The following is a 92242-nucleotide window of genomic DNA, read 5'->3' on the forward strand; positions in this document are numbered from 1 at the left end:
ATCACGCAGGGGATGTTTTTGGCGACGGGTCATAGCAGGGCACCCAAGGGTTCCCTACTATCTTGACAGCCGCCTATAAAAAATGGCGATATTCGAGTCAAATGACCCACTAGTTCACTGTCACATTGCTAGACCGCCGACTCCTCCACATGAATTGAATACCACGATTCCTCAACCTGTTTCAAACCTAATTTTGAAACTGATGGCAAAAAATGCAGAGGATCGTTATCAAAGTGCCTGGGGCATCAAAGCAGATCTAGAGCGCTGTGCCCAACAACTGGCGGAAATGGGTCAGATTAACGCCCTATCGTTGGGACGGCAAGATGTCTCCGAGCAGTTCCATATTCCTCAAAAACTGTATGGGCGAGAAGCGGAGATCGAAGCATTATGGGTGGCGTTTGACAGAGTGGCAGGGAGTCAGGCAGTCCGTGAAATGATGCTGGTCTCCGGTTATGCGGGCATCGGCAAAACAGCATTGGTACAGGAACTCTTTAAACCGATCACCGCAAAGCACGGCTATTTTATCTCTGGCAAATTTGACCAATTCCGGCGCAATACTCCCTACAGCGCGATCGTCGATGCCCTGCAAAAATTGGTGCAGCAACTCTTGGGTGAACCTAATGAACAGGTGGAAGTATGGCGATCGCGTCTACTCACTGCTTTGGGAAGCAACGGACAAATTATCATCGATGTCATTCCCGAAGTTGAGTTCATTATTGGCAAGCAGCCCCCTGTGCCCGAAGTTGGAGCAACAGAAGCACAGAATCGCTTCAACCTCACGTTTCAAAGGTTTGTGCGGGCGTTCTGTGCAAAAGAGCATCCCCTAGTCATCTTTTTAGACGATCTACAGTGGATCGATTCTGCGACGTTGAAGTTAATTGAACTCATATTGCTTGACGAGCAAATCCAGTATCTGTTTTTGATCGGAGCCTACCGAGATAACGAACTGACTCCAGAGCATCCGTTGGTCTTAACGCTAGAGAGCCTGCGAAAAGGGGGAGCAGTATTTCAGGAAATTATCCTGACCCCCTTAACACTGGAACCGTTGAGTCAACTGATAGCTGAGACATTACATCACAATCCTGATACCGTTCGCTCCCTAGCCCAAGTCGTGTTGCGTAAAACCGAGGGCAACCCTTTCTTTGTTGGTGAATTTTTGAAGCTGCTGCATGGCGAAAACCTGTTGACCTTTGATGCCCAACAGTTGAGTTGGCAGTGGAACCTAGCTGAGATTGAAGCTCAAGATATCACTGCTAACGTGGTGGAGTTGCTGCTGCGTCAGTTGCAGAAATTGCCGGAAGCAACACAGCAAGTTCTCTCCACCGCGGCTTGTGTTGGGTCTGAGTTTGATTTAGAAACGTTGGCGCTTAGCGCAGAGCGCAACTCCGAAGGAACCGTTTGGGAAAAATCACCGAAAGCAATTTTCCAGGATCTACTTGCAGCAATACAAGCGGGATTAATTCAAACTCTGTCTGAATTGGACGAAGATTTGTTGGTTCAAGAGTATAAGTTTCTGCACGATCGCGTTCAGCAAGCGGCTTATGCTTTGATTGATGAGTCGCAGAAACAGGTTGTTCATGTCCAAATCGGTCGCAATTTGCTCGAAAAAACTTCACCAGAGCAACGATCCGAGCGGTTGTTTGCCATTGTCGATCATCTCAATCAAGGACTTGAGCTAGTCACTGTTCGATCAGAACGAACTGAAATTGCCAGATTGAATTTAAGGGCAGGTCAGAAAGCAAAGACAGCAACGGCTTATGACGCAGCGTTTAAGTATTTCACGACAGGGATTCAACTTCTTGATACAGAGAGTTGGCAGAGTGAGTATGACCTCACCTTAGCGCTGTATTCAGAAGCAGCAGAAGCGGCGTATCTCCAAGGTCGCTTTGATGAGATGGAACAGTTGGTAGAAGTGGTACTCGCTCGTGCCAAAACAGTGGTTGACAAAGTACAGGCTTACGATAGCAGAATTCAAGGATATTTGTCACAGGGCAACCTGAAAGAAGTACTAAAAACTGGATTGGAAGCGTTAAAGCTCTTGGGAATCAATTTAATAGAAAATCCAAGTCAGTTAGATGTTCAAAAAGAATTGGAGTCAACGACTGCACTATTAGCTGGACGAGACATCGAAGACTTAATTAATCTAGCAAAGATGACCGCACCAGAACCGCTGGCAGCAATGTATATCCTGGTGAATATCGTGGTTGCTGCAAATATGGTGTCATCAGCACTGATGATACTGATTGTGTGCAAAATGGTAAATTTATCAATCAACTACGGCAATGCTACCTGGTCACCACTGAGTTATGCTGCCTACGGAGTTGTTCTAGGTGACATTGTTCAAGACATTGAACTCGGTTATAAATTTGGTCAATTAGCTCTTAGCTTGACAGAACGATTGAATAGCAAAAAAAGGAATGCTAAAGCATTAGCGATATTTAGTGCCAACATCATGCACCGGAAGGTACATTTTAGGGAAATAATACCAATTCAGGTTGATGTTTATCAAAACGGAGTGGAAACCGGAGACTTTGAATTCGCTGGCTATGCTGCATGTAATGTATGTTGTTACTCGTTTCTTGCCGGTGAGGAACTCACCCAACTGGAACAAAAAACGGCAACCTACAGCAAAGCAATCAGACAAATCAGACGGGAAAACCCCTCTAATTGGATTGCAGTGTTGTGGCAGACAATCCTTAATCTGTTAGGTAGATCTGAGAATCCCACCCGTTTGATTGGTAATGTATATGATGAAGAGCAAGCGCTATCGCGCGCTATTGCAGTTAAAGACAGAACTGAAATTCCCTACCTCTATTTAAACAAAATTATACTGTGTTATCTATTTGGGGAATATCATCAAGCTGCACAAACTGCTGTGTTAGCAAGGCAGCCTTTAGAAGAAATAACAGAACCTATATTCCATTTCTACGATTCTCTGGTGCTTTTGAGCCTATTGGTTGAGGCTTCAAGCTCTGAAGAAGAAGATTGGCTAAGTTGTGTTAGCTCTAACCAAAAAAAGGTGCAAAAATGGGCAGAACACGCCCCAATGAATTATTTACATAAATTTCATCTAGTCGAAGCAGAGAAAGCGCGAGTTTTAGGGCAGTTTCTTGAGGCTGAAGAGCTTTATGAACGAGCGATCGCAGGTGCTGCTGAAAATGAGTATATCCAGGAAGAAGCATTAGCTTATGAATTAGCGGCTAAACACTATCTGGCGCGAGGCCGAGAAAAAATTGCTCAAACCTACATGAAAGAAGCGCACTATTGCTACGATCGCTGGGGCGCAACTGCTAAAGTTAAAGACTTAGAAGCTCACTATCCACAGTTCTTTCCTCAGTCGTCTAGAGCCGCTTCCGCATCAATTCCTGTTACTGCTAAAACCATCTCTAATCCCTTCCATACCAGTCTCGATTTAGCAGCAGTGATGAAAGCTTCACAGGCAATTTCTCGTGAAATTGAACTGAATCAATTGCTGCGATCACTGATGCAAATTTTAATTGAGAATGCTGGTGCACAAACCGGATATCTGATTTTAGAAAACTCAGGAGAGTGGTCGATTGAAGCAGCTTGTGAACTCAATGCCGGTGAGAATGCTTGCGCCACTCAGGTGTTACAGTCTATTCCAATTGCCGATCAATTGCCAGAATCAATCATTCAATATGTGATTCGGACTCTGCAGCCTGTCGCCTTAAATGATGCGACTCGTGAAGGTGATTTTATTAATGAGCCATACATTCAACAGAACCAGCCTCAATCTATTTTCTGTTTGCCGCTGCTGAATCAAGCCAAACTAGTCGGTGTATTGTATTTAGAAAATCGGTTAGCCGCTGGAGTATTTACACCAGAGCGATCACAGGTCTTGCAGCTACTATCGACTCAAGCAGCGATCTCCATCGAAAATGCCAACCTTTATTCAGAACTGCAGGCCAAGGAAAGTAAGATCACCCAGTTCCTCGAAGCGATTCCGGTGGGAATTGCGATCGTGGATGCGACGGGTCGCCTTTACTATACCAACCAATGCGGCAATCAACTCATAGGCAAAGAAACTGATACTTCCATAGCACCAGAGCAGATCTCAGAGGCTTATCAGCTTTATGTAGCGGGAACGGATCAAATTTATCCCGCGGAGAGCTTGCCCATTGTGCGGGCATTAAGGGGCGAACGCATCAGGACTGAAGATATAGAAATTCGTCGAGGTCATGTCTCAATTCTAATTGAGGCACAGGGAACACCCGTTTTTGATCAACAGGGAAATATCACTTATGCGATCGCTACCTTTCAGGATATTACAGAGCGCAAACAAGCCGAGAAACTCCTGGCCGACTATAACTGCACTTTAGAGCAACAGGTTGCAGAACGAACTGCTGCGTTACGGCAAAGTGAAGCCAAGTTCCGAACTATCTTTGAAAACTCGCAGGTTGGCATCTACCGCACCCGTCTCTCGGATGGATTAATTCTCGATGCCAATCAACGCTTTGCCAATCTGTATGGCTTTGACTCACCAGAGGAGATCATTGGGATTGAACACACCGCAGGCTACTATGTCAATCCTAGCTATCGCCAACAATTCCTTGAGTTGCTGAAGCGGGATGGGGAAGTGCGAAACTTTGAAGCCCAAGTGCGGAAACGAGATGGGACATTGTTTTGGGTACTTTTCTCTTCTTATCTGAATTCAGCCGATGGATACATCGAAGGGGTGGTTGTAGATATTAGCGATCGCAAACACGCAGAAGCCGCTCTACAGACGAGTGAAGAACGACTACGCTTAGCATTAACCGCTTCAAATCAAGGACTCTACGATGTCAATATCAAAACTGGAGAAATCGTGGTTAACCCAGAATACGCTTTAATGCTGGGCTACGATCCGGCAACATTTCACGAGACCCCATCTAGGTGGATTGAGGGTTTGCATCCTGACGACAGAGAATCAACGGTTGCAATTTGCCATGCTTGTATTACTGGAGAAGTCCCCAACTATCAAGCAGAGTTTCGCCTGCGTACCCAGAATGGTCAGTGGAAATGGATTCTTGCTGTCGGCAAAATTGTTACCTGGAATGAATCTGGTGAACCCATCCGTAAGTTGGGAGTTTATACGGATATCGACGATCGCAAGAAAGCAGAAGCCGCGCTGCAAGCCTCTGAAGCAGAACTGCGGGCACTCGTTTCAGCCATTCCCGATCCGTTGTTTGTCCTTACTGCTGAAGGGCGAGTGGTCGAAGCAGTCAAAGTGAAACCGAATCAGTTGTATCGACCTATTGAGGAGCAGATTGGTCAAACACTGCACCAGATTTTTGAAAAAGAACAAGCCGATAAATTCCTGAGTTACATTCAGCAGGTACTGAGAACCCAACAAGTCCTCACCGTTGAATACAGCCACTGGATAGCTGGACGAGAAGCCTGGTTTTCGGCTCGCATTGCCCCGATTCGGCACGAGCAGGTGATTTGGTTAGTGCGAGATATTACGGCGCTGAAGCAAGCAAAAGAAGCCTCAATTTTAGAGGAGCGCAACCGCATGGCACGCGAAATTCACGACACACTCGCTCAGTCGTTTACAGGCATTCTGGCTCAAGTGGGAGCTGCAAACCAGGTGCTCACGGATGATGTAGAAGCAACTGGGGCACACCTGGATCTGATCAAAGAATTGGCGCGAACTGGACTGACTGAAGCACGGCGATCGGTCGTCGCGCTCCGTCCTCAGCTTTTGGAAGAAGGCAATTTACAGAGTGCTCTCCATCGTCTCATCGCTCAGACTAGAGCTGCCGCAATGGATACCACTTTGCACTATGAGATCGAGGGGGCAGTGTATGCTCTCCCCACTGAAGTCGAGAATAACCTACTGCGGATGGGGCAGGAAGCATTAACCAATGCGATTAAACATGCCAATGCTGACGAAATTCGAGTGGAGCTAATCTACGATCGCGATCAGGTTTGCTTGCGTGTGAAAGACAATGGACAGGGCTTTGGAGTTGGAAGTATTCCAGTCTCTGAGGGTTTTGGCTTACTCGGCATGAGCGAGCGAGCAGAACGTATCGGCGCACAACTCACAATTAGGAGTCAACCTGGGCAGGGAACAGAGATTATCGTAGTCGTTGGGGTGTAGGGTGAAATGACTAATCCACATCTCACGCCCCACACTTCACACCCCACACCCCCAATTCGGGTTCTGATTGCGGACGATCATGCTATTTTTCGGCAAGGATTAGCCACAATTATTAACTGTGATCCAGAGATGCAGGTGATTGCCCAAGCCGAAAATGGGGAACAAGCGATCGCGCTATTTGGGGAACATCAACCAGATGTCACACTCATGGATCTCCGCATGCCTGAGTGGAGGGAGTTGCCGCCATCGGGGCAATTTGTGCGACGGCTAAATCGGCTCGAATTATTGTACTGACCACGTATGATAGTGATGAAGATATTTATCGGGGATTGCAGGCAGGCGCAAAAGGATACCTATTGAAAGAAACTGAACCGGACGAGCTTCTAAACGCCATTCGTACCGTTCATCGGGGTCAGAAGTATATTCCGCCCGATGTGGGAGCAAAGTTAGTTCAACGGCTCAGCAATCCAGAACTGAGTGAACGAGAACTAGCTGTACTCCGCTCACTGGCACAGGGGATGAGTAACGCTGATATTGCGGCTGCTTTGAGCATCGGTGAAGGTACTGTTAAATCCCATGTCAACCGGATTTTGAATAAATTGGATGTGAGCGATCGCACCCAAGCTGTGATTGTTGCGGTTAAACGCGGCATTGTTAGTTTATAGAATGTACTTTCGATCGAGTTGAGAGCCTATCTTAAGTTAGAGCCTACCTTCTACTTCGCGATGGCACGGTTAATCTATCAATTTGCACTGTAAAAAATTCAACTTGCTGTAGGCGACAGCTTGAAGGCGGCCGCCTATATTGAATTTATGCAAACAGTCATGCAAATGGATCGAGCAAGTAAATTGCACGGTTCCATGCTTGGTGCAAATGTAAAAAGATGAGTAACGATCGTAGCCACAGTTCTTTACTTGTACCACCTTCAACTCAAGATTGGATTCAAGGTATTCTGAGCGCCAAAGTAGTGCTGGTGATGTACGGAGACTATCAATGCCCTAGAAGTGCGGACGTTTACAAGCTGATTAAAGCGATCAAACGAGAGCTTCGTGCTGCTTTTGGAGAAGATTATTTATGCTTCATCTTCCGTCATTTTCCACAAACACAGATTCATCCTCATGCTCAACGGGCAGCCCAAGCAGCACCCGTTTCTCAAAGCCATCGGAAGGGTCTTCGGTGATCTCGTTAGTTCGTGAAACCATCAGCAAATGTATCAAAGGACTTCATCACTATGCCTAAAGTGTCTTCTAACCACCCACAAAAGCTAGGGAAGTTCCCCACCGCATCCTCGGTTATTTGATTTTGTGCTGAAATTCACCGGAGAAGAAAGAATGAAACGATTTACATTGTTTACTTTCCTGTACCTCTCGCTTGGAGTTTGTCTGACAGCGAACACTGCGTGAAGCGAAGCTACCGCGCTTGGGTATCCAAATCTGCCTTCGGGCCTTCAAACCTATGGGGAATATCTTTTGAATCAATTGCATTACTCGCAAGCGGTAAAAATTGGCGATCGCGTTGAGACATCAGGTCAAGGTGACTGGGATGACAACCTGCAAATTCCAGAATCGCTTGCGGATGAGATTGCCCAAGCATTTCGGAACATAGAGCGAACCCTGGCGACTGTCGGGGCGGGTTGGGAGCATGTTGTTCATGTCAATTCTTACCATGTTGGCGGGTTTCCTCCAGAAGTTAACGATGTGATGGTCAGGCTATATCGTCATTACATGCCCAACCATGCCCCAGTTTGGACACAGGTAGGAGTCGCGGCTCTTGGACTTCCAATGATGCGAATTGAAATCCGCGTTACTGCAATTGTTCTATGAGTTTTGCATCAGTGGCAGCAAAGACGGCTCCGTTAAAGTATCCATTTGAACAAAGGAGAAATTTAGATGTCAAACAACAATAAAGCCATCTTAGAAGCGGCAAACGCAGCAATTGCTGAAGGCAACTATGAAGGATTCTTGTCGTTCTGCACCGACGACACGCAATGGACATTTGTCGCCGACAATACCCTTCAAGGGAAGGAAGCCGTTCGCCAATGGATGGCAACGGAGTATGTGGAACCACCTTTGAATATCGTCACCAACTTAATCGCTGAAGGTGATTTCGTTACAGCAGTTGGCGACCTGACAATCAAGGGCAAAGACGGGAAGGCGGCTCATTACTCGTACTGCGATGTCTGGCGCTTTCGCGGCGGCAAGATGGTCGAACTAAGAGCTTTCGTCATCAAACCCGAAGTCAAGGATGAAACTAGCAGCGTAGCGTAATTAGAAGCTCATAGATTCGTCTTTTGAATTCACCGCAAGTTAGAGGGTATAACTTTAGATCTTGTCCGTGGTGTGATCGCTGAGGTAGGGTAAATCGCGGCAGTGATCGCCGCTCTAGTCACAACGCTTCTGCACAAAGCTGCAAGGCTTTCGTATCAAATTGCAATCCTTTTGCATCAAGCCGCAATGTTTCTGTATCGAGTCATCTTGCTTCTGTCACAGGTTGCAATGTACAGCTATCAGCAAAAACTTGATTGATTTATAACTCATAGTGAGCAACTTTAACACCACCTAAGAGGTTTTTTATGCAAGAGACAAAATACTCTTCCTCAGTGTCTTTTCAGGCTACGCACAGGCTCTCAAGCCGTGAATTGGAAGTTTTGAAACTCATGGCGGAAGGTCAAAGTAATTCTGAAATTGCAGCCCATCTATATCTGAGCCAGAACACTATAAAAACTTATGTACGTGGTATCTTCAACAAACTTGGAGTTGACCATCGTGTACAAGCTGCTGTAGTTGCTTTACGTCAAGGGCTGATTTAGGAGGTTCAATGATGAATTTTGAAGAAGCACTGGAAGTTGTAGAGCAAATTTCACCACCAGGAACACTAAGGAAATTTCCAGGAATGAATTTACCCATGAGCGGGTCGAATTAGGATATCTCAGATCTTGAACCTTTTCCAGTAAGCCTGGTCAGGCAAGAATTTGAGAACAATTTCAAACCCATACTGTGCCGCAATATCTGTACTCATTCGGATCTGTTTGAGTAATTGAAACCAGACAATCACGGGCAATAAAGTTTCCAGAGCTAAACGGCTAGCCGCTTTCCAGTCCAGCATAGGAGGCAGTGACTATTGGTCAATCCAATGCGCTAACAAATAAGCAATCAACGACAAAATGAGCCAACGATATACTCCTAGCGTGGTTCCTTGACCAAAACAATGAAGCCCAAACCGATGTTTAGCTGTTTTGAAAAAGCCTTCGATGGCCCAACGCTTGCGTCCCAACTGCACCAGATAGGCTCCTGAATACGGATAGGTGGACGCGACAAATCGCAGTTCTCGTTTGCCATCGGCCTGTTTGAGCCAAAACCAGGACACGGTCAGGGGATAGTCCATGCCCTTGAGATACACTTGTAGACCACGCTTGTCATGACGGTAGAGGTCTTTGAGGCAGCGACCGTCCTTGAGCGTACGATTGCTCCGCAGGCCAACGACAGGTCGCCAAGAACGTTTACGAACCGCATCGAGAAACTGGAGAGTACCAAACTCGATATCGGCCTGCATCAGAACCACTCGACCGTTGAGCAAGGACTTGGGCACCGTCGCCAACAACTTGCGGCCCAACTGAGCCAGACTGGCATAGCCCTTCCCCCGCCAAACTCGAAATGGCTCTTTGGCAACCCTTACTGAGAATGGTGCAAGATCTCAGGTAGAGAAAGCAAAGATTATTTCCATTATGGATAATCTGCTCCTAAATCACCAACTTTTGCTAGTGTGAAGATAGTTCCGGCAGGTTGTCGTGGAACTAGAAAAGTTTCTATTGCCATATTGGAGTGGATTACAGCGTCCCTCCCTTGTGCTGACAGTTGATTTTCTCGACTTGGCACATTTAAAGGGAGGTACTCATGTCCATCAATCAAGATTCTGGTGTTCCCGTCAATCGGCTACTTGCGGCTTTACCTACTGAAGTCTATCAGCGGCTGCTGCCCCATTTGCAGCAGGTTTCACTAGTTTTAGAGCAAGTCATCTACGAAATTGATGAGCCTGCGCCGCACGTTTATTTTCCTCATCATTCCGTGATTTCATTGATCGCCCCCATGCTCGATGGTTCTGTCCTCGAAATCGGTCTGGTTGGGCAAGAGGGAATGGCCGGAATTTTTTCGGTTTTAGGCAACAGAACAAAGGCACATCGAGCCATTGTGCAGGTTGCAGATAGTGCGATGCGGATGGATGCAGCGGTGCTGAGAGCCGAATTCGATCGCGGTGGACCGTTGCAGCGCTTGCTGCTGCGCTACGTTCAAGCACTGTTCACGCAAGCGTCTCAATGTGCTGCTTGCAATCGGTTTCACACCACTGAAGAACGTCTTGCCCGTTGGCTTTTGCTCGTGCGCGACAGTGTGCAGAAGAATGAGTTCTCGCTCACACAAGAATTCATGGGTCAGATGTTGGGAACTCGTCGCTCTAGTGTGACCGTGGCGGCTGGCAACCTCAGCCAAGCCGGACTGATTCGCTACACACGCGGCAAAATCACGATTCTCGATCAATCGGGGCTAGAAGAGTTTGCTTGTGAGTGCTACGGGGTCATTCAAAGCGAGTTTGCTCATCTATTAGGCAGTGAGACAGCGTAGTCCTTCTTTGGATAGAAAAGTATCTTTATGTTGAAAATTCGACCGACTGGCGCGATCGATTTCTTTACGATGAAATCAGTCTCGATTGAAGGCTTGCTCATTGAACCTACAGTAAGCCTCGACTTTTGACAACACCTCGTCCAAATCAAGCGGTTTGTGCAGGACTCCGTTTGCTCCGATCTCCAACGCTTGCTCCAGCGTGATCTCGTGGTCGGCTGTGAGCAGCAAGATGGGAATCAACGGCAACTCCTGCTCTTGGCGAAGCTGTCGGGTCACCTCGATGCCACTGAGATCCGGCATCATCACATCGAGCAAAATCAAGCAAGGGGGAGCGCGTTGCACGGTGGCGATCGCTGCCGTGCCAGTGGTGACAGTACTCACCAGATACCCTGCTAGATCTAAAACACATTGCATGAGGGTCAAGTTGTCGATGAGGTCATCCACAACCAGCACATAACGACGATGAGAAACAGTCACAATAATTTGATTTTTAAGGAAGAAAGGCTAATTAAATCAAGATTTGAACAGCCTTGCACTATGCTGACGAATGCTTGCTCAGATTTAATCTGCCCAGCGGTGTGCATTGTTATTGTATTGAGCGAGATCGCAGCGCTTAACATTCGTAATCTTGCCCTTCACGGCTGAATTTATGATGTTTAATTACACGGATAACAATTTCCTCGTGAAGGAAAACAATCAGGGACACGGCGCTAAAAATCGGTCGCCAGTTCTCGTTGGATTGCGGGTGCTGGTCGTGGATAATGATATCGATACCAGCAATCTATTTTGCTTCATACTGGAAACCGAAGGTGCAAAGGTGATTGAAGTTGCTTCGAGTCAGGCCGCAGTCTTGGCTGTCCAGCAAGCTTGCCCTGATGTTTTGATCAGTGACATTTGCCTTCCTGATGAAGATGGATACACGTTGCTTCAAAAAGTCACTGCGATCACAGTGGCAGAGGGAAAACAGCTTCCAGCCATTGCAGTGACGGGGCTGTTCACTGAAGAAGATTGCCAAAAGTTAGCATTTTCAGGCTTTCAAAAGCATCTGCCCAAGCCAACCGACCCCGATGAACTAGTGACGGCTGTGGTAGAAGTGATAGGAAGGAGCAGCAAATGATCGGCAAGTACAGTGTGTGATCTATAGAGAGGGTTGTCATTTTCGGTGGTGTTCTAGACGTGTGGGTGGGGCTAAACGACCCGACCCAACTCATAACGGTTGATGAATGGCCCAATAACAGTATCGTGTAATCGTTCAGACGTTGAAAAACAAATCGTTTTGCGTGCTAATCGTTTGATTCGAGTCCATAGGTTGAGATGCTTGCGCTCAATCTTCTGGGTATGGCGTTTACCAACCTCATGAGTATTTTCATCAAGGACTCTGGCATACGCGCCCCAACCATCGGTGTAAAAACGATGAATACCAAAAGGGGCTAACAGTGCCATTAACTCTTTCAACGCAACGTCAACGTGAGGAGCCAGGACGTAAGCGAGAATCTCACCCGTTGGATGATCGATCGCATGCCACAACCATCGCTCTTGTTTTTTGTTGCCACCGAAACTCCACATCTCGTCCATTTCGGCTTCTCCTCCTCGCTGTAGGACAACTTCGAGGTTTTGAGGTTGAGCTAATCGTTCCAGCACCGCTTCGTTAGCAGGCACCCGTTGGAGGAATTTTTTTAAATTCTTCAATCATAGTGCCGAATGAAAGCACTACGGGAGTTCCAACATGAGGAGTTCGCTGTACATTAAATCCTCTGCATTCAAAATTGCCTGTGCGTCTACTTCCTGCTGTTCCTATCTGGCGATCAGTAACAGGTTTCGCATTGCAGGGTTACTCTCTCGATCCTCGACAGTAACTGGATTCCCTTCAAACCGAAGATCTATCTACTGCTTTGCATGAGCAATATTGCGACAGATTCCCGTCGTGTCATCATTTAATCCATGACAAATCTGCTCCCTCGTCAAATATCCATCCGCAATCACTGTCTGCTGAATATTCAATTTATCCACTACGATCGGATCTAACAACACGGTTGCCAACTGTCCTCCTGGTTCCAATGCCGTTTGCCCATTTACCAAGGTTCTCGGATCAGTTCCATTGCTCAACGCCGCGACTACCTGCGCCGTCACTTGCGCCTGTTTCGCGATCGGTTTATAAACCGTCATCACCTGATCACCCGTGAGAATGTTCTGAATTCCTGTGACAGTCGCATCTTGTCCCGTCACTAACACCCTGCCATCTAGATTCTGCGCCCTCAGCGCTGCAATCGCCGCATTCGCCATTCCATCATTTGCAACATAAGCAATCTGAACATTTTGCTGCTGCGTCAGCAGCCTTTCCATACTCGATTGTGCCTGAGCACTATCCCAGTTCGGCGTATATTGGTCGAAAACTAGATTAATCTTTTTGCTATCAATCAACGGCTGCAATGCTTTCAGCGCACCTTCTCTGAACCGCAAGGCATTGTTATCTGTTTGCGCTCCATGGATCATCACCAGATTTGCACCGGGCTTCAGACCAAATTCGCCTTTATGAAACTGATCAACAATGTATTGTCCTTGTAGTTCACCAACACGAACATTATTAAACGAAACATAGAAGGCAGTGTCTGGGTCTTGAATTAAGCGATCGTAGGCAATCACCGGAACCCGGCTAGCTTTCGCTCGTTGCACAATCACCGACGCTTTATCACTATTCTGCGGACCAACCACAAGAATACAAGCTCCCTTCATCAGTGCCTCTTCTGCCTGGTTCTGTTGAGTGTTCGCATTGTTGTTTGCGTTAGCGTATTGAACTGTGACGCCTGGAATCGCTTGCTTAATTTCTTTTTCTAGCAAGGGATGATCGTAAGTCTCATATCTGATTGAAGAATCTGATTCCGGTAACAAAATTCCAACATTCTTACATCCTTTCGCCGTAGCAAATTTTGTAGTGTTTGTACTTATAGATGGATTGTTTATCGTATTCGTGTCTATATTGTTTTCAGCATTATTTTGATGACTACAAGCCGCAAATAGTAAAACACTTATTAAAGGGGAAAACCAACAAGCAAATCTAACTATCGTATTCATGTGCACCCTGCCTTAAAGTCTGATCGAGAAACGGTAACGAATCTACACCCCTTTTTCTTAATCAATCTTCAGCAATAGCTGCTTAGTTCTTGCAACAATTTCTTCAAACTGAAACTGATCAACAAGGTGGGTTAAAGCTTTTGCTAAATCTGCTTGCGACTCTGGAATTTGTTCGATCAATTGCCTAATGACCTCTGCATCGACGCAAATTGCTGCCTGATGCAATTGGGTTTGCCAAGCGGGTGGCATTTGGTTCAGATGGACTACTTCAATCATTTCAGGGGTGAGAACCGAGGTGTGAAGGGACAGTGATCCTGGTTCTGCTGCGTAGCGGTAGCGGACTCCTAAGTACTGTGCGATCTTTTCAAAAATAATCTCTGCTCGAAACGGCTTTCGTACGAAATCATCACACCCCGCTGCTAACGCCTGATCTCGGTCTTCTTCAAAGGCACTGCCTGTGATGGCAATGATGATGGTCGGGGCTTCATTGTTTTGCCGCTGGGTACGAATCTGTTCTGCGACTTGATAGCCATCTAACACGGGCATCCGTAAATCTAGACAGATTAAGTGCGGCGACCAAGCTTTCCATTGCTCAATCGCATCCTGTCCATTGCTCGCCTCCTGCACCTCAAACCCAATGGGACGCAATAACTCCACCAGGAGTTGGCGATTCTCGAGTTTGTCTTCCACAATCAGGATGCGGTACGTGGGTTGCCCTGGTTCTAACCCAATGACTTGGCGTTGGCTCGACTGAATCAGGATGCCATCTCTTTCAGCTATTGGTGCCTGAATCGTGAAGTGAAACGTTGAGCCATCTCCGATCTGACTTTCAACCCAGATCTCTCCGCCCAATAGCTGAACAAACCGATGACTGATCGCTAAGCCGAGCCCGGTGCCGTCCTGGGCTTGCAGGGGTATCCCCTGATGGGATTGCTGTGTCGCCTTAGCTTGAGCAAAGGGATCAAAGATGCGATCGCGTTCCTCCGGTGCAATGCCAATACCAGTATCGGACACTGCGAAGTGAAGGGTGTTCGTGTCAGGTTGCCATTGGACGCGCAGAACGATCGCTCCAGTTTGGGTAAATTTAACGGCATTCCCTAATAGATTGACCAATACTTGACGCAGTTTGCTTTCATCGGTGCGAATATATTGCGGTAAATCAGAAGATTGTTCCACCATTAATTGCAGCCCTTTAGACTCTGCCTTAAATTGAAACATCTGTTGTAGGGTTGAGATGACGGCATCAAGATCAACGTCGGTTTCATTTAAAGTGATGCGACCTGCTTCAATTTTCGACATTTCTAGAACGTCATTGATCAACATCAATAAATGTTCTCCACTGCGGCTTATCGCATCTAAATGTTGTTGTTGCTGAGCGGCGAGGGAATCACTATAGCTTAGAAGTTGGGCAAATCCAAGAATGACATTCAACGGCGTTCGGAGTTCGTGACTCATATTCGAGAGAAAAATGCTTTTCGCTTTGTTTGCGGATTCAGCCGCTTCTTTGGCGCATTGCAGTTCTTCTTGAGATTTTTTCTGCTCAGTAATATCTCTCGTAATGATCAGCACTTCATTTTTACCGCTCACAACAATTCGATTTTCTAAGTGTTGAACTTTACTATTATTTGTTAGCTTATACTCATAAACTTGTAGTTTACCCGTTCGCAGTACTTGCCGAATATAAGCCATCCGTTCTTTTGCTAATTTAGCAGGCAGAACATCAAATACAGTTTTACCCACGACATCCCGTTCTGTATGGTTCAAATAAACTTTGAAATTGTTTGCTGGAATAAAGTCTAAATATGTACCATCGGCAGTTAAACGCATCATCAAATCTGGAATGGCACTGAGCAGGGTGCGGAATTTTGTTTCACTTTGTCGCAGTGCCTGTTCTGAGCGCTTCAGCTTGAGAATAATCGACGTGGCGATCGCAATCACCCCAACCGTACACATGGCAAAAAACCAGAATCGATAAAAGTCAACGGTTGTGAGTGTTCGTTGATAAGACTGATAGTATGTTTTTGCGATCGCTTCGCCAGTGTCTCTGGTGGGAATAATCAAAATGCCGTGAAGAAGGGCTTCCCATCGGGGTTGTCCTCGTAAAATTAGCTGGGCATGAGCGACCACCGTTTTTAACTCTGGCTCATTGGATCGATCGGCTTCTAGTTGTTCAATCTGTTGCATGAGTTGAGCCGAGACATCTCCGTTGTCTCCTAATACATCTAACAATAGAACGTTCTGAAGGAACAAATTTAGCTGCTCAGACTGGGATGGAGCGATTGTTGGTTTTTCGACTAGCGTGCGAACTAAAATCGGAAAATACGACAGCGAATTCTTCAAAACCGCATTTTGGGAATTGAACTGGTTGATCAGTGCTTCTTTGGCTTGCAACAGTTCCTGCTGGCGGCGCAGCAATTGATCTAGGGCAGCATGTTCTGTGGGATCAACAAAGCTGGGAATCTGTTGCAGGTTGGCTTGAATCTGCTTCAATTTAGCCATTTTGGTCACGATGGAATCGTAGGAGGAAAGCTGCCCTAATCGTGCTTCCAAAACGCGCTGATTCAATCGTGCATCAACCTCTTGCGATTCACGTAAAAGTGTAAGGTAGCGGCTATGTTGATGAATATCAAGGATATTCGCTTTGTTCCACAACACCATCAACACGATCGCAAAACCAATCCAGATCACTGTGTTCCAACACAGCAATTGAGAAAAACGTCCTACTCGCTTGGATCGTCTTGAACGATTGTGATTAAAACTATCAACACGGGTCATGATGCACTCCTGGGAGGTTCTCCGGTGAGCGTCTTTAGAAATTGGGCAATGCGACGAACGTGTGCTTGAGGAAGGGGGCGACCGAGTTGATACTTTGCCATTACGGCGATCGCTTGTTCAAGCGTTTGAGCCGTGCCATCATGAAAATAAGGCGGTGTGATTGCGACATTTCTGAGGCTCGGAACCCGGAACACGAATCGATCGTTCTCGCTGCCCGTCACGTTGTAGTACCCATAGTCGGCAGGGGTAATGTTGCCGCGATCGGCAAAATAATTTCCGATCTCCCCAAATTTCTGGAACAAATTGCCGCCCACATTCACGCCCTGGTGACAACTCACACAGCCGTAACTTTTAAATAATCGATAGCCCTCCTGTTCTTCAACTGTTAACACCGTGTAATCGCCGCGCAAAAATTGATCAAAGCGGGAGTTCGGCGTAATGAGGGATCGCTCGTAAACCGCGATCGCATCAATCACATTGGGCAAGGTGATCCCATCAGCATAAACGGCGTTAAATAGTTGAACGTAGTCGGGTACTTGCTGAAGTTTCGGGATGACTTGCTCCCAAGAAAGCCCCATCACGTTCTGGGCTAATCCCTCGTTCTGAGCCTCTAGCGTCTCAAAGCGTCCGTTCCAACTAAACCGGAAATTGTAGCCGATATTGAAAACCGTCGGGGTATTTACCTGTGTTCGCACCCCAGTTGCTCCAATGGATCGAACTTGTCGATCTGCCCCTCCTTGATCCAGGTGATGGCAACTGAGACAAGATACCTGATTATTGGTGGAAATGCGCGTGTCAGCAAAGAGTTTTTCTCCTAACTGCACTTTATTTTTATCTAGTGAAACTTGTAGGGGAATCGGTTGAATTGGCTCGTTCTGTGAACTCGTGATGGTGATTTCGGGCTGAGTTGATGTGGCAATCGGGTCAGGCTGTAACCGCTGCCATAATAGTGCGATTAGGATTGCAGTTCCAATCAGTCCAACTAAAATAATCCAGCGTCGAGGTCGTCGCTCCTGGGGACGTTGAAATATTCGATCGAGACGGTCAAATCGCATGATTCGTACCCCTTGGAATGTTTTGGAAACAAGAGCTTATGACTGAAAGGGTATAATCACCGGATATAGCTCAGGTTAAGTGATGAGCCGTGAATCTTCAACAAAGGCAGATATTCTTATCATTGATGATGCTCCCGACAATTTGCGATTGTTATCAACGATACTGAGTGAGCGGGGCTACAAAGTCCGGGGTGTGATCAATGGATCGGCAGCATTGATGGGTGCACAGGCACAACCGCCAGATCTGATTTTGCTTGATGTCAATATGCCAGGTATCAATGGCTACGAAGTTTGTCGTTTGCTTAAAGAGAATACGCAAACGAATACTATTCCAGTGATTTTTATTAGTGCCCTAAACGAAGTAATTGATAAAGTCAAAGCCTTTTCAGTGGGGGGTGTGGATTATATTTGTAAACCATTCCAGGTTGAAGAAGTCATGGTTCGGATTGAAACCCAACTGTCGCTCCGCCGCTTGCAAGCAGAACTGCAACAAGCCTTAGCCCACGAGCGATCGCTCAACCAACAGATTGAAGCAATGGCAGCTATTGAGGAGCGCAATCGCATTGCTCGCGAGATTCACGATTCGCTCGGACATTCCCTGACGGCGCTGACTGTGCAGCTCCAAGCCAGCATCAGTGTGCTTCAAACCGATCCCGTTCAAGCCCAAGTTTTTCTAACTCAGGCGTATCAGTTAAGCAAAACTGCAATGCTGGAAGTGCGTCAATCTGTCAAGACACTGCGGGCCGATCAACCAGATCAAGCATCTTTAGAAGCAACGATCTTGGATTTGGTAGAAGGATTTCGACAAGTTACAGGAATTATCCCACTCGTTCAGATTGATATAAAGAAATGCATTTCTTTATCTGTATCGAGAACAATTCATCGGATTGTGCAAGAAGCTCTAACAAATATCTCTAAATACGCACAGGCAACTCAGGTACAGATTGACCTGGTGACAATTCGCCAAGCCAGCGGGGATTGCCTTTGCCTAACGCTCAAAGATAACGGCAAAGGATTTGATTGCCACCAGCATACCGCTGGATTTGGACTGCAAGGGATGCAAGAACGAGTGTCCGCCTTAGCGGGAGAATTCCACTTAACGACAGCATCCGGAGCAGGTTGCCAAATTGAGGTTCGATTTCCGTTATCTTCAGGTGCTCTATGATTCGATTGCTACTGGTCGATGATCAAAGTTTGATCTGCCAAGGGCTACAGGCAGTTCTGGATCAGGAAACTGATCTGCAAGTGGTGGGCTGTGCGGAAAATGGAAAGGCTGCGATCGCGCAAGTTACCGCGTTGCAGCCGGATGTTGTGCTGATGGATATCCGCATGCCTGTTATGACTGGCATCGAAGCAACTCAATTGATGACTGAGCAGTTTCCCAACACAAAGGTATTAGTGTTGAGTACCTTTGATGACGATCGCGATATTGCTCAGGCGATGCGGGCTGGTGCAAAGGGCTATTTGCTCAAAGATATGCCCGCTTCTGAACTCATTGAAGCCATTCGTTCTGTTCATCGGGGCTATTGTCAGATGGCTCCAGGATTAATCGAAAAGTTATTAACCAATGTTCCAGACAACGATTCGGGGCAGCGGAACGTCGCAGAGGAAATTAAACAACTACCGTCTAGAGAACGAGATGTATTGCGCTTAATCGGTCAGGGATGTCCAAATCGTGAAATTGCAGCCCAATTGAATTTGGCAGAGGGCACCGTTAAAACGTATGTATCCCATTTACTGAACCGCTTGGCACTCAGTAATCGATCGCAGCTTGCCATCTATGCCACCTCGATTAGCGGCAGCGCATCTTTGAAGGAACCCCCTCAATGCTGAACGCTTAGAAAGCGCTTTTCAAAGCGGACAGGGCACGCCCACAGGGTGTGCCCTGTCCGCTTTTCATTACAAAATGAGAATTGCTGTATTGCTAATTGACGAAAGGCTTAAGTAAGTATACTCAGTCAATCAACGAATGTTAACCGGGTTAACTCTACTTTGTTGAGTGAGGGTCGAGACGTTCTTCAGATGTTTCTCTTGAACCAAATCTCTACGATAAAGACAGTTAAGCAAAGAGCTGAGATTCAAGGATAAAAGATATGCCAGTTCAAAGCGATCAAAGAACTCTAAGTCTTGGTAGCGTCGGTGAAGATGTTCAACGTCTGCAAAACTCCCTAAATACTCTTGATTTTGGCCCTATAGATGAAGATGGAGTATTTGGTGAAAGCACCAAAGCTGCTATCAAGAGCTATCAAAGTAGCCGTGGATTGACAGCAGATGGAATTGTTGGTCCTGAAACTTGGGCGCGTATATTTCACAATCTTGGTTAACGCTTTGAGATTTTTGCAAATACTTCGGTAATTGAATTGAATGCACCGACCGTAGGTTGTGTTAGAAAGTGAACCGTAATTCACCAGAACCATTGAAATCATGCGTTACACAATTAACTCGAAGGGTAAACAGCGAAGCTACCGCTAACGAATCCTACACAATCATCAATATGAGCATCAACAGACGTTGCCGGAATAATAACAACATTTCCTAGAAAGCTACAAAATTTGAGTTTGTTTCGAGCACATCCTTTAGCTTTAATTCCAGGAGCATCACTTATGACGACGACAAATGAACGCAATATTTCCTCTCCTGATTCTGGTTCTATTGAACCCCAACTCAAAGCAGCATCAGATTGCTCTGTTGATGATGTTGATGTTTCAGTTTGGTTTCGATCAGGTAAGCGCAGAACTGGCTATATCCAGGGTCGTACCTTCGATGTCAAAGAAGTGGAATATTCTGAAATTGATGGCAACGCCATCCTGGAAGGTGATATTCTCTTGGGCAGCATTGAAGAAATGGAACAATTTGCTGAGATGGTGCGATCGGGTGAAGTTCCCCGTGGCGTTGGCATTACGCGCAGAGAAAATCGCTGGACGCGGGGAATCATTCCCTACGTAATGGATAAGTCAATTCCACCAAAACAATATGAGGTAATTCGGGCAGCCGTACGACATTGGGATGATAAAACTCCACTTCAATTTGTGGAACGCACCCCTGAAAATGAGAAGGAGTTTCCTAACTATGTGCAGTTTGAGAACACAGAAAAAGGATTTTTTTCGTCCATTGGTATGGTTGGAAAAGAGAAACAAAAAATTAATCTAGAAGGGGAGGGCTATGGCATCGGTGTCATTCTTCATGAAATCGGTCATGCCATAGGTTTGTTTCATGAGCAGAGCCGACAAGACCGCGATAGTTTTGTGCGAATTGTAGAAGAGAACGTTGAACCTGGGAAGATAGATCAGTTTAACAAGAATAACGACATCGCGGACGATATTGGTGAGTATGACTACGACTCAGTCATGCACTATAGTCCAGCTGCGTTTGGCAAAAAGGGTAGCGACGGTAAATCCTTAACCACGATCGAAGCCCTTGACTCCAATAAGGACGCTAAACAGAAGCGTCTAGAGCGAGAAAAGATAGAACTTAGCAAGGGTGACATTGCAGCAGTTGAGTACATGTATAAGGACATCATTCAGCCCACACCCACGCCCCCCTCTCCTCCAGTACCTCCACCTCCCACTCCGATCCCTACTCCACCCCCCACCCCGACTCCGACTAAGCCGCCTCAAATGGCGATCGTCTCGGTCTATCAGTACTCTGCCACCACTCCCGTTTGGCGTTATTTGTATAGCGCGACGCGATCGGAGAGCTTTACTCAAGACGGTTGGAAGTTAGATGGTGTGGTCTTCCGCGCTTTCGATCAGAGCCAACTCGGAACGGTTCCCGTGTACCGACACATTGCTGAAGAACCCTGGAAATATCAGCTTTCCCGCAAAGCGGCGATCGGGCAGGGCTGGAAGAATGAAGGCGTTGCGTTCTATGCCTTTGCTAAACCCCAGGATAAAAATTCTGGTCTTTCTGAACCCCTTCAGCCGATTCATCAACACTATGCGAAAGATCGGCAGGATGGATGGCGGTATCAGTATTCTATCCAGGAGAATATTGGGGACGGCTGGACCTCTGAAGGACCTGCATTTTATGCCTTGCTGCCAGCACCCAAATAGATCTGCTGTATCGCTGTAGTTCACTCTATGACAGGGGTGTGGCTGTAACCTCACGCAGAGGCGAAGTTCCTGCACCCCGTCGTTAGCCGAATGGCTATGGATATCTTTCAGGATCGGCTTAAAAGTAGGAGAAAGCAATGACTCGTCATATCTACGCATTATTAGTCGCAATTGATCAGTATGTTGCTCCTGTCCCTCCATTAAACGGATGCGTGAATGATGTCACTGCTATCAAAACCTATCTAGAAGGACGAACTGAAGACCAGAACAAACTGCACATTCAGACGCTCTTTAACCAAGAAGCGACCTATCGCGCGATCGTCACCGCATTCCGATCGCATCTGTGTCAGGCTAAACCTGGAGATGCGGTGTTATTTTACTATGCTGGACACGGTAGCCAGGAGCAAACGCCAGCAGAATTTTGGGCGATCGAGCCAGATCATTTGCATGAAACGCTAGTGTGCTACGACAGCCGCACACCGACCGGGAAAGATCTAGCAGACAAAGAATTGGCAAAGTTAATTGCTGAAGTTGCTGAAAATAAGCCGCAAATTACGATCGTGCTAGATTGCTGTCATTCTGGATCGGGCACTCGTGAGATTGATCCAGATGTTGCCGTGCGTCAGGCTCCGGCGGATTCGCGAGTGCGATCGCTCGATCAATTTCTATTTTCGCCAAGCGAAATTGAACAGCTCAGATCAGCAACGAATTGGTCAATACCGCGTGGAAATCATGTACTGTTGTCAGCGTGTCGTGATCGCGAACTTGCGAAAGAAGTGCGGATCAGTGGACAAAGCCGGGGGGCATTTTCCTACTATTTGCTGGATACCTTGAAGCAGGCAAACGGCAATTTGACCCTGCGCGAGTTATTCAAACGAACTCATGCCCTGGTTTCTAACAAAGTGACGGCACAATCTCCTCAACTGGAGGCAGCCGTTTCCGGCGAACTCGATCAGCTATTTTTGGGTGGCGCGATCGCTCCCCGTTCTGCCTACTTTACCGTCAGCTATCACAAAGACGACGAATGGATCATCGATGGCGGCGCGGTTCACGGTATCCCACAAGCGTCGGCAGGAGAAACCATGACGCTTGCCCTATTTCCATTGAATGCGTCTGCTGATGAATTAAAAACGCTATCGCGGGCGATCGGCGAAGCGCAGGTGTTGGAGGTGCTGCCGCAGCGGAGCAAAGTGAAGATTACTGGCATTTCAAGCTTAGAGCCAGAACAAGTGTTTAAGGCGATCGCCACCAGCTTACCCCTGCCCCCGAAAGGAATTGTCCTGATGGGAGACGCGAATGGACTGGAACAGGTTCGTACTGCCTTGCAATCCTCGCTGTATATCCAGGAAGTTGAAGCTGCTGAGAATGCAGAATTTAAGCTAACGGCACAAAATCAACAATACTGGATTACCCGATCGATGGACGCTCACCCACTCGTGAACTCCATTCAAGGATACACACCAGAGAGCGCATCAAAGGCGGTAGAGCGGCTAGAACACATGACCCGATGGCTCAACATTGTTGAACTGTCCAGTCCGGCAACCAGCCGAATTCGACCCGACGCTGTGCAGATGCAGCTTTATCAAGACGGACAGGAACTACAGGACTTAGAGATCCGCTTAAGGTATCAGCAGGAGAATCAGAAATCAAAGCCACCTTCCTGCAAAATCAAGTTAAAAAATACGAGTGACGAAGCATTATATTGCGCTTTATTGGATTTAACCGATCGCTATGCCGTCAGTGCAGACTTATTTGAAACAGGTGGAGTTTGGCTCAATCCCGGTGAAGAAGTTTGGGCGTTGGGTAATCGGCCCATTTATCCAACCGTACCAGAAAAACTTTGGAAACAGGGCATTACAGAAACGCGGGATGTTTTGAAACTCATTGTTGCAACGACTGAGTTCGACGCAACCTTACTCGAACAAGCTGAACTGGATTTACCCGCTTTGCCGTCTCGCAGTATCAGTCGGGGTCGAGGAACCCTGAATCGGTTGATGAATCGCGTCCAGCATCGAGAACTCAGGGCAATCCCTGAAGAAGAACTCTACGATGATTGGGTGACGAGTCAAATCGTGATGACCACCGTTCGCCCCCAAGCCACTGTTCCGATTTCGAGCAGGGAAAGCACAGCGTTAGCACCAGGCGTGACACTATTTGCCCATCCCAGCTTGACTGCCCAGGTTCGATTAACTAGCGAAACGGAGTCGACGCGCAGCACAGGCAGCATTTTACCCCCATTGCTCCGAGAAGCGAACAGCCAGTCCTTCCAATTTGCTGCCAGTCGCGGCAGCGATCCAGGCTTGAGTGTGCTGGAGTTGAGCCAGATTGCGGATCGATCGCAGGTCACACCCACTGCGCCCCTCAAACTTTTAGTGGATTCTCCGTTAGCGTCGAATGAGCGATTACTCGCGATCGCCCATGACGGCGAATTTTTCCTGCCTTTAGGCAGCGGACGTTCAGTTGATGGAAAGACTGAAATTACCATCGAGCGGTTGCCGAATGCTTCTGATTCGCTGGCATCAGATAGCCGCAGCTTGGGTGGAGCACTTCGGCTGTGCTTCCAAAAAATTTTGATGGAACAGTTGGGATTAGAGTTTGAGTATCCTGTTTTAGCGATCGCCCAACTCAACCCTGACGAAACGGTCACTTACATCAAAGACAGAGAGGTCATCAAAGCGCGAATTGCTCAAGCAAAACGAGTGGTGCTGTATGTTCACGGCATTACTGGCACAACCTGTGGGATGGCACTGAGCTTGCAGAAGGCGAATCTGATCGATTGCTATGACGTGATCCTGGCATTTGACTATGAGAATCTAAACACATCCATTGAGGAAAATGCCCGATTGCTGAAGCAGAGATTAGCAGCCGTTGGGCTGGGTGAGAATCACGGCAAAACGCTGCACATCATCGCGCATTCAATGGGTGGCTTAGTGTCCCGGTGGATGATTGAGAAAGAAGGAGGCGATCGCATGATTCAACACTTAATCATGTTTGGCACACCCAATGCGGGTTCTCCCTGGGCAACCGTCCAAGATTGGGCTTTGGCAACGTTGAGCATCGGACTGAACGGATTATCTCTCATAACCTGGAGCGCACCGATCGTCGGGATGTTGATCAAAATAATTGATCAAGCAATCGATCATTCTGACGTAGTCCAGGTGAATTTAAAGCGAATGCGCCCCGGCTCTCCTGTATTACAAGCTCTGGCAGATAGCGTTGACATGGGTGTTCCTTATACCCTAATTGCGGGCAATACTTCAATCGTTCCTGCGGCACTTCAAACTCAGCAAGATCAACGAATGAATCCTTTAGAAAGATTGATGAAAAGGCTGTTCAATAACTTTACTGAGTTACCGTTCTTCAATCAACCGAATGATATTGCTGTGACAGTTCACAGTAGTCAAAGTGTCAGTTGGGTCAAGCCATCACAAATTTATGAAGTGGGCTGTGATCATCTGGTTTACTTCAATGATCCAGTCGGGTTAGAAACTTTTTCAAAAGCGGTACTTCAGGCTCAAAATCAAACTGTGTTATTGAGTCAATCACAGTAATCAATTTTTTTAAAGCGGATCATCGATAGCTAGAGGCGCATTCCATGTCTGGGTTCTCAGGAAATTTAGCGATCGTCATTGGCATTAACCAATACGATTACGGAATTGCGCCGCTCCAGAATGCGGTGAATGACGCGAAACAACTGGTCAAGATTCTACGTGAAAAGCACAACTACCGGGTGTGGGTATGCCTTGATGAAGACGCAACGCTGAAGAATTTAGAACACCTGCTCGAAAAGACACTGCCTGAGAACGTGGGTCAGGACGATCGCCTCTTGTTCTATTTTGCAGGTCATGGCATTGCCCTCAGCGGCGATGATGATCCAGCGGGCTATCTGATTCCTCAAGATGCCAGGCAAGGCGAAGTGCAGACTTATCTGCCGATGACCCGCTTGCAGGCCGCACTGGAAAAGTTACCTTGTCGCCATTTTTTAGGCATTCTCGACTGTTGTTTTGCGGGCGCGTTTCGCTGGGGCAGCACTCGCGATTTGCTGGCAGCTCCAGAGGTGATTCATCGGGAACGGTACGATCGCTTTATCCAAGATCCTGCTTGGCAGATCATCACTTCAGCAGCTTCTGATCAAAAAGCTTTAGATGCTTTGTCGCTCAACGCAGAACGCAGTCAAGTCGGTGAACATTCTCCGTTTGCGGCTGCATTGTTTGAGGCACTCTCTGGAGATGCCGATCGCTATCCTCCGGCTACACCTGGAAAACGCCCTGGCGATGGCGTTGTAACTGCAACGGAACTCTATCTATATTTGCGCGATCGCATTGAGCCTGCAACCGAATCTTATCGCCAGCGGCAAACTCCCGGAATTTGGTCACTCAAGAAACACGACAAGGGCGAATATGTCTTTCTCACACCGGGGCATCCCCTGAATTTGCCACCTGCACCTCCGCTTGATGAATCAAAAAACCCCTATCGTGGATTAGAATCCTTTGAGACAGAACACAAAGATTTATTTTTTGGACGAACTGCGATCGTCGAGCAATTAGCGGAGTTTGTGACAAGCCATCCATTGACCGTTGTATTAGGAGCTTCCGGTTCTGGAAAGTCAAGCTTGGTCAAAGCAGGACTCATCCCCAAACTCGAAGCAACAGATTGGGTAAAGATTGTCATTCGTCCTGGAAAATCTGCTTATGCTGCATTAAATATTGCACTCGATCAGGAGGCTGTAGCTCAAAAATCCTACGTTGAACTGATTTCAAATTGGAAACAAGAAAATCCTCATACAAAAATATTACTTGTGATTGATCAGTGCGAGGAATTGATCACACTTTGCCACAACGAACAGGAAAGTCGTCAATTCTTGGAAGAACTGGAACAAGTCATTACAACGCATTCCGATACAATTAAAGTCATCTTAACGCTACGTTCGGACTTTGAACCGCAATTGCGAGATTTAGCCTTAAAAGAGTGGTGGCAGTCTGCTCGATTTATTGTTCCTGCAATGTCTCGATCACAATTACGAAATGCAATCGAGAAACCCGCAGAAGCACGAGTCATGTACTTTCAACCGCATGATCTCGTAGAGAAACTAATTGATGAAGTCGCAGATATGCCGGGCGCTTTACCGTTGTTATCATTTGCTTTGAGCGAACTCTATCTGAACTATCTCAAGCGTCAGCGTGAAGCTAATCTTCGGGGTGAAACGCTTGATCGGGCTGTCACCCAAGCCGACTATGACAAACTAGGCGGGGTCACGCGTAGTTTGACCCAACGGGCTGATCAGGAATGCAACGCCTTAGGAGAGGCTTACGAACAAACCATTAAGATCGTCATGCTACGAATGGTTGCAGTGGGGAGCGGCGAACTCGCTCGACGGAGAGTCTCTTGGACAGAACTCAGCTATTCTCCTGCGAGAGCCGGACAAGTCAAGCAGGTGATTGAGAAATTTTCAGCGGCTCGCTTGTTAGTGGAAGGACAGGATGCCGAAGGAAATTCCTATGTGGAACCTGCTCACGATGCACTGATTTTGGGGTGGGCAAAACTAAGAGATTGGGCGAAAGCTGAGAAAAACTTAGAGCTGCAACGCCGCTTAACGCCTGCCGCCTTTGAATGGAAAACAAAGCAGCAAAATCGTTTCCTGTGGAATGCTGATCCCTATCTAGAGGTTCTGCAAAAAGAGGTGTTCAACTCGTCTAAACAAAATTGGCTGAATCAAGTTGAGACAGAGTTTGTGCAGCGTAGTGCTCAGCAAAAACAGCGCAATGTGCGAACTCGCTGGGGAATTGCGATCGCCGTCATGTTGGGCTTAAGTGGACTGGCGATCGCCGCTTGGTTCGGTCAACGAGATGCAAAGATTGGACAAATGCAGGCAGCCAGTCAAGCCTCAGAAGCCCTGCTCCAAACAAAACAACTGACAATCGATGCGGCACTCGATAGTTTACACGCTGCAAAACTGCTCAAGGAACTCCAACAAGGTTTCTTTCCAATTCCTATCAATGAGCAAACGGCAATCGTGAGAAACCTGCGAAAAGCAGTTTATACCGTTCGGGAAATGAACCGCTTAGAAGGTTTTTCGGGAAGAGTTGCCAAAGTGTTTTGGAAAGACGATCGGTTGCTTGTCGTCACGATCGAGCAAGCAGGAACGGTTCACATTTGGGATAGCCAAAACCGACAAGAGGTTAATAAACTAGACCGTCCGCCAGGATCAACCACTGATGTTGAGTTAAGTCCGGATGGCAATCTGTTAGCGATCGCTGGAGGGGAGGGCGGCACAATCTCTCTATGGGGTTGGCAACAACAGCAAGTCACCGCAGAACTCCCAGTAGATGAAAACATCACGCGTCTGCGATTTAGTCTAGATAGTCGTCAATTGGCGGTTGTCGGTTATCGATCAACGGATACGGGAGTTTCTAATATCTTCTACCACTGGGACTTAGCCACTAACGCCTACAGTCAAGTCACCCAACCCAATCTTCTCGACGTTGGATTTGATACCCAGGGACAATTGCTCCAAGCGATCGCCAAAGAGGACGGAACCCTACAAATCCTCAATGCTTCAAACCAGCTACTCCAGCAATTTAATTCTGGAGTCTCCCATGCACCTTTGGATGCAGTATTCAACCTCAATGGCAGCCGCATTTTTATTAACCAAAAAAGAAACGATGGTCAGGGGCTAGAGGAAGGTGCGATCGTGCGAGATTTGAACACCGATGAAGTTACGGCTCTGGGGCAAGATTTTACCTTTGCCTTTAGCGCCAAGGGCAGTATTTTGGCAACCACTGGAGCAGCAGATGGCACGGTTCGCTTGAGAACTGGATCGGGTGAGCCGATCGAATTCAAAGCGCATCAGACTCAGGTTGCCAATCTCGACTTTAGAGAAGATGGTAGTCAACTTGCAACTGCCAGTGCAGATGGAACGGTTCGCATTTGGTCAGTGGAACCTCAGCCCTTAACTTTTCTCCAACAGCTACCCGGTTCTTTTCAAAGTGTTGCTTTTCAGCCCGGGAGAAATCGAATTATCGGGCAATCTCCCGATGGAATTTTGCATTGGTTCAACGCTAAAGGAGAGTTAACGGAGCAATCGCAGGCTTCTCTCCCATTGTTCAATGAAATGAGTTTTAGCCCAGATGGTCAACGGCTGGTTGCGCTAGCGCAAGACGGAACCTTGTACTCCTTAACCCCCGATGGCACAGTATTAAACCCGTTTGAGGGAAACTATTCTCCTAGTAGTGTGTATCCTCCTAGTAATGTGGCATTTAGTCCTGAGGGTGGACAAGTCGCTGTGATTGCAGGAGAAGAATCTGAGAGAACGATCAACATTCTGGATGTGACCTCTGGTAGGATTGTGAATCGCTTTCGTCAAACGCAGCCAACAAAGTTCGATCAAGTGATTTGGCAACCTGACAGCAACCGAATTCTATATGCCTCCCTAACCGTAGTAGAGGATGGGGTTAGAGATAATAGCGTCCGGTTGTGGGATGTTGCTTCAGAGCGGCAATATGCAACACCTCTAACCGCTTATCAGCGAAATGGATTTAGCAGTCTTACCTTCAATCAAGATGGTAGCTTGATGGCGATCGCAGAAAACGATCGAATCATTCTGACCTATCTAGATGGAACAACGATGGCGGAATTTTCGACGGATTCAGGCGGGATTAAAAGCTTAAAGCTCAGTTCTGACGGAGCATTCCTCTTATCCATTGGAGAAGATGGAACAACAAAACTATGGCAAATTGGCGAATTAGATCAACTGATAGAACAGGGGTGCAATCGCCTTCGCAACTATCTCACCCAAATGAATGTCAGTGAGCGCGATCGACAACTTTGCAAGGACTAAATTTAGGAGTGATCAGAAAACTGTCTTAGAACAGCTTGAAGCTTTTTATAGCTGTATCCATTTTCATTAGGACAAAGGAGTGAGGCGGCGCGTTGCGCCGCCTCACTCCTTTGTCCTAATGAAAATGGATAAGAGTATATCCTAGAAAGTTCGTTCAGAAGTGCGAGATAACAATCCGCTGACATTATGGAGTCGATCGCAGCTTGCCATTTATGCAAACTCGATTAGCGCGATCGCAGCTCTGAACGAACTCCCTCAATGTTAAACGCTTAGAAAGCGGCAGTCAGGCAAACCGTTGAGGAAAAAAGAAAAAACTTACTTCCGACTGGAGCAAGTACTCTGGTCGTTTTTTTGCTGTCAAGCAGGGAGCGTTGCTCATTGACAAAAGACTTAAGTAATCATACTCAGTCAGCTAACTAATGTTAACTGGGTTAACTTTACTTCGTTGAGTGAGGGTCGAGACGTTCTTCAGATGTTTCTCTTGAGCTGAATCTCTACTATAGAGACAGTTAAGCGAACAGATTAGCTGCACAGCTAATCTGTTCGCTGGGGGAACAGATATAACCAACTTTCAGATTTACAGCAAGCAAACACAAAAATGAAAGCAAATGAGCAGTAGCTTTCATTCAACCTATTGAGTCATTAGGAGAAAATAAATGAACACTAAATTGATGAAAATCATGGTTTCTTTCGTTGCTGTCGTTTTGACTTTTATGAGTTCGATTCCATCCGCGATCGCTGCAGAAGCTGGATCAACTCTAGAGGTTCAGTTGTATGAGCATAGCGATTTTCAAGGAAAGTCTTTGCCATTCTATGTTGGTGGAGTAAGGTCTGAACCAATTAGCCCGCAACTCATCAATCAAGTCAGCTCTTTGAGTGTCCCCTCAGGCGTTGCAGTTACGCTGATCGACCAAGAAACTGGAAGACGTGCCACGTATAGAGGGAGTTACAGCTATGTAGGTGATTTCATGAATGATCGAGCCGATTCCGTTGAAATCGTTCAAGATTGCTCACCCGACGCAGAAGTGTGTTAGCGATTAGAGAAAATTGCTCTAGGCTCTGTTTTAAAAGTTGTTTTTTTGTGCGTGAAGCGCACAAAAAAACAACCCTTCCAGCAAGTTTTAAAACACGCCCTAGCAGATGGATCCGTAGGGTGCGTCAATGGCGTAGCATGCCCTACACAGGACTAACTGGCTTTCGAGAAATTGCTTAGGATCCTTACAAAAATAACTTGAGTACTTCTGGAAAAAGTTGCTTACCTGTAGGGTTTACAAGGTTTTGGTAGAGCAGTTTAAATTTGTAAGGATTCTTAGGTCGAGTTTTGGCTGTCAAGCTAGGGGCGTTGCTGATCGGCAAAAGGCTTAAGTAAGCCTATGCGACTTTGTTCATAGTAGCCCAACCAACAAGGAGATTAATCATGGCGGATAGATTTCTTGTCGCACTTAGATGTATGGGAGAGATAGATGGGCCTAGATTTCTAGGTGGTAACCCATATGAAGGAACTGTTAGGCTAGCATCCAATCTTGAATCCTATGGAACTAACTGGATACTCAATTTTCAACCCGGTCTCGAAGGAGTATCTTTTAAGTGCGTGGAAGATGAAGATGGTTATCTAGAGCGTATAGACGATGCAACGGTTGGACTAATATCTGACAGTCCAGGTACTAGATGGGTAACCAGATGGCGCTACGGTGATAACAATCAAGTAGTAACATTTCAGTGTGTAGCTAGCACTGGTCGTAATCTGTTCCTCGATGGTAGGACAGGAAGTGAAACTGTTGGATTCGCACCTGGTACTGATGGGTTTTCTGGAACTCAATGGGAAGTGATCAAGCTAGCAAACGATCCTTTTTAACTGAATACATTCGAAGATACGAATACCAATTCTCCGATCACTGGAGTGGTGGATACTGAGAAGCTTGGTTTATTAGGGCATTCCTTTGGTGGGGCTGTTGGTCTTTCAGTGAGTGCCAATCAATGTTTGGCACTCCTCTGTCAAGAACCTTTTACTCGTCCGCCTCAACTTCTTGCGGGTGCTTTCTTTGGGGCAAATCTTCGTGATCAAGTTACTGGAAATTTTGTGTCAATTAATAATAACGGCATTGAAGTTGCTTTGTTGCAAGGCGATCGCGATGGTGTTGCACTTTTCCCTCGAACAGAACAAACCTATAACAATATTCAATCTCCTCCAAAACTATTGTTATCAGTAACAGGAGCCAACCATTTTGGGATAACTAACATCAATAATCCTCCTGGCGCACAACCCGTGGGATTGTTGACCTTTGGGATTGTAAGTTTTGGTTACTCTGTTCTTAAAACCAAACTACTAAAAAGATGATTAAGTAGGGCTTGCTGAAAAAGTAACAAAGAAGGAAACGAATGATCAGCTAACTAAAGGAGTAAAAGTGAGAGATAAGTTTTTTTCGGGTTAATGAGTTAGTAAAACGCTCTTTGGAGAACCAATTGAATATGAATGTGTTACTCCTATATCCGCTTTTTCCCCAGAGCTTCTGGTCATTTGAAAAGACGCTTGCCCTGCTCGGTTTCAAAGCCATGCTGCCGCCTCTGGGATTAGCGACCGTGGCAGCCATCTTACCGCAGGACTGGAATTACAAACTGGTCGATCGCAACGTGCGATCGGTCACACAAGCCGAATGGGACTGGGCTGACCTGGTGATTCTGTCCGCCATGATTGTGCAGAAAGAAGACCTGCTCGAGCAGATTCAGGAGGCAAAACGCAGAGGCAAGCGAGTCGCTGTCGGTGGACCCTACGCCACCGCCCTACCCCACGAAGTCAGCGAGGTCGGAGCCGATTATTTGATTTTGGACGAAGGTGAGATTACACTACCGATGTTTGTCAGCGCGATCGCAGCAGGGCAAGAGAGCGGCACCTTTCGAGCCGCGATCGGCGAGCGTCCCAATGTCACCGACACCCCCATTCCCCGCTTTGACCTGCTGGAATTTGATGCCTATGCCCAGATGTCGGTGCAGTTCTCGCGCGGCTGTCCCTTTCAGTGTGAATTCTGTGACATCATCGTGCTCTACGGTCGCAAGCCTCGCACCAAAACCCCAGAACAACTGTTGAAAGAGCTTGATCGGCTTTACGAGTTAGGCTGGCGACGCAGTATCTTTATGGTGGATGATAACTTCATCGGCAACAAACGCAACGTCAAACTGCTGCTGAAGCAACTGTTACCTTGGATGGTTGAACACCACTATCCCTTCTCCTTCGCGACTGAAGCATCGGTCGATTTAGCGCAGGATCAGGAATTGATGGATATGATGGTGCAGTGCAATTTTGGCTCCGTTTTTCTGGGCATTGAAACGCCCGATGAGGAGAGTTTGACCCTCACCAAAAAACACCAAAACACCCGCGACTCCTTGAGTGATTCCGTCTTGAAGATTACGCGCAGTGGGCTGCGGGTGATGGCTGGCTTCATTATCGGGTTTGACGGCGAGAAGAAGGGCGCGGGCGATCGCATTGTCAAATTTGTCGAGAAAACGGCTATCCCGACGGCGGTGCTTAGTATGCTGCAAGCGTTGCCCGATACAGCGCTGTGGCATCGCCTGGAAAAAGAAGGCAGATTGCATCAGAAATTGGGGGATATCAATCAGACCACGTTGATGAACTTTGTGCCGACGCGATCGCTAGAAGACATCGCACACGAGTATATCGAGGCGTTTTGGCAGTTATATGATCCGGAAAAGTTTCTCGATCGTGCCTATCGCCATTACCTACTTCTTGGTGAAGCCACCTATCCCAAAAAAGGCAGAAGCGGCAAAGAGCGAGTGAATTGGGTGAGACTGCGTGCCCTGTTGGCGATCTGTTGGCGACAGGGGGCGATCCGCAAGACCCGCTGGCAGTTCTGGCGCAATCTGGCAGGTATGCTGCAACGCAATCCAGGAGGCATCAGTCCCTATCTTTCCGTCTGTGCTGAAATTGAGCACTTTATCGAGTATCGCCAAATTGTCCGGACTCAAATTGAGGCTCAAATGGCAGAGTTTCTGGCAACGGAACGTCAACTGGCGGAATGCTCCCCCAGCACCGCCTGAAGAGAAATCCCTTTTATTGTTTGGGAGTCTATCGATGGGTATTCGATCAAACCTGACTTCTCAATTTAGGCAAGTACCACCCGACCATATAGAACCAGACTTCTATATTGACTCAAATATTTGTACGTTGCATGACGTAGTGCAACAGTTAGCGATCGATAGTCAATCAGATACACCCCTCATGACCTGGTTGCTTGAACATCCCCATAGCCCGATCGCACTACCCGGAAAAATCGACCTCTACGGGCATGATTGCCTTCACGCAATCCTCAACCGGGGGCATTCTCTAGCTGATGAAGCCTTTATCCGAGGATTCACGATGGGGAATGACTTGCAAACCACTTGGCTGCACAAATTTTTGTATAAGATTGCTGCATCCACGGTGTATCCCAAAAAATATCGCTTTTCGTGGAAAGACTTGAAATTCTTTGATGCGGGATTCGTGTACGGTCGATCGATACAGCGTAGAAATCTAAATCAACTCGACTTTAGCACTTATCAAAACCATGCTGTTTTACAAGTTAGACAACAGCTTGAAATTTCCAAAGCAGCCGAGATAGAACTACTTCAATTTTTTAGTTCTCCACTTTAGTCAATGGTGTTAAGCAGAGCAAAACTCTACTTCTATTACACTGTCATTTCTTATACCCCTCATGAATAAGTCAAAAATTGCGATCGCTTTGCCAATGACTGATCGAATCAGTCATTTTTTCCGATTTGAACAGCTGGGAACATGCTATCGCACTGAATTGCTTGCCAGCCTCACGACATTTATGACCACAGCTCCGATTCTGGTTGTCAATGCTCATATTCTAGGAAACGCAATGTTTCTAGATCAGCCAGGAGATTTGTTTGAGCAAATTTTGGTGGCGCTAGTTCTTTGTTCTGCGATCGCAACGATTCTAATGGGATTGTTCGCAAATTATCCGTTTGCAATGGGACCTGGAACGGGAACTGCGGCTCTGTTTACGTTCTCGATCGTACTAAACATGGGTATGGATTGGCGACTTGCCCTAACCGCCGTCTTCGTCGAAGGAATTCTTTTCACAGCACTGGTACTCAGTCCGTTTCGTCGCCATATCATTGATGCCATTCCCATCTCGCTCAAGCAGGCAATGGTCGTTGGTTTAGGATTGTTTCTCTCTTATATTGCGCTCTCTGGCAACGTCGCGCCTCCAAGTTTAGGAGCAGGCATCATTGTAAGTAGCACTGCAACGACAACTGCTTTGGGATCGCTAAAGCAGCCCGCCACCTTGATTGCGATCGCAGGAATCTTGATGACGGCAATTCTGACTGTTCGACGGGTAAAAGGGGCAATGTTGCTCGGAATTTTTAGTACAGCAAGCCTCGGTTGGCTCTTTGGTGTGGCTCCTCTGCCCGAAAAGCTTCTGACCATACCAGAGTTGCCGCTGGATCTCGTGGGGCAAGCGATCGCGGGAAGTCAGTATCTTACCTGGTCACAACTCGGAAACTTTGTTGCTGCTGTGTTCATGCTGCTGTTTGTTTGTTTTGCAGATACGATTAGTTCACTCAACGTCTTGGGGCAACAGCTAAACCGTGTGAAGCCCGATGGAGAACTGCATCGCTCAAAGCAAGCTCTACTTTCAAACTCCCTCAGCATCGTCTCTGGAGCGTTTTTCGGCGGTGTGCCAGCGATTCCTTATCTTGAATCTGCTTCTGGTATCTTTGAGGGTGGACGCAGTGGTTTTGTGGCGATCGTCGTTGCGCTGTTGTTTCTCGTCTCAGCTTGGTTTGCACCACTCTTTGCGGCAATTCCTGCGTTTGCAACGGCACCTGTTCTCCTGATGATTGGAGTCTTGATGATGAGTTGTGTCCGCGCGATCGACTGGAATAACTTAGCTGAAGCCATTCCTGCTTTTCTGGTGATCTTGATTATGCCGCTGACGTTCTCGGTTGCAGATGGGATGGCAATCGGTTTTATTGCGGATGCTGCGATCAAGATGACTCAAGGCAAGAAACAACCCGTATCGAAATCGAGCTTGACGCTTGCGGGAATTGCAGTCGCTTACTTTCTGCTAACCACTTTGCAGTCTTAAGATTGTGGATTAAATAACAATACTCAACACTAGAATTACGAAACACTATGGCTTCCAAAACGCTCAGGAATTCTGAAACCTCTAGAAATGTCCTAAAAGACAATCTCCGTGCAGCATTAACAACCTACGATGGTAATCCACACCACCCAATGGTTGCCGAGATCCTTGAGAAGCTTGCAACCCTCAATCCCACCCCTGTTCCCACGCAAAATTCTCAATTGCTGGATGGAAACTGGCAACTCATCAGTGCCCCCATTTTCCCTGACGGTAAACGCCTGGCAGATGGCACCTACTGTTACACGCTGGGACGGTTGGCGTTCAATATGTTCCAACCGCAGGATCTAACGGTTGTGATCCAACAGGTTTTTCAACCCGTGTTGCCGATGGAAGAACCCATGCAGCGCACCCATGATATTGTGGTGGACTTTGCGATCGCCCATCCCAACACCCCATCACTCCGGGGCACCGTGCGTAACCTGGGCATCTGTAAACCTGCCAGTGATACAGTCCTCCAGGTGCAGTTTACAGGAGGTGTGTTAGAACCTGCCGCTGATACGGATCTGCAACAATGGAACGCAATTTTCGAGAACCCCAAGGTACCGACCCACAGCAGCATTAAGGATTGGTTTCAGGGCCAACTGCTCAAGCTGATGTTTGGGTTGGTTCCACCCAAGGAAATGGACAAAGAAACCGGACGCATGGAATTTCAGATGCGGCGATCGCCCAAAGGCTCCCTCACCATCCTGTATCTGGATGAAGAACTACGAATTACCCAGGGGCAACGGGAAACCGTTCTGGTTTGTGAACGGAATAATCAATTTCTAGCGATTTAATGAAATCTTTGCTGTACAAGGATTGCAGCGTTAGCGTTGTTTTTTCGCGTTTGCTAAACAAAGGCGTAGTACCTCAGTTGAGCTTAATTGATGCCAGGTACTCATGTCTCACCTCTTTATACCCAGAGGTATCTAATCAAACAAACCCTCTACAGGTTGCCGAAAAGCAATTAAAGCGTGATTCGATTGCAAGGGTTTCAGGTCTTCAAATAATTGATCAGAGGTTTCTGAAGCTACAACCGTTTTAATCTCAATATTAGTGTTATAGCCAGCCATATCACCCATGCGTCTTCCATGACTGCCTGCACCCTGTGCTGCAATAATTGTGTAACCAGACACACCTAATTTTGTGAGCAAGCGTATCAATCGATCTTGCAATACAGCTTCACCAATGATGGTAACGAGAAGACCGGATGTTAAGGAAGTAGACATAAAACCTCTAGAACTATATTTTGTATTGGAAGGACTCAATCAACGAATTGCGTCCTGTCACCTAAGAGAGAAGGCGTAATTAGTCAGCCTTGCGATATTTCTCTACCCTATCGATGCGAATTCTTTGAGTAGTTGCTTTATACTTGTTGGATGAGCGATCGCCCAGATATTGAGACTGAGACAAACGCAGGCTAAGGCTAGCAAAATGTAGGTTGGAGCCATGACCACTCCAATACTGAACCAGGTAAAATCGTGCAATAGCAAAGCCAACGCAAATAGGCTTGTCACAAAGGCTGACCAATAAACCTGAACTGGAGGCTGAAGCCTCACGACCAGGTATAGGGTACACAGGGTTAACAAAAGATTAGCGGGTATCAAAAAAGCACAGATCGTGATGCAATAATTCCGTGAAAAATCAAACAAAAAATTCATAGTTTCTACCTCTTTAAAGCCAAAAAATTAAGAGTTAGAGGTTGTCAGACTGTTACCTCATTCCTGTCTTTAGGGTGCTCTGAAATAAAAGGAATTCATCATCCTATGCAACGCTCTGCCGCAGCACTTCGGCTTCAATTTGAGACCGAAATTGATTCAAACTCTGAGCCAAGTTAACCTCTAACCAGTGGTCTAACCCAATATTCTGCAAAAATATTCCTACAATTCCCCCTGGTAGATCGAAAGCAAGAGTCAGACGCAACCGGCATCCCTGATCCGTTGGAAAGAATTCTGCAACCCCCTGGTTTGAGAGTCCAGAAACTGAATTCCAAGCGATTAACTGTAGGGGAATACGTCGAGTAATGCGCGAAGTCCATTCGGTTACTAGCGGGAACCCCAAACCGCAGATCCAGTGCCACAGTTCCTTATCACCCCGGACCCGCTTCACGTTTTTTACAAGCGGCATCCAACGGGGTACATTTTCCAAGTTTTCCCAGAGGTCATAGACTTGTTGCACAGAGCAGTTTACTTCCACCTCCACACTGCGTTGAAGTATAGGATTGGAATGACTCACAAAGTCAGGCATGAACCATCCCATTGGGCATTTTAGCCCCGTCGAGTCCTGCCTTATCAATTTTGGCTCCCTCGAGATCTGCTCCAGTTAAATCTGCCTCATTTAGATATGCCCCATCTAGATCTGCATCACTGAGATCAGCCTCTCTCAGATTGGCTCCACATAAATCGGCTCCTCGTAAGTCAGCCCCACTCAAATTGGCTTTACTGAGGTCGGCTTTCCTTAAATCGGCTCCTCCTAAGTTGGCACCACTCAAATCGGCACCACTCAAATCGGCATGCGTTAAATCTGCGCCACTTAGATAAGCATCTCTCAAATCCGCATGGGTTAGACACGCTTGAATCATTTCTGCATCAGCTAAATTGGCTTGATTGAGCTTTGCCTGGTTGAGATGAGCCTCCGTCAGATCTACCCCACGTAGATCGGCTCCAATCAGATCTGCACCAACTAACTTTGCACCGATCAACTTTGCATTCATTAAACAAACTTGAACCAGACTAACGTGACTAAAATCCCGATGTCCTGTTGCATAAAGTTTTAAAATCTCTTGAGCATCCATATCCTTCTCCTAAAAATAGAGTGAGCAAATTTTGTAACAAACGGTACGAAAATTCTAAATGTTGATTACGTTGAATTGCTTCAAAGCCATAAGCTGATCTCCTGGCCTAGACCAAGAGATCAATCCTATTGATGAAATAATGGCTTAAAGGATGAGTTGTTTTTTCCGGTTCAGCTTACAAGTAGGCGAAAGCCAATTGCTTAGATTCAAAAGAACAGCACGATGTAATCTGACCAACACTACACATACCTAACTCACGAGAACAGCAGCTAAAAGCAGCATGACAACAAAGAAAAAGCTGTTGCTCCCAGAACAATATACTGCCGCTGTTGTCGTGGAGAGGGATACTCTGATGGATGCATACCAGGCTCAGTTGCAAAGTTATCGATTAACCCTTCATCATCGATCGTATAGCCAATTGCAAAAGGAATATCGATCGATTGAGCCTCATCGTGGCGGATATTATGAACTTTAACCGGGATTAGTTCAGTACTATAGCTGTAGCGATTTTGGATTGGTCGAGGATTTCCCCTTGGATCTTGCTGTAGCTCATGGGAAACCTCAGTAGTCTTCGTACTAACGATTATAGCCTATTTAAACAATCAAGTGGTTGCTAAATAATACACCCAGTACTAAAACGCACTGGCGATCACTATCAACAGGTATCTCAACCGTGAAACAAGTTTGCCCAGCTTCACTCTTGACTTGTATGACTCCTCCTAAATGCTCTGTTAGCTTTTTTACTAATGTCAATCCTAACCCAGTCCCATCGTGTTTCCAGCGATCGCCTTTAGGAATGCGATAGAACCGATTAAAGATGCGGGAGTATTCATTCAACGGAATTTCTACACCTGAATTTTTCACTCTGAATAGCAGTGTATTTAAGGCTTCAGTAGATAGTGTCTTTGAGCAAATCTCGACTATGATTTCTCCCCCAACAGGAGTAAACTTGCAGGCATTGCAAAGTAGTTCAGCCAATATTCGTTCCAGACTAGTACGCTGAGGCGGAAATCCATCACCTATGTTTTTGTGTGGGGTGCTTCGCACCCCACACAAAAACATAGTATGTAAACTTAGGACGCAGCCTACTAGTTTTTTGATTGTTAAGCCTGAACAGCATCGAGATGCAGAAGGGGTCGATTTGTTAGCTCGATTGGTAGCAGTACATCCGGACTTGAACAAAGCAGTTGAGCTAGCCGAGAAGTTTTCACAATTGCTGCGTGAACGTAAAGCAGAAGGGTTTGAGCCTTGGTTGATGAAGGCGTTCAAGAGCACACTCGCCCCCTTTCTAGCATTTCTCCATCTATCGTAGAGATGAATTGTTGGTAATTGAAAGTATAAGTATCAGCAAATTAGCTAGATCTTCCCTTGAAAAACCAATGCCTATTCTTAAGTTGGTAGTACAGTAGCCCTACATACCGTCACTATTGAGAAGGGGCAACAGGCGGATTGACACTGTTAGCAGTGTAGAACTGAGCTTTGAATTCGCTGCGATTCGGTATGGGAAGAAAGCATGTGTTGAATTCCCAATAAGCCATTGCACGATCGCCCAACTTATACCTTTAAGACTGAGGGGAAAAACATGAATCCCATCAAGCCTGTCATCATTGTCCATGGTGGCGCAAAAACGATTACAGAAGACAAAGTAGAGGCTAACCATATCGGATGCCGTGCAGCGGTTGAAGCGGGTTGGGAGGTGCTTTCTAACGGCGGTAGCGCGGCAGAAGCGGTGGAAGCGGCCATTCAAGTTCTGGAATCGGACCAAACATTTAACGCGGGCTTTGGCTCAACCCTCAATAGTGAAGGAGAGGTAGAAGTTGATGCGGCCATGATGGATGGCACAACGTTAAGCTGGGGAGCTGTTGCAGCCGTACAGGGTCTGCGCCATCCCATCTCTGCGGCTCGCAGAATTATGGAGGAAAAACCCCGGCTACTGGTCGCCCGTAGTGGAGAACGGTTTGCTCTGGAACATGGGTTAGCCATGTGTTCTAAAGACGATTTAATTGCTGAGGAACAGTACCAGGAATGGAAGGAGGAAGCTGAGGTGATCGATCGCCCCAACACCGTGGGCTGTGTAGCGCTGGATATCCATGGCAATCTTGTTGCTGCTACCTCGACAGGTGGCACGACAGGGCAGCCCCAGGGCCGGGTGGGAGATACAGCATTGGTAGGTTGCGGCCTGTATGCCGATAATCGTCTAGGAGCTTGTTCAACTACCGGAGATGGGGAATCAATTATTCCGGTTGTTTTGGCAAAGACAGCGATTGATGCCTTAGCTGGAGATCGACATCCGCAAGAGGCGGCTCAACACGCGATCGCTACGCTGAAAGATCGCGTAGAAGGAGAAGCGGGTTGTATTTTGATTGATCGCCAGGGGCGCATTGGTTGGGCCTATAACTCACAACACATGGCGGTTGCTTATAGAACCGATGAGTTATCAGAACCCGCTACGTTTATTGAAAAAGAGTAACCGTTGGCGATCGCCTAACCATTCCTCCAGATCCATTGGAAAAGAGTAACCGTTGGCGATCGCCTAACCATTCCTCCAGATCCCCAAAAACTTCAGGCCAGTCCTTGGCAGGATATGAGCAGGGTACGGGAGGGAAACTACCTTTACGTGTGGGTATTCCTACCCCCCCATTTGTGAAGGCTGTAGCGGGGTTGACTATGAATCAGAACGAAATCCAGGAACAGTATCAATTTGGCAAACGAGATTTCCATGGATTCGATTTGGCAGATGCCAGGCTGGGACGCGCAAACCTGGCTGAGGCAGATTTATCGGGCGCTAACTTAAGCCGGGTCAACCTGCATGAAACCATCTTAGCTACGCAAATTTAAGTCATGCAAACCTGCATGGTGCTGCTCTAAGCGATGCAAATTTAAGCGGGACTAATTTGAGAGGGGCTGATTTGCGGTATGCCTTCTTAAAAAGGCAAATCTAACCGGAGCAAACCTGGATGGTGCCAATTTGCAATGGGCATCCCTGATGAATGTTACCCCCTTTAAATATTGATTTAAGCCACGCTTGTGTCAGCCGAACCGTTTTACCAAAAGGCTATCCATTAGATGGTTGGCATCTATTTTGAGTATTGTTTTTCGCTTGCAAAGTAGTCCTTTCGTCACTGAACAAGGCTAGTTGGCAACCGAGGAAGAATAGACGGTGTGCATTGAAATGTGATCCCGTACAAAGATTCAGGAAATGAAATATGAACCAATTCAATACCCTATTTTCTAACTCATTATCTTCCTTCAGTTCTGAAAAACTTTTACCTAACAATACTCTGGACAGTTTTTCTGAAACCCTTGATTTTGCGTGCGCTTCACGCACGCAAAATCAAGGGTTTCAGAAAAACTGTCCGAACTAATGACCTAATAAAGCTTTACTTCGAAGGGCTGAATCGAACAATACAGATGTTGTTTGTTTTTCTCACTTTTCATTGAGGTAGGGCGATCGGCGGAGTGTGGTGTCATAGCGTGCTGTCTCGAACGCAACGAGGAATTTTATGGATTCAACGCAGATAATGCCACCGCTAGCGGTGTGGGCTGGGGTAGAATGCACGGTTAATCGTATTGGGGACGAGTATTTTGATCAACTGGAATGGAATGGACACGCGACACGGATTGATGATCTGAAGCAGTTTGCAGCCCTTGGGGTGGAAGCTATCCGCTATCCCGTTTTGTGGGAACGCATTGCCCCCAACGGGTTGGAGCAGGCTGATTGGTCGTGGACGGATCAACGTTTAGCCTTGTTGGATGATTTAGGGATTCGTCCGATCGCCGGGTTAGTGCATCATGGTAGCGGCCCTCGCGATACAAACCTGATCGATCCAAGGTTTCCAGAAAAACTGGCAGAATTTGCTGCTGCCGTTGCCCAACGGTATCCTTGGGTGAGCCATTACACCCCCGTCAATGAGCCTTTAACAACAGCACGGTTCAGTGGCTTGTATGGACACTGGTATCCCCATGCCTGTGATGACTTGATGTTCACCAAAGCCCTGCTTCACGAGTGCCGTGCTACGGTGCTGGCAATGCAAGCCATCCGGCAGATTAATCCTCGTGCGCAACTCGTCCAAACTGAGGACTTAGGCAAAACCTTCAGTACGCCTTTGCTGTCTTACCAGGCACAGCTTGAAAACGATCGCCGCTGGCTATCCCTCGATCTGCTCTGCGGTCGGGTGAATCCCTCTCATCCCCTGTGGGATTACCTGATGCAGGTAGGCGTTGAGCCAGCCGAATTGCTCTGGTTTGAGGACAATCCTTGCCCACCCGATATTATTGGTGTCAACCGTTATGTGTGTGGCGATCGCTTCATCGACGAGCGTATTGATCGCTACCCGCCCCACACTTGCGGCGGTAACGGCAACCATCAATACGCCGATGTGGAAGCCGTATGGGTCTGCGCCGATGGCATTTATGACCATGCCACGCTGTTAAAGGAAGTGTGGGAACGCTATGGGCAACCCATCGCCATTACCGAGGCTCATCTGGGCTGCACCCGTGAGGAGCAGTTACGCTGGCTCAAGGAAATCTGGCAGATGGCCCAATCCCTTCGAGATGACGGCGTAGACATGCGGGCTGTCACCGTCTGGTCGCTACTCGGCACCTATGACTGGAACAGCCTTGTCACCTGTGCCGATGGTTTCTATGAACCGGGAGTCTTCGATGTACGCTCTGGGGTGCCGCGACCTACGGCGATCGCCTCCATGGTGAAAGTCCTGGCGGAAGGACGAGAGTACACCCACCCGCTGCTGGATCTACCCGGTTGGTGGCAGCGATCGCAACGGCTCCTCTATTCCCCCGTGAACTACTCCCAGGATGCAGGCGCTTGGGTGGATTCCCCAGCGGGTACGGTTTGTCCGTCGGTGGAGATGCGGCGTATCGCTCCATCATCCGCTGCGGCTTCTACACCACCTCTGCTCATTACCGGAGCAACAGGGACGCTGGGGCAAGCCTTTGCTCGTCTTTGCGAGGTGCGCGGCATCCCCTACCATTTGCTATCGCGCCAAGAAATGGACATTACCGATGCTGGTTCTGTGGAGGCGACTTTGCAGGAGTTGAAGCCCTGGGCTATGGTGAATGCAGCGGGGTATGTGCGGGTCGATGATGCCGAGCGAGAACCCCATCTTTGCCATCGCATTAACGCTCAGGGAGCCACTATTCTGGCAAATGTCTGTGCCGAGCGCGGTATTGCCATGGTCAAGTTTTCCTCGGATCTGGTGTTTGACGGGAATCGGGCTGAACCCTATACGGAAAGCCATCAAGTTGCCCCCCTAAATGTGTATGGGCAGAGTAAGGCGATCGCCGAACAACAGGTTCTCGCCGCCCATCCCGATGCCTTAGTTGTCCGCACCAGTGCCTTCTTTAGCCCCTGGGATCAATACAACTTCTTGACGATTGCCCTTCGCACCCTGTCTGCCGGACAGCCCTTTCTTGCCGCATCCGATGCGATCGTTTCACCTACCTATGTTCCTGACCTTGTCAACACGGCTTTAGACTTGCTGATTGATGGGGAATCAGGGTTGTGGCATTTGGCAAATGCCGGGGCGATCGCCTGGGCAGATTTAGCACGGGAGGTGGCTGAGTTAGCAGGGCTGGATAGCACTCGTGTTCATGCCTGTCCTGCCAAAGAATTAAATTGGGTTGCCCCCCGTCCAAGCTATAGCGTGTTGAGCAGTGAGCGGGGTGTACTGTTGCCGACGTTGGAGAAGGCGATCGGTCGTTATCTGGATGAGCGTATTTGTGTGTAATTTGTGCAGGTATTTACATAGTCAATCTATGGATGCAGCGATCGTCCGGATAAGTCATTCCATTAGTTGGAGGAAGGCGAGCAGTTCGCTGTTTACTATATGGGTAAACTCAATCATTTCTAATAAGAACAATGGCTCTAAAACTGCCAGATTTCAGCGATATGGGTTGAATGAAAGATTTCTAATTTTTGTGGTGTGAGAGCAATCGCTTCAGAGATAAACAGTCAATCACCGGGTTAAAGTGCATTCTTAGCAAGGACAACAGTAAGTTGAGCAACCTCTATAAGGGTTGCTCAATTTACAAGTATTTTTTGCCTAAATTTGCATTTTATCGTAATCGCAGGATTGCTTATGACAAATTCCCTTTAGCAGGAACGTTGTATGTAACATTCCTACCAAAGGGGTGTCCTAGCGATCTCCTCGATTGCCATAAAATTCAGCTTTTCAGGTTAATAATAAAGACTAATCAAAATGCCCAAAACTCAGGCCATATTATTTTCATTATGGAGTCGCTGGGCTGACCTGCTCAAGCGGATTCAATCCCGATCGCTTCAATTCTTTTGTGGAATGTTTGCGATCGCGTTGAGCTTGAGTTTGGTACTCTCTGGCTGCGATATCAATTTGCTCAGTAAATACGTTGCATTGCCCCAATTTAGCCTGGGTTTAAACCGGGAACATGTTGTCCGGCTAGGTCACCAGAAGTATGGAACCCTCAGCATTATTCGGATGCATCGAGCGGTTGAAGAACGCTTGCGGCCCCTTGGCGTCACAGTGCGTTGGAACCAATTTGCCACAGGCCCCCAGTTGCTTGAAGCTCTGAATGCAGGTCGGCTCGATTTTGGCCATACCGGAGAAGCCCCTCCCATTAACGCCCAGGCCGCAGGAGTCTCACTGCTTTACGTTGCCAGCCAACCTCCCACCCCAGCCGGAGAGGCTATCCTGGTGCCGCCCAATTCCCCCATTCAGAAGGTGGCTGATCTGAAAGGCAAAAAGATTGCCTTTAACAAAGGCTCGAATGTCCATTACTTTGTTGTCAAAGCTCTGGAGAAGGCTGGCCTGGATTATGCCGATGTGGACGTTGTATTTCTGCCGCCCGCCGATGCCCGAGCCGCTTTTGAGCGCAAGAATGTGGACGCATGGGCGATCTGGGATCCCTATTTAGCTGCCGCTCAACACGCCACTGATGCTCGTATCCTCACGGACGGGCAAGGCATTGTTGCTAACCGAGAGTTCTTCTTGTCCTCGCAGCACTTTGCCCAAACCCATCCCGATCGCCTCCAGACCATTCTCGATGTGATTGCAGAGACAGCGGAATGGGCCAAAGTGCGCCCCCGAGAGGTTGCCGAACTTACCTCACCCCTCCTCGGCGTTGGTGTTGAGGTACTAGAGCACGTTGCCAAACGCACCAGCTATGGCTTGAACCCAATTACACCTGAGATTGTGGCCTATCAACAGGAATTAGCCGATACATTTCATCGTCTGAAGTTAATTCCAAAACCCATTGATGTTGATCAGGTAGTGGTGATGGAGTTGCCTTCAATACATAAAAAGACGGTTAGCCAACAGTAGAGCGATCGCCCCCTGGAGTTTTAGAGATGCAACGCAGCTATTCTAATCGAGCTATCACGCAGATCATTCCCTGGATCTTGCCGATTACTCTGCTCATTCTCTGGCAAGTTTTCGTGAAATTTGAGTGGCTTTCTACCCGTGTGTTACCTGCCCCGTCTGATGTTGTCGTTGCAGGTGTACGGCTCACGTTGACTGGAGAATTATCCCGAAACCTGATCATCAGCACCGTTCGAGCGATCGTTGGCTTTCTCATTGGAGGCAGTATTGGCTTTGCGTTGGGATTGCTCAATGGCATTGCCCGTTCTGCGGAGAAGGCGCTGGATACTTCCGTTCAGATGATCCGCAACATTCCGCATTTAGCGCTAATTCCACTCGTCATTTTGTGGTTTGGTATTGGAGAAGAAGCGAAGATCTTTCTGGTTGCATTGGGTGTCTTTTTCCCTATTTATCTCAATACATTTCATGGGGTTCGTAGCGTTGATTCGCAATTGATTGAGATGGCAAAATCCTACGGTTTACAGGGATGGTCGCTGTTCCGAAAGGTGATCTTTCCGGGGGCACTGAGTTCAATTTTAGTGGGTGTGCGCTATGCCCTCGGAATTATGTGGTTAACGTTGATTGTGGCTGAAACGATTACCCTCGATTCGGGTATTGGCTATATGGCTATGAATGCCCGCGAGTTTATGCAAACGGATGTCGTTGTCCTCAGTATTTTAATGTACGCAATCCTTGGCAAACTGGCAGATTCAGTCACTCGTATGGTCGAAAAGAAATGGTTGAAGTGGAACCCAAACTACCAATCGGTCTAACAGCAACATTGTTTTCTTTGTGCCTATAGCAGGGGCGAAGAATCAGCTTTTTAATGTCAGCCATTTAAGTCACTTCTTGCAAGGAAATAAGGTGTATCACATGGAACGGGTAAACGGTGCAGATGTGAAAGTGATGGGTTTAACGAAAACCTATGGAGAAACCCAGGTTCTTCGGAATCTTGATTTAGACATTGCCCCCGGAGAATTTGTAGCTATCGTTGGGCGCAGTGGCGGCGGCAAAAGCACTCTCCTGCGGCTGATTGCGGGTTTTGAGGCCGCGACACAAGGAGGCATTCTGATCGATGGAATGCCCCTAAAAGGTCGTAACCGAGCCACGTGCACGATGTTCCAAAACGATCGCCTTCTCCCCTGGGAACGGGTTCTAGGAAACATTGGCCTGGGACTTCAGCAGAAAAACTGGCAGCAAAAGGCACAGCAAGCCCTGGAGCAGGTAGGTTTAGCCGATCGCGCTAATGAATTTCCATCTGTTCTGTCGGGTGGACAGAAACAACGGGTTGCCCTGGCGAGGGCGCTGGTCAGAGAGCCACGCTTGCTGATGCTGGATGAACCCCTTGGGGCTCTCGATGCTCTTACCCGCATTGAGATGCAGCGGCTGATTGAAGACCTCTGGCTCGAACAGCAGTTTTCGGTTTTCCTAATTACCCATGATGTGGATGAGGCAGTGACATTGGGCGATCGCGTCCTCCTCATCGAAAACGGGCAAATTAGTCTGGATATGCCCATTCCCCTACCACGCCCGCGGCAACGAAAATCCCAGGCTTTTGTGAACCTGAGTGAGGACATTTTGGAACGAGTCATGCGAACGCCAGCGAGTTTGGCAAATACCATACCAGATGGACTACCAGAAATGGCTCATGCCCATTAGCTTCCGCTATGGAAGTTGTGTTTTTAAGTGTGCCCTGGTTTAGCTTCTCGTTTCAACGTTTCTTTTCCCTGTAATATCATGTCGTGTTAAATGCACACAACAAAAAGCAAGGTGACGCAAAGCGTCACCTTGCTTTTTGTTGTGTGCATTTAACCTTACTTGTTATAACGCATTCCCTAAAATCCTATTTAACCTCAGTTCGGGATAAGCTGAAGTGCTCATTTTGGCGTGCGCAAAGCGCACGCCAAAATGAGCGTTTTCGAGTGCCACGCGTTGCGCGGCACTCGAAAACGCCCTTAACCCGAACTGAGGTTACCAACTTCGCTCGTCCATCGATCGGCACCACAATTACCTTAGGCACCATTCCCCTCCCTCCCATCCATGATGCCAACCCACCCATTCTCCCAAGTTTCGCGAATTCCAGATAGAGATAACAATAAATGTCTATGAGGTAAGCTACTGTACCGTTATCTCTATCTAAAATTTGCTTTCTGGAGGTAGAGAGCATTTCACCTGTTGCACAAGGAGCAACCTAACGATAAAGGTTGCCCCCTGCCCTTCTCCTGAGCTTTCTACCCGAATCAAGCCATTGTGCAGTTCGACAATGTGACGGGCGATCGCTAATCCCAAACCTAATCCCTTGGCTGAGTGTGCCCTTTCAGCTTGGCTGAAGCGATCGAAGACATAGGGTAGAAAATCAGTCACAATCCCAATCCCTGTATCCGTAACTCGAATTTCAGCATAGGAAGTATCCGAAGCACGATCGTCATGAATCACGGATAGTTCAAGGGTGACACTGCCAGATTCGGGAGTGAATTTAATGGCATTGGTCAGGAGATTGCAGATGACTTGCCCAAGGCGATCGCCATCTCCCATCACGACAAGGGGTTCTGCGGCATTTTCCTGCCACGTTAGGTTAATTCCTTTGTTTGCTGCGGTTTGAGTCACCGTTGCGATCGCGGCTTCAATCACAGGTTGCAGTTCAATCGGTTGAAGATTCAGCCGGAATTTACCTGCAGTGATGCGGGACAGGTCAAGGAGATCTTGTACCAGTTTGCTTTGTAGGGTTGCATTACGTTCGATTGTGTCTAGGGCTTTGTTTAGCATCACTGGACTGGGCGGATTACTCCGCAACATGCGCGTCCAGCCAAGAATAGACACTAGGGGTGTGTTCAGTTCATGGGAAACAACAGAGATGAACTCATCTTTTTGACGATTTATCGTTCGTTCCTGCCGAAGGGCTTCTCCACGGAGTTGCGCCATCTGAAGATGAGCCGTGACACGAGAAATCAGTTCTTGGGCTGAGAAGGGCTTGATCAAATAATCATCTGCGCCGGCTTCCAGTCCTTCGGCGATCGCTTCTTCTCCAGCACGAGCAGAAAGTAGGATGATCGGTACTTCCCTGGTACGCAAGTCGGCTCGCAATGCCTCAAGCAATTCAAATCCATTTAGCCCTGGTATCATGACATCGCTTAGGATGAGATCGGGCACTTGTTCTTGGGCCACAGTCAGAGCCGTTGCTCCATCTGCAGCCGCTTTGACTTGAAAGTGCTCACTCAAGATACGAGTCAGATACTCTCGCATGTCGGCATTATCATCCACTAAGAGTACATGAGCAGAAGCAACTGTCGGGCATGAGGAGAAATTGGCAGTTTGAACAGTCTGCTCTTCCGTATTCTCAATGGTCTGTTCCCAATTTTTCTGTGCTGGAAGCCATCGCTCGGCTTCTTCCATATAAGAGGTGGCTCTCACTGCAGTGGATGCCAAAGTTCGAGTGGGTTGGCGATCGCCTTCAAGTTGAAGTCGATCGCTGGGCAGATGTTCTGTCCCAAACGGCAGGGCGATCGCAAAACAAGTTCCCTCTCCTACTGTGCTGCTGACCTCGATCGTGCCACCCTGTAGTCGCACCAGTTCATGCACCAGGGTAAGACCGATGCCTGATCCTTCATGGGTTCGTGCCTGGGTTCCTCGGATTTGGTAGAACCGCTCAAACAGATGAGGCAAGTGTTCTGGGGCAATTCCGGTTCCTGTGTCTTTAATTTGGAGGAGGGCTTGATTGCCATCGGTCGCATGCAAGCTGACTCGGATTTCGCCTGTAAAGGTGAATTTAAAGGCATTAGAGAGCAAATTTAGAACAATCTTTTCCCACATCTCCCGATCGATGTAAACAGGTTCGGGTAAGGGGGGGCAATCGACAATCAACTGTAAACCTGCGCGTTCGATCGCTGACCGAAACACACTGGCGAGTTCAGTTGTAAACAGAGCTAAATCCGTTGGTTCGTACGCTGCTGCCATGCGTCCGGCTTCAATGCGGGAGAAGTCGAGCAGGGTATTGACCAGTTTCAATAAGCGGAGGCTATTGCGGTGAATGAGTTCTAACCGTTCTCGGTGAATGGGGTCGAGGGGATGGTTGCGATCTGCGTTAGCAGATTTCTCTTCGAGATCGCTCAACACGTCTTGTAACGGAGCCAGTGATAGCGTTAACGGGGTGCGGAATTCGTGGCTGATGTTAGTGAAGAAGAGGGTTTTGGCGCGATCGAGTTCTGCCAAGGATTCGGCGCGTTGGCGTTCTTGTTCAAGGGCAGATTGTTCTCGAATCCGTTGAACTTCCAATTCGCGTAGGGCGGCTTCGGCGCGGGCACGTTCGACCGCCGCCCAAGTTCTTTCCGCCGTTTCTTCCAAGATTGAAACGTCATACTGCGTCCAGTTGCGAGCTTTGCTGTAATGGGCCACAACATTGACAACCCACTGTCCTTGTTTAATCAGTGGCACCACAACGAATGCCTGCACATTAATGCCCCGGCAGATCGCTCTTTCCTCTTCGTTAAACTGCTCCTCATTTTCTACGTCGTAAATGACAGACGTTTTACCCAGGCGTAAATTTTTTACGGATTCAGCGAAAAGGCGTATTGGGTAACTGCCGGTATAAGAGGGAAATCCCTCCCGCACATAATTGACATAGACGGTGTATGTTGTGACATCCGGATCGATTTCGCTGTATAGGACACGGTCAAGATCCAAGTATTCACCGACGATATTTAGAGCTTGCCACTGGATCTTAATTGGGTCTGAAAGTGGACGTAAAGCATCACTTAACCTGAGTAAGTAAGCCTGTCTTTCTTCGCTTTCCTGCAAGGCTGCTTCTGCTTTCTTGCGATCGGTGATGTCGGTAAATAGGACGGCCACGCGGCGGCTACCGTCTCCACCCAGACGGAAAACATACAGGTCGAAAACGCGACCCAGGGTGGCTTCGCCTTCTTCAACCCGGATCGGTTCACCCGTTTCGGCAACACGCCCATAAATTTTTGCCCAATTTAAATTGGGTGTCCCTAGAAGTTCCGTGGCTTTACGTCCGACCGGATACTCCATGCCGGTCTGCTTCACGAAAGCGGGATTAACTTCCAAAAACAGGAAATCGTTCCACTCGCCGTTGTCATCTGCCAGGACTTCGACAACCGCATAGGCTTCGTCCATTGAGTTGAACAGCGATCGATATTTTTCTTCCGATTGGCGCAACGCGGCTTCGGCGTAGATGCGATCGCTGATGTCATAGGAAACCGCAAGCACCGCGTAGACTTCACCCTCCGGCGAATAAAGCGGTGTTCCCCGTGAAATGTAGGTGCGGTCGTGAGCCTGGTGCTCATGTTCAAACGGCTCACCCGCGAAGGCTTGACGGTATAGCGGCTCATACTTTGCGGCCAGGTCGGACGGCAGCACCTCAAAAATGGTTCGCCCCACAAAGTCTTCGGGTTTGAATCCGGCGATCGCCAGGGCTTCTCCTTCTGCCAGCAAATAACGGAGATCGCGATCGAGCACAAACGTTGCCCCACCGGGAAGATTGGAGATTAAAGCCCGTAATTGCGCTTCTGCATGTCTGTGTTCTTCAACTTTTGCCTCTAAAGCTGCATTGACCGCCAGCAATTCACGCGTTTGTCGCTGATTTAAGAGCAGGGCGGTGGCGGTAAAGTCTGCCAGGCTGGTCATGATTCGCACATCTTCTGCATCAAAGTGCCGCTGCTCATCGTGCGACATAATCCAGATCGTGCCAAGGGCGTGATGATCAGCCATCAGAGGCAACACCAGGCCTTCGACGATTAGAGTATTGGCTGCCTGAAAGTAGGTGAAATAAGATCCAGGGTGAGAAAAAAGGACGGGAGTGCCCTGATCGAGGCAAACCCCGCAGGGGCTAAAGTGGTGGGGGGTCGTGCTACCGGCATGATGGGCTAGGGTTCCAGCCAACACATTCCAGCGAAAGCATTTTTCTCCGTCCGCTGTGGTTTCCAGTAAGCTAACGCCTGCTGTGCCTGCCTGACACAGTTCCAGCGCCGTGTCTGCCAGGGTTTGCATCAGGCTTTGGGAATCTCGCGCCATCTGCTGAGCCAGCGATCGCATTGCCTGATTCTCTGCTTGCAAGTTAGGCGAACGGGGCGGGCGTTGGGCTAGCTCCTCCGTAATCAGGATGTCCTTTAAAGTGACGGTTTCAGATTTAGGTCGTTGCATAACTTGATCGCTCACGCAATCTAACGTTAGGGGCTGTATCCAGGTTTAATAGCGTTATCTAGGCACAGTTAATTGCTGCCATTGGCTAACTTTTTGGGAAGCATTAAGAATTTCTACACCGATCACGTTGCCAGTAATCGTCCACCCATCTTTTTGCAGTGCCAGCTTCACCGTATCGTGAAAAATATCCCTCGCTATATTGTCTTATTGAGCTAAAGGTAGCCAAACGGTAAACGTTGCGCCTTGTCCTTCTCCGGCACTGTCTACCTCGATCGTACCGTGATGTAATTCAACCAGGTGACGGGCGATCGCCAGCCCAATGCCTACTCCTCCTGGTGTCTGACGGCTGGGGACTTCTGCCTGGGTGAAGCGATCGAAAACATAGGGAAGAAAATCAGGATGAATGCCGATTCCGGTGTCGCTGACCATAATTTGCACCCCAGATTTGCGGCGTTCTAACTGGATGATGACCTGTCCACCTTCTGGTGTGAATTTAATGGCATTCTCCAGCAGGTTAGTGATGACTTGTTTGAGGCGATCGCCATCAGCAAAAATATCTCCCCGCAACTTCTTCGATATTTTTTCGACGAGTTGAATGCGCTTTGCCTGGGCGACTTCGCGGAATGTTGTCGTCACATTTTGTGTCAGAGAAGCCAGGTCAACGACTTGAGACTTCAAGCGCAGCTTTCCAGAAAGAATGCTGGCAACATCTAGCAAGCCCTTGATCAGTTTTGCTTCGATGGTGGCGTTGCGCTCGATCGTGGCAAGTGCTCGTGCCGTTGTCTCTGGATCAAGAGGTTTGGTTTGGAGAAATCGTGCCCATCCCAGAATCGTTGCCAGGGGCGATTGCAGTTCATGGGTGACGGTCATGAGAAACTCATTCTTGAAACGGTTGGCGGCTAGCTCCTGGCGGAGCCGGGTCATTTGGAGTTGGGTTTCGACTCGTGCCATTAACTCACGGGCTGAGAAGGGTTTGATCAAGTAATCATCGGCTCCGGCTTCCAGTCCTTCGACGGTGGCTTCTTCCCCTGCTCGTGCTGACAGCAAAATAATTGGAATACTTTTTGTGATGGGGTCAGCCCGGAGTGCCTTCAGCAGTTGAAAACCATCGACCTCCGGCATCATTACATCCGTCAGTACCAGATCGGGGAGTTGTTGTTGGATTAGGTTGAGGGCGATCGCACCATTAGCAGCGGTTTCTACCTGCCAGCGTTGGCTGAGTAACCGTTTCACGTAGTCGCGCATATCCGCGTTGTCATCCATCAATAGAACTCGGTTCGATGGCGAGGAGGCCGTGTGAGAGTAGGAGGGAGAGAAACTCTGGCTCCGTTCTGCTGGGTCTGCGGAAGGTTTGATGATTTCATCCGTTTCGGGAAGCCACCACAATGCTTCCTCAACATAGGGAGAGGCTCCCATTGAGGTGACAGGCGCGCTAGGGCTTGCCCCAACCCGGTCAGGGGGAAGATGGGCGTATCTGGTGGGAATGGCAACCTTAAAGCAAGTGCCCTGCCCTTCTATACTGCTCACCTGAACCGTGCCACCCTGCAATTTGACCCATTCTTGCACCAGCGACAAGCCAATCCCTGATCCTTCAATCGTGCGACCTTGGGAACCTTTGACCTGGTAGAACCGCTCAAACAAACGCGGAATTTCGCTGGCTGGAATGCCAATGCCCGTGTCTTCTACGCTAAGTTCAACCTGCTCACCTGCGAGATGCAGCCGAACGGCAATCTCACCCGTGAACGTAAACTTAAACGCATTGGAGAGTAGGTTCAGCACAATCTTTTCCCACATCTCCCGATCGACGTAAACAGGCTCAGGCAGAGGAGGGCAATCCACCACCAGGCGCAAATTTGCCCGCTCGATCGCCGAGCGAAACACGCTAGCCAGTTCAGCCGTAAAAGTGGCTAAATCGGTTGGTTGATAACTGGAAGAGATGCGGTGCGAAGCAGTTCCCCCTTCGGGGTAAGCGCTCTCCATGCGCGAGAAGTCTAAAAGCATATTGACCAGCTTTAGCAGCCGTAACCCGTTCCGATGCACGACCTGGAGCGGTTCTTTCAGATCAGCCCGTTCGGCCAACGTCGCCAACGCATCTTCCAACGGTGCCAACATCAGCGTCAGCGGCGTCCGAAATCCGTGGGATACATTGCTGAAAAAAGTGGTTTTGGCGCGATCGAGTTCTGCCAAAGCCTCAGCCCGTTTATGATCCTCCTCATAGCTGCGAGCGATGGCGATCGCACTTTCCACCTGCTGAGCCACCAGCCCCAGAAATGCGCGATAGTCGGCATTGAATTCAAGCCGGGGGCTGATCCCTGCCACCAGCAAACCCTCCACCGCTTCTTTGTTGCTGGATAGAATCGGGAGAATGAAGGCAGAACGGGGGCTTTCTCCCCAGGGTTCGACGGGGAATGCTCCGAAGCGATCGACCACATCGGTTATCAGCAAGGATTCACGGCTCTGGAAAACCTCCATCAGCGACCAGGAATCCGATTGTTCAGTCAGATTAATTTCTTCTGGCGCAATGGCACTGTCTGCGCTCAACCCACTAAAAGCGACCCGTTCTGCCAGGTTGCCATTGACCTGATAGAACAGGGCAAAGGGAATATCGTAAGGATTGAGCGCAGCGGCAGCAGTGAGGTAGGCGGACGATCGCGTTTTTGCTCCACTGACCGCCACCGCTAGCTCTCGCAGCATGGTCAAGCGACGTTGACCAATCACTTGCTGAGTCGTCTCAGTCGAGGTACAAAGCATCCCACTCACCTGGCCCGTCTCATCCCGAACGGGGCTATAGCAGAGCGTGAAGTAGGTCTCTTCCAGGTAGCCAAAGCGCATGGGGTGAAAAAGCTGATCTACCGCAAAGAAGACTTCGCCCGTAGTCCTGACACTTTCAAACATCGGCTTAACCTGGTCATGCCAGATTTCTGCCCAGGTCTCTCTCGCGGGTTGCCCCAATGCCTTGGGGTGGTTTGCGCCATAGATGGGAATCACGGCATCGTTGTAAAGCTGGATGTAGTCTTCTCCCCAGAAAATGCTTTGGGCAAAGCGAGACGGAAGCATGGTGCTAACCAGGGTTCGCAGGCTTGGCGACCAGGTTTCGACAGCACCTAATGGGGTAGTTGACCAGTCGTAGGAGCGCATGAACGCTGCCATCTCGCTATCACCCCAAAAAGTTGTCTCCGAAGGATTTGGGGTTTCTGGGATCGTCATCCCTGGCTCTCCTCTTGCTATTTCTAAGGTTAGTCCAACGCGTCATGCCCCAGACTAGAAGCCTCTCTAGCCAATTGAGCCACTAGCTCGACCCACTCACTCGGTTGAGCCAGTTTGTGGAGATGAGCCTCAAAGCCAGCCTTAATCACCTTTTCCCGATCTTCTTCTAGATAGGCCGTCATCGCAGCCGCAGGAATGTGTCTTCCCATCTGTCCTTCTAACGCTCGGATCTGCCGAATTAGGCTGTAGCCATCCCTCTCGGGCATCCGAATGTCGCTCAGCAACACATCGGGGCGGAACTGCTCTAACGCCTCCAAGGCGGCAGCGACACTCGAAACCGTTTTCACCCCAATACCGTGTGCCTCAAAGACCGCGGTCACAAACTCACGGATATCTGCCTCATCTTCTACCACAAGTACCCGCAACCCATCAAGGGATTGAGGCAATGGCAGTGCAGGAGGTGAGGGTTGAGGCGTGAGGGTTGCAGGTTGCATCAACGCTCCAGGCTCTAATGGAGCATTCTCTGGCTGGGAGCGGCTCAAGTCGTACACCGCAATCCGGATCTCGATTTGTCTGTCAGAATGAGGCACATCCGGCTTTGTAGAGGCATCAAGGGTCGCAATATGCCATTCACTGGCGAAGGGTTGTCTCCCTCGCGGGCACACGGTCATGTGCCAAATTTGGCGATCGCTCTCATAAGGAAGCTGGCTTAAATGGTTGCGAAAGGCTGAACGATCGCCCTCTGCCACATACAGCATCAACGGTTTCCCGGCGAGATAGGGCTGGGGCACGTTTAAGAGGTGGGCGATCGCTCCATTCGCTTCTAAAATCACCCCTTTGGCATCGGAAACAAGGTAGGCGATCGGCGCAGACTGAAATAGATCGCGGTAATGGTTATACGCTGTGGCGATCCGCTGATTTTGTTGGGAGAGATCTTCCTGAGTAATTTCGGCTATTTCTAAGCAGGTTTGCATCTGCTCATAGCTCACTTGCAGATCTTCAAGGACGGCTTCGATTTCATCCCAACCTGCAATATTTTTCGGTTGCAGAGTCATCAGCCATTGACGAATCATCTGAAAATGCTGCTCAGTCTGGTCATTGCTCATCGAGCTTGCCTTTGATAGTGCCATCTGCTAGGGATCTATCCGACATTCTCGTTAAGAGTTTTGCCTCTGAGCGATCGTTAAATCTCAGCAAAAGGAGAGGTTTTTCTAAGTCTAACTAAAGCGGAACTAAAGGGATTAGGAACTTTGACTATTAAGTTTCCGCTTCTAACTGACTTTACTCTGTGATGTCTTCGATCGCCAGCAAAATCATCTGAGCATTGTTACTCATCGACATTTTGCGAGCCTTGAGTCGCATGACTTTATGCCCGATATGGTCAAACTGATGCTCAACCCGAAAATCTTGAAACGGGGTACTGCTGGTAATAATCTCTTCGAGTTGCGATCGCAGTTGGGGAATATTCCACTGTCCGTTACCCAGTTCAAAAATTGAATGCTCCTCGGTTTGCACCATTGAAACCTGAAATTTTTCATAGAACGAATGATTGGCGGTGATCACTTGCAAGTCGCCATTTAACACAATCAGCGGTTCCCAGACCGTTTCAACGATCGCATCCGCATAGTTTCTCGCTTCTATCAACTGAGCATTACTGCGTTTGAGGTCGTCAATGTCAATCAATACCAGCACTGCCCCATCAATTTTGTTGTCTACGGTGCGATAGGGGCGAATTCGCAGATGATACCAGCGTCCGTCTCGGTCCTGGATCTCCTGAGTTTTTAAGTTGAGCGTCCGAATCACCTCTAAAATTTGCTGCTCCAGGTTGGGCACGTTTAGCTTGTGAGTGATGTCGCTCAGGGGTCGCCCAATGTCGGTTGAGATCAGGTTAAAGATCCCTTCCATTGCGGGGGTAAATTGCCGAATTTGCAGATCCGACCCCAGCATCAAGATCGGAATATGAATGCTGTTGAGCAAATTCTGTAAATCATTGCTGATTTGAGTGGCTTCTTGCGTGCGGCGGCGCAGTTCATCATTGACGGTGTTCAGTTCTTCATTTGCCGCCTGGATTTCTTCTTTTGCCGTTTCCAGTTCCTCATTCGTGCTTTGCAATTCTTCATTGCTTGACAAAATTTCTTCATTGGCCGCCCGCAAATCTTGATTGGTGGCTTGCTGCTCCTCAATGATCGATTGCAGATGTTCGCGGGTCATCGTCAGTTCTTGCTTGAGCCGATCGATCTCCTGCACATCAGGGGTCTTGCGTTTAGTAGAGGGGCTGCCATCGCCGGGTGCAGCGGTTAACTCCAGCGTTGTAGCACTTTCAAACAGCACTAAAAAGCACGACTGGTTCTGCCCCACCTGAAGCGGTGTGACATTGATCGTAATCGATCGAATGCGATCGGATTCTCGCACCTGTAAGCCGTCTCGTTTAACGGGCAACTTCTGCTGTTTTGCCTGATACATCGCCGACTCTAACTCTCGCCGCAATTCTCCTTTGGTCATTCTCAGCAAATTTAAGCTGGCACGACCGGGAATCGGCTCCAGATAAGGGCTGGTCTTGCCGCGAAATTGCAGAATCTCCAGGTTGCTATCCACCACCACCCCAGCAGGAGCGTATTCATTCAACACAATGCGATCGGCTTCTCGTTGCAACTCCAGATCGTTAGGGAGATGCTCAGGTTCCAGCGGTTGAGGCTCCATGATGGTTGAAGGATACGAACTGGCAGTCAGATCCAGGTTGGGGCGAGCCGTTGTGAGTTTTTTGGCGTAAATTTTGTTCTTTTTGTCACACAACGCAAACAGGTCTGTAAAATCCCCCACCGTTTCTGAGGTGCCGACCATGAGAAAGCCTGTGGGCTTCAAGCCATAATGCAGAATGGGCAAGAGCTTTTTCTGCAAAGGATTGCCCAGATAAATCAACACATTGCGACAGCTAATTAAGTCCAGCCGCGAAAAGGGCGGATCACTGATCAGGTTTTGTCGGGCAAAGACACACACCTCGCGCACCGCCTTACTGACCTGGTAGCCCCCCTCCACCTGGGCAAAAAACCGATAGAGCCGTTGGGGGGAAACATTGGCAACCTGGCTAACGGTGTAGATGCCGCTACGGGCATGTTCGATCGCTGTCTCACTGATATCCGTGGCATAAATTTGGATCGGCACACGGGGCTGCTGATCCGCGAGAAACTCCAGCAGACAGATGGCGATCGAGTACGCTTCTTCCCCGGTGGAACAGCCCGCTACCCAGATCCGAATCGGATTACCGGGCGATCGCTCTTTCAAAATGGCAGGAAAAACCAGATTTTTTAAAGCATCAAAGCTTTCCGGGTCACGAAAGAAACTGGTGACATGAATCAAGCAATCTTGATAGAGCGCGATCACCTCTGGCGGGTTGCTCTGAAGATAACGAGCGTAATCCTCCAGACTCTCTAGCCTGTACAGCACCATCCGGCGCTGAATGCGGCGACCTAAGGTGGTTTGTTTGTAGTGGGTAAAGTCAACGCCCGTTGCCTTTCGCAGCAAACTAAAGATCACCGTGAGAGAATTCTCATTCTCGGCTGGGATGGCTTCTAATTCAAGAGGCGGGGGGGTTTGAGTGATGTAAGGGTGCAGACTGATTTCTGCCAGTTTCGCAGCAATTTGATCGGGCGGTAAAACGAAGTCTACCTGACCTGTGGCGATCGCCGTATTGGGCATACTACCGACCTGTGCCGTATTCTCACATTGAGCAAAGGTGACACCCCCAGCCCCTTTGATGGCTTGAATGCCCCGAGTCCCATCCGAATCGCCCCCCGATAGAATAACGCCGATCGCCTTGTTGCCCCGCTCCTCTGCCAGGGAGAGCAAAAACATATCGACCGACATAAATACGCCATTTGCCTTTGAACGAGGCTCTAGTCTTAAGACCCCTTGCGCGATCGTCATCGAAAAATTGGGCGGAATCACATACACCTGATTGGGAGCTACCACCATGCCGTCCTGCACTTCCTGCACGGGCATTTGGGTCGCTCTCGCCAGAATCGCACTCAACGCGCTTTCAGGATGGGCAGGCATATGTTGAATCAGGACAAAGGCCATGCCCGTATCGGTTGACAAATGATTCAGCAATTGGGTGAACGCTTCCAAACCTCCAGCCGAAGCTCCAATTCCCACCACCGGAAATAACTTAGAAGGGTTGTCTGTTGGATTGCCACTGCTCTGCGGTGGCTGAGGGGGTTGATCGAAAGCATTGGATGAAGGCTTTTTGGAACCGCGTCTGGGTGGCATGTGTCGTCACTACTATCTTGCAAACGTAAGGGCGATCGCTTACTTATATTGTGACGGAACTGCGGTGACAGAACGAATCTGCTGAGGTGCTGAGAAGATGCCGTCAACCTGGACTTTGCTACCGCATACATTACCTCTAACTTATAGCAATGTGTAAGTGCGCTAGGTACAGAAGGTGGTGTGGGGCGCGACGCGCCACACACCACCTTCTGTACTGAATAAACCTGAATCCCGCTATATAGCAATGTGTAAGTGCGTTAAGTACAGCAACGGTGGTGTGGGGCACGAAGTGTCCCACACCACCGTACTTAATCAACCCGCACAGCGCGATAAACTAACCCTGAGGAAGTATTATCTGCTGAAAGAGTATGTTAGCTTCTGAGTCTAGGCGTTGCCCGAAACTCACGATGAGCAGGAGCGTTGCGTGCCAAAGCCAGACATTATCGTCATCGGTGCATCAGCTGGAGGACTCAGAGCCTTTGAAACGCTGATTTCTCAACTGCTCTCTAACTTTCCTGCGGCAATCTTCATCGTTTGGCATATCTCTCCAGACAACCCAAGCCTGTTACCCCAAATTTTGGCGCGGCTCACCCCCCTCTCCGTGACGCAAGCCGTTGACCAGGAACCCATTCGCTCGGGTCATATTTATGTCGCTCCCCCCGATCATCATTTGTTGGTGGAGCCAGGGACAGTTCGGCTCTCGCGGGGCCCCAAAGAAAACCGCTTTCGTCCGGCTGTGGATGTTTTGTTTCGCTCGGCTGCCTGGTCGTATGGCACACGAGTCATTGGCATTGTGTTAACGGGCAGTCTGGATGATGGTGCGGCTGGGCTATATGCCATCAAAGAGCGTGGCGGCATTGCAATTGTTCAAGACCCAATCGAAGCCCTGTACCCCTCCATGCCCAGGGCGGCACTGCAAGCAGTAGAAGTCGATTATTGTGTACCGATCAGCCAAATAGGAGCGTTGTTAGGGGATTTAGTAAACAAAGAGATTCCTGAGCAGGAGGAAAGTCCGGTGTCTGAAAAGATGGGTGTTGAAGTGGGCGTGGCGCGAGAAGACAATGGGCTGGAGATGGGCATCATGAGGCTAGGCGATCTGTCTCCCTTTACCTGTCCTGAATGTCACGGCGTACTGTTGCAGTTAAAAGAAGGAAACCTGCTGCGCTTTCGCTGCCATACCGGGCACGCCTATTCGCTCAATTCCCTTTTAGCGGAAGTAACCCAATCCATCGAAGAAACCCTTTGGGATGGCATCCGCACGATCGAAGCTAGTGAGATGTTAATGAAGCATACCGCCAGTCATCTACGTGAGATGAATGAGCCGGAAGCGGCAGACCTGCTATTGAAAAAAGCTGAGGACGCTCAACAACGAGCGAAATTAGTTCGGCAAGCCGTGATGGGCAACGAAGTATTAAGCCAAGACAATTTGGCTGAAAAATTAAAGCTTACAGAAGAAATTTAGGATTCGTAGGGGGCGATCGCCTCGCCTGTGCCAAGCAAAGTATGCTTCACGCCTACTAAGGATCGCGTATTTATTCACCTGTAATTCTTGTTGTGAGAGGGGCGGCAAAGCTGCCCCTCTCACAACAAGAATTACAGGTTATTTTGTTCGTGATCCTAAGCGCGGGGATGCCCTTTTCTCAGGTCAGTATTCCTTGCCCCTAACTGTTTGCAAAGCGCAACTGACTGGCGCAGTGAAGCTCTCAATGCCTGACTACTCGCAAGCACTTCTTTAACAAGGCACTCCTGCTCGGCCAGATCAGCGAATTTTACTAGAGGCTGTTCTACCGATTCTTTTGGCGATCGCTGAGAACTACCTACCAGCATGGGCACCGGGAGGGACGTTTCCTGTGGGGTTGATCGGGAGAGAATTGAAACGTCTCCTGAGACATCTGCTGTAGAAGCCTGTTGACTGAGCTGTTGTTGAAGTTTCTTAATCTGCCGATCGACCTGCGTGATCTGCCGACCTCGGGCGATCGCCGCCTTATAATCCTCCACCTCCTCAGCTCTGAGGTGCTTCAGGGTCTTGCCATTAAACAGCGGTTGACGGCTCCTCACCTGCCAATACTTAGAGTCGGTGTGGGCAGTGCCTCCGGGCTTGACCTGCACTAACCAGCAATGTTGCAAAAACCAGCCTTCCCCGATGATCTTTGCTCGTTGGGTATTGAGGGCATTCAGGGTAGCTTGAAGTTTTTCGGACGAAGACATACTTAATTCGTACGCAAATGACGATCTCAGTCTAAAGATAATATAGATTCGTATCTATTCGCTCTATTCTAGGTTTTACTCACGAATCATAGGCTGATAGCGGCTGACAACGTGACAGAAAAAATTCTCCCCGTGCTGAATGGAGGTATGACATGGAATGTGAAGCCATAGTTTAGCATTCCATGTCATACCTCCATTCAGCACCACAAAGATTCTTAGGAGATTTCTGAGAAACAATATCCCCATTATTTGGGAAAAAGGCGCGGCTTCGCCGCGCCTTTTTCCCAAATAATGGGGAAGTTCTTATCTGGAAATCTCCTTAGAGTTGGATTACTAAAAAAAGGTTAATTTTTTTAACGTAACCCTTTCCAATTCGTACGCAAGCGGTAACCTCAGTCTAAGGCTATATGTGATTCGTACTCAAAGCCTGCGCGAGGAGTGCCATATGTTTGTTCCAAATCACTCCGAGAATAGCTACTTGTACGATACAGAGCCTTCAGGGGGGAAGCGGTTTCAAAACCCCGATGAAGCCAGTCTAGAATTTGAAACCCTGTTGGACTACCTCAAGAACAGCCGAGCGTGCGACTTAACGCACTATAAACGCTCGACGTTGATGCGCCGATTTCGGCATCGAATGCACCGAATTTACATTGATACCTATGAAAACTACCTACAGTGTTTGCAAAGTCATCCAGAAGAACACCTGGCTCTGCTAAATGATGTTCTAATCAACTTTACGGCTTTTTTCCGCGATCGCAATGCCTGGATTTATCTAGCCACCGAAATTATTCCTAAAATTATTGACTGTAAGCCATCCGATGAACCGATTCGCATCTGGAGCGCAGGGTGTGCCACCGGAGCAGAAATTTATAGCCTTTTAATCTTATTGGCAGAAAATTTAGGGGTTGAATTTTGTCAGCAGCGAATTCAGTGTTATGCCACGGATGCCGATCCAGATGCGCTCCAGCAAGCACAGAGCGGTATTTACAATAGTTTAGATACGATTGGGCTTCCTCCCAATCTGTTAGAGAAATACTTCAAGCCAACCGGACAAGATTCAGTTTTCTCCCCAGAGCTTCGTTTCTCTCCCGATCTTGCCCGCCTCGTCACATTTGAGCGGCATGACCTGATGAGGGATAATCCCCTGCCTGCCATTGATTTACTCATCTGCCGTAATGTGTTGATGTATTTTACGCCGGAGGCTCAAAATTTCATCCTCACTCGCTTTCATTCTGTCCTTAATCCCACTGGCTTTCTCTTTTTAGGTCAGACAGAGATGGTACTCCATCAGCGACAGCTTTTCAGATCGGTCAGTTTGAAGCAAAAAATTTATGCGAGAGGGTTAGAGCCAGACTTAGAGAGGTGAAGCTGAAAGCCTGCCTCTAATAACTGTTTGCGGTCTTTTTCTGTAGAGTATGCGGTAGGGGCGATCGCCGGAACCATACCGACTCGATCAGACTCATTCCGCACCTGACGAAGCAACGCATAGCTATGCTGCCCTGGCATCCCCACATTGCTAATCAACACATCAGGCTGCGACTGTTGCATCCCCTGCAAAGCTTCATTGACCAAAGCGGTGGATCAAACCGTGGCTCCAGCCTGCTCTAGCACAACGGTCAACAGGTCGCGATTATCGGCTTCATCATCCCCAGCACATACACATTGCTCAGGCTGTGAGGCTATCTCCTGACACTAAACTCGCAGATTCATTGCCTCTTGAGATATTCGCAGTTCTTCTAGAGAATTACTCAGCTCTGGCAGATCTTGGGGCAACAGTGCTGGAGTGGGAACGAGTCATCATAAGCGTCATCATGCAGGGGGGCACGCACTCGCTCACTTAACGCATTCATTTGCTGACTCAACCACTCAGAGCTCACATTACGCTTTATCCAATCACGCTACTTTTACATTAATTACGAGCCTGTTTGCTGGCGTCTCTCACGGGCTTGATTTTAGCAGGAGATCACAAGAACCAATTTGGTAGAGAACCATTAAGGGAATTACCTCTACGGTTGAATTGTCTCGGTCGAGACGATTGGCAACGTGATGATAAAGCTTGTCCCCTTATCCTCTGAACTTTCAACCTCAATAATTCCTTGATGGGCTTCAATCAAGCTCTTCGACACAAATAAGCCCAAGCCCCATCCTTTTTGCTCTCCAGCAGTCTTGGTACGGCGAAATTGCTGAAAGAGAATGGACTGTGCTTCTGGAGGAATAGGCTGACCTTCGTTATGAATCGTGATGCGGACTGTCGTTGCCGTGTATTGCAGTGTGAGAGTGATTGGCCTATCAGGCGCACCATATTTCACTGCATTCGTGGCGATATTTTCAATTACCCGTTGTAGCTCCTTACGACTACAACGGGTTTCAACTGCGCCATCTGAAAACAGCACAAAGCGTTTTTCATACGCGAAGTTTAAGTCTTCTACAATGTCGCGAATGAGTTGCTCTAAATCGCAATTCTCCAATGACAGACTCAATCCCTGTCCTGCCCGTAACCGACTCGCATCCAGCAAATTTTGAATCATCGTGTCGAGTCGATCGATCGCACCGAGCATTCTAGCGGTGACATCAAAGTACGTATCCCCTGGCTCAAAGCGGCGTAGAACCAGTTGTGTACCCATTTTCATCACATTCAGAGGGTTTTTCAGATCATGGGTCAGTGTCACCATAAACAACTCTTGAATCTCGCTCAACGTTTCTGAGAACTGCGTTGCCGCATCATTGACGGCTTGCTCAATAGACGTGATGATAATGTCTCGTTCCCGTGAGGTTAGGGGTGTTTCTTCTTCTAGCACCTGAAAGATGACCTGGCGGAGAATGTGATACTCCAAGATTAATTGAGTGATTGAGTAATCCGCATATCCTGCTCGTTCGCGTCCATGTTTTCTGCCAATGCGATCGCTTTCCACTTTATCGGCGTTAATTCGAGTCGGTGTGCGTTCAATGGTGGTTGACAGTTCAGTAACGAGGAAGTCCAAGTACTGGGGTAGTGAATTTTGCAAGATCAGCGAGTTGTGATGCAGAGAGGCACTGATTTCATTCCGTGCCCGCTCCTCCCACAAGTGCATGATTCGATCTGCATTTTGCTGAAGCCGCTCAGACGCTGGATGAACCATCAGATCTCCTTTTTAACCCTTACCTCAGTGAAAGTATAGGCAAATTTCATGTTGAGTGTGGTTAGGTTCACCTCAATAAGGGATCATGAGTGTGACTGCGATGAGAGGCAATTAGCCTGAAACCCTTACAGGGAGAAGAATCTTGAGCAGTTATGCAGTGTGAGGGGTGTGGACAAGGACTGCATGATGTTGCGGTCGATTGGGTCTTACGTCAGGTGCATGATTTACCTCCGTTGCGCTTGTGGGTAAGCGAACACCAAGTCGAGGAGAAACGGTGCCCTTGTTGTGGAGTCCTCAATCAAGCCACATTTCCCAGCGAAGTGAACAGCGTGGTGCAGTATGGCAGCGGGATCACAGGGTTGATGGTGTACCTGATGGTAGGACAACTGCTACCTTCGATGCGGGTCTGCGACCTATTGCGGGACGTGGTTGGGTGTGAGCTTTCGGAGGAAACACTGTACAACGCATACCCATTGTGATGAGCAATTGGAATTGGTTGAGCAAGGGCTGAAGGTCGTCATCCAACAAGCTGAGGTGGGGCATTCTGATGAGACAGGTCTGCGGGTGGCAAACTGATGTGAGAAAGCAAGGCATTGATGTGCTAAAGACTCTCCAACACGTCTTTGCTGGAAACCCTGTCCTCCCTGCTCTTTAACCTGAGTAGTTACAAAATAGTTAGTATTACTCCTGCCCAAAACGCCCATATCCAAGAATCTGGGTCGGCTGACTGCTTCTCTAAAGTAGTTTCCTCTTTCTTGCCAGGAGACATAAGTTGACCAAACTAGCTATTTCTTGATCGTAACTTCCCATTTTTCTTTGAATTCCAGAACTTATGACTTTACGAGAAATGAGGTCTAACGTTGCCCATCAACCGCCGCAGGTATCCTCTGCCATAACCGATCAACTTTCGGCGGTCGGTGTGCATGGGCGTTGTTATGCGGTGCGCTCCTCCAACATCTCAAGTCTATGGTTGGCGGCGCTAAGAAATCAACAATTCTGCTAGGGTAATGATGGCGATGCTAATCCTTGAAGTAACCGCGCATAGTGTTCGAGATAAAATTCCTGAGACTTGGCGATCGCCAGAAGTAAAAGCGATGATTCGTGCTAACTTTTTACCAACCAGATTTAATTCGGTTGGTAAAAGAGTCCAATTTTCGCTCAGTTTTTCTTTATCCCAATTTGCTTTGACCATTCACCAAGATTGGTTATCTGTTTCTGTCTTAGTCTATTGGATGGGTTTTGGGTGCGATCTGAGCTTGGGTAGAGCGATCGCTCAATTCCCCCAGTACTCTCCAGGAAGATCCTTTCTTTTAACCGTAACCCTGCCAACTTTCTTACCTGACATTCTCAATAATTCATCACCTGAAAATTCAAAACCAAGCTTTAGTGCTATTTGTGCAACTTCATCTGCTGTTGATGAAGCAAGCACCTCATTTTTAAGTGCAGGTTCAGACTGCATTTTCTTTAAAAATGCCTCGAGTTGATCTAAAGCCATATTTGAAACTCCTATTCTCGCTCTTTGGTGTTGCGAACTTGTGATCAGACTTATATAGCAGTTCTAAATCATTTGTAAAAAATCTAACGACCGAAACCGTTGACCGATAAGCATTTCAGGATTGAAATGGGATCCCAAAATTCATGAACCATTTAGGATTGCTATAATTTATCATCTTAAATGCTCTACGTTAAATATTCATGACCGCAAAATCTTAACCTCCACACTCCCTACTGCATACTGCCCCTTCAAAAGGGCGATCGCAACCAGACAATCTCAACGGACTCAATCGGCGTATCGGTTACGTATAACTACTTATTCAATGGAATCTTTCCGTATAATACTCCAAGAAAATGACTGGAAGCCTTACTCTTTCGTATTTCTTGAGACAAAAAGCCGAAACTTTCGGCTTTTTGTCCTTGATTGTCTCTAGAAGCCTTGATATGGGATAGGGCAGGGATAGATATACAGAAAAATTCCATTGTTCTTCCGTATATGGAAAATCAATGGAATCTTTCCGTATATTGATCTTAAAAACGGCTGAAATACTTGCGTGTACACCCTGGCTATCAGAAAAAGTTCAACTAGCTATAGGTTCCGAACTCGTGAAAGCATAAAAGAGATGACATTGCGATCGCCTTCTCCAATACGTGCTGGAAACAATTCAGAATGCTCAGCGATTTGTCGCTCCAGATAGTCGCTAAATCCAGTGGTATCGGTGACCAACTGCTGGTAGTCAATCCCTTCAGCAGTGGGTAGTTTTATTCCCTTGAGCCATAATGATAACTGTTTTTCCAGAATGTGGGAGTTATTAAACCTGGGTTGATGTGAGGGGCAAATCTCCGGGCATACCCAGAATTTCGTCACCAATTTCGAAAGAAATACGATCGAACAGCCCCATATCCGATGGCTCGTTTTCGTTCTGTGTCCCTGCTGCTTCAATCAGCCGAGCAAAAGCACTGGGTGCAGCAACAATCAACCCACGAGCGGGCTGATCGCCGAGTGCTGCAACAACATGAGGTGTACCAATTGGAATCAGGAAGCTTTCACCCGCCTTTAGCACCATCTTGTTCTCCCCTGCCCAGACGGTGAATTCTCCTTCCAGCACGTAGAGCTGTTCGGAATAGCGAGTGTGGAGATGGGGAGGAGTTTGTGAGCCAGGTGGGAAATAGCCTTCAATCAGGTCATATTTACCTCCAGTTGTGGTGTGATCAGCAACAATAGTGAGGTGAGAACCAAAAAACCAGAATGATTGCGTCATGAAATTACTCCTATTAATAGATAGCTGCCTGAATGCTCACACTTCTGACTTAAACAAAGAAGGCGTTCATGCCATCAACATCCGAGAGAAATGTTTCGATCGCAGCGATTTTGCCCTTCTTGAGCTGACAGACTGTAGCGAGATGCTCGTCGAGTATGCGCTCATCTTGTTGTGCCGTGTTGTGTAGAGACAGCGCTACATTGTTTCGGCTCACCAGAATATGCAGTAGCTCAAACTTCAGCCCATAGTCTGCAATTTTGCGGGCACGATCGACTACTGCGTCGGATCCGTTAGCGGTACCTGAGATCGTGTTGTTTCCCGGTAGTGTCCACTGAGCATCGTCTGTTAGGAGAGCATGGATTGCACTCCAGTCACGAGTAACAAGTGCTGCGTGGAAACGACGAGCGATGTCAAGCTGCGCATTGTGACCAGTTACTTGTGAAATCGTCATAATTTTGTTCCTATTCAAAAATTTCTGGCACTTCTTTTAAATTTGCAGTTTTGGCTGGTTGTTCAATTGAAGTAAAGCGCTGTATGCAGATAGCTTATAAATTCAGCAGAATCAATACCAGGCAAATTAGGAAGTTAAGAAGCCACTTATCCCCAACAGCACCGATAATGAGCTTTGGTCGAATCGGCATCTGTAGAGCGCGTTCGGGATTCAGTAGCCAAATATTGGCTAAAGGGTTACTGCCCGCCAGAGCCACTTGAGGCTGCGAAGCTCCTTCGTATGAGTTAGGTGCCGCAAAGGGGCGAGAGGCGAGAGGCCGGAAACCCGATTAGAAACTTGTAGAGATTTGTTCTTACGGTCAGAGTTCTGGCGAGGCGACACACCACAGTACCAGGTTAAGAGCGCACCTGTATTATGAAGTAATTTTTCTCTATTACGGATATTTTCTACATTGTTGTTAATCATCACAGCAATTCTCATTTTGAAATCAGGCCCGAAAACCGCGCGCCAAAGGCGCGCGGTTTTCGGGCATCAAAGCCAAGAGTTCACGCCCGTAGGGCGTGAACTCTTGGCTTTGATGCCCATACTGAGAATTGCTGTAATCATCATGGTTAGCCAAGCTGCTATTCTCACCTTTGGTACAATGAATAGCGATCGCGCCGCTGCCTTACCGATTAGGGGCAGGGTAAGATACTGAAATTTACTGGAAAAGGGTGCGGTTCAATGTCTGTAAGTCGCAGTTGCCGAGAGTGGCACCTTACCCCTGGCGGGTGGGTTGTTGGAACTGATCTATACTCTGTTGAGCAGGAGGACGTTGAACCGCCCCTGGATCGGCTCCTCACAGTGCAATGTGGAGAAGAGCTTCATAACAGCTTCTCGCGTACGGAGCGCTATAAATACGAAACGTGGCGTGCAGTTGGGAAAGATTCCCTCATTGCTGAACTGCTGGAAAAGTATGGAGAAAAAAGGGTCGGCTACTAAACTTCCGGTCAGAGGATGGTTTAGGGGGTGGAAGGGCGATCGCTAATAAGTCATTACAAAAGGTTTTGAGCCCTTGTCGCTCACACGCAAAGGGTAAGCATCATCTATTGATTCCCATCGAATGTCACCCGATACAATCGAGCGGCAGATAACTTTACCCTCAATGGAACGATAAAACAAGCTGGACTCTGACACATCAACAGCCAGTGAATCAGACAGAACTTGAGTAACCACTGCTCGATGGGCAGTATGAAGCAATGTTTTTGGTGGTGCTTTGACTAATGTTTTGCGCCTATAGATTGTGCTTTGCAAAGTTTGCAGCCACTGCCACATTTGCCATTTCCCATGGAGGATTTATCGCCTACCGTTTGTTTCAGCGATCGCTACTCTTTCCCGTTTGAGGGCCTTGCAAGAATTTCGACGATTTCTGCCAATATTTCAGATCTGAGGAGTTCTGTTTGTTGACTCAGTTTCTCCAGCCGATTGTAGATGTGGCATCGGGCCGGGGTTGAGCCAGCCCTTGGTGTTGGAGGAGGCAGGAGCGATCGCCCAAAACCCAGCTGTCAAGAGCAAATGTAGGGTTAGTGGGCAGTAATTTGTGTGTGCTGAGCTCTAGCGCCTATTCCTTTGGCCTCATCCCACCCACGCATATAGGCTTCATCATGGGGCAGTCGAGGGGATGCGAAAGAATTAAGGTAATGGTCTACAAAACCCGCTGATTTGCGGTTCCGAGGAGGAAGATCAGCTAGCCAGCTAAAGTTACTCATTTCAACCCCATTTATCAGGAACGTATTCCAGATTACATTTTTTAGAGTGAGAATACTTACCGTGGTTTTACTCCTATTTCATACCGGAAACCCCCCTTTTTTAGGGTGACAAAAGTAACTGGAGTAATTATTATTCCATTCTCCAGGAGGTAATCTTATGATCAGCCATTTGAAGGACAAAAACTGATTGTGATGGGTGGCACCAGTGGCATTGGCAAAAGTGTCGCTCAATTGCTGTTGCAAGGGGACGGTTCTGTCGTCTTGATTGGTAAACGAGCCGAAAAACTCCAGGCAGCCGTCACCGAATTGCAAAAGTCAGGACTTCACTCCCTGACACAACACCTCGCCATGGAACTTGCGAGTCAAGGCATCCGCGTGAATGCGGTGTCTCCGGCTGTGCACTCACTTTTCAGGAAAACCAAACGATGAAATTACATGCAGACTTGAGCCAGCGAGTGGTCATCCCCAGTGAAGAACTTCCCTGGATTGACTCTCCCATGCCCGGTGTCCAGCGACGAATGCTGGAGCGGGATGGGGAGGAGGTTGCTCGTGCTACGTCCATCGTCCGATATGGGCCAAATAGCCATTTCTCAGCCCACAACCATGGGGGTGGGGAAGAGTTTTTTGTTTTAGAAGGAACTTTCTCCGATGAATATGGAGACTATCCTGCTGGAACGTATATTCGCAATCCCGTCGGTTCCACTCACACGCCATTCAGCCAAAATGGCACAACGATTCTGGTCAAACTTTGGCAAATGCACCCACATGATCAGCAGCGAGTTGTCATTAATACGAACCAAGCCGGCTGGTTTCCTGGCTTGGTAGACGGGCTAGAGGTAATGCCACTTCACAGTTTTGGGTCTGAAAATGTAGCCCTGGTGAAGTGGACACCGGGTACTCAGTTTAAGCATCATAGCCATCTTGGCGGAGAGGAAATCTTCGTCCTGGATGGAGTGTTTGAGGATGAATTTGGGGTGTATCCCAGGGGAACCTGGCTGCGTAACCCCAGCGGTAGCCGTCACACTCCCTTTAGCCAATCGGGTGCCTTAATTTATGTGAAAACAGGGCATCTTCCCTCAACCATCGAACCGACGTTTCCAACAGCGATAGTTACCCAGTAGCTAGAAAGTGATGTCTGGTGTTGTAATCATCGGAGGGATTTGTGCGTCGTAGCTAACGTTCCTACTCGCCGGACGCAGCGATGGTTGCAGCTCAACGATCGCTCAGATTCGTTCCAGTGCAGCAGGGCTTGTTATGTGCAGAACCGCTCAGCTTAACGTTAATCTCAGCGATCGCTCCACCGTTAAGGAGGTTTCTGCATAAGAATTTACCCAGAATGTTGGTGCTTTGCCCGCGAAGCGGGCAAAGCACCAACATTCTGGGGGGTAATTTCATTACTGGAAATCTCCTAATCCTCAGGCAACTCGTAAACGATCAACATCCTTCTTCGGTGGCGCACCAAACATGCGAGAGTATTCGCGATTGAACTGAGAAGGGCTCTCATAACCCACTTGATACGCGGCACGGGTTGCATCCACATCTTCAGCCAGCATCAGGCGACGGGCTTCCAATAACCTCAACTGCTTTTGATATTGCAATGGACTCATTGAGGTCACTGCCTTAAAGTGCCGATGAAATGAGGCAGAAGACATCCTCGCTTGCTTTGCTAAATCCTCCATGCTCAATGGTTTTGTAAACTCAGTTTTGATCTGTTTAATCACCTCGGCAATGCGCTGCATATAGCTGCCGGAGGTCGCAATCTGCCAGACTGCTTCATTCTGGTCGCCCATTAATAGACGGTAATAGATTTCGCGAATCATCATCGGTGCCAGGAATGGAATATCCTCGGGCGTATCTAGAAGCCGTGTGAGCCGGGTAGCACACTCAATCAATCGGGTATTGGCATCGCTTACAAATAAGCCTCTCACTGAACTTTCTTTTTGATTGGGACTGCGCTGAAGTTGGTCGATAATATGCCAAAGCTCAGTCGCGTCCAGGTTTAACTTAAAGCATAGATACGGCTGGTCCGGTGTCGCTTCGACAATATTTCCACTTAGCGGCAGATCTACAGTGACAACAATATATTGAGCCGCACCATAGTGATAGGTTTCCTGTCCCAGTAAAGTTTCTTTCCTGCCCTGAAGAATAATACAAAGCGTTGGTTCATACACAGCGCGGAGCGCCGTAGGAGCCACAGATTCCCGCATCAATTCCAACTGAGCGATCGCCGTTGAATGGATGCCGTTTCCTCTGCCATGGGTATGGCGGTCCACTAATTGGGCCAGTTTCTGACAGGCATCAATCGTAGTCTCGCGCTTTAGGAATTCATCTGCCATACCAGGTCCTCGTAAACGCTTTGTGAGGGATTGTAAGATATTTCTCTGATCGTTTTGCTGTGCCTATTATAGAGAATTCTTTTGAACACTCTCCTCCTGTTCGAGAAGATTAGGCAATAATCTGCAAAGTTTGTGTATTTAGAACCTTTTGCCTAAAACCTATGATGAACCCATGCCAAAAGGCAATGCAAGAATAAGGCAATAAAGGAGATAGACAGATGACTCAGAAAACATGGTTCATTACAGGTGCTTCTCGTGGAATTGGTGCCGAAATCGCGAAAGCCGTTTTGGCAGCAGGAGACCAATTAATTGCAACCGCCCGCAAAAAGACTGATCTGAGTCAATTCGAGTCGAACCCAAATGTATTGACGCTCAGCCTCGATATTACCGACGAGGCTCAGGTGCAAGCGGCAGTTGCAGCAGGATTGGAGCACTTTGGGCAAATCGATGTATCGTCAATTAGGAAACAAAGCAAATACTTACCCAAATTTCTTGACCCCGTCGGCTCCAGAGCATATTGTTAGCTGACTGGTACCTGCTCACTATCCATCACAAGACCATAATCCTTTGCAGACTCCAACGAAATGTCTGGAAGATTCTGAAGCATGCCGTCCCACGTAGCTTGTGCTTGTAACGCCTCTACGACGATCCGAAGTGGCTCAGAAAGAATTGCGTGAAAATCCGCCTCTTGAGGAAACTGAATCTCAAACGCTAGCTGTTCTTGAGGAGGAGAAAATTGAGCATTCACTCCTTCTTTGTTGCCCCTTGCATCAACGCGATACCAACCAAGTTCAGGTAGGTAGATAGCGTTGAAGCCATGTAGGCTGTATGGGGCACCTTTATCATCAATACTCAACCGCTGATAGCAAAATCCTGTGGGAATCCGGTTTGCCCGTAGTAATGCTGCTAGCAAATGGCTCTTAGCATAGCAATAACCGGTTTTGTATTTAAGAACATCAGAAGCGCGACAAGTTACAGGGTTCATTTGATAGTCAACGCTGTGATGAATTTCATCTCGCACCCACTCGAAGCATGCTTTTGCGATCGCCGTTGATGTTTGATGCCCTGATGCAATTTGTTTGGCAAGCTCAACGACTTCGAGATGTTGCCAATCAATAACTTCACTAGCTTTTAGATATTCTTCCATATCAGTTGCTACAAACCCTGCAAGCTAATTCTAAGCGATTAAACGATAACTTCAAGGGACTGCCTTCACCCAGAAACAAAGCCAGCTGACGTTCCGCTTCACCCGCCGCTGGTAATCCCTCGAACTCAACAAAAAAACGACTACGGTCCGTGTGCAAGCGAATGGTTCGGCAGACCTCAGGACCATTTACCTTAGAAGATTTCCAGATAAGAACTTCCCCATTATTTGGAAAAAGGCGCGGCTTCGCCGCGCCTTTTTTCCAAATAATGGGGATATTGTTTCTCAGAAATCTCCTTACCACTCACCAGTTTTTGCAACATAACTGAGGGTGGATGGCGATCGCCTCACCAAATGACTCACCGTAGCGGGCACCATCGGTCCGTTTTTTCGAGTACGGTGCCTAATAAAAAGCTCACCCGTATGACCGAGCAAGCTAATCCCGTTAAATATTGTCTTAATTGTCATCATCCCATCCCCTAAACCATATTGCTACGGCAAAAACCCGCGAAAATATTGGGGGATTCTACTACTTTGCTACTCACCCTCAACGTTCAATCAAGCTGAGTTCGGCTGCATAAGCATTAGTTCGGACAGTTTTTCTGAAACCGTTGATTTTGCGTGCGCTTCGCGCACGCAAAATCAACGGTTTCAGAAAAACTGTCCAGAGTATTGATAAGGAATATTACAACAAAAGGCAGTGGTCATTGGGATTTTCAAAGCCATACTAAACCTGGAATCAGCTGCGTCAAAGCCCACAGCCTGATTCCTGGGAAGAGAGGAGAGAATTCCTCAACTGATTGTCTCCTGCTCTAATGCCTAACATCTGAGCTTCATTCCACCCACGCATGTAAAATTCATCGTCGGGTAGGCGAGGAGCTGCCAAGGAATTCAGGTAACAATCCACAAAACCAGACGTTTTGCGGTTCTGAGGAGGAAGAGCAGCTAGCCAGCTAAAGTCATTCCCGCGCTGCTGGAGGAAGGTTAATAAGCCACGTTAGGTCTTGCAAGAACTTGCCTCCTAATGAACGAATAGAAGGAATAGGGCTCGAACTTAAGCTTTAAAAAACACAGGGAAAGCTTGTGCAAACAGAGTAAACCGACCTAAGCATTTTCTGCTATACCTCTGGCTGGGAAGGCTATAGGGCGATCGCTCTCCACCAAAACCAAACAAAATTGCTAACAAAAAACAAGAACAGGACGTCTTACTCACCCTGGCTGCGCTCTTGCTGAATAGATCGCCATTGAACAATCAGTTGTTGTAGCTCCGGGTCATCTATTGACATGCTGGCTACATATCGGGCGATCGCGGCACAAGCTTCATGATAGCGGGTGAACCAGTGAGAGAGGCTACTTTGCGGACCTGGCGAATAGGGATTCATGGACTGAGCCAGGAAGAAATCTATAGAAAGCCTTTAGACTATTGAATTTTATCTATGACTTAATTGCAATAAGTATAAATACTTGGCAGATTTAAAGGGTTGTAGATACGGTAGAACGCAAGGACTGAGCGATCGCCCATGCCTCAACAAAAACACCTTGGCAGTAGGAACAAATGATATGGAGCACTCGTCATTAAAAATTCTTGCGACAAAACCAAAAACTCTGTTCCACCGTCCTTTTTCTTTCCCTTCTATATTTCGGACAGGCCATTCTGAAAATTCTCTTCGATCGCTCCCAACTGTTCTAATACGGCTTTCTGGCCGTTGCTTAAACCTGTCACTCCCTGAATGTTCATGCCTTCATAGAGCCGCTCGGGACGCAAAATTTTCAGACATTCACCGGCTTCGATATCCCAAAAGCGAATGGTTTCGTCGTAACTTGCACTGATCAACGTAGAGCTTCGATTGGGATGGAACACCACTGAGGACACAACATTGCTATGTCCTTCCAGTTGCTTCACACATTGGCGTGTGGAGACATCCCAGATGTAGATGGTGCGATCGCACCCCACTGCCAGCAACTCTCCATCCGGGCTAAAGCTGACCGACATCGGCACGCCAGACAACTCGCTGAAGGTCGCCACGCAGTTCCCAGAACTGACCTCCCAAAGTTTCACGGTTCCGTCGTGTGCGCCGCTGGCAAGCAGTTCTCCTTGCGGATGAAACGTCAAGCACCAGGGATAAGCCGTATGACCCGACAATTCTCGCAACACGGTTTTAGAGGTATCATCCCACAATCGCACTAAGCCATCATCACTACCACTGGCAAAGATTTGCCCGTGCGGGTGGAATGCGATCGTCAATACACAAGTTGAGCCTTCTGGCAGCACAACCGTATGTACTGGATTTCCAGTTTTCATACACCAAAAGCGAATTGTCGAATCAACTCCACAACTGGCAACCAGGGGTTGGGTGGGATGAAAGATCACCCCAAAAATCCAGCTCTCATGGGCTTTGAAGGTGTGTAAACAATGCCCCTGAAAATCCCACAGTTTGACTAACCCCTCCAAACCACCCGTGACAATGCGCTCCGCCTCAGGATGAACCGCACTCGTCATAATCTTCATTCCATGGCCTGCAAATGACCGCAAGCATGTTCCAGTTGCGACTGACCAAAGCCGGAGTTGCGCATCATCACCACCGCTTACCAGTAAAGTGCCGATCGGATTTAAGGCAATGGTATGGTGACCCGATGGCTCGCCCTGCAACGTTCTCATACAGCGCCCCGATTCCACCTGCCAAATTTTTACCTGTGCGGACTCACCGCCGCTAATTAAGGTGTCTCCCTGCGGACTAAACGCCAGTGACCAAATCCCAGCTCGATGCCCTTGCAGCGTGCGGAGCAACTTCCCACTCGCGACATCCCACAGACGCACCGTCGAGTCATGGCAAGCACAAGCAAGGAGGCGATCGTCGGGGCTAAACCGCACTCGATTGACTTGTTGGATCTGAGTGCGATTGCTCGGTTCAAAGTCGGCTTGCAGTGTGTGCAGGCATTCTCCAGTTTTGCTATTCCAGAGTTTCACAGACCCATCCGAACTTGCACTGGCTAGATAATTACCTCTAGAGCTGAAACTTACGTCCCAGATTATGTTTTTATGTCCGACAAAGGTCACTAAACATTCTCCGGTTGCACAATCCCACAGTGCGATTGTGTGATCGCTACCACCTGTTGCCAGATGATGGGTTTGGGGATGAAATGCTAAACCTCGGACCGACCCTGGATGATTGAGCACCTTGAGTTGTTGCTTCGTCTGAAGGTGCCAAAGCCGAGCAGTCTGATCCTCGTGACCACTAGCGAGCCATTGTCCATCTGCACTGAGTGCCAAACGCCAAACTGGGCTATCTGTCTGCCATTGATGGAGGCATTGCCCAGTTGCTACATCCCATTGCGCGATCCGTTGGTCATGGCTTCCCGTAAAGAAGGTTTTGCCATCTGCTGTAAAGACAACCATCAACGTCCAGCCTTGATGGGCTGACCAAGAATTCACCCACTGCCCAGTTCTGAGATCGTAGAGAAACACCATCCCATTCAAGCCTGTCATCGCCACCAAAGTACCATCAGAGCTGACCGCTACGCCTAAAATGTCAGTGATAGATTCGGCAAACCGGGTGTGACTTAAGTGGGTATTCGACAGATTCACCTGATGCAGCGGCGTATCGGTTAAATCCGCCTGCCGTAGTGTCAAACCTGACAGATCGGCTCCGGTTAAATCCGCTTTCAGATGACTGAGGAGGTTCAACAGATTACCTGCTACATAATCGTCTGGTGGAGCGATCTCCCCTTGGGGACGCTGCACGGATGCTTGCTGACATTGACGGATCAGTTGCCGGAGATGATACTCGATCGCATCACCATTACCCAACTGTGTCATCAGCCGGCCCATCAACGGTTCTAAGATTAATTGTCTCTGGCTTTCACGAATGTAGTCTACCGCCTCCGCTTTGAGTAACGCGTGAGTTTTTAAGATCTGCAATGTTTGCTGCTCAATTTCATGTTGTGCAATGGTCAGGAGCTTCTCAGTCACGTATTCCATCACCACAGGCTGCTGGGTAAAGCACGATCCCTGTTGTTCGATCAAACACCGAAATCTCAAAGATTCTAAACTTTCCAGTAATTGATCTTTGCGGATAACCGGAACAATATCGGTTTGTAATTCGGCGATTCCAGTCCACTCTCGATGAATGGCTAACCAATACATAATGCTTTGCTCTAGAGCAGACAGGCGACTGAACTGCTGATCCAGCAACCGTCGAATTCCGTTAAAAACCAGCGTATCCTCTTGCAGGAAATCTTCAATATGGCTATCGAACAATTCTTGAATTGAGGTCGCAACAATTTTCAGCGCCAATGGGCTGTTACTATAATGCTCAGCTAATAAGTGTTTCTGTGCGGCTGTGCCGATTAATTGCTTGGCTTGAATAATGAACTGTGCTGCCTCTGGGGAACCGTCAAGTTTCATCGATCGCACTGCTGATTGCTCCCCCTCCAGGATGACAATCTCTGCAGGTTTCTCACGGCTCGTTAACACCAGGCAACTTTGATGTCTCGCTTCTGCAACAGCCTTCACTAATTCCCCGTAGGCTTCAAACCCACTGCGGAATTGTCCAACTTGCCTGGCATCCAATATCGTTTCTAAATTATCGAGAATGATTAAGCAACGAGAGTGCCTCAGGCAGTTGAGTAGTTGGCTCAATCCCAGTTTGGTTTCCTGTTGATTCGATAAGAACGGTACCAAATCACCCAGTAAGGTCTCAAGGGGTGGGGCGTTGCGGAGCGATCGCCAAATTACATGGGTAAACTGATCCTGAATTTCCTCAGCAAACTTGACCGACAAGGCACTTTTGCCAATACCACCCATGCCCAAAATGTTCACTAAGCGGCAACGGTCTTGCAAAATCCGCTGTTTCAGGGTGTCCAGTTCTGAGGTGCGCCCATAGAAGTGGGAAACATCCGGCGCTTCACCCCAATCAACACAGGGAACAGTCGTGAAAAAATCTACCCTATCTTCACTAACCTGTTTTCCAGCTTCTTGTGTTCTAGCTTGTTGGTTCTCTAGTTCTCTAGCGACTTCTCCAACTTCTTGGTTACCTTGCCGCCAGTAATGTTCTAGCGAAGCTCGGAAGTTAGTCTTGCTGACCTCTTCACCGAGTACATCAGAAAGTAGTTGCCAGAGTTTCGGTCCTGCATATCGTTTCAAGTAACTGGCAGCGTAGTTAGTACTCCTGGCAATTTCTTCATAGGTTTGCCCTTGCCATGAGCCACTTAAGATTGCAATTTCAACAGGACTAAGCCGTCGCCTAGTTTTTGCCACGACGATCGCATTGGCGACTTCAAATCCCTTCTCCACGTTCATCAATCGTGTACCTAGTTATACGTTGGCTCAACTAGAAATGTACCAAATTCTATCAGGTTGTTTTACCTCCGCAATCTTTCTATAACGTTTTTTCTGACGCAAAATTATGAACTTCTATCTATTGGCAATTTATGAATATTTTGACATCCAACTGCTTTATCAACATGAGGCGACCAATAACTGAACTTTCCAGAACTTCAGTTTTTTTAGAGGTTTTTTCTCACACTTTTAACGACCACTGTCAGAGTATAGCTTTGGGTGATTTTAGGTGATTTTCAGCCTCTTGAGAGTATCCCCCAGATGGGTGAGGAGGGCTGTGCGATCGGGTGAAGAATCAGTAATTTGCGAAGAAATCTTAGCCAAGCAAGAGATAGAGGAGCTTTTGTTAATGCTAACTCCAGACCTTTTCTGTAACGACATATATAAAATCACAAATTATAGTCATAAACATAGAGTTCAAAAAACACAACAAGGCATCAATAAAACTATGAAATGGATGAATTGCAAAAAGAGTTTCTGCTCTTAGGAGAGTATTTCTACAATTTATCATTCAAGTGTTTTAAAGCCTCCAAACATTACAGGCTTAAGTCTCAAAAAAAGCTTTTTCAAGTTTGGAAAATCCTATTTGCCAACGGGGCAACGAACCGTAGGCATGGGCTCTGCTGATTTGCCATGAACTGCCCAAAATAACCCATTTCTTCCGGAGAACTGTAATGCTTATTACTTATCACGATTCATCCTCTAAAACTCATTGGTTGGAACTGGTTCAACAGTTAGGGATGCAGTTTGCTGAACGATCCCAACACATGGATGAGAGCGATCGCTTCGTCTTTGAGAATTATGCTGACTTAAAAGCACATGGATTTGTGTCGCTGGGTGTGCCACAAGCATTCGGTGGTGCTGGATTAAACCATTCTGAGCTTTGCGAAGTCCTGTATAACCTGGGTCAACACTGCGGTTCAACGGCACTCGCGTTTGCCATGCACACTCATCAAGTAGCAACGGCTGCCTGGCGATGGGAACATCAAAACGCCCCTGTCGAAGGTTTACTCAGACGCGTTGCCAACGAGAACATCATTATCCTCAGTAGTGGGGGTTCGGATTGGCTGGAAGGTTCAGGGCAGGCTGAACGGGTAGAAGGTGGTTTTGTGATTAATGCCCGCAAGGTGTTTGCCAGTGGCGCACCAGTTGGCGATTTGCTGATGACCAGCGCGATTTACGATGATCCAGATGCAGGCGCAACCGTCTTACATTTTGCCGTTCCCATGTCTGCATCAGGAGTGGCGATCGAGTCAACCTGGAGAGCGCTAGGAATGCGCAGTACCGGTTCTCATGACATTATCCTCTCCAATGTATTTGTTGCGGATGCCAGCATTGCCGGTAAGCGTCCGCAAGGGAAATGGCATCCATTGTTTCATACCATCTCGATGATTGCCTTTCCGTTGGTTTACTCGGTGTATGTTGGCGTTGCTCAAGCAGCTCGCGATCGCACCCTTGAGCAGGTTAAAAAGCGCCCACAGGATAGTCATCTTACCTATTTGGTTGGTGGTTTAGAAAACGAACTCACCGCAGCTCATCTAGCACTCAATCACATCATCGCAGTTGCTGCCTCTAGCCAACCCGGATTGGAAACCACAAACCAGATTATGACGGGTCGAGCCTTGGTCGCTCGTGCTGTCCTAAACGTGGTAGACCTGGCCATGGAAGCAACAGGCGGCACTGCCTTCTACCGCTCCAAGGGCATTGAACAACTGTTCCGGGATGCCCAGGGTGCGCGCTATCATCCCTTGCGAGATGGAGAACAACGTCGTCTGAGCGGACAACTCGCTCTGAACTGGACGGTTGATCACGCTTAGTCACTCTTCACAAAGAGAAGCACCATGATTTCCAAAATTTATTCCGCAACACCTCATGTCATTGCAATAGATTCTTCAGCAGCACAATCCGTTGCACATATCGGAAGTGAACCCAGTAAGACAGAGTTATCCGCCCACTGAGAAGCCGTTGACAACAAGTTAGTTTGCCAATGGCGATCGCCTCATTAAACCGATCAAGAAACCAGACGCTTGTCTGGTAACGCTTTGCCTATTAACGCATTGTTGCATGAGAGAGATACGTTACGGCTACAAATTCAAGGTGTTTCCATAACCTCGATCGATACATTCACGGTTCATTGCAGCTCAGAAGTCTTCTCCGGGTTGCAAACCAAAACCATCCATCTAAACCCTATAAACCTCAACTACTTACTGAGAAGGAAAAAGTTCAATGGCCAAGAAGTACGGTACATACTACGACGATACCCTCTATGGAACAAATAGCAATGACTCCCTTTATGGAGGTGATGGTAACGATTCCTTAATTGGTTACTCTGGCCACGACTATCTTGAAGGCGGCTATGGTAACGACACCCTCTTTGGCGGCGATGGCAACGACGGGCTAGATGGGGGAGACGGCAACGATTATCTGAATGGAGGAGACGGCAACGATTTCTTCTATGGATGGGGTGGCAACGATTCCATTTTCGGTGGTTATGGGGACGATACCTTGTATGGGTGGACTGGCAACGACACCCTTGACGGCTATGCTGGCAACGACATCCTCTACGGCGAGTATGGAAGCGATTTCTTGTATGGCTCCTTCGGTCACGATACCCTTTTCGGCGGCGATGATCACGACATTCTCTATGGCGAATTTGGCCGTGATGTTCTCTTGAGTGAAGCTGGTAACGATTACCTTGATGGAGGGGACGATGACGATGTTCTTTACGCTGGAGGTGGCAGCGACTTCCTCCTTGGCGGAGCTGGCAACGATATGCTTGTGGGTTTCGATTACGGTGATGGTGGCATCGGTCAGTTTGACACCCTGGTGGGTGGTAGTGGAGCTGATCAGTTCTACTTAGGATCTGAATTCTATGGATACAACTATCTAGGTGATAGTTATGCGCTGATCGCTGACTTCAAGAACTACGAGGGAGATAAGCTGGTCATGAGAGGAAGCAACTTGTACACCGGGGGAGTTGCGAATTATGGCGTTGGAACATCTGCCCTAGACACCGGGATCTACCTGAATGGTGACCTGATTGCTGTTCTGCAAGATGTTTCCGGCAGTGGTTACATCATGAGCCAAGACACTCTCTGGTATTGAGCTGTGGGCAAGTCTGTTGAATTGATTTTTATCGTGTTAACTTGAGTACTTTTTCAAGTGCTGCGATCGCTCCTTAGATCCTCCCTACTGAAGTGCGATCGCGTTTCTTTTCCACAGTTCCTTCTGTCAATTCTCCAAGGAAACACAGACTTCAGTTACGAAATATTTGCTATTGAGCGTTTAATTCTATCAAATCACTGGAGACAATCATGAATCTAACATTACAACGCATCAGCGTAATCTCGCTTACGCTTGGTCTGAGCGTATCCTTCGTTAGCTGTAGCGAGACTAAAGTTGCACAGTGCAATAAAATGACCGCTGTTGCTAATCAAGCTGCCACACTTGGTCAAGAGTTTGGCCAAAAAGCGGAATCCAGTTCAGATCCCAGCCTCTTGATGGATATGGCTGGTCAGCTTGATCAACTGAGTAACGATATGCAAGCGATAACGTTGAGTGACGAGAAACTGCAAGGATTCCAAACTCGTTTTGTGGAACTTTATAAATCTGCTGATCAAGGACTGCGTGATGAGGCGGCCGCAATCGAGAAAAAAGACCTGCCAGCAATGAAACAAGCACTGAATACCATTCAGGCAGGTCAGAGCCAGGAAACAGCTCTCGTCAGCGAATTCAATAGCTACTGTTCCGGTAGTTCGCTCTAGCGTTTACACCCGCAGGGCTAAATATGGCTAGGCTCTGCAACCCCTGACACCGCAATTGACCACAAGGGCGACATTATCGCTCTTGTGGTTGACTCCTCTGCCTGATTCTAGGTTCGATCCTTGACACCCCACAACCCTAGTAAAACGGAAAGCTCTGATGCGTATCTTATTCTTGCACTCCAATTTCCCTGCCCAGTTTCGCCATCTAGCAACTGTTTTAGGCAAAGATCCACGCAATCAAGTTGTCTTTGCAACGAGCCGTCATGAAGGAAGAATTCCGGGTGTTCATAAAGTCATTTACCAAGAATCGCGTCCTGTGCATCCGCAGACTCATCATTATGTACGATCGCTGGAAAGTGCAGTACTACAGGGACAGGCAGCTTATCGAAGTTTACAACAATTAAAAGCAGCAGGCTTCATCCCTGATGTTGTGTATGCCCATTCCGGTTGGGGACCGGGACTCTTTATTAAAGATCTGTTTCCGCAAAGCAAACTCTGTTGCTATTTTGAATGGTTCTATCATGCTCATGGTAGCGATGCAGATTTTGATCCCGCCGATCCACTGGATGCCGATGCCGAAGCTCGAATTCGGATGAAAAACGCGCCGATTCTGATGGATCTCTACAGTTGCGATTACGGCCTATCGCCAACGTCCTGGCAACGGCAGCAGTTCCCAACAGAATTTCACAGCAAAATTACGGTGCGTCATGATGGCGTCGATACCGCATTCTTTCGGCCCAAAGCAGGTGCAAAGCTTAGGCTACCTACGATTGGCCTTGATCTTTCAACCGTTGATGAAGTGGTGACCTACTCCACACGTGGCATGGAGCCTTACCGGGGCTTTCCCCAATTTATGGAAGCAGTGGCATTAATTCAGGCACGTCGACCCAACTGCCATGTGGTGGTCGTCGGAGATGATCGGGTGGTTTACGGTAAGGCGTTGCCAGACGGTAAAACCTATAAGCAGTTGATGTTGGATAGCCTGGTTCTAGATCGCGATCGTCTTCATTTCACGGGCTCTCTTCCCTACAATCAGTACCTTCAAGTATTACAAGCTTCGTCTGCTCATATTTATCTCACCCGTCCGTTTGTGTTGTCCTGGTCCATGTTGGAAGCAATGGCAACAGGATGTTTAGTCATTGGTTCTAATACCGAGCCTGTTAGAGAAGTGATTATAGACGGCAGCAATGGATTATTGGTTGATTTCTTTTCACCCACTGCGATCGCTGACCGCGTCGATGAGGTGCTGGATCATCGGGCTCAATTCATCGATGTACGGGAGCAAGCAAGACAAACAATTTTGCACCATTACAACTTAGCCCAACTCTTGCCCCAACATCTGCAATGGTTGAGTAATACAGCTAACGTTTTTCAAGCGGCCTGAGGGGTTGTTAATTGTTAGTAGTCTACTAACCACTGATTATTAATCACTAATAGCTAACAACGAATGACAAATACCTTACTCGCTCCCATGAACACTCTCATTCTTAGCAAAACGACAAACGTTACTCCTTCTCAGCTCCAAAACATCACATCACTCATACCGTTGCCCGTTAGATACCAAATGCTTCCACAACTACAGCGCGAGATAATGATTGATCGAGCAATTGTGGAAGTTTCCTGTACTCCAGTAGAAGTCGTGATTACCCAGGAACATTTTTGCTCTCAGGATCTAGCCTGCAGTGACGATTGCTTCTATCTCAGCATTGCCTGTGCTGCTGGCACGGTTGATCCATCTTACGCGTTTCGCCGCTGCCAGATTGCCAAGCAGCCGCTGAATCAGCCGAGTCATAGAGACCTAGCAACAGCGGAGCACGTTAACTTTGACGTTAGAGAATGGCATGATCCTATGAACGATTCAACGCTGGAACTATTGATTACAGTTGGAATCATTATCGGTGTTGGAGGTTTGCTAGCACTGTTTTTCACCCTACTCTCGCGGCAACTGGAGACCACAGGACGGGAACGCATGCAAGCCCGCTTTCCCACACAACAAATCCTGCGATCAGAAATGACGGCGAATTTCTTTGGCTTAGAATCCCGGGGTCGGGGACAAATTCGCGGCAACGGCGTACTGGTTCTGACTCCGGAGGAACTGTGGTTCAGTCAATTTGCTCCACGGGGTAATATTAGTATTCCGCTGCCGCAGATCATGCAGGTGCGCCTAGTCAATGCCCATTTAGGGAAACGGATTCTGGGACGTAAACTCCTCTACGTGCGGTTTCAGACCCCCGAGGGAACGGACGCTGCTGCCTGGGTGGTGGAGGACGCTGAGGGCTGGCAAGCGGCGATTAGAGTTGCTCAGGCCTACTAAAACCTGGGTACCCAAAATTGCAGGAGCTAATTCAATTTATCTCAAAAAAGATAAAAAGAGAAGAATTGCAATAATGAAGAATTACAGAAAAGTCACGATTTGAGATACTCAGATCTGGCAGCTTCAACACGTAAACTCTATAACATTTTGTAGGTAAGCCACTTGCAGGCAGGATGACGCATTTATGGCTATCACAGGAGATCACTATATTGGTACATATGAAGGGCACAGCATCGAACTAGTGCGTAACAACTGGAACAAGACTCTCAAGTTATTGATAGATGGGAAAGAAGTGGCTAGCAAGTCGCGCATCCTTCCGCACGATATCACTCTTGAGGGCAGCCTTGAGCATGATGGCGTCCAGCACACCGTCACAGCGAAGGTCGTCGTGCACTTTCTTTCATCCGAGGACACCGTCGAGGTTGATGGAAACAAATTGCCGCTTACGAAGGCAAAATAGGTGTGTTGCTTCTCAGGGATTGTAAAAATTTTCCATTGCCCCGTTTTTTCCAGGGCATCCAGCACGATCGCAGTAGTGGTTGCCGGGTCGCGTCCCGTTATGCTGCCAAAATCAATGCAAACGGAAGTAGATCAGCTTCCAGAAAATTTATCAGACCGCTTAGAGGCACATAAGCTGGATCAGGAGTGAGAAACCAGTACCCGATAGCGTGGTGACGGCTACTCCAATTAGAAGATTTGGGTATAACGGTTGGATTATGGGGATTGAAGAGTCGAAAGATTTTTTCAGATTTAGGAATCATTTGGCCTTTTACCTCAACAGAAAGTTACCGACCTCGCTTTTCCTCGCTTTCTGCTTGCCGATCTCCTCGCTTTACCAGGGCTGACCCTCATTGAGTTCTAGCTTATGGTTGTAAATGTAATCCAAGCAACCAACAAAGACATGAGCAAAACGATCATCCAGTTGGACTCAAACCTACATTTACTTAATCATAGGAATCACAATCATGAAAAAGATGTACCAGACTAAAAAGCAACTCGATATCGCCATACATCTGCTCATACTGTCAACTATTGTGCTTGTGTATTAGCGATGTTTGATGCTTGGCAGGATTTAGCAGCAGAAGCAACTGGACATGATACAGAGTGGGGCTATCCTATCAGGATCGATTGCCTTGCTCAAGTGCTGCAAATTCCTGAGAGTACGCTAACCATTCTACTGACAAAATTGACGCAACCTGAATTGGAATGGTGTTCTAACAATACAGCAATCACGTTCCACTATCCTCTCAGTAAAGATAAGCAATTGGCTCATCAAGAATCATCCAGTGTTTATCTTTCTCATTCAACACCGTTAGATCCTTTTGAAGCTAGCGAGACGCAATTGATTGAAGCGAATCCGATCGCTGCATGATAAGCCTTTCAATCCTTGCAAATCGTGCTATAGCTCACTAATTCTATCTCAAGGCAATTCACAAGGAGTTCACTTATGCATTTTTCAGATTCTAAGCCAACACACCAAATTAATGCAGCGGCGAGTTCTGGAGCTGAGCTATTTTGAAGATTTAAGTCAGGCAGAAATTGCTCAATTTCTGGATGCTCCACTGGGCACTGTAAAAACTTGGACTCGCAAAGGTCTCTTGCAGTTGAGTCAGAACTTGCAATCCCTTCGCGACAATTTCTAGAAATTCGAATGGAATAAACACCAATTTTGCCCCAAGGAAAGATAATACTGCACAACATCGTCCATCTCAGCGTGGTTTTGCTCATAGCGATCGCTCCATCGTTGCAAGAGAACCTGAGTTTCGAAGTGCGCTCCTTCCGATAGAGACATTATCGTAAATCATAGAATGGCTGGGAGTTAGTGGGGAAGAGGCGATCGCCTTTCAACAAAAAGGCCAGAGGCGTACCCCTGGCTAGCGTGGTTTTTCTTTGAGTTTGTTAGTTGTCAGAACAGATGCCGGCGTCTGCGTGGTCGTCGATTAATCTGATGCACCCAGATGTCGCTCAAAACCCATATCGAGTTCCTGTTTGAGAAGGCTTTATAGCAACGTTCCCGGTCGGGGGCGATCGCCGCAGGTGGGCATGAATGCAGACTCCAGTCGAGGTTGTAGCGAGCCTTTCGGCCCTGGACGTTGCGCCATAGGATTAGTTGGCTACAGATACGACATTAGTTCTGGGATCTTCCCAGTTTTGGTGAAAATTGAGGCGATCGCCATGGCAAGTAGATAGCAACGGTATTGGCAGTTTAGTACAAGACATCAATAGCAGTGGATATAGTTCATTAACCCCAAATATGATGAGTAGTAGCAGCCCTAGGCCTTACACTAAACCCTGGAAATCCCATTTCTCGTTACGAAAAATAGGGCTTCCAGAATTTGATTTTAGAGAGGTGTAAAATTTGAGGCTATTGATTGTGTTGTGTCCAAAAGCGCTCACATCATGAAAGTAATTTCGTTGCTGAAAATTCCCTCAGGATAAATCAACTAATTCTTTGGCTAGTTCAAGCGATTCATCGCATAGAGAGCAATCATTTCTTGATTCCTTAATTGAACAGCTTCCGGAGAAATAAACAAGGTACTTTCAAGAAATGCTTTCATAGATTCATCCTGATTCTTATATAGCAAAACAAGCTAGTCAATTCCATCAATCATGCCTTTCTCTCCAGAGCAATCCAGTAAATTTCAGAAATTTTCTAATCCCATCATAAGTTCTCATAAGTTTTCTCATTGTTGTAATAATAGAAATTTTGTACGGGCGATTGATATGGAGCAATCGCAGATAAGACATGCTGTTTATTGCTTGATTTGAAGGGCCCAGTTTTTTCTGTCTATTTACAACTGCTTGGGGAATAGGCCCCTATTGGCATTGCTTATACCAATTCAATATGAAGCTGCATAGAAAGACCTTCCAAAATGAAATCGTAAGACGCAATAGATATCACCTGTTCGTAGGTGATTTGGTCAAATAACTCTTGGACGTACTCCCGTAATGCTTGTAAGGACGAGAAGCTTTGTTTTTGAGGTGGCTCTTGAAAGACTTCCAGAAGCGCTCAATTGGTGTTAAGGGCGAATTTCCACGGCTGCATATGCGGCGCTCAATCCGTGTCTTAGCAAGCACAGGCGAAAACCGTCCACGCCGGTGGGGCAGCAAGGTTCCTCTGCAATCTGTACGGCCAACAGCCGGCCTCAGAACCACCGTCTGGATTTATGGTCAGCCGATCACCGTCTACTATCAGTGCTTTGAATTGTTCTGGGACAGTCTTAACGTGGCTGTCTTGTTCGTTCCGGCCCAATTTCCGACAGCAAGCAGAACGGGCTTGAGAAAATGGCGAGCGTGTTAAATAGTCGGTGGAGATTTTAAAATCCTCTGTAGTCGGTGAACTTGGTCGTCATAAGCAGTGTGGAGCAACTAGATTTGATTGGAATCTCGATCGCAAATTCTGTTCCCTGCCCAGGAGCAGACTGACACTTGAGGTTTCCACCATGTTGTTCCACCACAATTTGGTAGCTGATCGATAGTCCTAAACCTGTTCCTTTACCAACAGGTTTTGTCGTAAAGAAGGGATCAAACAAGCGTTGTTTGACTTGCTCAGTCATTCCCAATCCGTTGTCTGTAATACGAATGGCGATCCACTCAGAGTTGAGTTGTTCTGTTTTAATGTGAATGCTTGGCAGGGGACAGCATAACTCAGAAGAAGATGTGGAAATGATAGTATCATCTTTCAATTTAAGCTGCTGATTAAAGTGAGTTCGTTCTTCTAAAGCATCGATCGCATTACTTAAAATATTCATAAATACCTGATTGAGTTGCCCTGCATAGCAGTCAACCAGAGGCAAGTCACCATAGGTTTTGCAAACCGTAATTGTGGGAAACGCAGACTGTGGACTAAGGCGATTTTGCAAAATCATCAACGTATTATCGATACCTTGATGAATATCTACAGGCTTTTTCTCTGCTTCATCTAGCCGAGAAAAGTTGCGTAGAGAAAGAACAATTTGACGAATGCGATCGGCACCCACTTGCATCGAGTTTAGCAACTTTGGTAAATCATTCAAGATAAAATGCAGATCAATCCCTGAAAGAGCTTCCTCAATTTCTTGAGTAGGCTGAGGAAAAGACTGTTGATATAACGTCAGCACGTATAGTAAATCTTGAGCATATTGACTTGCATAGCCGATATTCCCATAAATAAAATTGATTGGATTATTAATTTCGTGGGCAACTCCCGCCACTAACTGCCCCAAACTCGACATTTTTTCAGATTGTACCAGTTGCGCTTGAGCTTGTTTTAATTGCTGCAAGGCTTGTTGTAACTGTTGAGTTTGTTGGCGCAATTGCGCTTCTGATTGGCGCAATCCGGCTTCTGCTTGCTGGCGTTCCACAATTTCATGTCGCAGCAGGCGATTGGATTCTAGTAACTCAGCAGTTCGTTCCTGAACTCGTTGTTCCAGATCATCGTATGCTTTTTGCAAAGCGGCTTCAGCTTGTTTTCGTTCCGTAATGTCACGAGTTACCTTGGCAAACCCACGCAACTGTCCTTGCTTATCCTTCAATGCTGTGACAACAGCGTGTGCCCAAAACTGAGAACCGTCACGGCGTACCCGACAACTCTCGTCTTCAAATCGCCCAACGGTTGCTGCGACCTGCAATTCGTAAGCGGGTTTACCCGCACGTACATCTTCTGGCAGGTAAAATTGCGCTACAGATTGACCAATAATTTCTGCTTCAGTATAGCCATTGATTCGCTCGGCACCAGGATTCCAGCTAATCACGTTGCCATTAGGGTCGAGCATATAAATAGCGTAATCCTTAACGCTCTCAACTAGATAACGAAATCGTTCTTCACTTTCTCGCAGCGCATGTCGGGATTTTTCAAATTCGGTAATATCTCGAACAACAGCATAAATTGTTTGTTGTTCTGGGCAAAATTCAGCATTCCACAAAAAACACCTATAACTACCATCCCGGCAACGATAGTGATTCTCAAATATCAGGTGGCCAGAAGAGATGGATTGTGAACAAAGAATATATAGGTGATTGAGCGCTGATTTCTGATCATCGGGATGGATAAATTCTGTCCAGGAATGACCAAGTAACGCCGTTTTGGAAAAGCCCAAAACTTCTTCCCACTGATGATTAAGATATTGGAAATAACCATCGTGACTGATGACGCAAATCATATCCAGCGAAAGGCTCAAAAAGCGATCGCTCTCCAATTGAAACGGCTGGGCATGAGTGTTGCGACGATGAGGTTTTGGAGTAATCATTACCAAGACAGCGCACAGAGTGGACGGATCTCTCGAATGTCCCCTGACAAGGTATTAAGTGGATTTGCTGAGTATGATAGATGCTTAAGTATACTTTAATCTTTTTCGCTCATTTCTTTGAAAGTTGCTTATCAGAATTTATGTGCTATCTAATTGCGATTGATTATCTAATAGACTTAATCGGAAATAAGGAGGTGGATTAACGGAAAAGGGCTCGCTCTTTCCATCTCTCTTTCAATTAGGCAACGGCTAGTTGCCGTTGACTCAGTCGGAAGTTGTGGAGGCCACAAGCAGCCTCCATTACCGTATCGGTAAAGTGATCCGTTCGGGTCCTCAGCGGATGCACCACAATGTTGCACCGCTTGATGCCTCCAATGTGATGCTCTATTTGGACATGCTCCCGTGAGATCTCCTGATTGCGCTCTTTGTCTGCTTCGCTCAATTCGCCGTTGCGGGGTTTCTTCTTCGGTTGATGCGTCTTTACACCTTCGGGTTCATAGCCTTGAAAGCGGGTGTCTTTCCATAACTGGGTGCCTTCGGGAAAACGGTAATCCTCCTCATCACAAATCGCTTTGTCATGTTTCTTCCCTTCGTAGGTGTCACTCAGGTACAACACCTTGCCTTGACGCTGGCTGATGAGCAGATTCTTCACCGTAAAGGTTTTCTTTTTCCCACTGTAATGCTGCTTGCGCTCATCTTTGTCCTTGGGGCGAGGAATACGTCGTTCGGTGGCATCTATGATCAACTCCAAACCCACACATTCTTGGAGCACCCGCTCTAACCGCCAGGGACGACGCTCGGGCAGTTGTTGCTCATATCCCAAGGCCTGATTCAGAATCGGCGTGAGCTTATGCACCCAATCGTGCGCCTGAGGTTGCCCAATGCCAAACAGAAACCCTTGCACCTCCTGCGTGGGATACAGGCGAAAGTAAACCAGGATGAACAGCAACTTATCTCGGGTATCCTGCAATTGTGCCTTGCGTCCCCCACCATAGCGTCTGGCTCTGGGGATCTGAATGTGATGGTGCTCTAAGGAGGTTTCTGCATAAGAATTTACCCAGAATGTTGGTGCTGTGCCCGCGAAGCGGGCACAGCACCAACATTCTGGGGGTAATTTCATTACTGGAAATCTCCTAAATAGTCTTGCCATGCTCGCTCAAAGCTCACCCATAATTGCTCAAACTCGCTCACGCTCAGCCCAGTCAAGCTTTGCAGCACACGTGGTTTGTTTTGCACTTTGGGGTAGCTCAGCATCGTCCTTACCCTGTCCTTGTCCTCTGTACCTGGCTTTTAGCCTACACTATTTCCGATTAAGTCTATTATTAGGGCCAGGTTATTGGGCTGCTGGATGCGCTATGGTACTGACAATTATCCTCATGATTTTAATGGATGTGGTGCATCCACCTGCGGTTTCAACATCGCTGAGCTTTGCATTGCGAGTTGGGAATGAGAATAATTTAATTCTTTTTGGCCTCGCTGTCGGTATCACAGCAACTTTAGTTGTGCTGGAACGCATATCCTTGTGGATACTTGCTCAAAAGTCAAAACACTGGATAAATTCTCAAAAAGTGTTGGCTATTTCTTGTTCAAGTAATTGGATAAATCCGATCGCTATCTGAATAGGAACCCAGCCAAGAATACAAATCAGGGCAGCTTGACGTGTTTTAATATCTAACCCTTCGCGAGTAGCAACAATAGCGGCCAACAAACTCCAGGCTGCCAGGACTAACTCAATGGGACGACCTAAAAGCGGAATTAGGGTTAGGAAGTTGAAGACTTGTGGAGCATAGGCAAACCCTATAGGGCTCAACAGATCTCCGTAGGTTGGGTCAATGGGCTTCAGCCATTGGCCCACTTTTAGAATGACCAATGTCCACAAGTAATATCCTGAAATAATACTTAACCCGTCGATGAGTAGTGCCAGGAAGAAAGCCTGACCACTAGCTCGATTGATCAATAAAATAACCGAACTTCCTAGCATATGAGAGAGCGCTGCTAGCAGAACAATCGTCAAAGCAATGCGATGGTTTCTCGGTGTGTTGCGAGCATTGTCGTAGAGATTGGCTTTAAGGGCGATCGCATTCCAGAGAGTAGCCCATAAATGTTTCTGTAATGACTGCTTACTCACACGTGTATCCTTTCCTAATTTAGTGAGGTATGGGAGAGCAATAAGCGACTTTATCCCACATTTCTCTCCTATACCTTACTGAATTGAGACATGGAGAGTGATCAGGATTTTGTGTAAGCGGTCTAAAATCCCCTTAATTCAGGAGACCGCATCATGGCACGAAAGAAAAAAGAGACTAACCGCGTGGATGAGATGCTCGATGAGCTGTTGGCAGACTGTCAGACGCCAGAGGATATTCTGGGCGAATCGGGGTTACTCAAACAACTGAGCAAACGAC

The 92242-nt window shown here is 47.8% G+C and carries 78 protein-coding genes and 6 pseudogenes; 47 read left to right on the forward strand and 37 right to left on the reverse strand.

The features are described from left to right. Window positions 1-202: 202 nt before the first annotated feature. The 6 genes and pseudogenes from NDI52_RS20620 to NDI52_RS20645 all read left to right on the forward strand — a co-directional run. Window positions 203-6100, forward strand: a complete 5898-nt coding sequence (locus NDI52_RS20620) for a PAS domain S-box protein (protein WP_348256512.1) — start codon at window positions 203-205, stop codon at window positions 6098-6100. Between the two features lie 6 nt (window positions 6101-6106). Then, window positions 6107-6765 (forward strand): annotated as a pseudogene (locus NDI52_RS20625) (response regulator transcription factor). A 218-nt stretch (window positions 6766-6983) separates the two neighbouring features. Further along, a pseudogene (locus NDI52_RS20630) lies at window positions 6984-7244 on the forward strand (thioredoxin domain-containing protein); the annotation flags it as partial. A 289-nt stretch (window positions 7245-7533) separates the two neighbouring features. Beyond that, a complete protein-coding gene (locus NDI52_RS20635) occupies window positions 7534-7923 on the forward strand; it encodes a RidA family protein (protein ID WP_190789497.1) in 390 nt (129 codons plus the stop codon). 66 nt (window positions 7924-7989) lie between these two features. After that, window positions 7990-8367 (forward strand): nuclear transport factor 2 family protein, encoded by a 378-nt coding sequence (locus NDI52_RS20640; RefSeq protein WP_190789496.1) that lies wholly within the window; start codon window positions 7990-7992, stop codon window positions 8365-8367. Between the two features lie 356 nt (window positions 8368-8723). Further along, window positions 8724-8909, forward strand: a pseudogene (locus tag NDI52_RS20645) (response regulator transcription factor); the annotation flags it as partial. A 119-nt stretch (window positions 8910-9028) separates the two neighbouring features. Here NDI52_RS20645 and NDI52_RS20650 read toward each other — a convergent pair. Both NDI52_RS20650 and NDI52_RS20655 read right to left on the reverse strand, forming a co-directional pair. Next, entirely contained in the window at window positions 9029-9205 is a 177-nt protein-coding gene (locus NDI52_RS20650) for a hypothetical protein (RefSeq protein WP_242035922.1), read from the reverse strand. A gap of 12 nt (window positions 9206-9217) precedes the next feature. Continuing rightward, on the reverse strand, window positions 9218-9712 hold the full coding sequence (locus NDI52_RS20655) for a transposase (protein WP_348250391.1): 495 nt from the start codon (window positions 9710-9712) through the stop codon (window positions 9218-9220). A 281-nt stretch (window positions 9713-9993) separates the two neighbouring features. Here NDI52_RS20655 and NDI52_RS20660 point away from each other — a divergent pair, with 281 nt between their 5' ends. Next, window positions 9994-10716: a Crp/Fnr family transcriptional regulator gene (locus NDI52_RS20660; protein ID WP_190789494.1), complete on the forward strand. Its 723-nt coding sequence runs from the start codon at window positions 9994-9996 to the stop codon at window positions 10714-10716. Between the two features lie 75 nt (window positions 10717-10791). Here the strand turns inward: NDI52_RS20660 and NDI52_RS20665 are convergent, their stop codons facing one another. Beyond that, complete coding sequence (locus NDI52_RS20665) at window positions 10792-11193, reverse strand: response regulator (RefSeq protein ID WP_190789493.1); 402 nt, start codon at window positions 11191-11193, stop codon at window positions 10792-10794. A gap of 151 nt (window positions 11194-11344) precedes the next feature. On the opposite strand from NDI52_RS20665, the gene NDI52_RS20670 reads away from it, so the two are divergent. Further along, window positions 11345-11833, forward strand: a complete 489-nt coding sequence (locus tag NDI52_RS20670) for a response regulator (protein WP_190789492.1) — start codon at window positions 11345-11347, stop codon at window positions 11831-11833. A gap of 71 nt (window positions 11834-11904) precedes the next feature. On the opposite strand, the gene NDI52_RS20675 is transcribed toward NDI52_RS20670, so the two are convergent. The 4 genes from NDI52_RS20675 to NDI52_RS20690 all read right to left on the reverse strand — a co-directional run bounded on the left by NDI52_RS20675 (window position 11905) and on the right by NDI52_RS20690 (window position 17618). Further along, the gene (locus NDI52_RS20675; protein WP_199307990.1) at window positions 11905-12405 is read right to left on the reverse strand and encodes an IS1 family transposase; all 501 of its coding nucleotides are present in this window, start codon (window positions 12403-12405) and stop codon (window positions 11905-11907) included. A gap of 195 nt (window positions 12406-12600) precedes the next feature. Then, window positions 12601-13788 carry a substrate-binding domain-containing protein gene (locus NDI52_RS20680; RefSeq protein WP_190789491.1) on the reverse strand — a complete coding sequence of 396 codons (1188 nt, stop codon included), beginning with the start codon at window positions 13786-13788 and terminating at the stop codon, window positions 12601-12603. Window positions 13789-13845: 57 nt separating this feature from the next. Further along, window positions 13846-16563, reverse strand: coding sequence for a DAHL domain-containing protein (locus tag NDI52_RS20685; protein ID WP_190789490.1), 2718 nt, complete (start codon window positions 16561-16563; stop codon window positions 13846-13848). Continuing rightward, the gene (locus NDI52_RS20690; RefSeq protein WP_190789489.1) at window positions 16560-17618 is read right to left on the reverse strand and encodes a cytochrome c peroxidase; all 1059 of its coding nucleotides are present in this window, start codon (window positions 17616-17618) and stop codon (window positions 16560-16562) included. The genes NDI52_RS20685 and NDI52_RS20690 overlap by 4 nt, the downstream gene beginning before the upstream one ends. A gap of 82 nt (window positions 17619-17700) precedes the next feature. Between NDI52_RS20690 and NDI52_RS20695 the strand changes: the two genes are divergently transcribed. From NDI52_RS20695 to NDI52_RS20755, 13 genes are all read left to right on the forward strand, one after another. Then, a complete protein-coding gene (locus NDI52_RS20695; RefSeq protein ID WP_190789488.1) occupies window positions 17701-18783 on the forward strand; it encodes a response regulator in 1083 nt (360 codons plus the stop codon). Next, complete coding sequence (locus NDI52_RS20700) at window positions 18780-19451, forward strand: response regulator transcription factor (protein ID WP_190789487.1); 672 nt, start codon at window positions 18780-18782, stop codon at window positions 19449-19451. Before NDI52_RS20695 ends, NDI52_RS20700 begins: the two co-directional genes overlap by 4 nt. A gap of 260 nt (window positions 19452-19711) precedes the next feature. Then, window positions 19712-19942: a peptidoglycan-binding domain-containing protein gene (locus NDI52_RS20705; protein WP_190789486.1), complete on the forward strand. Its 231-nt coding sequence runs from the start codon at window positions 19712-19714 to the stop codon at window positions 19940-19942. 279 nt (window positions 19943-20221) lie between these two features. After that, complete coding sequence (locus tag NDI52_RS20710) at window positions 20222-21670, forward strand: M12 family metallopeptidase (RefSeq protein WP_190789485.1); 1449 nt, start codon at window positions 20222-20224, stop codon at window positions 21668-21670. A 137-nt stretch (window positions 21671-21807) separates the two neighbouring features. Then, on the forward strand, window positions 21808-25221 hold the full coding sequence (locus NDI52_RS20715; protein ID WP_190789484.1) for a caspase family protein: 3414 nt from the start codon (window positions 21808-21810) through the stop codon (window positions 25219-25221). Window positions 25222-25265: 44 nt separating this feature from the next. Next, window positions 25266-29507, forward strand: coding sequence for a caspase family protein (locus NDI52_RS20720; protein ID WP_348256513.1), 4242 nt, complete (start codon window positions 25266-25268; stop codon window positions 29505-29507). A 656-nt stretch (window positions 29508-30163) separates the two neighbouring features. Then, a complete protein-coding gene (locus NDI52_RS20725) occupies window positions 30164-30541 on the forward strand; it encodes a hypothetical protein (protein WP_190789482.1) in 378 nt (125 codons plus the stop codon). 383 nt (window positions 30542-30924) lie between these two features. Then, the gene (locus tag NDI52_RS20730; RefSeq protein ID WP_190789481.1) at window positions 30925-31362 is read left to right on the forward strand and encodes a hypothetical protein; all 438 of its coding nucleotides are present in this window, start codon (window positions 30925-30927) and stop codon (window positions 31360-31362) included. Window positions 31363-31407: 45 nt separating this feature from the next. Further along, window positions 31408-31845, forward strand: coding sequence for a hypothetical protein (locus NDI52_RS20735; protein ID WP_190789480.1), 438 nt, complete (start codon window positions 31408-31410; stop codon window positions 31843-31845). Window positions 31846-31976: 131 nt separating this feature from the next. Beyond that, window positions 31977-33560, forward strand: a complete 1584-nt coding sequence (locus NDI52_RS20740) for a B12-binding domain-containing radical SAM protein (protein WP_190789479.1) — start codon at window positions 31977-31979, stop codon at window positions 33558-33560. Between the two features lie 34 nt (window positions 33561-33594). After that, window positions 33595-34152 (forward strand): hypothetical protein, encoded by a 558-nt coding sequence (locus NDI52_RS20745; protein ID WP_190789478.1) that lies wholly within the window; start codon window positions 33595-33597, stop codon window positions 34150-34152. A 61-nt stretch (window positions 34153-34213) separates the two neighbouring features. Next, window positions 34214-35617, forward strand: coding sequence for an NCS2 family permease (locus NDI52_RS20750; RefSeq protein ID WP_190789477.1), 1404 nt, complete (start codon window positions 34214-34216; stop codon window positions 35615-35617). 47 nt (window positions 35618-35664) lie between these two features. Then, window positions 35665-36450 carry a PAP/fibrillin family protein gene (locus NDI52_RS20755; protein ID WP_190770747.1) on the forward strand — a complete coding sequence of 262 codons (786 nt, stop codon included), beginning with the start codon at window positions 35665-35667 and terminating at the stop codon, window positions 36448-36450. A gap of 132 nt (window positions 36451-36582) precedes the next feature. Here the strand turns inward: NDI52_RS20755 and NDI52_RS20760 are convergent, their stop codons facing one another. The 6 genes from NDI52_RS20760 to NDI52_RS20785 all read right to left on the reverse strand — a co-directional run bounded on the left by NDI52_RS20760 (window position 36583) and on the right by NDI52_RS20785 (window position 39509). Next, entirely contained in the window at window positions 36583-36882 is a 300-nt protein-coding gene (locus NDI52_RS20760; RefSeq protein WP_190770748.1) for a hypothetical protein, read from the reverse strand. A gap of 102 nt (window positions 36883-36984) precedes the next feature. Continuing rightward, entirely contained in the window at window positions 36985-37314 is a 330-nt protein-coding gene (locus tag NDI52_RS20765; RefSeq protein WP_190770749.1) for a hypothetical protein, read from the reverse strand. Window positions 37315-37417: 103 nt separating this feature from the next. Further along, window positions 37418-37900 (reverse strand): SRPBCC family protein, encoded by a 483-nt coding sequence (locus NDI52_RS20770; RefSeq protein ID WP_190770750.1) that lies wholly within the window; start codon window positions 37898-37900, stop codon window positions 37418-37420. Further along, entirely contained in the window at window positions 37893-38447 is a 555-nt protein-coding gene (locus tag NDI52_RS20775; RefSeq protein WP_190770751.1) for a pentapeptide repeat-containing protein, read from the reverse strand. Before NDI52_RS20775 ends, NDI52_RS20770 begins: the two co-directional genes overlap by 8 nt. A 269-nt stretch (window positions 38448-38716) precedes the next feature. Then, window positions 38717-38809 carry a hypothetical protein gene (locus NDI52_RS20780; RefSeq protein ID WP_242035921.1) on the reverse strand — a complete coding sequence of 31 codons (93 nt, stop codon included), beginning with the start codon at window positions 38807-38809 and terminating at the stop codon, window positions 38717-38719. 232 nt (window positions 38810-39041) lie between these two features. Next, on the reverse strand, window positions 39042-39509 hold the full coding sequence (locus NDI52_RS20785; RefSeq protein WP_242035920.1) for an ATP-binding protein: 468 nt from the start codon (window positions 39507-39509) through the stop codon (window positions 39042-39044). A gap of 34 nt (window positions 39510-39543) precedes the next feature. On the opposite strand from NDI52_RS20785, the gene NDI52_RS20790 reads away from it, so the two are divergent. The 9 genes and pseudogenes from NDI52_RS20790 to NDI52_RS20830 all read left to right on the forward strand — a co-directional run bounded on the left by NDI52_RS20790 (window position 39544) and on the right by NDI52_RS20830 (window position 47458). Then, the gene (locus NDI52_RS20790; RefSeq protein ID WP_190770255.1) at window positions 39544-39759 is read left to right on the forward strand and encodes a hypothetical protein; all 216 of its coding nucleotides are present in this window, start codon (window positions 39544-39546) and stop codon (window positions 39757-39759) included. 279 nt (window positions 39760-40038) lie between these two features. After that, window positions 40039-40917, forward strand: coding sequence for an isoaspartyl peptidase/L-asparaginase (locus NDI52_RS20795; RefSeq protein WP_190770271.1), 879 nt, complete (start codon window positions 40039-40041; stop codon window positions 40915-40917). 197 nt (window positions 40918-41114) lie between these two features. Further along, on the forward strand, window positions 41115-41285 hold the full coding sequence (locus NDI52_RS20800) for a pentapeptide repeat-containing protein (RefSeq protein ID WP_199307988.1): 171 nt from the start codon (window positions 41115-41117) through the stop codon (window positions 41283-41285). Between the two features lie 2 nt (window positions 41286-41287). Next, window positions 41288-41389, forward strand: a pseudogene (locus NDI52_RS20805) (pentapeptide repeat-containing protein); the annotation flags it as partial. An 11-nt stretch (window positions 41390-41400) separates the two neighbouring features. Beyond that, complete coding sequence (locus tag NDI52_RS20810) at window positions 41401-41460, forward strand: hypothetical protein (RefSeq protein ID WP_347280070.1); 60 nt, start codon at window positions 41401-41403, stop codon at window positions 41458-41460. A gap of 490 nt (window positions 41461-41950) precedes the next feature. Continuing rightward, window positions 41951-44194, forward strand: a complete 2244-nt coding sequence (locus NDI52_RS20815) for a family 1 glycosylhydrolase (RefSeq protein WP_190789476.1) — start codon at window positions 41951-41953, stop codon at window positions 44192-44194. A gap of 471 nt (window positions 44195-44665) precedes the next feature. Next, window positions 44666-45763 (forward strand): sulfonate ABC transporter substrate-binding protein, encoded by a 1098-nt coding sequence (locus NDI52_RS20820; RefSeq protein ID WP_199307987.1) that lies wholly within the window; start codon window positions 44666-44668, stop codon window positions 45761-45763. Window positions 45764-45789: 26 nt separating this feature from the next. Then, complete coding sequence (ssuC, locus tag NDI52_RS20825; protein WP_190770257.1) at window positions 45790-46572, forward strand: aliphatic sulfonate ABC transporter permease SsuC; 783 nt, start codon at window positions 45790-45792, stop codon at window positions 46570-46572. A gap of 100 nt (window positions 46573-46672) precedes the next feature. Then, on the forward strand, window positions 46673-47458 hold the full coding sequence (locus NDI52_RS20830; protein ID WP_190770258.1) for an ATP-binding cassette domain-containing protein: 786 nt from the start codon (window positions 46673-46675) through the stop codon (window positions 47456-47458). A 477-nt stretch (window positions 47459-47935) separates the two neighbouring features. Here the strand turns inward: NDI52_RS20830 and NDI52_RS20835 are convergent, their stop codons facing one another. The 4 genes from NDI52_RS20835 to NDI52_RS20850 form a co-directional block, all read right to left on the reverse strand. After that, complete coding sequence (locus NDI52_RS20835; protein WP_190770259.1) at window positions 47936-51958, reverse strand: ATP-binding protein; 4023 nt, start codon at window positions 51956-51958, stop codon at window positions 47936-47938. A gap of 204 nt (window positions 51959-52162) precedes the next feature. Continuing rightward, the gene (locus tag NDI52_RS20840) at window positions 52163-55165 is read right to left on the reverse strand and encodes an ATP-binding protein (RefSeq protein WP_190770261.1); all 3003 of its coding nucleotides are present in this window, start codon (window positions 55163-55165) and stop codon (window positions 52163-52165) included. Between the two features lie 29 nt (window positions 55166-55194). After that, window positions 55195-56295, reverse strand: coding sequence for a response regulator (locus NDI52_RS20845; RefSeq protein WP_242035919.1), 1101 nt, complete (start codon window positions 56293-56295; stop codon window positions 55195-55197). A gap of 151 nt (window positions 56296-56446) precedes the next feature. Then, window positions 56447-59431: a chemotaxis protein CheB gene (locus NDI52_RS20850; protein WP_190770262.1), complete on the reverse strand. Its 2985-nt coding sequence runs from the start codon at window positions 59429-59431 to the stop codon at window positions 56447-56449. A 424-nt stretch (window positions 59432-59855) separates the two neighbouring features. On the opposite strand from NDI52_RS20850, the gene NDI52_RS20855 reads away from it, so the two are divergent. Beyond that, entirely contained in the window at window positions 59856-60893 is a 1038-nt protein-coding gene (locus NDI52_RS20855) for a chemotaxis protein CheB (RefSeq protein WP_190770263.1), read from the forward strand. 155 nt (window positions 60894-61048) lie between these two features. On the opposite strand, the gene NDI52_RS20860 is transcribed toward NDI52_RS20855, so the two are convergent. Further along, complete coding sequence (locus NDI52_RS20860; protein ID WP_190770264.1) at window positions 61049-61639, reverse strand: hypothetical protein; 591 nt, start codon at window positions 61637-61639, stop codon at window positions 61049-61051. A gap of 445 nt (window positions 61640-62084) precedes the next feature. Here NDI52_RS20860 and NDI52_RS20865 point away from each other — a divergent pair, with 445 nt between their 5' ends. After that, window positions 62085-63005: a protein-glutamate O-methyltransferase CheR gene (locus tag NDI52_RS20865; protein ID WP_190770265.1), complete on the forward strand. Its 921-nt coding sequence runs from the start codon at window positions 62085-62087 to the stop codon at window positions 63003-63005. Here NDI52_RS20865 and NDI52_RS20870 read toward each other — a convergent pair. Beyond that, window positions 62969-63187 (reverse strand): response regulator, encoded by a 219-nt coding sequence (locus NDI52_RS20870; protein ID WP_206754960.1) that lies wholly within the window; start codon window positions 63185-63187, stop codon window positions 62969-62971. The genes NDI52_RS20865 and NDI52_RS20870 overlap by 37 nt on opposite strands. Before the next feature lie 458 nt (window positions 63188-63645). Further along, on the reverse strand, window positions 63646-64758 hold the full coding sequence (locus NDI52_RS20875; protein ID WP_199307986.1) for a HAMP domain-containing sensor histidine kinase: 1113 nt from the start codon (window positions 64756-64758) through the stop codon (window positions 63646-63648). 152 nt (window positions 64759-64910) lie between these two features. Between NDI52_RS20875 and NDI52_RS20880 the strand changes: the two genes are divergently transcribed. Continuing rightward, window positions 64911-65237: an IS66 family transposase zinc-finger binding domain-containing protein gene (locus tag NDI52_RS20880; RefSeq protein ID WP_190770267.1), complete on the forward strand. Its 327-nt coding sequence runs from the start codon at window positions 64911-64913 to the stop codon at window positions 65235-65237. A 500-nt stretch (window positions 65238-65737) separates the two neighbouring features. Here NDI52_RS20880 and NDI52_RS20885 read toward each other — a convergent pair whose 3' ends face one another. The 5 genes from NDI52_RS20885 to NDI52_RS20905 all read right to left on the reverse strand — a co-directional run bounded on the left by NDI52_RS20885 (window position 65738) and on the right by NDI52_RS20905 (window position 67965). Then, on the reverse strand, window positions 65738-65950 hold the full coding sequence (locus NDI52_RS20885; protein WP_190770268.1) for a hypothetical protein: 213 nt from the start codon (window positions 65948-65950) through the stop codon (window positions 65738-65740). 81 nt (window positions 65951-66031) lie between these two features. Further along, a complete protein-coding gene (locus tag NDI52_RS20890; protein ID WP_171575679.1) occupies window positions 66032-66253 on the reverse strand; it encodes a Nif11-like leader peptide family natural product precursor in 222 nt (73 codons plus the stop codon). A 588-nt stretch (window positions 66254-66841) separates the two neighbouring features. Next, window positions 66842-67120, reverse strand: coding sequence for a hypothetical protein (locus tag NDI52_RS20895; RefSeq protein WP_348254138.1), 279 nt, complete (start codon window positions 67118-67120; stop codon window positions 66842-66844). Further along, window positions 67065-67514 carry a cupin domain-containing protein gene (locus NDI52_RS20900; protein ID WP_190770269.1) on the reverse strand — a complete coding sequence of 150 codons (450 nt, stop codon included), beginning with the start codon at window positions 67512-67514 and terminating at the stop codon, window positions 67065-67067. The genes NDI52_RS20895 and NDI52_RS20900 overlap by 56 nt, the downstream gene beginning before the upstream one ends. A gap of 49 nt (window positions 67515-67563) precedes the next feature. Next, window positions 67564-67965 (reverse strand): nuclear transport factor 2 family protein, encoded by a 402-nt coding sequence (locus NDI52_RS20905; RefSeq protein ID WP_190770270.1) that lies wholly within the window; start codon window positions 67963-67965, stop codon window positions 67564-67566. Window positions 67966-68688: 723 nt separating this feature from the next. Between NDI52_RS20905 and NDI52_RS20910 the strand changes: the two genes are divergently transcribed. Next, window positions 68689-68946, forward strand: a complete 258-nt coding sequence (locus NDI52_RS20910; protein WP_190772543.1) for a hypothetical protein — start codon at window positions 68689-68691, stop codon at window positions 68944-68946. A 42-nt stretch (window positions 68947-68988) separates the two neighbouring features. Here the strand turns inward: NDI52_RS20910 and NDI52_RS20915 are convergent, their stop codons facing one another. Continuing rightward, window positions 68989-69279: a hypothetical protein gene (locus tag NDI52_RS20915; RefSeq protein WP_190772542.1), complete on the reverse strand. Its 291-nt coding sequence runs from the start codon at window positions 69277-69279 to the stop codon at window positions 68989-68991. Between the two features lie 626 nt (window positions 69280-69905). Here NDI52_RS20915 and NDI52_RS20920 point away from each other — a divergent pair. Further along, complete coding sequence (locus tag NDI52_RS20920; protein ID WP_190772541.1) at window positions 69906-70142, forward strand: SDR family oxidoreductase; 237 nt, start codon at window positions 69906-69908, stop codon at window positions 70140-70142. Beyond that, on the forward strand, window positions 70139-70834 hold the full coding sequence (locus tag NDI52_RS20925; protein ID WP_190772540.1) for a cupin domain-containing protein: 696 nt from the start codon (window positions 70139-70141) through the stop codon (window positions 70832-70834). The genes NDI52_RS20920 and NDI52_RS20925 overlap by 4 nt, the downstream gene beginning before the upstream one ends. A gap of 91 nt (window positions 70835-70925) precedes the next feature. Here the strand turns inward: NDI52_RS20925 and NDI52_RS20930 are convergent, their stop codons facing one another. Then, the gene (locus tag NDI52_RS20930; protein ID WP_190772539.1) at window positions 70926-71108 is read right to left on the reverse strand and encodes a hypothetical protein; all 183 of its coding nucleotides are present in this window, start codon (window positions 71106-71108) and stop codon (window positions 70926-70928) included. 20 nt (window positions 71109-71128) lie between these two features. Then, window positions 71129-72049: an AraC family transcriptional regulator gene (locus NDI52_RS20935; protein ID WP_190789474.1), complete on the reverse strand. Its 921-nt coding sequence runs from the start codon at window positions 72047-72049 to the stop codon at window positions 71129-71131. Between the two features lie 218 nt (window positions 72050-72267). Between NDI52_RS20935 and NDI52_RS20940 the strand changes: the two genes are divergently transcribed. After that, the gene (locus NDI52_RS20940) at window positions 72268-72573 is read left to right on the forward strand and encodes an SDR family NAD(P)-dependent oxidoreductase (RefSeq protein ID WP_199307985.1); all 306 of its coding nucleotides are present in this window, start codon (window positions 72268-72270) and stop codon (window positions 72571-72573) included. Here the strand turns inward: NDI52_RS20940 and NDI52_RS20945 are convergent. From NDI52_RS20945 to NDI52_RS20955, 3 genes are all read right to left on the reverse strand, one after another. Next, on the reverse strand, window positions 72570-73196 hold the full coding sequence (locus NDI52_RS20945; protein ID WP_190772537.1) for a transglutaminase family protein: 627 nt from the start codon (window positions 73194-73196) through the stop codon (window positions 72570-72572). The genes NDI52_RS20940 and NDI52_RS20945 overlap by 4 nt on opposite strands. 1202 nt (window positions 73197-74398) lie before the next feature. Beyond that, on the reverse strand, window positions 74399-74575 hold the full coding sequence (locus NDI52_RS20950; RefSeq protein ID WP_190771800.1) for a hypothetical protein: 177 nt from the start codon (window positions 74573-74575) through the stop codon (window positions 74399-74401). A gap of 251 nt (window positions 74576-74826) precedes the next feature. Continuing rightward, complete coding sequence (locus NDI52_RS20955) at window positions 74827-78492, reverse strand: NB-ARC domain-containing protein (protein WP_190771799.1); 3666 nt, start codon at window positions 78490-78492, stop codon at window positions 74827-74829. Between the two features lie 713 nt (window positions 78493-79205). On the opposite strand from NDI52_RS20955, the gene NDI52_RS20960 reads away from it, so the two are divergent. The 6 genes from NDI52_RS20960 (at window position 79206) to NDI52_RS20985 (ending at window position 85069) form a co-directional block, all read left to right on the forward strand. Further along, entirely contained in the window at window positions 79206-80348 is a 1143-nt protein-coding gene (locus NDI52_RS20960) for an acyl-CoA dehydrogenase family protein (protein WP_190771798.1), read from the forward strand. Window positions 80349-80757: 409 nt separating this feature from the next. After that, a complete protein-coding gene (locus tag NDI52_RS20965; RefSeq protein ID WP_190771797.1) occupies window positions 80758-81636 on the forward strand; it encodes a calcium-binding protein in 879 nt (292 codons plus the stop codon). 209 nt (window positions 81637-81845) lie between these two features. Beyond that, window positions 81846-82295: a hypothetical protein gene (locus tag NDI52_RS20970; protein WP_190771796.1), complete on the forward strand. Its 450-nt coding sequence runs from the start codon at window positions 81846-81848 to the stop codon at window positions 82293-82295. A 157-nt stretch (window positions 82296-82452) separates the two neighbouring features. Continuing rightward, window positions 82453-83679: a glycosyltransferase family 4 protein gene (locus NDI52_RS20975; protein ID WP_190771795.1), complete on the forward strand. Its 1227-nt coding sequence runs from the start codon at window positions 82453-82455 to the stop codon at window positions 83677-83679. A 207-nt stretch (window positions 83680-83886) separates the two neighbouring features. Then, window positions 83887-84609 carry a hypothetical protein gene (locus NDI52_RS20980; protein ID WP_190771794.1) on the forward strand — a complete coding sequence of 241 codons (723 nt, stop codon included), beginning with the start codon at window positions 83887-83889 and terminating at the stop codon, window positions 84607-84609. A 184-nt stretch (window positions 84610-84793) separates the two neighbouring features. Further along, window positions 84794-85069: a hypothetical protein gene (locus NDI52_RS20985; protein WP_190771793.1), complete on the forward strand. Its 276-nt coding sequence runs from the start codon at window positions 84794-84796 to the stop codon at window positions 85067-85069. A 97-nt stretch (window positions 85070-85166) separates the two neighbouring features. Here the strand turns inward: NDI52_RS20985 and NDI52_RS20990 are convergent, their stop codons facing one another. After that, window positions 85167-85370 (reverse strand): hypothetical protein, encoded by a 204-nt coding sequence (locus tag NDI52_RS20990; RefSeq protein WP_190771792.1) that lies wholly within the window; start codon window positions 85368-85370, stop codon window positions 85167-85169. A 290-nt stretch (window positions 85371-85660) separates the two neighbouring features. On the opposite strand from NDI52_RS20990, the gene NDI52_RS20995 reads away from it, so the two are divergent. Next, window positions 85661-85981 (forward strand): hypothetical protein, encoded by a 321-nt coding sequence (locus NDI52_RS20995; RefSeq protein ID WP_190771791.1) that lies wholly within the window; start codon window positions 85661-85663, stop codon window positions 85979-85981. 112 nt (window positions 85982-86093) lie between these two features. Beyond that, entirely contained in the window at window positions 86094-86252 is a 159-nt protein-coding gene (locus tag NDI52_RS21000; protein WP_190771790.1) for a sigma factor-like helix-turn-helix DNA-binding protein, read from the forward strand. On the opposite strand, the gene NDI52_RS21005 is transcribed toward NDI52_RS21000, so the two are convergent. The 4 genes from NDI52_RS21005 to NDI52_RS21020 all read right to left on the reverse strand — a co-directional run bounded on the left by NDI52_RS21005 (window position 86249) and on the right by NDI52_RS21020 (window position 91091). After that, window positions 86249-86401 (reverse strand): hypothetical protein, encoded by a 153-nt coding sequence (locus NDI52_RS21005; protein WP_206758173.1) that lies wholly within the window; start codon window positions 86399-86401, stop codon window positions 86249-86251. The two genes, NDI52_RS21000 and NDI52_RS21005, sit on opposite strands and share 4 nt — an antisense overlap. 1525 nt (window positions 86402-87926) lie before the next feature. Beyond that, window positions 87927-89837: a PAS domain S-box protein gene (locus tag NDI52_RS21010; protein ID WP_190771789.1), complete on the reverse strand. Its 1911-nt coding sequence runs from the start codon at window positions 89835-89837 to the stop codon at window positions 87927-87929. 238 nt (window positions 89838-90075) lie between these two features. Continuing rightward, complete coding sequence (locus tag NDI52_RS21015) at window positions 90076-90957, reverse strand: transposase family protein (protein ID WP_190771788.1); 882 nt, start codon at window positions 90955-90957, stop codon at window positions 90076-90078. Next, entirely contained in the window at window positions 90957-91091 is a 135-nt protein-coding gene (locus NDI52_RS21020) for a hypothetical protein (protein WP_277874842.1), read from the reverse strand. Before NDI52_RS21020 ends, NDI52_RS21015 begins: the two co-directional genes overlap by 1 nt. Before the next feature lie 62 nt (window positions 91092-91153). On the opposite strand from NDI52_RS21020, the pseudogene NDI52_RS21025 reads away from it, so the two are divergent. Further along, window positions 91154-91456: pseudogene (locus NDI52_RS21025) on the forward strand (HPP family protein); the annotation flags it as partial. Here the strand turns inward: NDI52_RS21025 and NDI52_RS21030 are convergent. Continuing rightward, window positions 91399-91965, reverse strand: coding sequence for a YIP1 family protein (locus NDI52_RS21030; RefSeq protein WP_190771786.1), 567 nt, complete (start codon window positions 91963-91965; stop codon window positions 91399-91401). The pseudogene NDI52_RS21025 and the gene NDI52_RS21030 overlap by 58 nt on opposite strands. Before the next feature lie 153 nt (window positions 91966-92118). On the opposite strand from NDI52_RS21030, the pseudogene NDI52_RS21035 reads away from it, so the two are divergent. Next, window positions 92119-92242: pseudogene (locus tag NDI52_RS21035) on the forward strand (IS256 family transposase); the annotation flags it as partial.

This window comes from Leptolyngbya sp. PL-A3, from assembly GCF_039962325.1.
In the GTDB taxonomy this organism is placed as follows: Bacteria; Cyanobacteriota; Cyanobacteriia; order Elainellales; family Elainellaceae; genus Vacuolonema.

Coding starts and splice junctions, on each gene's coding strand:
- NDI52_RS20700 (WP_190789487.1), top strand. CDS start 18,780: ATGATTCGATTGCTACTGGTCGATGATCAAAGTTTGATCTGCCAAGGG.
- NDI52_RS20845 (WP_242035919.1), bottom strand. CDS start 56,295: ATGGCACTATCAAAGGCAAGCTCGATGAGCAATGACCAGACTGAGCAG.
- NDI52_RS20865 (WP_190770265.1), top strand. CDS start 62,085: ATGTTTGTTCCAAATCACTCCGAGAATAGCTACTTGTACGATACAGAG.
- NDI52_RS20820 (WP_199307987.1), top strand. CDS start 44,666: ATGCCCAAAACTCAGGCCATATTATTTTCATTATGGAGTCGCTGGGCT.
- NDI52_RS21000 (WP_190771790.1), top strand. CDS start 86,094: ATGCAGCGGCGAGTTCTGGAGCTGAGCTATTTTGAAGATTTAAGTCAG.
- NDI52_RS20905 (WP_190770270.1), bottom strand. CDS start 67,965: ATGACGATTTCACAAGTAACTGGTCACAATGCGCAGCTTGACATCGCT.
- NDI52_RS20815 (WP_190789476.1), top strand. CDS start 41,951: ATGGATTCAACGCAGATAATGCCACCGCTAGCGGTGTGGGCTGGGGTA.
- NDI52_RS20980 (WP_190771794.1), top strand. CDS start 83,887: ATGATTGATCGAGCAATTGTGGAAGTTTCCTGTACTCCAGTAGAAGTC.
- NDI52_RS20740 (WP_190789479.1), top strand. CDS start 31,977: ATGAATGTGTTACTCCTATATCCGCTTTTTCCCCAGAGCTTCTGGTCA.
- NDI52_RS20885 (WP_190770268.1), bottom strand. CDS start 65,950: ATGGTCAAAGCAAATTGGGATAAAGAAAAACTGAGCGAAAATTGGACT.
- NDI52_RS20695 (WP_190789488.1), top strand. CDS start 17,701: ATGAGCCGTGAATCTTCAACAAAGGCAGATATTCTTATCATTGATGAT.
- NDI52_RS20650 (WP_242035922.1), bottom strand. CDS start 9,205: ATGCTGGACTGGAAAGCGGCTAGCCGTTTAGCTCTGGAAACTTTATTG.
- NDI52_RS20900 (WP_190770269.1), bottom strand. CDS start 67,514: ATGACGCAATCATTCTGGTTTTTTGGTTCTCACCTCACTATTGTTGCT.
- NDI52_RS20910 (WP_190772543.1), top strand. CDS start 68,689: ATGTCTGTAAGTCGCAGTTGCCGAGAGTGGCACCTTACCCCTGGCGGG.
- NDI52_RS20730 (WP_190789481.1), top strand. CDS start 30,925: ATGGCGGATAGATTTCTTGTCGCACTTAGATGTATGGGAGAGATAGAT.
- NDI52_RS20965 (WP_190771797.1), top strand. CDS start 80,758: ATGGCCAAGAAGTACGGTACATACTACGACGATACCCTCTATGGAACA.
- NDI52_RS20830 (WP_190770258.1), top strand. CDS start 46,673: ATGGAACGGGTAAACGGTGCAGATGTGAAAGTGATGGGTTTAACGAAA.
- NDI52_RS20940 (WP_199307985.1), top strand. CDS start 72,268: ATGACTCAGAAAACATGGTTCATTACAGGTGCTTCTCGTGGAATTGGT.
- NDI52_RS20990 (WP_190771792.1), bottom strand. CDS start 85,370: ATGATTCCTAAATCTGAAAAAATCTTTCGACTCTTCAATCCCCATAAT.
- NDI52_RS20970 (WP_190771796.1), top strand. CDS start 81,846: ATGAATCTAACATTACAACGCATCAGCGTAATCTCGCTTACGCTTGGT.
- NDI52_RS20935 (WP_190789474.1), bottom strand. CDS start 72,049: ATGGCAGATGAATTCCTAAAGCGCGAGACTACGATTGATGCCTGTCAG.
- NDI52_RS20775 (WP_190770751.1), bottom strand. CDS start 38,447: ATGGATGCTCAAGAGATTTTAAAACTTTATGCAACAGGACATCGGGAT.
- ssuC (WP_190770257.1), top strand. CDS start 45,790: ATGCAACGCAGCTATTCTAATCGAGCTATCACGCAGATCATTCCCTGG.
- NDI52_RS20780 (WP_242035921.1), bottom strand. CDS start 38,809: ATGCATCCATCAGAGTATCCCTCTCCACGACAACAGCGGCAGTATATT.
- NDI52_RS20720 (WP_348256513.1), top strand. CDS start 25,266: ATGTCTGGGTTCTCAGGAAATTTAGCGATCGTCATTGGCATTAACCAA.
- NDI52_RS20835 (WP_190770259.1), bottom strand. CDS start 51,958: ATGCAACGACCTAAATCTGAAACCGTCACTTTAAAGGACATCCTGATT.
- NDI52_RS20680 (WP_190789491.1), bottom strand. CDS start 13,788: ATGAATACGATAGTTAGATTTGCTTGTTGGTTTTCCCCTTTAATAAGT.
- NDI52_RS21020 (WP_277874842.1), bottom strand. CDS start 91,091: ATGCTGAGCTACCCCAAAGTGCAAAACAAACCACGTGTGCTGCAAAGC.
- NDI52_RS20745 (WP_190789478.1), top strand. CDS start 33,595: ATGGGTATTCGATCAAACCTGACTTCTCAATTTAGGCAAGTACCACCC.
- NDI52_RS20785 (WP_242035920.1), bottom strand. CDS start 39,509: ATGTTTTTGTGTGGGGTGCGAAGCACCCCACACAAAAACATAGGTGAT.
- NDI52_RS20800 (WP_199307988.1), top strand. CDS start 41,115: ATGAATCAGAACGAAATCCAGGAACAGTATCAATTTGGCAAACGAGAT.
- NDI52_RS21010 (WP_190771789.1), bottom strand. CDS start 89,837: ATGATTACTCCAAAACCTCATCGTCGCAACACTCATGCCCAGCCGTTT.
- NDI52_RS20975 (WP_190771795.1), top strand. CDS start 82,453: ATGCGTATCTTATTCTTGCACTCCAATTTCCCTGCCCAGTTTCGCCAT.
- NDI52_RS20840 (WP_190770261.1), bottom strand. CDS start 55,165: ATGACGATCCCAGAAACCCCAAATCCTTCGGAGACAACTTTTTGGGGT.
- NDI52_RS20875 (WP_199307986.1), bottom strand. CDS start 64,758: ATGGTTCATCCAGCGTCTGAGCGGCTTCAGCAAAATGCAGATCGAATC.
- NDI52_RS20850 (WP_190770262.1), bottom strand. CDS start 59,431: ATGCCACCCAGACGCGGTTCCAAAAAGCCTTCATCCAATGCTTTCGAT.
- NDI52_RS20930 (WP_190772539.1), bottom strand. CDS start 71,108: ATGAAATTACCCCCCAGAATGTTGGTGCTTTGCCCGCTTCGCGGGCAA.
- NDI52_RS20770 (WP_190770750.1), bottom strand. CDS start 37,900: ATGCCTGACTTTGTGAGTCATTCCAATCCTATACTTCAACGCAGTGTG.
- NDI52_RS20765 (WP_190770749.1), bottom strand. CDS start 37,314: ATGAATTTTTTGTTTGATTTTTCACGGAATTATTGCATCACGATCTGT.
- NDI52_RS20945 (WP_190772537.1), bottom strand. CDS start 73,196: ATGGAAGAATATCTAAAAGCTAGTGAAGTTATTGATTGGCAACATCTC.
- NDI52_RS20620 (WP_348256512.1), top strand. CDS start 203: ATGGCAAAAAATGCAGAGGATCGTTATCAAAGTGCCTGGGGCATCAAA.
- NDI52_RS21015 (WP_190771788.1), bottom strand. CDS start 90,957: ATGAAATTACCCCCAGAATGTTGGTGCTGTGCCCGCTTCGCGGGCACA.
- NDI52_RS20760 (WP_190770748.1), bottom strand. CDS start 36,882: ATGTCTACTTCCTTAACATCCGGTCTTCTCGTTACCATCATTGGTGAA.
- NDI52_RS20920 (WP_190772541.1), top strand. CDS start 69,906: ATGGGTGGCACCAGTGGCATTGGCAAAAGTGTCGCTCAATTGCTGTTG.
- NDI52_RS20725 (WP_190789482.1), top strand. CDS start 30,164: ATGAACACTAAATTGATGAAAATCATGGTTTCTTTCGTTGCTGTCGTT.
- NDI52_RS20685 (WP_190789490.1), bottom strand. CDS start 16,563: ATGACCCGTGTTGATAGTTTTAATCACAATCGTTCAAGACGATCCAAG.
- NDI52_RS20870 (WP_206754960.1), bottom strand. CDS start 63,187: ATGCAACAGTCGCAGCCTGATGTGTTGATTAGCAATGTGGGGATGCCA.
- NDI52_RS20915 (WP_190772542.1), bottom strand. CDS start 69,279: ATGTGGCAGTGGCTGCAAACTTTGCAAAGCACAATCTATAGGCGCAAA.
- NDI52_RS20755 (WP_190770747.1), top strand. CDS start 35,665: ATGGCTTCCAAAACGCTCAGGAATTCTGAAACCTCTAGAAATGTCCTA.
- NDI52_RS20750 (WP_190789477.1), top strand. CDS start 34,214: ATGAATAAGTCAAAAATTGCGATCGCTTTGCCAATGACTGATCGAATC.
- NDI52_RS20880 (WP_190770267.1), top strand. CDS start 64,911: ATGCAGTGTGAGGGGTGTGGACAAGGACTGCATGATGTTGCGGTCGAT.
- NDI52_RS20640 (WP_190789496.1), top strand. CDS start 7,990: ATGTCAAACAACAATAAAGCCATCTTAGAAGCGGCAAACGCAGCAATT.
- NDI52_RS20960 (WP_190771798.1), top strand. CDS start 79,206: ATGCTTATTACTTATCACGATTCATCCTCTAAAACTCATTGGTTGGAA.
- NDI52_RS20985 (WP_190771793.1), top strand. CDS start 84,794: ATGGCTATCACAGGAGATCACTATATTGGTACATATGAAGGGCACAGC.
- NDI52_RS20705 (WP_190789486.1), top strand. CDS start 19,712: ATGCCAGTTCAAAGCGATCAAAGAACTCTAAGTCTTGGTAGCGTCGGT.
- NDI52_RS21005 (WP_206758173.1), bottom strand. CDS start 86,401: ATGTCTCTATCGGAAGGAGCGCACTTCGAAACTCAGGTTCTCTTGCAA.
- NDI52_RS20710 (WP_190789485.1), top strand. CDS start 20,222: ATGACGACGACAAATGAACGCAATATTTCCTCTCCTGATTCTGGTTCT.
- NDI52_RS20690 (WP_190789489.1), bottom strand. CDS start 17,618: ATGCGATTTGACCGTCTCGATCGAATATTTCAACGTCCCCAGGAGCGA.
- NDI52_RS20715 (WP_190789484.1), top strand. CDS start 21,808: ATGACTCGTCATATCTACGCATTATTAGTCGCAATTGATCAGTATGTT.
- NDI52_RS20955 (WP_190771799.1), bottom strand. CDS start 78,492: ATGAACGTGGAGAAGGGATTTGAAGTCGCCAATGCGATCGTCGTGGCA.
- NDI52_RS20860 (WP_190770264.1), bottom strand. CDS start 61,639: ATGTCTTCGTCCGAAAAACTTCAAGCTACCCTGAATGCCCTCAATACC.
- NDI52_RS20995 (WP_190771791.1), top strand. CDS start 85,661: ATGTTTGATGCTTGGCAGGATTTAGCAGCAGAAGCAACTGGACATGAT.
- NDI52_RS20925 (WP_190772540.1), top strand. CDS start 70,139: ATGAAATTACATGCAGACTTGAGCCAGCGAGTGGTCATCCCCAGTGAA.
- NDI52_RS20660 (WP_190789494.1), top strand. CDS start 9,994: ATGTCCATCAATCAAGATTCTGGTGTTCCCGTCAATCGGCTACTTGCG.
- NDI52_RS20950 (WP_190771800.1), bottom strand. CDS start 74,575: ATGAATCCCTATTCGCCAGGTCCGCAAAGTAGCCTCTCTCACTGGTTC.
- NDI52_RS20890 (WP_171575679.1), bottom strand. CDS start 66,253: ATGGCTTTAGATCAACTCGAGGCATTTTTAAAGAAAATGCAGTCTGAA.